Genomic DNA, 115343 nt, shown 5'->3' on the forward strand with positions numbered 1-115343 from the left:
TTCAAATCCCTCCGCCACCGCCAAGAACGGCCCCGATCCGGTTGACCGGATCGGGGCCGTTTTCGTTCGTCGAATGCGCAGTTCCGGTCGCTTCACCCGGCGTGTCGTGACGACAACTGCGCACTCGCGACGGTGGTCGGTCGCTGCGGCACCCAGCCGGGCGGGCCGAACGCGTAGCCGAGCTTGTCGCGCCACCTCGTGGCGGCCCGCCAGTCGCGGGCGATGGCCTGGTACTCGTGCGTCTGCAGCCGCCAGATGTTGTAGGTGCCGACGGGCTTGGTGAGTCCGTACGTGGGGCGGTGGGTCTCGCGGCGGAAGGTACCGAACAGGCGGTCCCACAGGATCAGGATGCCGCCGTAGTTGCGGTCGAGGTATTCGGGGTCGCACCCGTGGTGCACACGATGGTGTGACGGGGTGTTGAACACGAACTCGACGGGCCGGGGCAGCGTGCCCACCCGCTCGGTGTGCACGAAGAACTGGTACACGAGCGAGACGGAGAATCCGACGAACACCATCCACGGCGGGATGCCGAGGAAGGGCAGCGGCAGCCACATGAGGATCTCGCCGCTGTTGTTCCATTTCTGGCGCAGGGCCGTGGCGAAGTTGAAGTACTCGCTCGAGTGGTGTGCCTGGTGGGTGGCCCACACGAGCCGCACCCGGTGCGCTGTCCGGTGGTACCAGTAGTAGAGCAGGTCGATGCCGAGGATCAGGATCGCCCACGTGTACCAGGCGTCCGCCGGTAGGTGCCACGGTGCGAGGTACACCCAGATCGCCGAGTAGCCGACGAGGGCCAGCACCTTCCAGGCGGCGCTGGTGCCGATGGAGACCAATCCCATGGAGATGCTCGTGCGCGCGTCGATGGCCTCGTAGCCGCCGCGCGGCGGACGGGTGTGCCCGTCGTCGCCGGGTTCGACGTGCTCGAGCGTGCGGGCGGCGGCCCATTCGAGGGCGAGGAAGAGCAGGAACGCCGGGATGGCCAACGCGACGGGGTCGTGCAGGGGCTCGAGCAGCGACGCCCAGGACGCCGTCAGGGTCTCCCACATTCGGTCCTCCGGGAGTGATGTGAACAGGCGTCCAATCTACCGGAATGTGGTGACGGTCACTACGGCGGGCGAGGGCCGCCGGGCGGTCACTGCGGGAGCGGCCGCCCGTCCGGACGCAGGCCGGCGAGGTAGATCGCGATCATCCGGGGCACGAGGGCGGGCACGACGTCGTCGACGAACCGCACGTGGGGGCGGGTCAGCCGGGCCACCGCCATGATCACCTCGATCGGCTGGACGTCGTCGCGGACGAGGCCTGCCTGCTGTGCGGCGTGGACGAGCTCGGTGACGCGCGCCTTGGTGCCCTCCCGGATCTCGAGAACGTCGTCGGGCAGTTCCCGGTAGCTCTCGACGATGAGAGCCGGGATCAGGGCGCCGAGCCGCAGCCGGACGGCGGTGTCGACGAATTCGGCCCAGGCACGTTCGGGGTCCGACGCCATCGCGGCGAGGGCGCGATCCGCCGCCGCGCCCGCCTCGTCGAGGGTGCGACGGGCCACGGCGTGCGCGAGATCGTCGCGGGTGGGGAAGTTGCGGTAGAGGGTGGCGATGCCGACGCCGGCGCGCGCGGCGATGGCATCGAGGGGTGCGTCGTGCCCGCGTTCGGCGAGCACGTCGCGGGCCGCGAGGATCAGGGCCTCGCGGCGGCGGGCGGCATCGGCGCGCATGGGATCTCCTGTGTTCGGCGGGTTGACACCCCGCTCCTACCGGAGGAATATACTCCACATAAACGGAGAACAATCCTCCACTTCAAGGAGCCGTCATGGTTGCCCCGACCTCCTCCCCGGACACCTCCACGGCGCGGCACGCCCCGCCGGACGCGGTACGCGTCGCCGGCGTCGTGCTCGCGCTCACCGCCGTCATCGCCCTGATGCTGTTCGCATTCGCCGCGCCCGCCGTGAACAGCGGCCCGCACGCGCTGAAGATCGGCATCGCCGGGCCGGACCAGGCCGTCGCCCAGATCGAGGCCGGCCTCTCCGGTGCCCGGCCCGGTGCGTTCGCGCCGCAGCGGTACGCCGACGCGGAGGCGCTGCGCAGCGCCATCGAGCACCGCGAGGTCGTCGGTGGCCTCGCCGTCGGGCCGGACGGGCCCGCGATGTATGTCGCCGGGGCCGGCGGCGCCCCCGTCGCTCAGGTTCTCACCGCCACGGCCACCGGCCTGTCGGAGGCCGTCGGCCGGCCCATTCCCGTGCGCGACGTCGTGCCGCTGCCGGCCGACGACCCGGCGGGGGCCGGCCTGAACTCGCTGGCCCTGCCCCTGGTCCTGGGCGGTCTGGTGCCCGCGATCGCCCTCGTCCGGCTGTTCCCCCGGCGGGTCGGCCTGCGCGTGTTCGGCGCGGTCGGCTTCGCGGTGCTCGCGGGGCTGACCCTCACTGCCGTCCTGCAGTTCGGGTTCGGCAGCCTGACCGGGAACTACTGGGCCACCGCCGGAGCGCTCACGCTGGGCCTGGCCGCCGTCTCGCTGCCACTGCTCGGCCTCGAGTCGCTCTTCGGGCTGCCCGGTTTCGGTGCCGGGGCGGTCCTGATGATGTTCGTCGGCAACCCGCTGTCGGGCTTCGCGACCACCGCAGCGTGGCTGCCGCAGGGGTGGGGCACCTTCGGTCAGCTGCTGCCACCCGGCGCCGCCGGCACGCTGGTCCGTTCGGTGGCCTTCTTCGACGGGCACGGCGGCGGGACGGCGGTGCTGGTGCTGAGCGCATGGGTCGTCGCCGGGCTCGCATTGTGCGCGGCGTCGGCACGTCGTCGCACCGTCGTCGCATGACCGCAGTTGCACCGTCGTCGCATGACCGCGGCCGCGTCGCGCGCTTTCCCTCCGGTTTGGTAGGAATCGTGTGTCCGCCGGCGCCCGGCGGCCAGGCGCGAACCGAGGAGTGCGACGTGCATATCACCGCCCGGGTGGACTATGCCGTGCGCACCCTGCTCGAACTCGCGGCGGCCGGCGAGGCGCCCGCCAAGGCGGAGGGGCTGGCCCGGGCGCAGCGCATCCCGCACAAGTTCCTCGAGGCGGTCCTCGGGGATCTGCGCCGCGGCGGACTGGTGCACAGCCGTCGCGGCCCCGAAGGGGGGTACTGGCTGGCCCGCCCGGCCGACGAGATCTCCATCGCGGACATCATCCGCACAGTGGAAGGCCCGCTCGCGTCGGTGCGCGGCGAGCGGCCCGAGGATGTGGTCTACACCGGCCCGGCCGAACGCCTGCGCGACGTATGGATCGCGGTGCGGGTGAATCTGCGGGCCGTCCTCGAGGAGGTCACCCTCGCCGACGTCGTCGCGGACGATCTTCCGCGGTTCGTGGCCGACCTGACCGCCGATCCGGGCGCCTGGGAACGCCGGCGCACGTGAGCGCTGCCACAACGCCCGGGGCGGTGTGGGCAACCGCATATTCTTGCAGTTCTCTGCAAATTTGCAGGGCTCTGCAAGATGCGTACCGTGGAAGACGTGACCAATCCGCCCGGACTGCGTGACCGCAAGAAGGCCGCCACGCGGGCAGCGCTCGTTGCCGCCGCGGCCGACCTTGCCCGCGCCAAGGGCATCGACGGCGTCACCGCCGACGCCATCGCCGCGAAGGCGGGCGTGTCCACCCGCACCTTCCACAACTACTTCGCGAGCAAGGAGGAGGCCGTCCTCGCGCATCTCGAGGGGTTGGTGCACTCCTGGGTCGGGCGCCTGCACTCACGGCCCGCCGGGGAACCCGTATGGGACTCCATGGAAGCCGTCGCCCGGCAGATCGTTTCGGAGCCGGACGGCGACTTCGTCGAGATGTGTTCGACCATGGAACTCGTCGATCAGAGCCCGGCACTGCTGGCGCGCCGCGTCGAGATGGAAGTGCGCGCCTCGCAACTGCTCGTCGAGGCCATCGCCGAGCGCACCGGCACCGATCCCCGGGTCGACCTGTACCCGAGCCTGGTCCGCTACGCCGCGGTCTCGGCCATGAAGTCGGCAGTCGAACTGTGGCTCGCCGGCACTTCGGGGGCGGCTTCCCCCGAGGAACTCGTCCGTGCCGCCTTCGGGCAGCTGCGGCAAGGCCTTTCCTAAGACACCTGCACGACACATCCGGAAGACGAGGTTCCCCGTGGCGACCTATCTCTATCGGATCGGCAAGTTCGCCTATCGGCGAAAAGGCACGGTCCTCTCCCTCTGGCTGGCGATCCTCGTCCTCTTCGGCGTGGGTGCGGCCACCCTGTCCGGGCCGACGACGGACTCGTTCTCCATCCCCGGCACTCCCGCGCAGCAGACGCAGGACCTGCTCGCCGAACGGTTCCCGAACGCCGCGGACCCGATGAACGCGCTCAGCGCGCGCTACGTGTTCGCCGCCCCCGACGGCGGGACCCTCGACGAACCACAGAACCTCGCGGCGATGAACGAGGTGCTGGCGGCGATCCGCGGGATCGACAAGGTGACCGCCGCCGCCAAGATCGACCCGGCCGTCGCCACCCCCGAGCAGCAGGCCGCCGTCCTCGTCGACCCCGTCACCGCGAACGCCGGTCTCGTCGAACAGATGAAGGCCGCCGCCGAGCAACAGGGCAAGCCGGAGGAGACCGCGCTCGCCGACGCGGCCGCGCTGTCGCCACTGAGCCCGGACCGCACCGTCGGATTCGTCTCCGTCCCGTTCGAGGGCGGCTTCGGAGACGTCGACGACACGATGCGTGAGCAGATCGCCGCGGCCGCGGAGATCGGCCGGGACGCGGGCCTGAACGTCCAGGTCAGCGGCACCGCCGCCGCGGAGGCCGAGATGCCCGGCGGCGTCACCGAACTCATCGGCATCGGCATCGCCGCCGTCGTCCTCGCCATCACCTTCGGCTCGCTCGTCGCCGCGGGCCTGCCCCTGATCACCGCCATCATCGGCATCGCCATCGGCAGCCTCGGCATCACCATCGCCACCGGTTTCGCCGACCTGAGCTCGATGACCCCGACGCTGGCGATCATGATCGGTCTCGCCGTCGCGATCGACTACTCGCTGTTCATCGTCTCCCGGTTCCGGCACGAGATCACCGTCACCGCCGACCGTGCCGAGGCGGCCGGACGTGCCGTGGGCACCGCCGGCTCCGCCGTCGTGTTCGCCGGCCTGACCGTGATCATCGCCCTGATGGCCCTCAGCGTGGTGGGGATCCCGTTCCTGTCCGCCATGGGCTACGCGGCCGCATTCACGGTGTTCATCGCCGTGCTCATCGCGATCACCCTGCTGCCGGCGATCCTCGGCCTGTTCGGCCGCAAGGCGTTCGCCGGCCGCATCCCGGGCCTGAAGGACCACGACCCGGAGGCCGACACCGACAAGCCGAGCGCCGCCCAGCGCTACATCCGCTGGGCCACCGGCAAGCCGCTGATCCCGCTCGTCGCCGGCGTGCTGCTGCTCGGCATCCTCGCGCTGCCCGGCGCGAACCTGCAGCTCGCCCTGCCCACCGAGGCCACCGGCGACCCGAAGACCAGCGCCCGTCAGGCCTACGACCTCGTGAACGAGGCGTTCGGTCCCGGCCGCAACGGCCCGCTGCTCGTCGTCGCCGACGCCCGCGAGGCCACCGTCGCGCCGCAGAAGGCGTTCGGGGAGGTCGTGCAGCGCCTGTACGAGCAGGACGAGGTGGTCAACGCCCAGATCGTGGCCGTCAACCAGGCCGGTGACACCGCGCAGATCATGGTCACCCCCCGGTCGGGCCCCAGCGAGCCGGCGACGATGGACCTCGTGTCGAGCATCCGCGACCAGGAGGCCCAGCTGCACGACGAGATCGGCGTCTCCTACGGCATCACCGGACAGACCGCCCTCGAAGGCGACGTGTCCGAGACCCTGCAGAGCGCGCTCGTCCCGTACCTCGCGGTGGTCGTCGGACTCGCGTTCATCCTGCTGATGCTCGTGTTCCGGTCGATCCTGGTGCCGCTGACCGCGACCCTCGGATTCCTGCTCAGCGTCCTGGCGACGTTCGGCGCGACCGTCGCGGTCTTCCAGGAGGGCTGGGGCGGGCTGGTCTCCAACCCGCAGCCGATCGTCAGCTTCATGCCGATCTTCCTCATCGGCGTGGTGTTCGGCCTGGCGATGGACTACCAGGTCTTCCTGGTGACCCGCATGCGGGAGGAATTCGTCCACGGCGCGTCCGCGAAGGAGGCCGTGCGGATCGGATTCGCCCACGGTGCCCGGGTGGTCACCGCGGCGGCGGTCATCATGATCTCGGTGTTCGCCGCCTTCATCGCCGAGCCGAACTCGTTCATCAAGTCGATCGGCTTCGCGCTCGCCGCCGCCGTGTTCTTCGACGCGTTCGTCGTGCGCATGGTGATCATCCCCGCGGTGATGGCGCTGCTCGGCGACAAGGCCTGGTGGCTGCCGACGTGGCTGGACCGCATCCTGCCGAACGTGGACGTCGAGGGCGAGAAGCTCCGCCGCGAGCTGACCGTCCCCGAGCCCAGCCGCGAGCCGGCGCACACATGACCGGACCCGGGCGCCTTTTCCGTTCCCTCGCGGGCGGAAAAGGTGCCGGGAACCGGGCTGCTGCACCGGTAGCGTGGTGATCATGCTGGTCCGGTTGCTCCCGCGGTTCCTGCGCCCTCACCGGGGGGCGCTGATCGCGGTGGTGCTGCTGCAGATGGTGGCCACCGGCACCATGCTGATCCTGCCGGCGCTCAACGCCGACCTGATCGACTACGGCGTCGCCCGCGGCGACATCGGGTACATCCTCACCACCGGCGCGGTGATGCTGGCGATCAGCTCGGTGCAGATCGGCTGCTCGATCGGTTCGGTGTACTTCGCGGCGCGCACCGCCATGGCCGTCGGCCGCGACGTGCGGCTCGCCGTGCTCCGGCGCGTCGGCGGATTCTCCGCCCGCGAGTTCGGCCGGTTCGGCGCGCCGTCGCTCATCACCCGCAACACCAACGACGTGCAGCAGGTGCAGATGCTCGTGCTGATGAGCTGCACCATCGTGGTGATGGCCCCGATCATGGGTATCGGTGGCATCGTCATGGCGCTGCGCGAGGACGCCGGCACGTCGCTGGTGCTCGTCGCTGCCGTTCCCGTCCTCGCGGTCACCATGTTCGTCCTGATCGCGAGGATGGTGCCCGCCTTCCGGGTGATGCAGGTGCGCATCGACGCCGTCAACCGGGTACTGCGCGAACAGATCACCGGCATCCGCGTGGTGCGGGCGTTCGTGCGCGAGCGCACCGAACGGGACCGGTTCGAGGTCGCCAACGTGGAACTGACCGACACGGCCCTGCACGTCGGCCGCATCAACGCCCTGCTGTTCCCGCTCGTGATGCTCATCGCCAACGCCACGAGCGTGGCCGTGCTGTGGTTCGGCGGCCACCGGATCGACACCGGTGACATGCAGGTCGGATCCCTCACCGCGCTGCTGAGCTACATCATGCAGATCCTCATGGCGGTGATGATGACGTCGTTCGTGGCGATGATGGCGCCGCGCGCGGCGGTGTGTGCCGAGCGGATCCTCGACGTGCTCGACACCGAATCGTCGCTGCCGGCGCCGGCTCGGCCCGTCCGCACCCTCGCCACCCCCGTGACCCTCGAGCTGCGGGGTGCGGCCTTCGCGTATCCCGGCGCCGACGCGCCCGTCCTGCGCGACGTGACGTTCCGGGCCGAGCCCGGCAGCACGACCGCCGTGATCGGCGGTACCGGCTCCGGCAAGACGACCCTGCTGCGGCTGATCCCGCGGCTGATCGACGTCACCGCCGGCTCGGTCCTGGTGGGCGGCACCGATGTGCGTGACCTGGACCCGCAGGTGCTGCGCGCCGCGATCGGTCTCGTGCCGCAGCGGGCCTACCTGTTCTCCGGCACCGTCGCCGACAATCTGCGGTACGGCCGCGCCGACGCGACCGACGACGAGCTCTGGCACGCCCTCGAGGTCGCACAGGCCGCGGACTTCGTCCGGGCGATGCCGGAGGGGCTGAACACCCTCGTCGCCCAGGGCGGCACCACGGTCTCGGGCGGGCAGCGCCAGCGCCTGGCCATCGCCCGGGCTCTGGTCCGCCGGCCGTCGATCTACCTGTTCGACGATGCGTTCTCGGCCCTGGACCAGGCCACCGACGCGCGGCTGCGGGAGGCACTGTTCCCGGAGACCCGCGATGCGTGCGTCGTGGTCGTCGCGCAACGGGTGTCCACGGTGCTCGACGCCGACCGCATCGTCGTCCTCGACGGCGGGGCCGTCGTCGGCTCGGGCACGCATCTGGAACTGCTCGCGAGCTGCCCGACCTACGCCGAGATCGTCGAGTCGCAGCGCATGGTGACCGCATGACCGAGCGCAAGGAGGCGGGGCCGCGGCTCGGGGGTGTGGACCCGGGCGCGCCGGAGAACCGGGCACGGCAGAAGTGGCCGGCCACCAAACGGCTCGTCGGCCTGTTGCGGCCGCACCGGTGGGCCGCGGCCGTGGTGCTCGTCCTGGCCGTGCTCGGGGTGGTGGCGTCCTCGGTGGCGCCCCGCATTCTCGGCCACGCCACCGACCTGATCTTCAGCGGGGTGATCGGCCGTCAGCTGCCCGCCGGGCTGTCGAAGGAACAGGCGGTCGAGGCGCTGCGGGCGCAGGGACGCGACCAGTTCGCGGAGATGGTGTCGGCCATGTCGCTCGTGCCGGGCGCGGGCATCGACTTCGCCGCCCTCGGCCGCACCCTCGTGTTCGTGCTCGCGCTGTACCTGCTGTCGTCGGGCCTGATCTGGCTGGCGGCGTACGGGCTCAACGAGATCGTGCAGCGCGTCATCCGCGATCTGCGATCCCGGGTGGAACGCAAGGTGCACGCGCTGCCGTTGCGCTATTTCGACTCCCATTCCCGCGGTGATCTGCTCAGCCGCGTCACCAACGACATCGACAACATCTCGCAGGGCTTGCAGCAGTCGATCAGCCAGCTGGTGCTGTCGGTGCTCACCCTGCTCGGGCTCGTCGTGATGATGGTGTGGATCTCGCCGCTGCTCGCGCTCGTCGCGATCCTCATGGTGCCGGCGTCGGTGGTGGTGACCGCGGTGGTGGCGAAGCGGTCCAAACGGCACTTCGTGACCCAGTGGAAGGCCACCGGCAACCTCAACGGCCAGATCGAGGAGGCCTTCACCGGCCACGAACTCGTCACCGCCTTCGGCCGGACCGCCGAGGTCGAGCGTCGCTTCACCGAGACCAACGACGAATTGTTCCGGGCCGGGTTCCGCGCCCAGTTCGTCTCCGGTCTGGTGATGCCGCTGGTGATGTTCATGAGCAACCTCAGCTACGTCGCGATCGCCGTGCTCGGCGGGCTGCGGGTCGCGTCGGGCACCGTCAGCCTCGGCGAGGTGCAGGCCCTGATCCAGTACTCGCGGCAGCTCGGTCAGCCGCTCGGCCAGATCGGCGCGATGGTCAACCTGCTGCAGTCCGCGGCGGCGTCCGCCGAGCGGGTGTTCGAGATCCTCGACGAACCCGAACAGGAGCCCGACTCGCCTGCCCCCGTCACCCCGTGGGGGCGGCACGGCCTGGTCGAGTTCGAGGACGTCTCGTTCTCGTACCTGCCGGAGCGACCGCTGATCGAGCATCTCGACCTGCGCGTCGCGCCGGGGCAGATGGTCGCGATCGTCGGGCCCACCGGCGCGGGCAAGACCACCCTGGTGAACCTGATCCTGCGCTTCTACGAACTGGATTCGGGACGAATCCTCGTCGACGGCGTGGACATCACGACCATGAGCCGCGACGAGCTGCGCTCGCGTATCGGGATGGTGCTGCAGGACACCTGGCTCTTCGGGGGCACCATCCGCGACAACATCGCCTACGGCAGGCCGGACGCCACCGAGGACCAGATCCTCGAGGCCGCCCGCATCAGCTACGTCGACCGGTTCGTGCGTTCCCTGCCCGACGGCTACGACACCGTGATCGACGAGGACGCCGGCAACATCAGCGCGGGGGAGCGGCAGCTGATCACCACGGCCCGCGCCTTCCTCGCGCAGCCGTCCATCCTGATCCTCGACGAGGCCACCAGCTCGGTCGACACCCGCACCGAGCTGCTCGTGCAGCACGCGACGGCGGTGCTGCGCCGGGACCGCACCAGTTTCGTGATCGCGCACCGGCTGTCGACCATCCGCGACGCGGACCGGATCGTGGTGATGGAGCACGGGCGCATCGTGGAACAGGGCACGCACGACGAGCTCCTCGAAGCCGGCGGCGCCTACTTCCGGTTGTACGACGCGCAGTTCCGCGCCCTCGTGGAATGACCGGGCGAGTACGGGCCGTCCGCGCTGCGACACCGTCCGCGCTGCGACACCGTCCGCGCTGCGACACAGTATCGACCCGTCACCGGGGAGATCGGTGGCGCTCATCGATTCGACCGAGATGGTCCGCCAGAATCGGGCCGATGACCGAGGTCGCTTCGGGATTCATCATATGCAGGTGATCACCCGCGACGACGTGCTCGACGATCGAGCCCGTCACGGTCTTCCGCCACAGCCCCGGTGATGTCTCGCCCGAGTCGTCCAACGAGTTCGCGGCAGCGAAGAACAGCATGTCGCCGTCGAATACCTCCAGCCCGAGTTCCGGTCCGGTGCGGTGCACCTCGGCGTACGCCCCCAGTATGCGCTCGAGATCGCTTGGTGTGAGACCTGTTTCGTGCCCGAGCATACGGTTCACCTGAGTGAGCGCGGTGTCGAACGAAATGTCCGTAGGCTCGGCGCTGTCGGCGTCGATACCCAAGCTGACGAGAACCTCCGCGAGAGTCAGCTCTTTTCGAGCGCGCTCGATCGGGTAGTAGTCGAGCATCACGAGATCGACGGCCTCTCCCGCGCTTCGCAGTTGGACCGCCATGTGGTGCGCGATCAGGCCGCCCTGCGACCAGCCGAGCAGGTGGTAGGGGCCGTGCGGTCGCACCGCCCGCAGCTCCTCGACGTAGCGATGGGCGAGGGCGTGGTGGGACGCATAGGCCGGCCCGCCGGAGAGGAGGGGGAGCTGAAGGCCGTACACGGCACGGTCGGGAAGGTACCGCAACAGTCCGGCGTACACCCAGGAGATGCCGATCGCGGGGTGCACGCAGAACAGTGGAGTACGGCTGCCCCCCGCCCGGAGCGGGATCAGCACTTCGAGCGCCTCGATCGTCGACGGCGTGCCCCCACCGGGACGGGTATCCAGGCGATGTGCCAGGCCTGCCGGTGTGGGTGCGAGGAAGATCAGCGGTAACGGGACGTCCCCGGAGAGTGTCGATTTCAGGATGGCGGCGACACGAACGGCGCTGAGAGAGTTTCCTCCGAGGTCGAAGAAGTTGTCGTCGATCCCGACGCGTTCCAGGTCGAGCCCAGACGCGAAGGCCTCCGCAACGATGCGCTCGGTGTCGGTGCGCGGGGACCGATACTCCGACCGGCTGAACTCCGGGGCCGGTAGCGCCGCCCGATCCACTTTCCCGGTGGGTGTCACCGGCATCGCCGGGAGCACTGTCAATGCCACCGGCACCATGTACGACGGCAGCACGGCTGCCAGGGAACGGAGGATCTCCGCCGGGTCGGCCGGTGCGTGTGCGGGCACGATGTAGGCGACCAATTGCCCGCCCCGCCCACCGTCGCGGACCACGGCCACGGCCTGGGCAACCGCGGGGTGCCGCACCAGCGCCGCCTCTACCTCTTCCAGTTCGATGCGCAATCCCCGCACCTTCACCTGGAAGTCGGAACGCCCCACATATTCCGGTTCGAGTCGCCCGGTCGTGTCCGTCCACCGCACCAGGTCACCGGTGCGGTACATCCGTCGTCCCGGCGCTCCGAACGGGTCGGCCACGAATCGGGTTGCCGTCGTTCCCGGTTGCCGGTGGTATCCGCGGGCCAGTCCCGGACCCGCCACGTACAGTTCCCCACTCACCCCGACCGGCACCGGCTGTATCCGCCGATCCGTCACCACCTCGGCGAATCCGGGCATCGGTACGCCGAGCGTGATCGGTTCGTCCGCCGCCAATGGGTCGCGGACATTCGACATCACCGTCGTCTCGGTGGGTCCGTACCCGTTGACCATGCGTCTGCCGGTCGCCCATCGCTCGACGAGCCACGGTGGACACGTCTCACCGCCGACGCACACGAATGCGAGTTCGTCCAGCCCCGACGGATCGATGGTGGCCAGCACGGTGGGGGTGATGTACAGATGCGTGATCCGCGCGGTACGCAGAAGTGCCTTCATCTCGGCGCCTCCGTACACCGTGGGTGGCGCCACCACCAGCTGTCCGCCGGCCGCGACGGCCGTGAGGTACTCCAGCAGCGATGCGTCGAAACTGGGTGAGATTGCGTGCAGAACCCGGGATTCGGAGTCGGCGACACCCGCACACCACTGCGCCGGAGTTGTCAGCCCCCGGTGGGTCACCGTCACTCCCTTGGGTGTGCCCGTCGAGCCCGACGTGAAGATCACGTACGCGGTGTTGTCCGGCCGTACCGGCGCGAGCCGGTCGGTATCGGTGACGGGAGACGCAGGAAATCCGGACAGATCGAGGGCGTCCGTGCGTATCACAGGCACTGTTCCCGGCAGCTCGATCCCTTCCGAGGCCAGCACGCACATCGGCTGTGCAGTTTCGAGGACGTGTGCGATACGTTCAGCTGGGTGATCAGGGTCGATCGGCACGTACACGCCTCCGGCTTCGAGGATCGCGAGCGTCGCCACCAGCTGGTCGACGGATCGACGCATCGCCACGATCACGGGCGCCTCGGGACGGACGCCCCGGGAGATCAACCATCGCGCCAGCCGGCTGATCCGGGCTCCGAAGTCTGCATAGGTCAGTTGTTCTCCGTTCCCGACGACTGCGATCGCGTCCCGATGGCGGGCTACCTGTCCTGCGAGCATCTCGGTCCACGTCGCCTCGGATACCGGGACCGCCGGGGAACTCCCGACCGGAGCCAGACGCCGACGTTCGGCTTCGTCGAGCAGGTTCAACCGACCGAGCGTCGTCTCGGGTTCGTCGACGACGGCGTCGAGCACTCGGACGACCCGCCTCAGGGTCTGCTCGGCACTTCCGCGGTCGTACAGGTCGGGTCGGTAGCTGATACGCAGGTGCAGCAGGGGGTCGGTGTGTGCGATCAGTGCAACGGGGTAGTGACCGGAGTCGCGGGCGGTCACATGAGTCACTCGCATGCCGGCGACATCGGTGGCCCGACTCAACGCGGCCCGGTCGACGGGATACGACTCGAACACCGTCAGCGTGTCGAAGACGGCGGCCGGCCCGGCTGCCCGTTGGATGTCCGCCAGCCCGACGTGGTGACTGTCGAGCAACTCGGTCTGTTCGGCGCGGACCCGTTCGAGCAACTCCGTGAGGGTCCTGTTCGGATCGACGCTGATGCGTACCGGCACGGTATTGATGAACAGCCCGACCATCTCCTCGATGCCGGGCACCGTCGCCTGTCGGCCGGAGACGGTGCTGCCGAACACGACGTCGCGAAGCGAGGTGAGCGTGGCCAGCACAATCCCCCACGCGACCTGCACGAGGGTGTTGAGCGTCAGGGAATGCGTGCGTGCGAATGCCTCGAGCTGTCGTGTCCGGTCCTCGCCGAGCGTCCGGGACGTTTCCTCGGAGACGGCACCCACCGGCTCACCTCGCCGGCCCGGGACGAGCAGAGTCGGGCCGTCGACTCCCCTCAGATAGCGGGACCATGCCGAGCATGCGGCGTCGGAATCCTGGCGGCCGAGCCAGATCAGATAGTCCCGGTAGGCGTGGGGTGGGGGCAGGACCGATGTGTCACCCGCACCTGCGTAGAGGACGAGCAGTTCCTTCAGTAGCAGCGGCGCAGACCACCCGTCGAGCAGGAGGTGGTGATTGGTGAACAGCAGCCGGAAGTCGTCGGGTCCCATCCGGATCAGGGTCAGTCGCAGCAGTGGCGCGACGGCGGTGTCGAAGCGCGCGAGCCGGTCCTCGGTCAGGATCCGGTCCAGCTCGGTGTCGCGGACGGCGACGTCGACGGCCGTCAGATCGATCTCGCGGAGCGGGAGTTCGATCCCACGCTGGACGACCTGGACCGGGTTGCCCTCGTCGAGTACGAAGGCGACCCGCAGGTTCGGGTGTCGGACCACGACGGCCGCAGCCGCATCCCGCAGGCGCCGCGGGTCGATCCGCCCCTGCAGATGCAGGGTGAGTTGCACCGTGTAGGCGTCGACGGAGTCCGCCTGGATGGCGTGGAACAGCAGGCCGCTCTGCAGGGGAGTCAACGGCCAGACGTCCTCGAGCCCCGGACAGCGGTGCTCGAGATCGTCGATCGCGCGCTGGGACAGCGGCACCAAGGACAGATCCGACGGTGTGTGGCCGCCGGCGCCGGGCACCGTGGTGTCGAGGGCCAGCGCGATCAGGGCCTGCCGCCACCGTTGTGCCAGATCGGTTACCTCGTCCGTCGCCAGCACGCCGGTCGGGAACGTGAACGATGTGCGCAGCATCGGCCCGGTGTCCGTGTCGACGACGACGGCGTTGACCGCCACCGCGGCGGCCGCCGGCTGAGCCGGATCTGTGCCGGGCCCGAGATCGATGTCGGCGATCGGTATCCATCCGGCCTCTCGGGCGCTTCCCGACGAGGTGGTCGCGACCCGGCCGAGATAGTTGAAGACGATCTGCGGTTCGGGACGGGACTCGAGCGTCGTGCGGTACTCGTCGTCGATCCAGCGCAGCATGCCGTACCCGATGCCGTGGTCGGGAACGGCGAGGAGTTGTTCCTTGACCGCTTTGACCGCATCGATACCTCTTCCGGTGCCCGTCGCGAACACCTCGGACGAATCGATTCCGGACAGATCGAGCCGCACCGGGAACATGGTGGTGAACCACCCGACCGTCCGGGACAGGTCGGCGCCGGGTACCACCTGTTCTTCCCGACCGTGGCCTTCGAGCCCGACCAGGACCCGATCGGTGTCCTGTCCGCGAGCGCGGCGCCACGTGATCACCGCTGCGCCGAGGGCTGTGAGGAGGCCGTCGTTCACGCCGCCGTGGACGGCGGCCGGCAGTGCGGTGAGGAGGATCTCGGTGGTGACGGTCGGCACGTCGACGGTGATCGTGTCGAGGGTGGCACCGATATCCTTCGCAGTGTCGAGGAACCGCGAGCCCAGGGGAGGCTCCTCGACCGAGAGCATGTCCTGCCACAGATCCAGTTCTGCGCGCCGGTTTTCGCTGCGGGATTCCTCGCGCAGCCCGTGGGCCCATCGGCGCATCGAGGTGTGCTCGGCTTCGAGTTCGGGCTCGAGTCCTGCGACGGTCCTTCCCCACGCGGTGGCGAGGTCCGGCACCAGGATGCGCCACGACACGCCGTCGATCACCAGGTGATGGGCCACCAGCAGCAACCTGCCGATCGGTCCCGCATCGAACCACACCGCTTGCAGCACGATCCCGGACGTGGGGTCGAGCCGCCCGGTCGCGGCATCGAGTGCCGCCCCGACGGTGGAGGTGAAGTCCGGGCCGGTGACCGAGTCGACCGGTATCCGAAGGAACAGCTTGTCCGCGTGTACCGTTCCGGCCGGCCGTGTTTCGAGGCCCCATCCGGATGCGGACTCCGAGGGGAGGTGCAGTCGTGCGCGGAGCATGTCGTGCGCATCCACGACCGCCTGCAGAGCGGCCGTCAGATTCGCCTCGTCCGCCTCGGCGGGGAGGGTGAGCAACACGGATTGGGAGAATCGGTCGAAGCCACCGCCGCGTTCGAACAGCCATCGGTGGATCGGGAGCGGGGTGATGTCGCCGATTCCTCCTCCGGGCAGTTCCGGAAGCGCCTCGTGGCCCTGTGCGAGGGAGGTGGCCACGGCGGCCAACGCCGAAACGGTCTTGTGTTCGAACACGTCTCGTGGCGAGATGAGCACACCCGCCGCCTTCGCCCGTGCGACGAGCTGGATCGACATGATCGAGTCCCCGCCGAGCGCGAAGAAGGAATCGTGCGCTCCGACCCGCCCGAGTCCCAGCACTTCGGCGAAGACGGCGGCCAGTGTCTCCTCGGTGGGTGTCGACGGCGCCTGGACGTCAGCGCCCGGGATCGCGAACTCCGGTGCCGGCAGGGCCCGATGGTCGAGCTTTCCGTGCGCGGTCAAGGGGAGAGCGGCCATGTGCACGAGTGCGGACGGAATCATGAAGTCCGGAAGTCGCTCGGAGACGAAGCGGCGGATCTCGTCGATGCGGGTACTCGCGGCGGGGTCGTTGACGTATCGAGCGAGTGGACCGATCGGTCCCGCCGGGAGATACACATCCGTCACGGCGGCGGGATAGGTGTCGCTCGTCTCCCCGGCGATGAAGACGGCGTCCATCCCGCCCGGCGTGGGGGACCAGGTCACAGCGACCGAGTATCCGAGTTCCTTTCCGACGGAATCCAAGTCGTGCGGCATCCAGCCGTCTTGCGTCGGAGCTCCGTCGAGCAGGTTCTGCACCGGCACGTCATCGGGTGCCTCGTCGAGCCGGTCGGCCAGCGCGACGGCACGCACCAGCCCGGCGTGCGGTACCCCCTCGACACGCAACATGTCCGGCCGATGTGCGCGGAGGTGGTCGCACAGGGCCGCCATCGTTCCCCACCGGTGCCACGGTTGCCTCGGGGCGTCTCCGAGGGAGCGGACCGGCGCCGGATCGGTACGCAGGATCACCTGATAGCGGTGGCAGCTGAGTTCGTTGACCGCGTGCATCCGGCCGAGCTGGAACTCTGTCCCCGTGATGCCGGTCAGGTGCTGCGGCAGTGAGGTGAAGAATTCGGGAGCGAGCAGCAATTCCCGCTCGGTGAGCATCGCTCGGCGGACCCGTTCGCGAACGACCGATGCGGTGTCTGTCACGCCGGCACGCGCGAGTTCCACTCCGGCCGCGAACTGTGGCAACGATGCCAGGTTCCGAACGTCGCCGAGGTACAGCGCCCCGCCGGGCGTGAGCAGTCGCAGTGCCTTTCCGAGTACCTCGAGCAGATACGCGGCGTCGGGGAAGTACTGGACCACCGAGTTGAGCACCACGGTGTCGAAGTGGCCTTCGGGAAGACCGTCGGTCACGTGAGCGGGCTGCGTCCGCAGCCGCACCCGCTGCGCCCACGGTTGTCCGGCCACCTTGACACGCAGCGACGCGATCGCCGATGCGGCGAAGTCCGTCGCCCAGTACTCGCCGCATTCGGGGGCGAGTTCGGCGAGCAGCAATCCCGAGCCCGCGCCGAGTTCGAGCAGCCGGTGCGGTCGCAGCGTCCGGATCGACTGCACGGCCGCGTCCCGCCACTGCCGCATCTCGTCGAGGGGCAGTGGTCGACCGGTGGCGCTGGCGTTCCAGCCGCCGAAGTCCTCGTCGAGCGACAGTGCCGGTGAGGCGGGGACGGCCGCCGCCGCGTCCGAGTACACGTCGTCGTACAGAGCCTGCCAGCGCTCGACCGCTTCCGACTCCCGGGCTGCCTCCGCCCGCAGGGTCAGGTCCCGGTCGAGGACGACATATCCGACCAGCTGCGTGCTCGCGATGTCACCCGGTACCGCGCGCGGGACCACCGCCGCCTGTGCGACTGCGGGATGGGAAGTCAGGACCGCCTCGACCTCACCGGGCTCGACCCGGAATCCACGGATCTCGAGCTGGTCGTCGACGCGGCCGACGAATTCGAGGTCTGCGGCTCTCACCCGCCCGGTTTCCGTGCGTTCGCGGGACCGCCATGCCACGAGATCCCCCGACCGGTACATCCGCTGCCCGGGCGCCCCGAACGGGCATGCGACGAACCGGCCCGCCGTCATCGCCGGCCGGCCGTGGTAGCCGCGTCCGACGCCCGCGCCGGCCAGGTACAGCTCCCCGGGCACCCCGACCGGCACCGGTTGCAGGCCGGCATCGAGCACGAACACCTGCACGCCCTCGATGGGTATTCCGATCGGCACCGAGCTGCTGCCCGGTTCGTGGGTGGTCGGCACCGGATACAGGGTGGCGCAGACGGTGGTCTCCGTCGGTCCGTATGCGTTGACCACGAGGGGGCCGGGATGCGCGGCGCGGAAGCGGTCGACGGCCGCCGGGAACAGCGCCGCACCAGCCGTGACCACCTGGTCCACGTGATCCCATACCCCGTCCGTGGCGATGCCGGGATCGGCAAGCAGATGGAACATCGGAGTCGAGACGAACACGGCTGTGACACCGTGGTCGAGCACCGTCTGCGCGATATCCATCGGATCTGCCGGCCCGGGCGGGGCGAGCACGAGCTCGGCGCCGGTGAGCAGGGCCGGCCAGATTTCGTACACGGACGCATCGAAACCCGGCGAGGACGTCATCGACATCCGCTCCCGCGGCCGGTTCGCGGGCCAGCCGTGCGAGACCAGGTGGACGAGATTGCGGTGGGTGATCGCCACGCCCTTCGGCACGCCGGTCGAGCCCGAGGTGTAGATGAGATATGCCGGATGCTCGGGACGAAGTGGCATTCGCCGATCGGAATCGGTGACGGGACCGACTCGCGTCGTCGGGTCGCCGACCGATGCTCCGCCGGCGTCGAGGAGCAGCACGGGGCATGCCGGGGACCGCAATCGACCGGCGACGACAGCGTCGCTCAGCACCAGGAGCGGGGCGGCGTCCTCGAGGATGAACCTGGTGCGTTCACCGGGATAGCCCGGGTCGATCGGCAGATACGCGCCGCCGGCCGTCGACACCGCCAGCAGGGCCACGATCGATGCCGCCGAACGATCCAGGGCGACCGCCACGACCGACTCCGGGCCCACCCCGAGGTCGATCAACCGGTGGGCCAATCGGGTCGCGCGAGCCGCCAACTCCCGGTACGTCCACTGTTCGGTACCGGACGTGAGCGCCACCGCATCCGGGTCGGCGGACACCTGCCGGGCGAACAGCATCGGTACCGTTGTGTCCGGGACGGTCACCGTCGTGCCGTTCCACTCCTGCAACACCTGCACGCGCTCGTGCGGTTCGAGCAGGTCCACCAGGCCGAAGCGGCGTTGCGGACACGTCACCATCGACGTGAGAACCCGGACGAAGCGCGCCGCGATCTGCTGCACGGTGCTGCGATCGAACAGATCGCTCGCGTACTCGATCGTTCCCCGCATCCCTCCGGGCGAATGCGGTGTCGCCGGCACATCGGACAGGCTGAAGAACAGGTCGAATCGGGCCACGCCGGCCGTCACCGGCTCCATCGCGACCTGGAGCCCGGGATAGTCGAGCACAGGAAGCGGGTTGTTCTGCAACGCCATCGCGACCTGGAACAATGCGTGATGCGCGGTGGACCGGACCGGATTGAGCAGTTCGACGAGGCGTTCGAACGGCGCGTCCTGATTCTCGTACGCGGCCAGCGCCTTTGCCCGCACCTGGTCGAGAACCGCTGCGAAATCGTCGAGTCCGGACAGATCGACGCGCAGCACCCAGGAGTTGACGAAGAACCCCACCAGGTCGGCCAGCAGCTCATCGGTACGGCCCGCTACCGGACCGCCGATGAGGATGTCGGTTCCGGCGCCGAGCTTGTGCAGTAGCACGGCCAGTGCCGACTGCATCACCATCGATGTGGTCGCTCCGCGTGAGCGGGCCAGCCCGTCGACTGCTTCCCGCAGCGACGCATCGACGGTGAACTCGACCGTTCCGCCCTCGAACGACTGCACCGGAGGCCGGATTCGATCCGTCGGCAAGCGGAGCTGCTCCGGCGCATCCGCCAATTCTGCTCGCCAGTACTCGAACTGGCGATAGAGCATACTGTCCGGATCGGTCTCCGTACCGAGCATCTCCCGCTGCCACAGCGCGTAGTCCGCATACTGCACCGGCAGCGGATCCCAGTTCGGCGCCGATCCTGCGGCCCGGGCCGCGTATGCGGTCATGACGTCGCGCACCAGGGGGACCATGGAGGCGCCGTCGCCGGCGATGTGGTGGAGCACGAGCACCAGAACGTGCTCGTCGGGAGATTGCCGAAGCAGCGCCGCGCGTAGGGGGATTTCGGTGGAGAGATCGAAGCGGTACGCGACCTCCGCCCCGACCGCGTCGGCCATGAGTTCGCCGGACACCGTTGTCACGGGGAGCGACAGCGTGACCTCGTCGACCGGCAGGATCTGTTGGAAGGGAATGCCCTCTTCCTCCCCGAACACCGTGCGCAGGCTCTCGTGGCGGGTGACCACATCGGTGAAGGCCGCCACCATGGCCGCGACGTCCACTTCCCCGCGGAGCCGCGCCGCCATCGGAAGGTTGTACGTCGTCGACGGCCCCTCGTATCGGTGGATGAACCACAGTCGACTCTGGGCGTAGGACAACGGAATCCGCTTCGGCCGCCGCTGCGGGACGAGCGGCGGCCGCGCAACACCGCACTCCGCGAGCCGCGGTACCAGTCCGGCGACGGTCGGGGCCTCGAAGACGGTCCTGATCGGTACCTCGGCCCGTAGGGTCGCGCGGATCCGGGCGACGAGTCCCGTGGCCAGCAGCGAGTCCCCGCCGAGGTCGAAGAAGCCGTCGTCGAGGCCTACCCGGTCGGGAGCGACGCCGAGTACCTGGGCGAAGGCCCCAACCAGGGTCCGTTCCAGCGCCGTGCGCGGCGGCCGGTACGCCGATCCTCCGAACGTCGGGACCGGCAGTGCATTCCGGTCGATCTTGCCGTTGGCGGTGACGGGCATCGCGGCCAGCACCACCACTACCGCGGGCACCAGGAAGTCGGGCAGCGCGGTCGCCACCGACTTCTGTACCTCTGCCCCGTCGACGACCTCGCCCGGGCGGGGCACCACGTAGCCCACGAGATGCTCGATTCCACCGTCGACCCGGAGCACCGCCACTGCCTGACCCACCCGGTCGTGGCGGAGCAACGCCGCCTCCACCTCGCCGAGCTCGATTCGCCGGCCTCGCAGCTTCACCTGAAGATCCGCGCGTCCGACGTACTCGAGCCGCAGCAGCGAGGTTCCGCCGACCGGTGCGCTCGTCCCGGTCGACCAGCGCATCAGGTCTCCGGTGCGGTACATCCGCCGCCCCGGCGCCCCGAACGGATCCGCCACGAACCGCGTCGCGGTGGTCCCGGACCGGCGGTGGTACCCCCGCGCCAGAGCCGGTCCCGACAGGTAGAGTTCCCCGACGACGCCGACGGGTACGGGATGCAGGCGTGCGTCGAGCACGATCGCTTCGAATCCCGGCCCCGGATTCCCGAGTCCGACGCCGTCGCCGGGCAGAAGATCGTCGGTCGTCGCCTGCACCGTGGCCTCGCTGGGACCGTACCCGTTGACCATGCGCCGGCCCGGTGCCCACCGCTCCACGAGGCCCGGGGGACACGATTCGCCGCCGACGATCACGAAGACCAGGTCGTCCAGACTTCTCGGGTCGAGGGTGGACAGGACCGCCGGGGTGGTACACCAGTGCGTGACGTGCTCGGCGGCGAGCAGTCGTGCGAGTTCGGTGCCGCCGTACACCCCGGAGGGTGCTACGACCAGCTGAGCCCCGACACCGAACGCGAGGAGCATCTCGAGCACTGCCAGGTCGAAACTGGGCGACGCGCCGTGCCATACGCGCGCCCCCGGCTCGGCCGATGCCGCCGCAAAGGCCACGAGGTTCGCCAGTCCGCGATGCGTGATCACGACACCTTTCGGCGTCCCCGTCGACCCCGAGGTGTAGATCAGGTACGCCGGATGATCCGCCCTCAGCGGCATCACGCGGTCCGTATCGGCCACCGTCGTCCCGCGCCGGGCCGGCGGGTCGGCCATCCGGGGATCGTCGAGCACCACCCACCGCACGCGTTCCGGCATCCGAGCACGCTGGGAGAGCGTCGTCAGTCCCAGGACCGCGCCGCAGTCGTCCAGCATGAACTCGATCCGCTCGGCCGGGTAAGTCGGATCCACCGGCACGAACGCCGCGCCCGCCTTGGTTACCGCCCATACCGCCACCACCGAGTCGGCCGACCGCTCGATCCCGATCGCGACGAAGCGTTCCGGACCCGCACCGAGGTCGATCAGGCGCCGTGCCAGCCGGTTCGTCTGCTCGTCGAGTGTTCGGTAGGAGATCCGGACCGTCCCACACGACACCGCAACGGCCTCCGGGTCCGCGGACGCCGCAGCCGCGAGGATGTCCGGCAGACGTCGCACCGGGACTCCGGCCGGACCGCGCGCCGGTACCAGAGTCTCCCGTTCCTCCGGGCCGAGCAGATCGATGTCGCCGATCCGCACGGACGCATCCGCCGCGATCGCCGTCAGAATCCGCGTGAACCGGCTCGCGAACCCGCAGACGGTCCCCTCGGCGATCGGCTCGGTCGCATACCGCATGCTCACGCTCATGCCGGTGGTGATGCGGTTCCGCCGCTCGGTCACGGAGATCTGCAGGTCCGCCGTGCCGAAGCACATGCTGGCGTAGGTCGTTGCCGTGCCCGTAACCGGCTCGCCGGCGGAAGACTGTGCCTCGACGTGATGTTCGAGCGTCACCCGATACAACGGTGACCGAGTCCCGTCCTGACTCGGACCCAGTGCCTCGGCCAGGCGTCGCGGGGACACGTCGGCATGTTCGAAGGCCTCCCGGTCGGTTCGGCCGAGCTGCGCAACCAGGTCGTCGAATCTCGTCGCGGAACCGGCACGAGCACGCAGGACGAGGATGCCGATGGCATCGTCCACCTCGGCGTCGGATACTCCGGTGCGCGGAACCGGAGTGCCGATCGCGACGTCGTCGACACCGCCGAGGCGTGCCAACAGTACCGACACCGCGGCATGCAGAACGACGAACGAATCGACGTGCTGCTCGGCGGCCAGCGCGACCACGGCGCGGCACGAGTCGTCGTCGATCGGGAACCGAACTGTCGCAGGATCTTTCGTGCGGCGGATCGGCGAGGGGCCGATCGGCAGCTCCGGCGGCGTGGGCAGCCCCGCCAGCGTCGATGTCCAGTAGTCCACGAGCGATGCGTCCCGGAAGCGGCGTTCCGCCTCACGCGCGCTCGTGCGATGGATGGAGCCGAGGGGGGTTCCCGGATCCGCAGTGACGAATTCTTCGAGAAGTTCCGCGATCTGGGTGCACTGCCGGCGTATCTCGTCTTCTCGATACCGATTCGGATTGGCGCGGAATTCGATCGTGGTCGTCGCCGGTGAACCGCCGGGACAGACACTGATCATTCGATCGCCGACCGGTCCCCGGGACAGGACATGGACCGTACCGGGGACCGCGCCCAGTCCCAGCTCCTGCTCGAAGAGCATCACATTGACGAGGGGCACCGAGAAGCGGGACACCGCGTTCCCCGTGGAGCGCCGGATGTCCTCGATCCCGCAGCCCTGATGGCGTAACGCTCCCAGCAGTTCGAGCTGCATCCGCCCGACCAGCTCACCGAGCGTGTCCTCGGCGTGAACCGCGATCCGCAGCGGGACGACGTTGACCAACATGCCGGCCGAATGTCGTAGCTGTGCGGTTGTGCGAGCGGAGACAGGGATGTTGACGAGTACGTCGCCGCTGCCGGACAGCCGCGAGAAGAAGCATGCGAAAGCCGCGAGAACGACCGCCGTCGGCGTTGCGTTCATCGTCTTGGCGGACCCCTGCAGGTGATCGGAGGCGGCTGGGGACAACTCCGCAGTCTCGACGAGGGACGTGACGGCCGGAGGCACTGCGGTGTCTCCGGTTCCGTTGGGCGCGGCCAGCATCCGCTGCGACCAGTAGTCACGATCGGCGGCGAACCTGCGCGATGCTCGATACTTCCGGTCCCGTTCGTACAGGGTGCGGAGGTCTGTCGACGGTCCGGCGTCCGCCGCGCGGCCCTCGAGTGCGGCGGCGTACAACTCCGCGCCCCGATTCATAAGGATCATTGCCCCGTAACCGTCCAGCACGATGTGATGGGCTTTGACGTAGACCAGGAAGTCGGAGTCGTCGATGCACAGGACCGCGATCTTGCACATCCGGTCGGCGAGCAGGTCGACGGGGCGTTCGACGTCTCGCCGGAGCCACTCCTCGGCGGCGGCCCTCGGCTCACGCCGGTCGCGGAAGTCCAGAATCTCCGTCCGGAAGTCGAGTTCCCGATCGACGATCTGGAACGGGCGCCCGTCGATCTCGATCAGGCGCAGGAAGACGGTCTCGAACTCGCGACCGGCGGTTTCGGACACGGCACGCAACAGATCGAGATCCAACGGCCCGGGAAACTCCACGTACTGGGCGATGACGAAGGGGACCTGGGGGGCGAGCTGCTGCGCCAACCAGATCCCGTACTGAGCCGGTGACAAGGGGAACGCTTCGGGGGGGATCCGACTATCGGGGAATGGATGTGCGTGGTGGCGTAGGGATGGGGCGGCCATATCGGTCCCTTGTGTCCTGGAAAAGACGGTGGCGCATCCGATGCGGGACGCTGTGCGCGACGAACGAACGGGCGCACTGTCTCGGCCGGCGCTCGTGGGAGGTTTCAGGAACGGGCACAGCCCTTCACCGAATTGCCACCGACAATCGGTGGCAATTCAGGCGGGCGGGCTGATATCGGTGCAAGAGAAGATGCCGATGCGCAACCTTCTTTCCGCGTGCGCCCCGGTCCGGGCGTCGCACCGGAAGCGGGGTGGCCCGTTCCCTGCGACGGCCGGTGTAATTCCCGCGGCTGTGTGAGCCGGCGTGCTTGCACAGCATAGGCTCCCGCCTGCTCGTGTCGCAATATTCGGGATTCCATATCGGCAAGGTGGGAAGAGTTCGGACCGTTCTGTCGTGATCGGTGCGCAGCCCGCCCTGCCTCTTTTGATACTCAGGGCACAACGTTGAGGAACGTATGGGAATTTTCGGACCCGGAGTGTGTGATTCCGGAAGTTACGCCAATTCGACTCCGTGATTCCGGGCGTACAACCGTCTTCCAGTCTGCTCTGCGTCGGTGCTCGGGTGCACGGGCGCGGAAAGGGTTTTCGACCGAGTTTGGGCACGCGATTTCCTCGCCGAATTCGATTTCGGAAGGTGAATGCAGAATTTCGCGAATCGGCGGAACAACTCCGATCGTCCCTTCGATTCCGGTCACGCGGTTTCTCGCATTCGATTCCCCGGAAAATCGGGGTCGTGGGAAATCGGCGATTCGAGGAATCGGCGCGCACCCTCGGAATTCGGAGAGAAAACGACGAACGACGATCGGCGGGCGGTGACGTCTCACGGTCCGCCCGGCTGCCCGGGCGGCGTCGGAGCCGGGTGGTCCCGGTTGCCCGCGGCCGCGTCGGTGGCCGAGTTCGCGACCGTGCCACCGAGCGCGAGGAGCTCGTCGAGTTTCTCCTGAGGGACCGGGATCGGCAGGAACGCCAGGAACTGGGCCATGCGCATCGATTCGACCATGCGCAGCAGCCCGGCGTGTTCCTGCGGATCCGGGGTGGGAGCGGAACCCGTCGCCCCGGTGAGGACCTCGAGGAACGCCGGTCCCACCGTCGGATGCGAGAACCATTCACCCACCGTCGATTTCATCGAGAGGGGGCGCGAGACCACATCGCCCGCGAGTGTGACGGTGCGCGCCTCGAGCACCGTGGCGGCGTCGGCGCACACCTGGATCGCGTATTCACCGGGCGCCACGACCCAGTCGTCGAGTTCGACGTCCCAGTACGCGAAAGCCCTTCTTTCCAAGGTCAACTCGACGTCGCGGGCCTCGCCGGGCGCCAGCTCGATCTTCTCGAACGCCCGCAGTTCGCGCACCGGGCGTCGCACCGGACCGGCGTCGGTGGCGACGTACACCTGCACCACGTGCTTGCCGGCACTGTCGCCGGCGTTGCGCACGCGCACGCGCACCGCGACGGTGCCGTCGCCCCCCAGCGCGACGTCGAGGGACTCGGTGACGAACGTCGTGTAGCTCAGGCCGTGTCCGAACGGGTAGCGGACGGCGCGGCGCAGGGTTTCGTAGCCGCGGTAGCCCACCATGACGCCCTCGCCGTAGCGGACGTGCCCCTGCTCGCCGGGGAAGTTGAGGTACGAGGGGGTGTCCTCGAGTCGCAGCGGGACGGTCTCGGCGAGGTGTCCGGACGGGTTGGCGACACCGAGCAGCAGATCCGCGATCGCCGACCCGCCGGCCTGCCCGAGCAGCCAGCCGTCGAGGATCGCATCGACCTCGTCGTGCCAGCCCTCGAGCGAGACCACGCCGCCGTGGGCGAGGACGACGACCGTGCGCGGTGCCGCCTGCGCGACGGCCCGCACGAGGGCGACCTGCACCGGCGGCAGGTCGAGCGTGTCGCGGTCGAAGCCCTCGGATTCCTCACGTTCGGTGAGGCCGGCGAACACGACGGCCACGTCGGCGACGGCCGCCACGCGCACCGCCTCGTCGAGCAGGGCCCGGGCATCGCCGTCCGCTCCGAGCGGGAAGCCGTCGGCCGCGGACACCGTCAGGCCGTGGTCCGCGGCGAGCGCGCGGACGGCGTCGAGCGCCGGATCGACCCGGGTCGGCGCGATGTGCGAGCTTCCGCCGCCCTGGAACCGAGGGGTGGTGGCGAACGATCCCAGCACCGCGACGTGCTGCCCGCGGCGCAGCGGGAGGACGCCGTCGTCGTTCTTCAGCAACACCGCGCAGTCGGCGGCGAGCCGGCGCGCAAGCGCGTGCTGGCTGTCGAGGTCGAGGTCGCCGGCGGCGGGCCGCACGAGGTCCGACAGGGCCAGGACCCGGTGGGCGCTCGCCTCGACGAGACGCGGGTCGAGGCGGCCGTCGCGCACGGCGTCAATCACCTGCCGGTCGGTGCCGCCGCCGCTGCCCGGCATCTCGAGGTCGAGCCCGGCCGTGACCCCGGCCACCCGGTCGGCGACGGCGCCCCAGTCGGAGACGACGACCCCGGCGAATCCCCACTGCTCGCGGAGCACCTCGGTGAGCAGCCATCGGTTCTCGGCCGCAGATACGCCGTTGACCTTGTTGTAGGAGCACATGACCGCCGCGGGCCGGGCCTCGGCGACGACTCGTTCGAAGGCGGGCAGGTAGATCTCGCGCAGGGTCCGGTCGTCGACGTCCGCGCTGACCCGCATCCGGTCCGTCTCCTGGTTGTTGGCGGCGAAGTGCTTGACGCACGCCCCGACCCCCACGGACTGGAGACCCCGCACGTGCGCCGCACCGAGGACGCCGGAGAGCAGCGGGTCCTCCGAGTAGTACTCGAAGTTGCGTCCGCACAGCGGTGAGCGCTTGATGTTGACGCCCGGCCCGAGGACCACGTGCACGCCGAGGGCGCGCGCCTCCCGTCCCACGGCGCGGCCCACCTCCTCGGCGACGCTCCGGTCCCAGCTCGAGCCGACGGCGACGGCGAGCGGGAAGCACGTCGCGGGCAGGCTGGCGTGCAGGCCGAGGTGGTCGCTGTCGCCGGACTGATAGCGCACGCCGTGCGGGCCGTCGGTCAGGACGACACTCGGAATCCCGGCCTCCTCGATGGCCTCGGTGCTCCAGAAGTCGTGGCCGGACAGCAGGGCGGCCTGCTGTTCGAGGGTCAGGTCGGGGCGCGTGGTCATCGCCGGTGTCCTTCCGTCCGCGACGATTCGCCGGGGCTGCGCGGCGCGTCGACGGCGCGGGGGTGCTCGGCGACGGCCAGCCGGCGGGCCCGTACCAGCGCGACCGCGAACGCCGGGACGGCGAGCACGAACAGCGGCAGGCTCGCGCCGGTAGTGGGCTCGAACAGCACGAGCAGCAGCGGCAGCGCGAAGCCCAGGTAGGTGCCGACGTAGAAGACGCCGGTCAGCGTCCCGCGCGAGGTCTTCGGCGCGAGTGACTCCAGGTCGAGCAGGCCCTCGCGCAGGCACAGCCCGTAGGCCACCCCGAGCACGGGTGCCGCGACGGGCAGCAGCCACAGCGGCGGGTGCGCCCCGCCGGCGCCGACGAGGAGGAACCCGAGTCCGGCGAGGACGGCGCCGGCCGTCCCGGCCTGCGGGCCCCACTCCCGCCGACGGGCCACGGCCTGCACGACGATCCCGGAGCCCAGGGCGAGCAGCGCTGCGGCCCCGGTCAGCGCCGGTCCCGCGTACGCGCTCGCGACCCGGGCCGGAAACGTCACGAAAGCGACTGTGACGCAGGCGAACACCCAGGGTGCCAGCGGCAGCGACCAGGACAGCGCACCGGCCACCGACCGGCCGTGTCCCGGCACGACCGGCTGCAGGTCCGCCGCCGCGTAGTGGGCCGGCCGGCTCCACACCGTCGCGGCGGTGACGGCCGCGGCCGACAACGCGGCCGAGAGCACGAACGGCAGGGACAGCGGCCGGGGGCCGAACTCGGCGAGCAGACCGGACACGAAAGGCCCCAGGGCGAATCCGGAGCTGAGCGCGACGCCGGCGAGCACCGTGCCGACCTTCCCGCGCAGGTCGGTGGCCCAGGCCGTGCCCGCACCGATGGCCAGGCCCGCGCCGATGCCCACGACGAGGCGGCCCGCGACGAGTCCGGCGGCGTCGTGCCGGACGAGCAGCAGCACGGTGCCGACGAGGGCGATCGTCGCACCGGGGAGGACGACCGCCGCACGGCCGGTCCGGTCCGAGAGTGCGCCGCCGCCGACGAGACCGGGCAGCAGCCCGAGCGCATAGATGCCGAACACCCCGTCGAGCAGCGCGCGCGAGAGGCCTTCGTGCTCGCGCAGGACGGGGATCATCGCGGCGAAGTGGTTCGCCGCCCACCCGGTGGTGACGAGGACGGCCAGCACGCCGGCCAGGGCCCGGCTCAGCTGTCGTGCCGGTGCAGGTGCTGCTGTGGTCATCGTTCGTCCTCTCGCCGGGGCCGGACCCGTCACGCTAACCGACCGGCCGCTCGGGACGCACCGGTGGATGCTCCGAGGGATGTCGAGCGGCTGCGGTCGGGGCCCGATGCTCGAACGTGTGAACGTGTGAACGTGTGCACTGCACAGGGACGTGGTAGATCTCGACTCTCCGCCGAGCGAGTCGCGCACCATCGGAATGTCATGGGCGTCGAGCGCGAGCAGCTCGGTGGAACGGTGACGATCAGCAGGGCCGCGCCGGATCGAGGGCGCGGATCAGGAAGCTGAGCTGGTCACGCAGCATCCGTTGTTGCCAAGGACCGTCGTAGACGTCGAAGTGATCGACGGGGTACTCGCACAACAGTGCAGTGGCCCCTGCCCTCTTCGCGGTCCTGCGCGCGGCGACGGGCGGTGCGACACGGTCGTGTGTGCCCACCTGCACAAGGATTGGGCAGCCAAGGCGGCCGGCAGCGGTGATGGGCCGGTTCACGGCCACCTCCAGTGCTGTGCGCGCGCAGATTTCGTTGCGCCACGTCGGTCCGGCGATCGAGGTGTAGGCCTCCTCGGCGCCGGAGGCGCTGATGATCGCCACCTTTCCCGGCCGCGCCACCACCGGGATGTGGTGCGGCCGGCGTCCGGTAATCCGGCGAGCGAGGTCGCGCAACCCGTGGCCGGTGGTGCGCACCAGTTGACCGGCTCCGGCGTAGCGGGCGATCTGCATCGCGGCTGCCAGTCCGTCGGTCGCGGGGGTCATCGATACGATTGCCGCGACGCGCCTGTCCTGCGCGGCGACTGCGACGACATGACCACCGGAGTACGACGTTCCCCACAACGCGATTCGATCGGCGTCCACGCCGGGCAGGTGACGGGCGGCGGCGATCGCCGCGTGATAGTCCTGGCGCTGACGCCGGAAGGAAACATCCTGGCGCGGTGTTCCTTCCGAGTCGCCGAAGCCGCGGTAGTCGAAGACCAATACGTCGATGCCGTTGTCGGCGAACCCGTCGGCATAGCCGATCAGGCCGGTGTCTCGGGTGCCGCCGAAGCCGTGTGCCATCACCACACACGGCCGGCCGGCCGTGCCGGCCAGCACGTCGGAGGTAGCCGGAACATGCCAGGCGGCGCAGGCGACGCCGTGGCTGGGGAAGGTCAGGTCCTTCTTCATCTCGGTCGCTCCGTTCCTACGACGCGACGGCAGCCGTGCGGCTGGGCGCGAACTCGAGCGCCGGATCCTCGACCGGCCCGCGACGCAGCCGCTCGACGTCCTTCTCGTAGGCCATCTGTACCGTCCACGGGCCGCTGGTGCCGCCGCGCGGGAACTTCGCAACGGCCCGCTGGACATATCCCGAGCTCATCTCGACCACGGGGACACGGTCCATGTGCGGATCGTCGAGCACTGGTTCGACGGTGCCGTAGCCGTGGCTGTCCATGTAGTCGAGCAGTCGGCAGAAGTGCTCGCACACCAAGTCCACCTTGAGGGTCCAGGAGATGTTCGTGTAGCCCAGCGCGAACACGAGATTCGGCACACCGGACAACATCATCGCCTTGTAGACCGTGGTGTCGGGCAGGTTCACGCGCCGCCCGTCCACGCTCAGCGCGATCTTGCCGAACGGTGTCATGTTGAGTCCGGTCGCCGTGACGACGATGTCGGCGGCCAACTCCTGACCCGATTCCAGCAGAATCCCCTCCTCGGTGAACCGCTTGATCCGGTCGGTCACCACCGAGGCCTGCCCGGCGGATATCGCCTTGAACAGATCCCCGTCGGGGACCATGCACAGGCGCTGGTCCCATGGGTTGTAACGCGGGGTGAAGTGGGTGTCTACGTCGAAGCTCTTGGGCAGCTTCCGGCGCACATCGGCGATCAACAGCTTGCGCATGAGCTTGGGCGCGCGCTGGCAGGCCTTGTAGATCCCGCGGTTGAGGATGATGTTCTTGCGCCGGACGATCCGGTGCGCGCGGGTGGGACCGACCACTTTGTTCAGGGTGTTCGCGATCGCGTCCTCGGCCGGTATCGAGAACACGTAGCTCGGCGAGCGCTGCAGCATCGTGACATGACCGGCCTTGCCGGCCATCGACGGGATCAGCGTCACGGCGGTCGCGCCGGAGCCGATGACCACCACGCGCTTGCCGGCGTAGTCGAGGTCCTCGGGCCAGTGCTGCGGGTGGATCAGCCGGCCCGCGAACTCCTCCACACCCTCGATGTCGGGCGTGAAGCCTTCCTCGTAGTCGTAGTAGCCGGTGCCCAGGAACAGGAATCGCGCGGTGAAGTGCACGTGCTCGGCGCTGCCGGACGATTGCGCGGTGACGGTCCAGTATCCGTCCGCCGAGGAGAACTCTGCGCCGATAACCCGGTAGCCGAAACGAATGTGCTGGTCGAGACGGTTCTCGGTGACGGTCTGCCTCAGGTAATCCATGATGATGTGCCCGTCTGCGATCGACTTCCGATGCGTCCACGGCTTGAACCCGTAGCCGAAACTCGGCATGTCCGAGTCCGAGCGAATGCCCGGGTAGCGGAACAGGCTCCACGTGCCGCCGATCGAATCCCGGCCCTCCAGGACTGCGAACGTCGTACCGGGCCGGCGTGTCTGGAGGTGATACGCCGCGCCGATGCCGGAAATGCCGGCGCCGACGATCAAGACGTCGAAATGCGTGCTTGCCGTATGGCGACCGGTCGGCTCGGTGGTCGTCGGGATGCTCATGGTCGGTCTCCTCGAGCGGTGCGCTGGGGCGTGACGGCGTTCACAGTAGGACCGCAATGGCACCCGTTGACATGTATGCCGGCACACTATTCGCACCCATATGTGTGCTGTGGCACACTTGGTACGTGCTCCGTGAGCCAGTGGCACCCGAAGTTGTTTCCCTCGTCGGTGACGTCGCCGAATTGATGCTGCGTGAACTCGATCAGCTCGTCGCCGAGATGGACGCCGCCGAGGTGGCGGTGGCCCCGATGCTGGGCGCGGACGCGGCGATCGTCGCGGAGATGTCGGCGAGCAACCGCGCCAATGCCGCGCGCCTGCTGACCACCCTCGCTCGGCGTGACGTCGGAGGCGCGCCGATCGACGTGCCGCCCGAAGCCCTCGACGTCGTCCGCACCGTCGTGCGCCGCGGCATCGACCTCGAGGTGATCTACCAGGCCTACCGCCGGGGCCAGAACGTCGCCTGGCAGCGGTTTCTGGCTCATGCCGGACGGATCGTCCCGCCGGGGCCACAGTTCGTGGAGTTGTTGGAGGTCACCTCGCAGCTGATGTTCGATTACGTCGACCATGTCGTGAGCCGTGTCATCGCCGACGCCCAGCGGGAACGCGAGGAGGTGCTCGGCGGCGCGCTGGCCCGCCGCGCCGAGACCGTGCACCTGATCCTCGACGGCGCCCCGATCGACCCCCGCCGAGCCGGCGAACGCCTCGGATACCAGCTCGCTCGCCGCCACACCGCACTCGTCCTGTGGGCCGAACCGGCGGGCGGGACGCAGGGGGCACTGGAGTCTGCCGCGACGCTGCTGGCCCAGGCCGCCGGCGCCCGCACGCCCCTCACACTGCCCGCGGGCACCTCGACGCTGTGGGCGTGGTTGGGCACCGAATCCGAACCCGCGCTCGGCACACTGCGCGGAGAAATCACCAAGGCGCAGTCGAACATTCGGGTCGCCGTCGGCCCCACCCGAGCGGGCATCACCGGCTTCCGCCGATCACACGACGCCGCGCTGGCCATTCAGCGCCTGGTCAGCGGGCAACGCGACGGCGACCGCGTCGCGCTCTACCGCGAGCTCGAGGTCGCCACGTTGGCCGCTCGCGACCTGGACCGGGCGGCCGAATTCGTCGCCACAACACTGGGCCCGCTCGCTGCGGACACACCCAGCGCGGCTCGTCTCCGCCAGACATTGCGGGTGTTCCTCGAGGAAGCCGAGAACGCCCCTCGCGCCGCCGCACGCCTGCACACCCACCGCAACACCATCCTGCAGCGTGTCGGCCGCGCAACCGAACTGCTCGGCCACCGCCCCGGCGAGCGCAGGCTTCCCGTCGAGCTCGCGCTGGAGTTGGCTCACCACATCGGGCCACGAGTCCTGGCCCGTGACTGAGGGACAACGCCCGCGGTCGGTGGGCAGGGACCGGTCTTGACGCCCGGCGGGTTCCCGCCTCCGTCCGCAGTGCTCGCGTCGGGCCGGTAGGGGCGCAGCGTCACGTCGCACTCGCCCGTATCGGGTGCTGGCAGCCAGTTGGATCACTCGCCCATCCTCACTGTCAGCGCAGCACCTCCCGGGCGGTCCGCCGGACGGCGTCGGTGAGCGCGTCGAGCACCGGCGACTCGAGCCGCCACCGCTGCCAGTACAGCGGTACGTCGAGCGGATCGTCCGAGTCGAGGAAGACGAGTCCTTCGGTGTCGGTGAGCATCGGTTCCGGCAGCATGCCCCAGCCGAGGCCGAGCCGTGCGGCCTCGACGAACTCGGCGGCGCCGGGCACGTAGTGCCGGGGCGGGTCGAGCCGGCGCCGGGTGCGGCGCCGCAGGAACCGGTCCTGCAGGTCGTCCTTGCGGTCGAAGCTCAGCATCGGGGCCTGCCGCAGCGACTCGGCGCCCGCGCCGCCGGGAAACCAGCGGTCCGCGAAGTCGACGCTCGCCATCGCGTGATACCGCATGGCGCCGAGCTTTTCGGAGACGCACCCCTGCACCGGCTCGGGCACCGACGTCACGGCGGCCATCGCGGTGCCGTCCCGCAGGCGCGCGGGAGCGTGGTACTCGTCCTCGCGGTGCAGTTCGAACAGCGCGCGATGACGCTCGGGCATGCGGGCCAGGGCGCGCAGCATCCACGTCGACATCGAGTCGGCGTTGACGACGAGGGGAACCGACACGTACTCGTCCCGGCCGGCGGTCAGCCCGAGCGCCTCGGCGGTGTCCTGCTCGAGCCGCGCCACCTGCCGTGCCAGCCGCATCACCGCCTCGCCCGCGGCGGTCGCGGACACCGGACGGGTGCGCCGCACCAGGACCCGGCCGGCCTGCTGCTCGAGGGCCTTGATCCGCTGGCTCACCGCGGAGGGGGTGACGCGCAGGACGGCGGCCGCGCCGTCGAAGGTGCCCTCGTCCAGCACCGCGGCGAAGGTCCGCAGCTGCGCGAAGTCCAGATCCATATGAAGCAACTCTAACGGTACTGAAGAAAAATCAACTGTTCTTCATCGAGGGCGGTTCCTAGCGTGGGTGTCGTGCACCTCGTCGCCGTCGGATTCCTCACCGGACTGTCGCTCATCGTCGCGATCGGCGCGCAGAACGCCTTCGTGCTGCGCCTGGCGATCGCGCGACGCCACGTGCTGCCGGTGATCGCGGTGTGCGCGCTCTCCGACGCGGTTCTCATCGCCGCCGGCATCGCCGGCATCGCCACCGTGCTCGACCGGGTGCCCGGCGCGCTCGGGGTGATCCGCTGGGCGGGGGCGGCGTTCCTCGTGGGCTACGGCGTGCTCGCGGCGAGGCGGGCGCTGCGCCCGTCGGCCCTGACCGCCGCGGCGGGCGGCTCCCTCACCGTCGGCGCAGCCCTGGCCACCTGCCTGGCGTTGACCTGGCTCAACCCGCACGTCTACCTCGACACCGTGCTCATGCTCGGCTCCGTCGCCAACCACCACGGTGACCCGGGGCGCTGGTGGTTCGGCGCCGGCGCGGTCCTGGCCAGCGTCGTGTGGTTCCTCGGGCTCGGCTACGGGGCCCGCCTGCTGCGCGGAGTATTCGCGAAACCCGCGTCGTGGCGCGTGCTCGACGGCGGCATCGCCGTGCTCATGGTCGGGCTCGGCGTCGGCATGGTGGCGGGCTGACGCCGGGCCCGCGTCAGCCCTTGACCAGGGCGAACCGGCGGCCGCTGATCTCGCTCGCGGTGACCTCGACGAAGTTGTACTTCGGGGTGGGCACCCAGGCCTGCAGCCCCAGCTCCTCGGCCTCCTGGATCTCGTTGTAGTGCACGAGATTCCGGGCCCGTCCGTGCAGCACCACGCTCCAGGCCCGGTCCTGCTCCACGTGGTCGGCCTCGAAGGCGACCTCCGCGTGCACCGTCAGCTCGACCAGCTTGCTGCCCTCGGCGGTACGGAAGTACAGCTTCCTGTCCCGTACGGCGTAGTTGATCGGGAAGACGTCCGGCCGCCCGCCCGAGACCACCACGAGCCGGCCGATCCGCTCGGTGCCGAGCAGCTCCCAGCTCTCGTCGTCGTTCAGGACGACGACGGGGTTGTCGACGTTCGGCTCACTCATGGTTCCTCCGATCCGGCGGCGTCCGCCTCGATATCACCGCCTCCAGCACATCACGAATCCGCGCCCGGCACAGGCGGATCGTCCATCGAATCGCGCGGTGTCCGTCACATCGATAGCGTGGGAGCCGCCCGACCTCACCCCACCGAGGAGCGTGCGAGATGACGCTGGCCACCACGTGGCACACCCGCGACGCCGACGACGTCGCGGCGGCACTCGACGTCGACCCCGCGGCCGGGCTGCCCTCCGACGTCGTCGAGGAGCGCCGGCGTGAGCACGGGCCCAACGCCCTCGCCGAAACGGCAGCCGTCCCCGGCTGGCGCAAGGTGCTCGCCCTGCTCGCCGACCGGATGACCCTCGTCCTCGTCGTCGCCGCCGTGGTCAGCGCCGTGGTCTCGCGCGAATGGGAGACCCCCGTCGTCATCCTCGCCGTCATCACCCTCAACACCGTCCTGAACTACGTGCAGGAGCGCCGGGCCGAGAACAGCCTGCAGGCGCTGCGACAGATGGCGGTCGACACCGCCCGCGTCCGCCGCGACGGCCGTGAACAGCACCTGCCGCGCACCGAACTCGTGCCCGGCGATGTCGTGCTGCTCGAGGCCGGCGACTCCGTGCCCGCCGACGGCCGGGTCGTCGGGGCGGCGCGGCTGCAGGTCGCCGAGTCCGCGCTCACCGGCGAGTCCCAGCCCGTCGACAAGACCGTCGAACCCGTCGTCGACGAGCAGGCCCCGCTGGGCGACCGTGCCGACATGCTGTTCATGAACACCGACGTCACCCGCGGGCGGGGCACGATGGTGGTCACGGCCACCGGGATGCAGACCGAGATCGGCGCGATCGCCACCCTGCTCGGTGCCGCCGGGGTGGAGAAGACCCCGCTGCAGCGCCGCATCGACCAGCTCGCCAAGACCCTCACCATCGTTGCGCTCACCGTCGTCGCCGTCGTGTTCGTCCTGGGTCTGCTGCGCGGGCAGTCGTGGTCCGACCTGCTGATCACCGCCGTCTCGCTCGCCGTCGCCACCATTCCCGAGGGGCTGACCGCGGTCGTCGCCTTCACCCTCGCGATGGGCGCGTCGCGGCTCGCCGCGCGCGGCGCCATCGTCAAACGGCTCGCCGCCGTCGAGACCCTCGGCAGCACCACCCACATCGCCACCGACAAGACCGGCACCCTCACCCTCAACCAGATGACGGTGCAGCGGCTGCTGGCCCGTGGCCGCAGCTTCCGCGTCACCGGCACCGGATACGAAACGACCGGCAAGATCCTCGTCGGCGACGGGCTGCCGGCCCCGGACCTGACCGTGCCGCTGCTCGGGATGGCCCTGTGCAACGATGCCGTCGTCCGCGACGGGGTGCTCGTCGGCGATCCCACCGAGGGCGCGCTGGTGGTGCTCGCCGAGAAGGGCGGCATCGACGTCGAGGGGGCGCGTCTCGCGGTGCCGCGGCTGGCGGAGGTGCCGTTCGACTCCGCCTACAAGTACATGGCGACCTTCCACGCCCTGCCCGACGGCGGCTACCGGTGCTTCGCCAAGGGCGCGCCCGGTGCGCTGCTCGACCGCGCCACGGCGATGCTCGACGGGGACGGCCCCGTCCCGCTCGACGACCGCCGCCGCGAGCGCCTCCGCTCGGCGGTGCAGTCGCTCGCCGCCGAGGGGCTGCGCACCCTGATGATCGCCGGCCGGGACCTGCACGCGGTGCCGCGGGGCGACGGGGAGGCGCTGCAGCGCGTGGTGTCCGACCTGACCCTCTACGCCGTGGTCGGCATCGTCGATCCGCCGCGGGCGGAGGCCAAGCGGGCCATCGAGGTGGCCCACGCCGCCGGCATCGAGGTGCACATGATCACCGGCGACCACCTCGTGACCGCGTCGGCGATCGCCGCGGAACTGGGCATCGGCGGCGCCGCGGCCACCGGCGCCGACCTCGACGCCCTGGACGACGACGAGCTACGTTCCCGGGCAGCAGGTTTCGGTGTGCTGGCCCGCGTCGCGCCGGAGCACAAGATCCGGGTCGTCAAGGCGCTGCAGGCGAACGGCGAGGTGGTCGCCATGACCGGCGACGGCGTCAACGACGCGCCCGCCCTCGAACAGGCCGACATCGGTGTCGCCATGGGCATCACCGGCACCGACGTGTCCAAGAGCGCGGCCGACATGATCCTCACCGACGACAACTTCGCGACCATCGTCGCCGCGGTCGAGGAAGGCCGCGGCATCTACGCCAACATCGTCAAGTTCGTGAAGTTCCAGCTGACCACGGCGTGGGGGTTCGTGCTGATCTTCCTCGTCGCCGGGGCCCTCGGGCTCGCCGGCGGTGCGCCGTTCACGGCGCTGCAGATCCTGTGGGTCAACATCATCATGGACGGCCCGCCGGCCCTCGCCCTCGGCGTCGACCCCACCGAGCCGGGCACCATGTCCCGGCCGCCGCGGCCGGCCCACGAGCGCCTGCTCAGCCGCGATCGGCTCCGCCGCATCCTCGGCCTGGGCATCGTCATGACCGCCGGAACCGTCGCAGTGCTGCACTACGCGCCGCAGTGGTTCCCCGAGAGCGCCGGCGACCCGCTGTTCGCCACCACCCTCGCGTTCACCACGTTCGTCTTCTTCCAGGTGTTCAATCTGCTCAACGTCCGCTCCGAACTCGGCTCGGTGTTCTCGTTGCAGACCCTCGCCAACCACAGCATCTGGATCGCGCTCGTCGTGGTGGTCGTCCTGCAGGTGTGCGTGGTGCAGACGACTTTCCTGCAGGGCTTCTTCGACACCACCGCGCTCACCTCGCAGCAGTGGGCGCTCGCCGTCGGCGTCGGATCCTCGGTGCTGTGGGTGGACGAACTCGTCAAGGCCACCGGACGGAGCGTGCGGCGTCGGCGTGGTGACACGCCTGCTCGGGCGGGCGCATAGTGGAGGTGGTGTCGCCCTCCGACGAACACCGCAGGACGCGGAGGTGGGAACGATGGACATGGGCTTGATGCACATGCTGCACATGTTGATGATGCAGATGCACCACATGCTGATGCCGGGTATGCCGATGCATCACATGATGCCGATGTGACTGCATCACATGATGCCGATGTGACTGCATCACATGATGCCGATGTGACCGTCGGTGCCCCGGATCAGCCGTGCGAGTGCCCGCCCTCGTGCGGGTCCCTGTGCATGCTCTTGTAGAGGTGGTGGCTGTACACCTGCAGGCCGAGCATCGCCTCGGTGTACTCCCGCCGTTCGGCGGTCGTCACGGCGTCGGTCAGAGCGACGATCCGATCCAGCCGGGACTGCAGCTGCCGGTGCAGCTCGGCGGACAGGAACGCGTGGAGCTTCTCGACCGAGCCCGTTTCGATCGCGTCCTCGGCGAGCGGGATCACGGGCCCGACGTCGCCGCCGGCCGGCTTCACACCGGTGAACGGGGCGCCCTCGCCCGCGCGGTGCAGCCGGACCACCGTGTCGAAGAAGTAGAGATCGGCCACCTCGTGGGCGATCGGGCCCTCCGCCCGCGCCGCCGTCGCCCGCTCGAACGCCGTGCGCACCTCGTCCTCGGCGTCGGCGGGCACGAACGGCAGGATCAGCTCGACGTTGTCGTCGCCCAGCGCCGCCTCGGCGGCCTTGACGACGGGACCGTCCATGGAATCGCAGTGGGGAGGCACGGGGTGCTCCTTCCGGCGGTCGGCGGACACGCTCGGTCCCAGGCTAGTGCCGGGGTGCGTCCGGCGTCGAGCGAGCGCAGGGCGGATCGGTCGCGCCGGGGCCGCGTCGCTCGACGGCCCGGTTCGTCGCCTGGATGCGAGGACGGTTGACACGGCGGGCCGCGGCGGCGACCGTGGACGCATGAGGCGACGTCCCCGCGTCGACGTGCATCAACATGTGTGGCCGGCGTCCTTCGTCGACGCCCTCCGGGCGCGCAGCGCCGCGCCCCGGCTCGACGGCTGGACGCTGCACCTGCCCGGGGAACCGCCGTACCGGGTGGACCCCGCAGACCATTCGATCCCCGCGCGGACGGCCCTGGCGGTCCGGGACGGAATCGATCTGGCGCTGGTGTCGCTGTCGAGCCCCCTCGGGATCGAGGAACTGCCCGCCGAGGAGGCCCGGCCGCTGCTCGACGCCTATCACGAGGGGGCGCTGGGCCTGCCCGACAGGTTCGGCGTGTGGGCCGCCGCCGGCGTCACCGAGCCCGATCCGGAGACGCTGCGCGACGTCCTCGCGGCCGGGTGCGTGGGCCTGCAGTTGCCGGCGACCGCCCTGGCCGACCCGGCGGGCTTCGACCGGTGTGCGCCGCTGCTGTCGGAACTCGAGCGGGCGCGCAAGCCGCTGTTCGTGCATCCCGGCCCGGCGTCGGCGCCCGGCGCTCCGGCATGGTGGCCGGCGATGGTGTCGTACGTGACCCAGATGCACACCGCCTGGTTCGCCTGGCACGAGTTCGGGGCGCGTCGGTTCCCGGCGGTGCGGGTGTTGTTCGCGATGCTCGCCGGCCTGGCTCCGCTGCACGCCGATCGGATGGCGGTGCGCGGCGGGCCCGGCGATGTTCCCGGGCCGGGGGTCTACGTGGAGACGTCGTCGTACGGGCGGGAGGTCGTCGCGGCGGTGACCGCATGCCTGGGCGAGGACCGGGTGCTGCTCGGCTCCGATCGTCCCTACGCGCGGCCGCTGGTGCTCGGCGGTTCCGCCGGCATGCGCCTGCGGACGGACAATCCGGCCCGCTTCTTCGCGAAAGTGCCTGCGCAGAACCCTTGACACGCGGACCCGGCCGGGGTGGCATGGTCGTCGTGACATTCTCGGTGAGCGCGCGGCAGCGCGGACTGTGCACGGCGTCGGCCCGTGCCGCCGAGTCGTGTCCCGGCTGTCGTCGCTGAATCCGTCTCCGCCCAGCCCGGCCCGGGCACGCCCGTGCCTCCTCATTCCAGGACTCTTCGATGCTCTCCACGTATGCCCTGCCGACGCGCGCCGACCTCACCTTCCTCGCCCTGCGGATCGCGAACGATCCAGGCCGCTGGATGCCGATCGTTCGATTCGACGAGCAGCAGCGCTGGTATACGCGACTGGCCGTTGCCGACAACCACGAAGTGTGGCTGCTTTCGTGGCTGCCCGGGCAGCGAACCGAAATCCACGATCACGGCGACAGCGCGGGCGCCTTCGCGGTGGCGCAGGGTGTGCTGACGGAGACCACCGTCTGCACCCCGGCGGTCGGGGGTCTCGATGGAGTCGAAGTAGCGTTGTCACGCAAGAGGATTCGTGCGGGTATGGCCCGCGGCTTCGACGCCGACCACGTCCACGAGGTGACGAACGACACGAATTCTCCGGCCGTCAGCATCCACGTGTACGCACCCGCCCTGACGACGATGAATCGGTACCGGATCGACGACGGGGTGCTCCGGCTGCGCGCATCCGAACGGGCCGGCGCGGACTGGTGAACTCCGCCGCGGCTGCGCCGGTCGTAGCGGTATTCGAAACCTTTGTCGCAGAACGATATTGGATAACATCGCTGCAGGTGCGGTAGCCGGCCCGCGGCGCGCGATCTGCTCACGCCGTCTCGGGCGCGGCGGGTCGTGGACCGATCCTTCGCAAGGCGCGACTCGTGCCAGGGGTGGCCGAACTCACGTCCGCTCGATTCGAGGTCGGGTCGGCGTGTGCAAGACAATGGAGACTCGGCTGGTTCGCACGCTGACAAGATCCAGCGCATCCCGCACTATTCGAAGGTTCCCGCTCATGACGACGACGGCATCCGCATGCCCACCCGACTCCGCAGTACCGGCGGACGCCCCCGCGGCCGCGCCGGCAGCAGACTCCCGGCCGGGGCGCGCCCGGGCGATGTGGGCGCTCGCCCTCGGCGGGTTCGGCATCGGCACCACCGAGTTCGTGGCGATGGGCCTGCTGCCCGACATCGCGACCGGTCTCGGAGTCTCCGAGCCCACCGCCGGGCACGTGGTGTCGGCGTACGCCGCCGGGGTCGTGGTCGGTGCGCCGCTGATCGCGGCGCTGACGGCCCGGCTCCCGCGCAAGACGTTGCTGATCGCCCTGATGATCGCGTTCACCGTCGGCAACGCGGCGACGGTGCTCGCGCCGAACTACGGACTGCTCGTCGCGTCCCGGTTCGTCGCCGGTCTGCCGCACGGCGCCTACTTCGGGGTCGCCGCGCTGGTGGCCGCGCATCTGGCCGGTCGCGGGCAGCGCGCCCGGGCGGTGGCGCTGGTGATGATGGGCCTGTCCGTCGCGAACGTGGTGGGGGTGCCCGTCGCGTCGTGGCTCGGCATGGCGCTGGGCTGGCGCTCCGCGTTCGCGCTGGTGGCGGTGATCGGCACGGTCACCGTCGCCGCGATCGCCGCCTGGGTGCCCGCCCTGGCGATCCGCACCACCAGCGTGAGCACCGAACTCGGTGCCCTGCGGCGCAAGCAGGTGTGGATGACGCTCGCGGTCGCGATGATCGGCTTCGGCGGCGTGTTCGCCGTGTACACCTACATCAGCACCACCCTGACCGACGTCGCCGGCGTCTCGAAGGGGCTGGTTCCGGTCGCCCTGATGCTCTTCGGCATCGGCATGGTCGTCGGCAACGTGGTCGGCGGCCGCGTCGCCGATCGGGCCCTGGTACCGGGCATCTTCACGACCATGACGACGCTGGCGGTGCTGCTGGCCGTGTTCGTCGCGGCGGCGCACAACCCGTACACGGCCCTGGCGATGGTGTTCCTGCTGGGAGCCGGGTGCGCCGCGGTCGGCCCGGGACTGCAGATCCGGCTCATGGACGTCGCCGAGGACGCGCAGACCCTGGCCGCGTCCCTCAACCACGCGGCGTTCAACCTCGCCAACGCGTTCGGCGCCTGGATCGGGGGCGCGGTGATCGCCGCCGGCTTCGGCTACACCGCGCCGGCCGCCGTCGGCACGGTGCTCGCGCTGGCAGGTGTCGCCGTCTTCGCGCTCGCCGTGCGGCTGCCGTCGGCGCACTGATCGGACATCGTGATTGGATACCGACGTGACCGACCCCAGTGCCACCGCTTCCGCCGTGCCCACCCCGCCCGACCCGTTCTTCACCGTCGGCACCCGGCTCGCCAACGGACTCGGACGCACCGGCACGATCCACACCCCGCACGGCGACATCCACACCCCGGCGTTCGTCGGCGTGGGCACCAAGGCGACGGTCAAGGCGGTCCTGCCCGAGGCGATGAAGGAACTCGGGGTGCAGGCCCTGCTCGCCAACGCGTACCACCTGTACCTGCAGCCCGGGTCGGACATCGTCGACGAGGCGGGCGGGCTCGGTAAGTTCATGAACTGGGACGGGCCCACCTTCACCGACAGCGGCGGATTCCAGGTGATGTCCCTCGGGGTTGGCTTCAAGAAGGTCCTGGCGATGGATGCCGTGGGCGTGCGGTCCGACGACGTCATCGCCGAAGGCAAGGAGCGGCTCGCGCACGTCGACGACGACGGGGTCACCTTCAAGTCCCACCTCGACGGCTCCCGGCACCGGTTCACCCCGGAGGTGTCGATGCGCATCCAGCATCAGCTCGGCGCCGACATCATGTTCGCGTTCGACGAGCTGACCACCCTGATGAACACCCGCGGCTACCAGGAACAGTCCGTCGAACGGACTCAGGCGTGGGCGGTGCGGTGCATCGCCGAACACGAGAAGCTCACGGCGCAGCGCGCCCACCGTCCGTACCAGGCGCTGTTCGGGGTGGTGCAGGGCGCGCAGTACGAGGACCTGCGCCGGCAGGCATGTCGCGGGCTCGAATCGATCGTCGGCGAGTCGGGCCGCGGCTTCGACGGCTACGGCATCGGCGGGGCGCTCGAGAAGCAGAACCTCGGCACCATCGTCCGCTGGTGCACCGAGGAACTGCCCGAGCACAAGCCCCGGCACCTGCTCGGCATCAGCGAGCCCGACGACATGTTCGTCGCGATCGAGCACGGCGTCGACACGTTCGACTGCGTGAACCCGTCGCGGGTGGCGCGCAACGCGGCGATCTACCACCCGGACGGGCGTTTCAACATCAACACCAGCCGGTTCCGCCGCGACTTCACCCCGATCGACGAGGACTGCGACTGCTACACCTGCCGGCACTACACGCGCGCGTACATCCACCACCTGTTCAAGGCGAAGGAGATGCTGGCGTCCACGTTGTGCACCATCCACAACGAGCGGTTCACGGTGCGCCTCGTCGACGAGATCCGCGCCGCCATCGACGGCGGGTACCTCGAGGAACACAAGGCCGAGACCCTGGGCCGGTTCTACGCGCGGCGGTGAGTGAGCGTCGGCGAACTCCACCGTCGTCCACGACGGCTGCCGCGGACGACTGGACCGGTCGCGGCGCTCACTCGGCGTAGGTCGGCTCGCGCCGCTTCACGTGCGCGATGACCGCGTAGGTGACCGGCATGACGGCGACCTCGACCAGCGTCTTCCACAGGAACCCGACCACCACGTAGTTCACGAAGTCCGCCCACGTGGTGATGCCGATGACGCCGGCGGCGATCGCACAGAAGATGAGCGTGTCGGCGAACTCGCCGACGACGGTGGAGCCGATCAGCCGCGCCCACAGGTGCTTCTCCTTGGTGACCTCCTTGATGCGCACCAGCACGTAGGAGTTGAGCAGCTGCCCGACGAGGTAGCCGGCGAGGCCGGCCAGCAGCAGCCGCGGCACCACCCCGAGGACCGCCTCGAATGCGGCCTGGTTCTCGTAGAAGTCGGCGGGCGGCAGCTGCTGGGCGATCCAGAAGCACAACGCGGCCAGCGCCACCGCACCGAAGCCGTAGTAGACCGCGCGACGGGTCGCGGCGAAGCCGTACACCTCGCTCAGGACGTCACCGACGATGTAGGCGAGCGGGAACAGGAAGAACGCGCCGTCGGTGATGATCGGCAGGACCTGCAGCGGGCCGAGCGCCCACTCGGCGTCGCCGAAGAAGGCCACGCCCTTGCTGGCAGCGACGTTGGAGATGATGAGCACCGCCGTGAACAGGGCCACCAGCCCGGGGTAGTAGCTGCGGACCAGGCGGGCGAAGTGCGCGTGGTCGGATTGCTGGGTCTGCACGTGCTCTGTCACCCGGCCATCCAAGCACTCGGACCGGAGGAAGGCGAAGAACGGACGAAAAGGACGTGGGCCCCGACCCGGTTGGATCGGGGCCCGCGACGTGCCGTCAGGGGGCTCCGCGACGTGCCGTCAGGGGGCTACCCGTCCGCCCGTGACGACCCGGTACGCGTATGCGTAGGCGATGGTGGTGACGGGCACCGTGACCAGCAGGCCGACGTAGCACAGCAGCGCGCCGACGAAGTTGATCGCGGACAGCACCAGCCACAGCAGGATCAGCTGCCCCACGTTGGCCGCGGCGGCGGACGCGCTCGACTTGATCGCCGTGACCGCGTCCTGCCGCTGGTCGATGACGAAATGCAGCGCCCACACGGTCAGGAAGGCGACGATGATGCCGCCGACGATGACGAGCGAGCCGAGCAGCGTGCCGACCGCGATGAGCAGGGAGACGAGCAGGATCGGACCGAGGCTGCCGACGCGGAAGAAGTCCTTCAGCGCCGGCTTGTGCCCGTCCAGCTCGTACAGGGCCCCGCGCACCGCGGCGGCCTGGACGACGAGCATGCCGATGACGAACGCGACGATCAGCACGATCATCACGACGATCCCGACGCCCGACATGCCCGTGCTGTAGCCGTAGCGGTCCGTCGTGGTCGAGGCCATCACGACGCCGAACATCAGGGCACCGAACACGAGGGCGGCCACGACGATCACACCGGCCAGGCTCAGCCAGCCGCCGACGTTCTCACTGAACTTGCGCCACCCGTAGTTCAGCGCGTCGCCGATGTTGATCTGCGCGCGGGGAGGGCCGAAGCCGGGTGGAGGCGGGTAGCCGCCGGGGGCGCCGTATCCGGGCGGCGGTCCGTACCCGGCCGGATTCCCGTACTGCGGCGGCCCGTACTGCGGGCCGGGCTGTTGCGGTGCGCCACCGTACTGGGCGCCACCGTACTGCGGAGCGCCGTACTGGGGAGCGCCGTACTGGGGAGCGCCGTACTGCGGCGGCGGGCCCTGCGACGGGGCATAGCCGGGCGGGGGCCCGCCGTAGTTCGGTCCCTGCGGCGGGTAACCCTGGGGCGGACCGTACCCGGGCGGTGGGCCGTACGGCTGCGCGCCCGGGTACTTGTTCGGATCCTGCGGATCGGGATTGGACTCGTAGCCCCCGGTGGTCATCTTGTTCCTCTTGTTCGTAACGTGCCGCGTCGTGGAACGCCCGGGTCCGTCAGGGCGCGACGCCGCGGCCGGTGGTCACCCGGTAGGCGTAGGTGGAGGCGATGATCGTCAGCGGAATCGTGACGAGCAGACCCAGGCCGCACGGGATGGCGCCGAGGATGTTGATGCCGACCAGAGCCAGCGCCAGCAGCAGCAGCGGTCCCACGTTGGACGAGATGGCCCGGAAGCTGGACTTGATCGCGTCCACCGGCTGCTGGTTCTGGTCGATGACGAACTGCAGCGTCCACCAGGTCAGGAAGATGACGATGAAGCCGGGGATGATCAGCAGGATGAAACCGACCACGGTCATGAGCGAGACGAGCAGGCTCGCGACCACCACGGCGCCGATGTTCTCGAACTGGAAGAACGAGCCGAACGACGGACGATTGCCGTCGGTTTCGTGCAGCGCGCCGCGCACGTAGGCGGCCTGGATCAGGATGCTGACGAACACGCTGACGATCGCGCCGATGATGCTGAGCGCCGTCAGTTCGTTCGTGTCGAAGCCGCCGAAGATCACGTTGATCACGAACTGGATCAGCGCCGCCGCGACGACGAACGCGATCCAGACGCCCGCGTTCTGGCTGAACTTCTTCCAGCCGTAGCCGATCGCGTCACCCACGTTGAGCTGCGTGGGGGCGCCGAATCCGCCGTACTGGCTACCGCCCGAGGGGTAGTTGCCGGGCGGGGGCGGGTAGCTGCCGGGCGGGGGCGGGTAGCCGCCCTGAGGCGGGTAGTTGCCCGGCGGGGGCGGGTAGCCACCCTGAGGCGGGTAGTTGCCGGGCGGGGGCGGATAGTTCCCGGGCGGGGGATAGTTGCCGGGGGGCGGGTAGTTGCCGGGAGGCGGCGGGTAGCCGCCCTGCGGGGGGTTGGGTTCGCCGCCCTGGTTGTTGGGCTCTTTGCTGGGGTCGTAACCGCCGGTCGTCATCGGATCCTTCTCGGTGGGAGGGTGGAGCCAATCGCGTTGTCGACTGCGCACACTACGTCCGACGCGCCCGAATTGCACGATCACCGGAACTTCCGCGAGCCGGACGACCGGCGCGAACCGGACTACGCGGCGGTGCCGGCCGCGCGGACCCCGCAGGGCTGTCGCGCTGCACCGATACCGGTCACCAGCTGCCGTCGTACACCCACGGCTCCCGCGGGAGCCGGGCCGGATCCCATCGTTCGAGCAGCAGCTCCGGCGTGACGGGCTCGTCCTTGTCCGCCAGGTCGAGCGAGACCGCGATCCGGCTCAGCACGTCGGCCGCGGTGTGGCCCAGCGCCGCCTGGTCGGTGAGCGTGACGGCACCGTCGCGCTTGGCGAGGCGTTTGCCGTGCACGTTCAGCGCCAGCGGCACGTGCGCATAGGTGGGTACCGGAAGCCCGAGCAGCGCCGCGAGATAGGCCTGCCGCGGTGCCGAGGTGAGCAGGTCGTCGCCGCGTACCACCTGGTCGATGCCCTGCGCCGCGTCGTCGACGACGACGGCCAGGTTGTAGGCGGGGATGCCGTCGCCGCGGCGCAGCACGAGGTCGTCGACGACACCGGTGAAGCTGCCGTGCACCACGTCCGCCACGGTGAAGGTGGCGGCGCCGGACCGCAGGCGCAGCGCGGCGGGCCGCCCCGACGCCCGTTTCGCCTCCCGTTCGGCCTCGGTGAGGTTCCGGCACGTTCCCGGATAGGCGCCCTGCGGGGCGTGCGGCGCGGACGCCGCATGCTGGATCTCGCGTCTCGTGCAGAAGCACTCGTAGGTCAGGCCCGCGCGGGTGAGGCGGGCGATCGCGGCGTCGTAGAGGGGCAGCCGCCGCGACTGGTGGACCACCTCGTCGTCCCAGTCCAGGCCCAGCGCGGCGAGGTCGGCGAGCTGACGTTCCTGCGCGCCGGGCCGGACCCGGTCCAGATCCTCGACGCGGATCAGGAACCGCCGCCCGGTGCTCCGGGCGAACAGCCACGCGAGGACCGCCGTGCGCAGGTTCCCGAGGTGCAGGTCGCCCGACGGGCTCGGGGCGAACCGGCCGGCCCCAACCCGCGCGTCCCCGGCCGAATGTGACATTTGGTCAGACTATCGAGCGTGATGTCACATTCGGTCACCTGCACGCCGGTGGGTCACGCGACGGGCCGGCCGAGCAGGACGGAGCGCTGGGCGTGCACGGTCTCGCGGATCGCCGCGACGACGGCGGCGACCTCCGGCCGGCGCAGCGTCTCCGACCGCGCCACCATCCAGTAGTTCAGCCGCGCCTCCACCTCCCCGGGGAGGATCCGCACCAGGTCGGCGTGCCGGTCGGCCATGAAGCACGGCAGCAGCCCGAGCCCGGCCGCGGCGCGGGTCGCCTCGACGTGGACGAACACGTTGGTCGAGCTCACCGACTCGTGCATGTCCGGGGCGATGCGACGGGCCAGGTCCAGGTCGTCGACCTGCAGCATCGAGTCGATGAAGTACACCAGGGGGTGACGGCTCAGCTCACGCACCGTCGTCGGGGCACCGTGTTCGGCGACGTAGTCCCGCGCCGCGTACAGGCCGAGGGTGTAGTCGGCCAGCCGGTGCGCCTCGGCGCGGTGCACCTGGGGGCGTCCCACCACCACCTCGAGGTCGAGGCCGGACCGCTGCTGCGACGCGCGACGCGTGGCCGCGACGATCTCCACCGCCACGCCCGGGTGCCGTCGCCGCACCAGCGCACCGGCCGGGGCCGCGATGTAGGCGCTGAAGCCGTCGGTCGCCGAGACCCGGACGACGCCCTCGAGCCCGCGGTCCCCGTCGGGTCCGGCCAGCCCGGCGACGGCAGCCTCGATCCGCTCGGCCGCGGCGAGGGCCGAGCGGCCGAGCTCGGTGAGCTCCCATCCGCCCGACGCGCGGGCCAGCACGCGCCCGCCGAGGCTCTTCTCCAGCGCCGCGATACGACGGGCGATGGTCGTGTGGTTGACGCCGAGGTCGTCGGCGGCGGTCGTGAAGCGGCCCGTGCGGCCGACGGCCAGCAGAACCAGCAGGTCATCGGCCGACGGCGCGCTCATGTGTGCATTCTTGCAGATCCACTCTGCGGATCGCGTCATTGTGCATGCAGATCTGTGCATCAATACTCGGCACATGCGTTCAGAAGTGTTGCCCGTCACAGTCGAACCGAGGAGGACGAACCCATGAGCGTCGAACAGGCACGGCCCGACGGCCGTACACCGGACGAGACCCCCGCCTCGGGCCTGCGCAAGGTCGTCGGCGCGTCGATGGCCGGCACCGTCGTCGAGTGGTACGAGTTCTTCCTCTACGGCACCGCCGCCACCCTGGTGTTCTCCAAGGTCTTCTTCCCCGACAACGGCAACGAGCTCGACGCCATCATCGCCGCGTTCGTCACCTACGCCGTCGGCTTCGTCGCGCGGCCCCTCGGCGGCGTCGTGTTCGGCCACTTCGGCGACAAGTTCGGCCGCAAGAAGCTGCTGCAGACCAGCCTCGTGCTCGTCGGCGTCGCCACCTTCCTCATGGGCTGTCTGCCCACTTTCGGGGCCATCGGCTACTGGGCGCCCGCGCTGCTCGTCACGCTGCGTTTTGTCCAGGGCTTCGCCGTGGGCGGTGAGTGGGGCGGCGCGGTGCTGCTCGTCGCCGAGCACAGCCCCAACCGTTCGCGCGGCTTCTGGGCGTCGTGGCCGCAGGCCGGCGTGCCGATGGGCAATCTCGTCGCCACCGTCGTCCTGCTGATCCTGACCACCACGCTGTCCGACGCGGCGTTCCTCTCGTGGGGCTGGCGTATCGCGTTCTGGCTGTCGGCCGTCATCGTGCTGGTCGGCTACTACATCCGCACCAAGGTCACCGACGCGCCGATCTTCCTCGAGGCCCAGCGTGAGGCCGAGCAGATCAAGTCCAGCTCGTACAGCGTCGTCGAGGTCGTCAAGCGATACCCGCGCGGCGTGTTCACCGCCATGGGTCTGCGCTTCGCCGAGAACGTCATGTACTACCTCGTCGTCACGTTCTCGATCACCTATCTCAAGGTGGTCGTCGGTGCGAACACCTCCACCATCCTGTGGTGGATGCTCGCCGCGCACGCCGTGCACTTCGCGATCATCCCCGTCGTCGGGCGCCTGTCCGACACCTTCGGCCGCCGCCCGGTGTACATGGTCGGTGCCGTCACCGCCGGCACGTGGGGCTTCTTCGCCTTCCCGATGATGGACAGCGGGCACAATGCCCTCGTCATGTCCGCCATCGTCATCGGCCTGGTGTTCCACGCCTTCATGTACGCCGGCCAGCCCGCGATCATGGCCGAGATGTTCCCGACCCGCATGCGCTACGCGGGTGTCTCGCTCGGCTACCAGGTGACCTCCATCGTCGCCGGCTCGCTCGCGCCGATCATCGCGACCGCGCTGCTCAGCCGCTACGGCAGCGCTGTGCCCATCGCGATCTACCTGGCCGTGGCGTCCGTGGTGACGATCATCGCCGTCGTCGCCGCCCGCGAAACCAAGGGCATCAGCCTGCGCGACATCGATGCCGCGGATGCCCGCGCCGTCGGCGCCGAGAAGACGGCGGTGTCCGCATGAGTGCCCGCACCGCGCTGATCACCGGCGGCGCCGGCGGCATCGGGGCGGCGTGCGCCCGGGAACTGGCCGCCCGCGGCGTGCAGGTCACCGTCGCCGACGTCGACGAGGTCGCCGCCAAGAGCCTCGCCCACGAGATCGGCGGGCAGGCGTGGGCGGTGGACCTGCTCGACACCGACCAGCTCGACGGGCTCCGGCTCGAGGTCGACATCCTCGTCAACAACGCCGGCATCCAGGTCGTCCGCCCGATCGAGGAGTTCGCCCTCACCGACTTCCGCCGGATCCAGACCCTGATGGTGGAGGTGCCCTTCCTCCTCGTGAAGGCGGCCCTGCCGCACATGTACGACCGGGCATTCGGGCGCATCGTCAACGTGTCGTCGGTGCACGGCCTGCGGGCGTCGGCCTTCAAGTCCGCGTACGTCACCGCCAAGCACGGCCTCGAGGGGCTGTCGAAGGTCACGGCCCTCGAGGGCGGTCCGCGCGGCGTCACCAGCAACTGCGTCAACCCGGGCTATGTGCGAACGCCGTTGGTGGAGAAGCAGATCAGCGACCAGGCCCGGCTGCACGGCATCGACGAGGAGCGAGTGCTCGCCGACGTGCTGCTCACCGAGCCGGCGATCAAGCGGCTCGTCGAACCCGGGGAGGTGGCCTCCCTCGTCGCGTGGCTGGCCTCGGACGACGCCGGCATGGTCACCGGCGCCTCCTACACGATGGACGGCGGCTGGACCGCCCGCTGACCCACCCCCTGTGTGTGTGGCCGAATGTCACATCGCGTCGATCAGATCGAACGCGTGTGACATTCGGCCACAGGCATTTTCGAAGGCGATCAGTGGGCGTCGGCGCCGTCGAGCGACAGCTGGATCTGGGTGTGCAGCGCGTGGGTGAGGTACTCCGGCGGATACAGCTCCGGGCTGGCGACGGCGTCGAGGGCCAGGCCGTTGACCGCGGCCAGCAGGAGCGCCGCCCGGGTCTCGGGCTCCGCGGTGCCCATCCGGATCAGGACGGCGGAGACCGCGGTGCGCATCGTGAACAGCGTCGTGTGCCGGATCGTGCTCAACGACGGCGACGTCGCGGCCCGCACGGTGAATGCCGCCATCACATGCGCCTCGGCGGTGCGCTGGTCGTCGAGCGGCAGCAGCTGGCTCAGCGCCGCGAACAGGGTGCGCGCCGGATCGATGTCGGGGTCGACGGTGCTCAGCCGCGTCAGCACCCGTTCGGCGAGCGCGCGGAACGAGTAGGCGAGCATCTCGTCCTTGGTAGGGAAGTGGTGCTGCACGGCGCCGATCGATACACCTGCATGGCTGGCCACCTCGCGCACGCTGGCGCCGTCGAGCCCGATCCGCGCCGCGACCTCGAGCAGGGCCGCGGCGAGACGCGTGGGGCTGGTGGTGGCATAGGGGCGCGCGCGCATGGATGCACCGTACCTGCGCGCATCTCCATACGTCGGTATGGGGCATCGACCCCGCACCTCGGGGCGGTGTCGGCGACCGTCGCTGCACCACCTGCGGTGCCGCGTGCGGCCGGGCGGTTCCAGGACTGCCGGCGTTCGTCAGAAGTTCTCGTCGATGCAGGCCAGGCGATCACCGGCCATGCCGGCCTCGCCGGGACCGGTCCTGGTGCGCTGCGCGTGGAGTACCACGGATGCGGCCTCACCGTCGCGGACCGCCCAGTCGACGGTCGTCGACGTCTGGGCGTTGCCGTCGCCGTCGGTGGTGATGTCGAGCCAGATCTCGTTCCGGGGGTTCGCGTAGGCCGGATCCGTCGACGGAGATTGCGGGGTGGCCGCGGGGTCCACGTTGTTCTGATAGTGCGGCCCCGCATCCGACGGTTGTGGCCCGCACGGCTGCGTGTGTACGTGCACGCCGAAGTCGCGGGTGGGCGCAAGACCGGTTGCGTTGAGCGTGACCGTCGTGCGGCCGTCTTCCTCTTCGGATTCGACGGTCACGGTCGACCCCACCGGGACGGCGGCTTCGTCGTAGGTGTAGGCGTTGTCGTCGCCACCACCTTCCCCGGGCAGCTGGAAGGCCACTCCATCCGTGCCGGGCAGGGGGGTGGGCATGCCGGTGGTCGTCGTTTCCGAAGACGCGGGAGGCGTCTCGACGGTGGCCTGGTTGTCCGTCGAGGCGTCGTCGCCGCCGCATCCGGCGGCGACGAGTGCGGTCAGGGACACGCCTGCGATCAAGGTTGTACGTCGTGTGTTCATGATTCGGCGTTACCCCCTGGTGCGCCGCGTTGAACCTCCGGCGGAGCGCTCACCCGTGGCACGGTGAGACAGGGGCACACCTGCCGGACCTGCACCGCCGCGGTCCCGCTCGGTCAGGTCCTGCTCACCCCGCTGATGATCAGGGACAGGCCCGCCCCGAGGAGCCAGACGTCCTTGGCGATCGGCGTGCCCTGCTGGGTCGGGCGGAACGATCCGCCCTCGTGCATGCCGGGCATCCGCCAGTACATCGCGAGCAGACCCGAACTGAACGCGGTCAGCGCGGCGCCGGCCACGACGGGGGAGACGACGGGCGCCAGCAGCAGGGTGCCGACGCCGATCTCGGCGGTCGACAGGGCCTGGCCGAACGTCTCCGGCCGCATCTTCCCGAGCCGGGGGAGCGCCTTGCTCGCCATGTCCTGCAGCCCTGCGGCGGCCTCGGGCGGGAGATCGCGCTTGCCCAGCCCGGAATTGAGGATGAAAGCACCGGTGGCCAGCCGGAGCGGAACGTTGCTCAGTCGCACGGGAACCTCCGGAGGATCGAATGTGACCGATTATCCCGCATTCCCCGTGACGGTGGCGGCAAACTTCCCACGGCCGTCCGGATGCAGCACGATGAAGCGGTCGGCTCACCACCGGGAGGACGCCATGCCCGAGTACGGCCGGAAGCTCCTCTTCGGCAGCTTCCTCACGCCGGCCGCCGAGAACCCTGCCGCGGTCGTCGACCTCGCGGTCGCCTCCGAACGCGCCGGCCTGGACCTGGTCACCTTCCAGGACCACCCGTACCAGGCCCGTTTCCTCGACGCCTGGACCCTGCTGACCTGGGTCGCCGCGCGGACGACGCGGGTACTCGTGGCGCCGAACGTGGCGAACCTGCCGCTGCGCGGCCCGGCGATCCTCGCGCGCAGCGCGGCCTCCCTCGACCGCCTCAGCGGCGGACGCGTGGAGCTGGGCCTCGGCGCGGGCGCCTACTGGGACGCGATCGCCGCGAACGGCGGACCGCACCGCACCACGGGCGAAGCCGTCGACGGGTGGCTGCCCAGCGCGTTCGCCGCTTCGCCGGACCGGCTCGCCGAGATGTCGAGGCGGGTCGACGAGGCGGCTGTGGACGCCGGCCGGGACCCGCGCGAGATCCGCCGGCTCTACAACATCAGCGGCCGATTCGACGGCGGTGCGGACGGCGGGTTCCTCGCCGGGCCGCCCGCCGTGTGGGCGGAGCAGCTCGCGGAGCTGACCCTGCGCCACGGCATCAGCGGCTTCGTGCTCGGCACCGATGCCCGCCCCGACATCGAGCGATTCGCGCAGGAGGTCGCGCCGCGCGTCCGCGAACTCGTCTCGGCGGCAAGGTGATCCGGACTCAGCCGGGGAGTACCGCACGCGGCACGCCGGCGCGCAGTTGCACGTCCACCACGAAGTCGCCGTCCTCCGGCGTGTAGCGGCGCCGCGGGTCGTGGTCCTCCACCCGGAAGCTGTCGAGCGCGGGGGAGTGGGTGGTGACGGCGACCGTGCCGTCGTCGAGATCGAACTGCAGCAACCGCTGGAACGCCGTCGCGCGTCGACCGTCGACCAGGAAGTACTGATAGTCGGCGAGCATCTCGACCACGCGCCGGTCGCTGCCGGGGATCGGGCGGTCGGTCACGGTCGTCTGCCCGTCCACGTGCCCGGACAGCACCATGAACACCGACTCGTGCGGCACGACGAGCCGGTTCCAGATCTGTTGGCCCGAACTGCCGCCGATGTCGCCGAATCCGCTCATCCGCAGGCGCCCGTCCTCGTCCAGGTAGTAGTGCGCGGCGACGATCGTGTTGCGGTCCGGATGGGCGGCCAGCACCTGCTCGGCCCAGCGCATCACGTGCTCCGCCGGGTTGTAGCCGATGTAGAGGACGAGGAACCGGGCGCCGGCGCTCTCGAACAGGTCGTAGTGCGCCGAGTTGTCGGTGTCGGTCACCGAGGCGCCCCACTGCGGCCGGTCCCGGAACCGCTGTGGCCCGAAGTACTCGTTGTACAGCGCGTGGTTGCGTTCGTGCTCGCCCGGCACGAGCCGGCCCGCGACGTTCCACAGGTTGTCGTGGTTGCCGGGCAGGACCCCGTAGGGCATCCCGGCCGCCTCGAGGATTCCCATCGCCTCCGACGCGACCTCGAACTCCGCGCGGGCGCGGGCGTCCGGGGCGCCCGGCCGGATCCACGACTGGATCAGGTCCCCGGTGTGCACGGTGTACGCGATCTTCCGGTCGCGGGCCTGCTGCGCCGTCCAGGTCGTCATGGCCCGGAAGGCGGCGGTGTCGTCGCGGGCGAGGTACTGGGTGTCGGTGAGGTGCTGGATAGCGAAGTCGTACTCCGCCGGATCGGCGAACGCCTGGTCCGGTACGGCGTTGGCGTCGCGGAAACCCCGGTCGCGACGGGGCCCATCGATCACCAGGATCTCCACGCGGCCGGCGACGCCGGTGATCCGGGCCTCGAGCACGATCGGTCCGCCGGGCGCCGCGGGCCGGGCCACGGCGCGCGGCTCGCCCCACGATCGGCCCGTGCGCACGTGCAGGGCGAGGTCGTCGAGGTTGACGCTGCGGCCCTCCCACCGGAGCGTCACCACCTCGGTTCCGGCGGGGAATTCGAGTTCGTAACGGACATAGGGATATTCGTCGAACCTGTCGCCGACGGACACCGGGGCGCCGCTCTCGGCGACGTCGCGCGGGAGCGGTGGGTCCGCCGAGTCGGTCACGCCCGCGTACATCGTCGCGGACGTCGCCGGGACGTCGGTGGTCAGTCCCGTCGCCGGGATGCCGACGGACGTGACGGGCGCGGGCACCGACGGTGCCGCCCCGGCGGGGCCGGACAGGAGGGCGGCCACAGCCAGCAACGACACCGGAAGCCAGGAGCCCGGGGCGCGCATGCCCCGACGCTACCGCCGATCAGGCGCAACGCTACCGCCGATCAGGCGTGGCGCCACCGCCGATCAGGCGCGGCGCTACCGCCGATCAGGCGCGACGGCCCAGGTGCGCGAGCACCCGGGTCCGCCGGTCGGCGTCCGCGGGCACCTCGACGGCGGGCCCGCAGACCCCCTCCATACGGATCGAGTCGCCCAGGGCCTGCGCCGTCGCCTCCACGAAGTCGAGATCCTCGTCGTCGACGGAGTCGTCCAGGCCGGCGGCACGAGCGATGTCCCAGCCGTGCACGACGAGGTCGAAGTTGTAGAACCGCGCGACGGTCGCGGCGAGGGTGGTGCGGCCGAAGTGGCCGTCGTACTCGAGGCCGGCGCGCTGCGGATCGTCGAGGATCGCCTGCATGCCGTCGCGGGTGGCGGCCCACGCGCCGACCGGGTCGGTGTCCGGCGAGGGGCAGGCGGGCAGTTCCAGGCCGACGACGGTGACGATCTGCCGCTGCGTGTCGACGACGTGCCGCAGCACGTCGCGGGCGGTCCAGCCCTCGCAGGGCGACGGCGCGTCCCACCGGTCGGCCGGCACGGCCTCGACGCGTGTGGTGAACTTCGCCGCGAGTTCGCGGTAGTGACGGGCGGGGGCGAGGGTCTCGGTCATGCCGCGGATTCTTCCGCCCCGAGGTCGCCGAGGGATTGGATACTTCGGACATCGAGTGCCGAGCCCGGGCCGTGCCACCGTGGTGCCTCGCCGGCGAGCAGGGCGGTGGGCGTCAGGGTGGAGATTCTGCGGGCCTCACGGTTCAGGTGCGACTGGTCGCTGTAGCCGGCGACCGCGGCGAGTTCGGCCAGTCCGCGCCCGGGACCGGCGTCGGCGAGGGCCATGAACCGTTGCAGGCGAAGGATCGATCGCAACGTGGCGGGGCCGTACCCGAACGCCTCGTTGCAGCGGCGCTGCAGCTGACGCTCGGTGAGTGCGGCGGTGTCGGCGAGCGTGCCGACGCTCCACGAGTGCCCGGACAGTGCCTGCCGGAGGTGCCCGATCAGCGGGTCGGGGGCAAGGCCGTGCGCGAGCCAGCGCCGCACCGCGGATTGGAACACCTCGAGCCGTTCGGGGGCGGTCCGGGCGTTGTCGAGCCGGTCGGCGAGTGGTCTGGCCCCGGCCGAGCCGATCAGGTCGTCCAACCCGACGCGGGTATCGCGGAGTTGCGCGGCCGACGCGCGCAGGGCGAACGAGGCGAGACCGGGGCGGAACCGCACGCCGGCGGAGACGACGCCGGGCGGCAGGGTGAACGACCACGCGGACGTTTCCGGACCGCACACGCGAATGCCGACGCCGGCGATCCACAGGACGTCGACGCATCCGTCCGGAACGAGGAGGTGACTCTGCCCGTCGGAGACCGCCGACCACACGCACACCAGGTGCTCGGCGAGGTCCGCGCTGGGAGTGCTCGGCACATACCACCTCATGGCCCACGAGCGTAGGCGCAGGCTCCGACAATCGCTGCCTGCGTGGGGAACCGGCTTCCGTCACGGCCGGTACGGCAGGTGCCGCACCGCGACGGTGAGTGCGACGGCGACCGCGGTGGCGACCCACAGGGCGTGCAGTCCGAACGCCCGATGCGCGAGGGCACCGCCGACGGCGCCGGTCACCAGGCCCAGCCACAGGCCCAGGTACGGCAGCCAGCTCCAGCGGGGCCCGCCGAACAGCGCGGCCGCGAGCCGCTGCCCGATCTTGACGAGCGCCCCGGTCATGTACGTCAGGGCCACGCTCACCTCGCCGTCGCGCTGGAACACCGAGTTCTCCGCGCCCATGGCGAGGGTCATCGCCACCACCGCGACGGGCGTCCACCCCGCCGTGTGGGCGAGCGCACCGAGTAGCAGCAGCGCGGATACCGCGGCGAGGACGGCGGTCTTGCGGGCGCGCCGGCTGCGGTCGGACAGTTGCGCCACCACCCCGCCGAGGACGACACCGACGAGGAAGAGCCCGATGATGCCGGCGGTGAGGGCCGCCTGGCCCCAGGCGCCGTCGGCCAGGCCGACGCTCATGCGCGTGGAGTTGCCGCTCATGAACGACACGAACACGCCCCCGAGGGTGATGAAGCCGAGCGCGTCGACGAATCCGGCGAGGCCGGACAGCGCGATGGCGAGGGCCGTGAGTTGTCTGCCGTATCCGACCACGGACAAATCGTAATCACCTTGTGCTGTTACCTCTGGTAACGAAAGGGATGTCCGGTACGACGTCCGGGAGACGCCCTTTCGTTCCCCCGCGGAGGGTGCCGCCGTACCGCATCCCGCCCCCAGGAGTACCCAGCGTGTTCGCCTCACCGTCCCGCCAGTCCCCGAACCACCGCAGGCGGGGATGGAGCGCCGGACTCGCCGCGGCGGCCCTGCTGCTGACCGGATGCGCCGCAGCAACGGACACCGCCACCCCGGCGCACGCGCCCACCGTCGCCGCGACCCCGACGGTGACGACCACCCCGCCCCCGGCCCCCGCACCGACCCACGTTCCCGCGGACGCATCCGCCTCGTCGGCGCTGGCCACGCTCGCGACGCTGCCGGTCAAGGGGCGAGCGCCCAAGACCGGTTACGACCGCGAACTCTTCGGCCCGGCGTGGAGCGACGACGTCGACGTCGACGGCGGCCGCAACGGCTGCGACACCCGCAACGACATCCTGCGGCGCGACCTCGTCGACATCACCTACAAGACCGCCACCCGGGACTGCGTGGTCCTCTTCGGCACCCTCCACGACGCCTACACCGGCACGACCATCGAGTTCCGCCGTGGCCAGGACACCTCCGCCGACGTGCAGATCGACCATGTCGTCGCGCTGTCCGACGCGTGGCAGAAGGGTGCCCAGCAGCTCGACCAGCAGACCCGCGCGAACTTCGCCAACGATCCCCGCAACCTGCAGGCCGTCGACGGCGACGCCAACCAGCAGAAGGGCGACGGCGACGCCGCGACCTGGCTGCCGCCGAACCGGTCCTACCGGTGCACGTACGTCGCGCGGCAGATCGAGGTCAAGGCCCTCTATCAGCTGTGGGTGACCCAGGCCGAGCACGACGCGATGGTCCGCGTCCTCACCGAGTGCGGCGCCGCCGCCCCGGCGCCCGTGCCCGCCGCGCCTGCCGCGACCGTGGCGCCGGAACCGGCCCCGTCGGTGGCATCGCCGCCGGCCGCCGCCGCGACCTACCGCAACTGCGCCGAGGCGCGGGCCGCCGGCGCCGCGCCGCTGTACGCAGGTCAGCCCGGGTACAGCGAGGAGATGGACGGCGACCGGGACGGTGTCGCCTGCGAGTGAGCCGCCCGGCGCGTCAGCGCTCCGCGACCGTGATCGTCACCGTGTCGCCCACCTCGACCGACTCGGCGGCGCGCACCGACCTCTTCAACGCGAGGATATGCCGGCCGTCGCCCCGCGGCTGCAGGGACGTGTCCCACTCGGTGCCGCCCATGCGGGCGCGTACCGGGATCAGTCCGCGTACGGCGACGCTCGTCACGGCCTCGACGATCCGGGCCGGCACGTCGACGTAGTGCCAGCCGCCCGGGCCGGGAAAGACCTCGACGATGCCGGAGAAGCGCATGCCGCGAGGCTAGAGGGTGGGGCCGACACGACAGGGAAGCGAAAAAGCCCCTGTGATCCGCGAAGCTGCGGATCACAGGGGCTTCCCCGTGGCGGAGGATAGGGGATTTGAACCCCTGAGGGCGTTAACCCAACCCGCGTTCCAGGCGAGCGCCATAGGCCACTAGGCGAATCCTCCGTGGGGAAGCATACCGAATATGACCTGGTGGTTGCCAAACGGGGAGGTCGCCGCGGGTTTCGGCGGGGTGTGGCGGTGCCGATTCACGGTTCGGGGCGATGTTTGTCTACACTGGCCGATGGATCCCGCGCGGCGCGCATCCTGTGAACTCCCCCAGGGCCGGAAGGCAGCAAGGGTCAACGGGCTCTGCCGGGTGCGCGGGGTCCCCTAGCTTCCGATGCCGATGCCCGTGCCGTTGGGCGCGGTGAAAGGTCCTTCCGCATGCCTACCCAAACCCAGATTGGGTTGATGAGCCATGAGGAACTCGTCGCAGAGCACGAGCGCCAGTCCCACAACTACGCGCGACTCGAAGCCGAGAAGCTGACGCTGGACCTGACTCGCGGCAAGCCGTCCCCCGAGCAGCTGGATCTCTCCGCGGAGTTGCTGTCGCTGCCCGGGGTCGACGACTACCGCGACGCGTCCGGCACGGACTGCCGTAACTACGGCGGCCTGCGCGGACTGCCCGAGCTGCGCGACATCTTCGGGGAGCTCCTGGGCATCCCCACCGAGAACCTGATCGCCGGCAACAATGCCAGCCTCGAGATCATGCACGACCTGGTCGTGGCGTCGTTGCTGCACGGCACGGTGGATTCACCGCGCCCGTGGTCCCAGGAACCCGTCGTCAGGTTCCTGTGCCCCGCGCCCGGCTACGACCGGCACTTCGCGATCACCGAGTCGTACGGGATCGAGATGATCCCGGTGCCCATGCACGACGACGGGCCGGACCTGGCGAAGATCGCCGCGCTCGTCGGCTCGGACCCGCAGATCAAGGGCATGTGGGCGGTGCCCACCTACTCGAACCCGACCGGCGCCGTGTACTCCGAGCGCGCCGCCCGCGAACTGGCGTCGATGCCGACCGCCGCGCCGGACTTCCGGATCTTCTGGGACAACGCGTACGCCGTGCATCCCCTGGTCGAGGAGGCCGCCCCCGCCCTGGACATCCTGGGCATGGCGGCCGAGGCCGGGCACCCGAACCGCGTGTTCGTCCTCGCCTCGACATCCAAGATCACCTTTGCCGGCGCCGGCGTCAGCTTCTTCGGCAGCTCGGCCGAGAACCTGGCGTGGTACGAGAAGTTCCTGGGTATCAAGACCATCGGCCCGGACAAGGTCAACCAGCTGCGTCACCTGCGCTTCTTCGGTGATGCCGACGGGGTGCGGGCCCACATGGCCAAGCACCGCGAGCTCCTCGCACCGAAGTTCGCGCTCGTGCTGAAGATCCTCGAGGACCGGCTCGGGCCGTCGAAGGTGGCGTCCTGGACCGAGCCGAAGGGCGGCTACTTCATCAGCCTCGACGTGGTGGAGGGCACCGCCAAGCGGGTCATCTCCCTCGCGAAGAACGCGGGGATCGCGCTGACCGCGGCCGGGTCGGCGTTCCCGTACAAGAACGACCCCGAGGACAAGAACATCCGGCTCGCCCCGAGCTTCCCGTCGCTGAACGAACTCGCCACCGCCATGGACGGCGTCGCGACGTGCGTGCTGCTCGCGGCGACCGAGAAGGCCCTGGGCAAGTAGCTCCTCCCCGTAGGCCCCGGTCGTCACGCGGCGACCGGGGCCTACGGGTGTTTCCCCCACCTGTGGACAACTCTGTGGACAAGCGGTGGACAACTCGGCTCGGTCGGGCCGCGGGCAATTCTCGCCGTCACGGCCCGGTCGTCCTGGGCCGAATGTCACATCGCTTCGGTCACATCGAACGCGTGTGACATTCAGCCGGTGGCCGCGTCCTCGACGTAGCGGTCGATCTGCTCGTGCCAGAACTCCCGGACGCTGTCGGCCGAGTTCCCGGCACCGATCGCGTGTGCGACGAGGGCCTGAACGTCCTCGAGAACGCGGGTGTACTCGGATTCGTCACCGTGCAGTGCCATAGGCGAACGATACGCGCGCACATGGTGCGTCCGGCCTGCGTTCTGTGCCCGCCCGCACCCTTCAAGGGTTCCGCCGGTGGCGCGGATCCCACCGCTGCTCGATCACAGAGACCATCCCAACCGGAGATCGGGTACCGAAGGATCGCCGAGGCGCTCGAGTCGGCGTTCGCGTCACCGGATCCCACCCCAGGCGCACTGGTCGGGGGAGCCCCTGTCGACCGCGGACCGGGAGTAGCGCGCCGGGTACCGGGTATCCGGACGGCGTCCGTGAAGGACCGTCGACGGAGGGAGTCACCATCGCTATGTCGCAGGACTCGGAACGCGCGACGTGCCGGCACGAACTTCTCGCGCAGATCGCCGGCTCCTCGCAGACGAACCCTGCGGTCACCTGACGAACCGAGGACCTCGATGGCGCCACGTGAGGAGATGTATCCGGATCCCGACGACATGCAGGTCATCGCGAGCCTCGATCAGCTCGCCGCTCTCGTCGCGGGGGATCCGCTCATCTATCTGCGCTGTTCACCGGGACCGGCCGCGGACGCCGCGGACGGCCCCACGCGGGATGTCGAAGGCAATGTCACGCTGCCTGGTTGGTCGGTCCTGCCGGTCGCGCCGGAGCCGTGGTGGCGTCGGCCCGTCGAGGACTGGGTGGCACGGCGGGTCCACCGGTACGCCACGCGGGATGCGCCCGACGGATGCTTCCTCTGGCTGCTCAAGGGAACGATGGTCGGCCGCGGACCCGACCAGGAACCGTTGGTGATCGACATCCAGCCGCACGCGCGGCTCAGTCCCAGGGTGCTACGGGAGGCGGAGCAGCGGTATCACGAGCGGTTCGACGTGCAGGCGGAATCCCCAGGGCGGTGAGTCCACAAGGCGGTGAGGCGGGCGGCCGGCGTCGTCCGTCCGGCTTCACCGCTGCAGGACGAGGTGGGGCGTCTCGTGTTCCGGAAGAAGCACGTCCTGGACGATGTCCGTTGTCCGCAGAGCCGAGAACGACACCAGCGCGATCGCCACGATCAGCGTCGCGGCGACCGTGCGAGCCCACGGAAGCCGAGGCGGATCGACCAGCGCGTGCACGCGTTCGACGACGTCACCGCCCGCCACCGAGAGCGTGGTCGACGAATGAGCCTCGAGGGAGCGGCTTCTCGCGACGGCTGCGGCGGCGACGGCCTGGGCGGCCGCGCGACGGCCACCGGCGGCGGCTTCCTCGTCGGCCCACCGCTCCGCGGCCCGGCGAACGACGTCGGGAACCGGCCGCAGCAGCGGGTGGAGTGCGGCCGCCGTCTCGGCGATCTGGATCCACCGGGAATGATGGTGCCGCAGGTGGGCGTGCTCGTGTGCGAGCAATACGGTCAGTTCGTCCTCGGTGAGAGCCGACTTCATGGCGGTCGTCACGACGATCCCGCCCCCTCGCCCGGGGACGGAGTAGGCGTCGGCGACCGGGCTCCGGGCGAGGAGGTAGCCCTCCGTCCGGGGGAGGCTTCGGCAGAATCGAGTTGCTGCGCAAAGGTTCTGCCGGACGTGCCAGAGGTGCCGCAGGCCTCCGGCTGTGGCACACAGAGCGGCGGTGAGGAGGATCGCCGCGACTGCGACGGATGTCGTGCCGGGCCGGTGGTGGATGAGCGTGAGGGCCACGGCAGTCGCCGACGAGAGCAATGTCAGGGCGCACAGAGCGGAGAGAACAGGTAGGAGCCGGACCGTTGTCGCCGGCCGGGCCTGTACCGCGATGCGCTCGGCTCCGATACCGAGCGCTGCTCCCACCGCGAGTGGAGCGAGGACAGCAGGCATTATCACGGCTCTCTCCCTTCGTCCGGCTCGCCGTCCTCGCGCCCGAGCAGCCTCAGCAGCATCCGCTCGTCGTCGGGTGTCAATTCCGCGACGAACCGGGCCAGCACGTCCGCGCGGCGGCCGTACTTGTCGAGAAGCCGATGCATGTCCCGGGCGGCCTGCGCAGCCGGGAGCGTCTCGATCGGTGCCGCGAGCCGATACGCGTAACCACGACCGGATGGCGTCCGGTCCAGAATTCCCTTGCCGTGCATGCGGGCCAGCGTCGTCATCACGGTGGTGTGGGCGAGTGCTCCTGGCAGCAACTCGTTCACCCTTGCCACGGTGAGCGGCTCTTCCGCGCCGGCAAGGACGTCGACGATCTCCTGCTCCAGGGTGCCGCGTAGGCGCCGCGCCATCGGTTTCAGGCTCCTCTCAGGACGGCTTACTACTATCGAGAAAGTAGTAGATGTCCGGTCATCCCTCTCCCGAGGAGCAGCATGTCCCAGATCAACGGACTCCCGGCGCACATACTGTTCGTGCACGCCATCGTAGTGTTGGTGCCGCTCGTGGCGGTCGGAGTCGTCCTTTCGGCCCTCTGGCCCGCCGCCCGTGTGCGGCTCGTGTGGCCCACTGCGGCGCTGGCCACCGCACTGCTCGTCCTGACCCCGCTGACCGCCGAGGCCGGTGAGTCGCTGGAGCATCAGGTCGACAGCACCGCACTGCTGCACACCCATACCGAGCTCGGTGACACCATGCCGTTCGTCGCCGCTGGGCTGTTCGCCGCGGCGATGCTGGTCGGGGCCCTGCACGTGCTGGATTCGCGTGGGTCGATGCCGGCCGCACGAGTGCGGCTCCTGACCGTGGTCACCGCCCTCGTCGCGGTCCTCGTCGGGGTCGGCGCGACGGTTCAGGTGTATCGGGTGGGCGACTCCGGCGCGCAGGCCACCTGGCAGGACCGGGTGGGCGTCGCCGCGGGGGAGTCGCCGTGACCTGTCCGGCGCCACCCGCGTGCGCCCCGCACCGGCCGCGGCCCGCTTACGACACCGAACGCGCCTCGGCGGAGATCGATCCGATGGAACCGCGCGAGCCCATGGGGCGTGTTTCCCCGGAGACCGCCGTCGCGTGGCCGGCTCGTGCGCTCTGGATAGGTCGCCTCGCACGTGAGACACTCGTGTCACGGGATTGACGTCGTGCTCCCGGCCATCCCCTCCCGTGCCGGGCCGAGGAGCTGAAGATGGGCGGGCGTGCACCCAGGAGGTGGCCGTGATGTCAGAGGCTGCCCGCGGCCGATCGCCCACCCGGGCTGATGCCGCGGGTATCCGCGGGCGAGCGATCGGCCGGTCGACACACTCCCGTGCCGAAACGGACGGCCGGGGGAACGTCACCACTGCCGGGACGATGGGTCTCCGGTGATCGAGAGACCAACGGCCAGCGATCCCTCCGAGAAGGCAGCGGGCCCGCAGCGCCTGCTCGCCCTACTGCTGGCGATGGCGATGTTCGTGCTCGTCGTCGACACATCGCTGATGAACGTCTCGATCTCATCGGTGGTTCGCGACCTCGGCACGACGGTCAGCGGCGTGCAGGCTGCGATCGCGCTCGAGGCGTTGGTTTCTGCGGCATTCATCCTGATCGGTGGCAAGGTCGGTGATCTCATCGGACGCAAGCGTGCGTACGTGCTCGGCCTGCTCGGTTACGCAGTCGGTGCGTCGGCGATGGCGTTCGCGCAGAGCCTGACCGTGATCGTCGTCTTCTGGGCCGTACTCGGTGGGATCGGCGCGTCACTCCTGTTGCCCGCCATGCAGTCTCTCATCCACGGCAATTTCGAGGGGGAGGCGCAGAAGAAGGTCTACGCGCTGGTCGGGGCGGCGGCTGCGATTGCCGCTGCCGTCGGACCGCTGCTGGGAGGCTTCATCACCACCTACCTGTCGTGGCGCGTCGGGTTTGTGCTCGAGGTCGTCATCATCGGGGTCGTGCTGTCCGGTATCAGGCTCGTCCACGATGTGCCGTACACCGGACCTCGGGGCGTTGACCTGATTGGTGCGGTACTTTCCGTTCTGGGCATGGGCGGGATCGTGCTGGGAATCCTGGTGTGGCAGGAGGGCGGCGAAGCCGTTGGTGCGCTCCTGGTGGTCGGTGCGATTGCGCTGGCTGTGCTGGCCTACTGGCTCGTGCGGCGCAAACGTCGAGGCGAGCCGGCGCTGCTGGACCCGGATTTGTTCCGCTCCAAGATCTTCAAGCTGGGGATCTCCGGGCAGATGCTCCAGCAGATTGCGCTCGGCGGCACGATGATCGCGCTGCCGATCTACCTGCAGATGGTGCTCGAGTACAACGCGCTGCAGGCGGGCCTGTCCCTCGCACCGCTGTCGCTCAGCATGTTCGCAGTGGCGTTGCTCGCAGGGAAGAAGGCGAGTGATCGCCGCCCGAGCGGCATCATCCGGTGGGGATTCGTTCTCCTCACGATCGGGATCGTGGCGCTGATCCCGATCGTGCCGCGGGCGGAGTTCGGCTGGGGCCTCGTGATCCCCCTGGTGATTGCCGGATCGGGATTGGGGTTGTTGGTCTCTCAACTCAACAACTACACACTCGCCCCGATCGAGGAGGAGCGGATCAGCGAAGCCGCGCGCGTCAATTCTGCGGCAGGATCGTTCGGGTTGTCGTTCGGGCTGGCGTTCGCCGGCGCCATCATGCTGGCAACGCTGTCCCTCACCTTCACCGCAATGGCGGAATCGAGCACCGTGCTCCCGCAGACAGAGCAGCAGCAGGTGGCGCAGGTCCTCGAGGACGACGCCGAAGTCATGAGCAACACGCAGCTCGAACAGCTGCTCGCCGGCGAACCCCCGGAGTTTCAAGACGAGATCATCCGTATCAACACCGACGCGCGACCGCTCGCCCTACAGGTGGCACTGCTCATTCCCCTCCTCGCCGGTCTCATCGGGGTGTTCAACTCGTTCCGCATGATGCGCATACCGGAACCCACACCGAAGAGCCCCGGCGAAGGGCCTGATGGGGCAGAATACGCGCCGTAGTCGGGTTTCCGGCGAGATGGTACGTAACCGTTGGTGTTCAACGGTTTTCGTGTCGGACGCGCCCACCCGGCGCCGGCCGGGCGGGCGCCACGTTCTGCCGTAGAGTGGCACGGTGCTGACAGCTTTCTGGTACGGCCTGGGTACCGCGGTGCCGCTGTTCGCCGGTGCCCTGATGGGGCTCCGGTACGACCTGCCCCGTCCGCTGCTTGCGGCCCTGATGGCGTTCGGTGCCGGAGCCATGGTCTCCGCGGTGTCCACCGAATTGTTCGCGCCCGCCTTCGCGGACCAGGGCCTGTGGTCCGCAGGCGGCGCGCTGCTGCTCGGTGCCGTGGTGTACGTCGTCGCCGACCGGTTGATCGAGCGCCGGCTCGGCGCCGCTGCATTGGGGTGGGCGCTGATGCTCGGGGCGTTGCTCGACGGGATCCCGGAGAACGCCGCCCTCGGGGTGACGCTCGGCGGTGCCGGTGCCGGCGGGTTGGTACTGCTGGTCGCCATCGCCGTCGGTAACGTGCCCGAGGCGGTCGCCGGTGCCGCGTCGATGCGCTCGAACTTCGACCGGCGGAAGGCCGTGCTCATCTGGGGCATCACGGCGGCGCTGCTGGTGGTCGTGGTGGTCGTCGCGACGGCGTATGCCGACTCGCTGCCCCCCGCGGGGATCTCGCTCATCCAGGCCTTCGCCGGTGGCGCGACGATCGCGGTCCTCGCCGATTCCCTGATGCCGGAGGCATACCGGGAAGGTGGCTGGTGGGTGGGAATATCCACCGCCCTCGGATTCCTCGTCGCGTCCGCTCTGGGCGGGTGACGTCGTCGCCGGCATCCGAACGCGTCCGTTTCACCGCCGGCGAGCAAGGTAGAGGAACGTGTGGCACGACGTCGGCGGTGGCCGTTGCGCGACGGCACGCACCTCGCGGCGGGCGGGCCGCCGGTCGCCGGGCTCACCGGCTGCCGCCGCACGCTGCCCGCCCCGACCCCGATGCTCGACTACCTCGACGCCGAACACGAGAGCATGCGTTGAGCCGCGGCGCGGAAGTGGAAGAACTCACTCGTAGAAGGCGTGCAGCCGGTGCAGGAGCTGCATCACGGAAATCCACACCGTCAGTTCGATAATCTCCGGCGGCGCAAGTTTCTTCGTGGCAGCGGCGACGACCTCCGGGGTGATCTGCGCGGGGCTGCTCGATGCGGCCTCGGCGTAGGCGAGGGCCGTGTCGGTGTGCACGTCGAGCCCGGCGCGGCTCCCGGCGAGCTGTGAAGTGGTTGCGCCGGCATATTCGGCCAGATTGCGCGCCGATTTCGCGAGCGCCTCGTCTTCGACTGCGTTCGCGTACACGAGACCGGCCAGGTGCTTCGCGCGCAACCCGAGCCGGCTCTGCTTCGGGTCGGTGTTGGCACCGAGGACGGCGGCGAGTGCGCGAATCGCCCGGCCGTGTGACAGGTGCGCCAGGATCGGGAAGTCGTGGCCCGTCCGCTGGCGGAGATGAATCCCGACTGCCGGCCAACTGTGTGGCACACCGGACGTCCAGTGCTTGTCGGCGCGGATCACCGACGGCAAGACCGGCAACAAGCCGAGCAGGTCCACAAACCTGTCCGGTTGCGGCTTGGTCGGCGTTACGGTGGCTGCCGGTATCGGCAGGTGTTTTCCGGCCGTCCAGCCCGTCGGACCGATCACCTCGTCGGCGAGGGCCAGCATGCTCTCTTCGAGCGGAATGCCCACAGTGTCATTGAATTTGTTCAAGAAGCCCATCACCGCGACTGCGAGCACCAACCACTCCGCGTCCGCCGGAGAAAAGGAATCGCGCAGCGCATCCCGCTGCGCCGGGGTCAGCGACCCGGGAACGCGTCCGAGTCCCTCCGCGACGTCGAGCGCGGACCGCTCGGCACTGCTGTAGCCACCCGACGCCGGCCCCCGGCCCACGATCCGCACAAGATCACCCTCGTCGGCCCCACGCCGGAGCGCGAACGCGCAGCAGTGTGATGCACAGTATGCGCACCCCGCTGCGCGGCTGGCCGTGTACATGGCGAGGCCGACCGTCGCCTTGGGGGGTCCGAAACCGAACAGCAGGAAGGGCAGGTTGAGGAAGTTGGGTACGAGCACGTTGTACGTGCGCATCCCGATCGGCCAGATCTCCAAATACGCGGCGGCATTCGGCGCTACGCCGAGAACCTTCCGGACCATTGCAAACTGCGCACCGTATCGGCGTTGCAGGGTCACCATGTCCACGGACGATCCGTGCAGCGCCTGAGCGATTGTCCCAGGCGAGGACGTCACGAGGCGAATCGTACCGCCGACACCGACCGCGGTACCAGGTCCGCGCACGCCGGCGAAGGTCGAGGAGTTCGTCGGCCCGGCGTTACGCCGCCGAACACGCCCTCCGCCCCGGGCTGCGGCCTGACTCACATGACCGACCGGAGCGGAGTGCCTCCTCGGCCCATGCCCGCCGCGGATGCCATGATCGTGGCCATGGCACCGACGTTGAACCTCGTGGGCGATGCCGACGCCGATGCGTTGCTCGCCGCCGATCCGCTCGCCCTGCTCATCGGGATGCTCCTCGATCAGCAGGTTCCGATGGAGACCGCGTTCGCGGGACCGAAGAAGCTCGCCGACCGCCTCGGTGGTCTGGACGTGCACCGCATTGCCGACGCCGATCCGGACGAGTTCGCCGCGATCTGCGCCCGGCCGCCGGCCGTGCACCGGTTTCCCGGATCGATGGCCAAGCGGATCCAGGCACTGTGCGCCGAGGTCACGGACCGCTACGACGGCGACGCGGCGGCCCTGTGGACGAGCGGCGACCCCGACGGCAAGGAGGTGCTGAAGCGCCTGAAGGCCCTGCCCGGCTACGGCGACCAGAAGGCCCGGATCTTCCTGGCTCTGCTGGGCAAGCAGATCGGGGTGCGGCCGGAGGGCTGGCGGGAGGCCGCGGGGGAGTACGGCGAGGACGGGTCGCGGCGGTCCATCGCCGACGTCGTCGACGCGCAGACCCTGCAGGAGGTCCGGGAGTTCAAGAAGGCGTCGAAGGCGGCCGCGAAGAAGAAGTGAGCCGCGCTAGAGCGCGATCGGCGTCTATGGGGAGCGGCACCCACATGGACACCCACCATGTCGCGGCAACGACGAATGTGAGTGGCCGATTGGTAATGGCGGGTTCGTCGCACCGGCGCCGGTTACCGGAAGATCCGATTGTCTCCGTGGATTCCGCTTCGTCATCGCCGTGCCGGCCGTCCCAGCCTGCGGGACGAGTTCGCCGGATGTCTCCGTGCGTGGGCTCAACTACGGATAAGTCTCCACTTCTGCTGTCTCCGAGGAACGTCGGACATTGGAGTATCGCCGGAGCTGCGCCACCGTCCGCGACTACCTACGGCCACGGCGTAAGGTCGGAGCCGCCCCGCTCGGAAGGTCGGCGCCGAAGGTCCGGCGGATCGTGTCTTTCGAGGCTGCGCTCCGATGGCCTGACCGCCGACGAGCAGAGCGGGCTCGAGCAGGTCCTCGCCGGCTGCCGGCATCTCGAGGTCACCGTCGCCCAGGTCACCGCCGCCGCCGAGATGCTCACCGAAGGCCTCGGCGAGAACCTGGTGCACTTGGAGGGCGTCGGTCGAAGCGGATGACTGCCGGAGCTGCACCGGGTGTCCGCAACGGGCTGAGCCTCGTCTTGCAGTTCCGGAGCGGTCGAAGGCCACGTCGACCGCATACGGCGATATCCTGAGGCCACGCCTCACCAGGTGGGGTCATGGAGGAACGTGCGCTGGTCGTGCCGTCGGGACCGGTGCACGGGAGTAGCGAGTCGACGGAGTGAGTAGCTCGTACCGATGGGTGACCGGGATCCGCGCGATACGCAGCGGTACCCGCCGGCCCCCGCCGCGGAGTTGGCCGACGCCGGGTTCGACGAGGTCGAGGAGATCGGCCGCGGCGGGTTCGGCGTGGTCTACCGCTGCACCCAGGCGGACCTGGATCGCACGGTGGCGGTGAAGGTACTCACCGTCGACCTCGACGAGGAGAACCGGGCACGGTTCCTCCGGGAGCAGCGGGCGATGGGGCGGCTGACCGGGCACCCGAACATCGTCCCCATCCTGCAGGTCGGCACCACCGACAGCGGCCGGCCCTACCTGGTGATGCCGTACCACCCGCAAAATTCGCTGGACGCGCGACTCCGCCGCCGCGGACCGCTGCCGCTGGATCAGGCCCTGCGGCTCGGGGTGAAGATGGCCGGGGCGCTCGAGACCGCGCACCGGCTCGGCATCGTGCACCGCGACGTCAAACCGGCGAACATCCTGCTCACCGAGTACGGCGAACCGCAACTGGCCGACTTCGGCATCGCGCACATCGCCGGGGGGTTCGAGACCGCCACCGGCGCCGTCACCGGATCGCCCGCCTACACCGCGCCGGAGGTGCTGGCCGGTGATCCACCGAGTCCGGCCGCCGACGTCTACGGACTCGGCGCCACCGTGTTCAGTGCGCTGACCGGCCACGCCGCGTTCGAACGCCGCAGCGGGGAGCAGGTGGTCGCGCAGTTCCTGCGGATCACCACGCAACCGGTGCCCGATCTGCGCGAGCACGGGATCCCCGACGACGTGGCCGACACGATCGCCCGGGCGATGGCCCGCCAGCCCGGTCGGCGTCCGGCCACCGCCGCCGCCTTCGGGACCCAATTGCAGCAGCTGCAACGCAACCACGACCTCCCGGTCGACGACATGGCCCTACGCGCCGAACCCGACGCCGAGGCCGAGGTCGACTCGGAGGCCGGGGACCCCGGGCCGGTGCCGAGCGGCCGACGCCGGACCACGGCACCCGCCATACCGGGCGCGACGGGCAGTCTGCCCTTGGAGCGGACCAGTTTCGTCGGCCGCCGGCACGAGCTCACCGAGGCGAAGAACCTCCTGACCGGCTCCCGGCTGGTGACGTTGACCGGAATCGGCGGAGTCGGCAAGACCCGCCTGGCGATGCGCGTCGCCGCGGCGGTGCAGCGCGACTACGCCCAAGGGGTGCGCCTGGTCGAACTCGGGGAGCTGCACGACCGCGCGTCGCTGCTCGACGCGGTGGCCGCCGCAGTGGGGCTGCGGGACCAGTCGGCGCGGCCGATGCAGGAAGTGCTGCTCGAATTCCTCGCCCCGCGGCAGGTGCTGGTGGTGCTCGACAACTGCGAGCACCTGATCGACGCGGTCGCCGACCTCGCCGACCTGCTGCTGCGAACGTGTCCTCGGCTGCGGATCCTGGCCACCAGCCGCGAACCCCTGGTCCTCGGCGGAGAGGCGGTGCTCGCCGTCCCCCCGCTGACGGTCCCGGATCCACAGCAGCCACCCTCGATGCGGACGTTGCCCCGATACGAGGCGGTGAAAATGTTCACCGAACGCGCCGCGGCCGCCGTGCCCGGTTTCGCGCTCACCGAGGACAACGCGGCGACGGTGGCACGGATCTGCCACCGGCTCGACGGGCTGCCCCTGCCGATCGAGCTGGCCGCGGCCCGGCTGCGGGCGCTCTCCCCCGAGCAGATCCTCGAGCGGCTCACCGACCGCTACACCCTGCTCACCCGCGGCAGCCGGGGTGCGCCGACGCGGCAGCAGACGCTGCGGTGGTGCATCGACTGGAGTTTCGAGTTGTGCACCGCCGTCGAGCAACGGGTGTGGGGTCGGGTGGCGGTGTTCGCGGGCAGCTTCGACCTCGACGCCGCGGAGCACGTGTGCGGTGCAGATATGGCCGCGGGCGAGGTGCTCGACACCCTGACCGCCCTGGTGGACAAGTCGATCCTGATCCGGGAGGAGGCCGGGTCGGTGGTGCGGTTCCGGATGCTCGAGACGCTGCGCGACTACGGCGTCGAGAAGCTCGAGCAGTCCGGCGAGGACATTGCCGTGCGTCGCCGGCACCGGGACTGGTACGAGGCGTTGGCGCTCGACGCGGAGGCCGAGTGGATCAGCGCCCGCCAGCTCGACTGGATCACCCGCCTGAAGCGGGAACAACCGAACATTCGCGAGGCACTCGAATTCTGCGTCAAGGACGATCCCGTCGCCGGACTGCGCATCGCTGCCGCACTGTTCTCGTTCTGGAGTTCTCAGAGCCTCTACAACGAGGGGCGGCGCTGGTACGACCAACTGCTCGCCCGCCAGGACGGCCCACCCATCCTCGAACGGGCCAGGGCGCTCTACTGTGCCAGCGTAATGGCCAACGTCCAGGGCGACTTCCACGCCGGGACCACACTCGTCGAGCACGCGCGCACGCTCGCCGCGCAGACCACCGACCCCCTGGTGCGCGCGTTGGTTTCCTTCGCCGACGGAAGGCTCGGACTCCTCAGCGGTGATTTCGAACATGCCCGTTCTCACCTCGAATCCGCACTTGCACAGTTCAGTGAACGCGGCGATCGGACGCTCGAGGTGACTGCGCTGACCGCACTGGGGACGGCCTATGGGCTGTCCGGCCTGAGAGAGGAGGCACTCGAATGCCATGAGCGGGTCCTCGCGATCACGACAACGCACGGCGAGACGGTGCATCGATCGTATGCGCTGTGGGCCTTGGGAATTATCCTGTGGCAGCAGGGTAATACAAGTCGTTCGGCGCAATTTCTCGAGGAATCACTGGAGCTGTCCCGGCAGGTGCGCAGCCCCCACATCGTTGCAGCCTCCCTCGAGGCGCTGGCCTGGATCAGCGTCGACCAACGCGATGCACGTCGGGCCGCGGTTCTGATGGGAGCTGCGGACGGGTTGGCGCAGGCGATCGGCAGTTCCCCGATCATTCACTCCCATCTGGTTGCTTACCACGAAGAATGTGCCCGCAAGACCCGGCAGAAGCTCGGGGGCGACGCCTTCAGCGCGGCCTACCGCCAAGGTGAGCAATTCGGCTTCGACGCGGCCATCGCCTACGCCTTGCGCGAGCACCCGCCAGTCGACTCCCCGCCCGGCACCGATGCGTCGGCGCGACTGACCAAGAGGGAACGCCAAGTCGCCGACCTGATCGGCGAAGGCCTGACGAATCAGGCCATCGCCCGTCGCCTGGTGATCTCCCCTCGCACGGCACAAGGCCATGTGGAGCACATCCTGGCCAAACTCGGATTCACCTCCCGGGCCCAGGTCGCGGCTTGGGTCACCGAGCAGACGCACGACTAAGGAGAGCGCCACTGGCGCTGGTAGGAATCCTCGGCCTTCAGGCCGGGGAGGATGTCAAACGGTCCAGGATCGTTGGGGCGGGACAATTCGTCTTCAGATCGGCGCGGGGTTTCGCCAGCGTGTAGGAGCGATGGCGGCGTGTGGTCCGCATGGCCTCGGTGAACAGGTCCGTCCAGCGCGAAGGAGCGCGGAGCCTCACACTGAAGTCGTTGATCACCACATACAACTTCTTTCCGGGTCGGAGTACTCGCCCAGTCTCGAGGAAGTCGCGGAACTCGCAGGTGCGTTGCGTGGGCGGCCCGGTAGTACCTGACCGTCCCGGACACCCCGCTTCCCAGCTTTTGTAAGGACCGATCGGTATGCACCGGCCTGTGCCGCGGAAGGGATGTGTGAGCGGCAACTTCTGCAGCATTCGACGGTGAACTTTGCACCCCACTGTCGTGAATGATTGCAATCGACACAGAATAGTGCTGTGAAATAATCGCTTTCGGTGTTGGTCATGTCGCGACAATCGTCACTTTGGCGGACACGGAGTCCGATGACTCCGCCCCTAGTGACGATCGGGCGGTGCGAAAAGGTATGTCGGGGTGCGGCCGTCGGCCTTCGTTTCGTACCGACCAGTTTCCTTCCTCTGAAAAAATAGGTATGTCGCTAGGTATTACGGCCGTCGCCTGGCCCCGACAGGCGGGCCATGGTGTGACATGTCTCACCAGCTCGACCGAAGGTCCATCCGATGCCCTACCGACACCGATCTCCGGTGACCCGAGCCCACGGTCACCACACAGCGATCCACTGGTCCACTGTTCGCGTCGACGACCGGGCGGAGGTGTGCGGCGTTCTCGGGCGGGGATCGCCGGTGGTCTTCGTTCCCGGATGGGGATTGACGCCCTGGATCTACCGTCACGCCTTGGCCCAGCTGGCCCGGAGCTGTCGGGTCTACGCCCCGGCGATCCCCGGGTTTGCCGGAGTGCCGGACCGTCCACTCGACAAGCGGACCGTGGCGGACTGCGCCGCCTGGCTCGGACGGTTTCTCGGCGCTGCCGGAGTCGGTCCGGTGACCTTGGTCGGGCACTCGTTCGGCGGGGCGCTGGCGATCCGGGCCGCCCATGATCTGCCGGATCGGATAGTGCGACTGGTTCTCGTCAATTCCGTCGGGGCAGGAGCGTGGCCGGACGTCAATGGTGCGACGCCCCCGCTCGGTGACGGACCCCTGTGGGAGCGGGGCGCTGAGGCTCTGGGGGACGCGCTGTCGCTGCGGATGCTCGCCTCGACCACACGGACTCGTCCCACCACTACCAGTCGCCACGACGTCGGTGATCCGGGAAGCGTGGGGAGCACGGACCCCACCGCCCGGGGTGGGGACCTGACCGCTGAGCTGCACCGGCTCGCGCAACGACGTCTACCGGTAGCGCTGGTGTGGAGCCGGGGCGACCGCCTGGTCCCGTGGGCGAGCGTCGAATCGCTCCGCGCGGGCCTGGGGGGACCGCCGGTGTTCACCGTCGCGGGCGGACACGGGTGGCCGATCACCGACCCGGAGTGTTTCGGGCACACGATGCGCACCGCCTTGGACCGGCTCCACACCGAGGTGGCGTCGTGAGCGCCGGTCTCGCCCGTCGCGGGCGCGAGACCACCCGATTCGGCAAACTCGTCATCTGGAAGTGCCAGGGCTGCGCCGCGGTGCTCGCACCCCTGACCGGGTGCTGTCCCTCGTGCGGCGCCCGCACTCTCGAACCCATCTCCTCGGCCGGCGCGGGAGTGATCGTCTCGTGCCGGGTCGTCGATCGCACCCCCGACCCGGTGTGCGGCGCGCCCTGCCCGTCGATCATCGCCATCGTCGCACTCGACGAGGGTCCCTGGGTCTATTCGTGGATCGACGGCGACGTTCCGGTCTCTTCCGATCGGCCGGTGCGGGTGCGGTTCCGGTACACGCAGCCAGGCGAGAGATTCCCGGTCTTCGCACCCCGCGATTGCTTGTGACGGCCGCTTCCGGCTCAGCCTGAAAACACTGCTGGAAAACAACAATGGGAGCAGGACCAAAGGTGGACATTTTTCGCCGAAGTCCGTGTCGTTGCTTCCTCTTTCCTGACTGGTGGTCGACCCGGATCGGACACGCATCGCCTCGGCCGTTGGTCGCAGCAATTCCCTTTCCGGAGCGAAAAGCACACGCGGGTATGTAAGGTACGAGCGCCGTGGGCGTGGTGCCGACAGTCCGGACATGGCGGCCGACCGATATTCGTTCTCATCGCCATCGTGAATGTTCCGGTGGAGTGGCCCTGCTCTGGAACCGAGATCCGGACTTGCCGAGCAGGTACGCCAACTACGCGAGATCCGAGCAATCGAACGCATCCGGCCCCGCGGTATCCCAGACGTACGGCGACCTCATCGTCAACTCTGCCGCGGCGAGAGTCCGTGCCGCGGCCGCGGAAGGCCCGTCAGGAATGTCGGTGACGCTCTGAACGGACTTCCGCGGGGCACTCGCCGGGTCTGCGAGGCATCCTCTGCGTGTCCTCCGTCTCGCTGACCCGATCCCGTCGCTCGAGCCGGCCGCAGTCCGCGTCGGCTTCATCGAGCGGCCCGTCGAAGCCGACCCTGGGGTGGCACAGCGATGCCGCATGGTGCTGGTTCATACGTCGATCTCGGGACGACGTACCTGGAGGCTCCCGGCCGGCGCGGTCCTGGCATCCGGAATAGTCCCGAACAGCTGCTAACATGACGGTGAAAGACGACGGTTTCGGTTGCTGGAGGGTCGGCGGAGCTGGGGGCAAGTACCCGGGGTGCACGTCGCCGTGGGATTCCTTGAGTGCAGCGCCTGGATGAGAGGAGCGGAGCATGACCGAGGTTGCCGTACAGCGTCGGCCACGCAACCGCAAGCAACTCATCGTTGCGGCTGCGGCGAAGCAGTTCGAGCGGCGGGGCTTTCATGATGCCGCGATTGCGGAAATCGCGGCCGATGTCGGTATTACCGGCCCGGCGTTGTATCGCCATTTCCGAGGTAAGCAGGATCTTCTTGCTGCTGCGGTGGAATTCGAGATCGAGGGACTCGAGGCGGCCTATGGTGCACCACAACCGGGGCTCCAGGAGTTGCTGGAGTACGCCGCGGGTAAGTCGCTGGCACAGAATCGCCCAAGCGCGCTGTGGGAACGAAATCAGGCGTACCTCGAACCGTCAGTGAGCGCTGAACTACGCGACCGCTACCAGAAGGCGATCGCCCCGCTGCACGAGGCGATACAGACGGCCAGGCCCGGTCTCGCCGGACCTGCGGTAGAGCTGCTGGTAGCGGGCGCTCATGCCGTACTGAGCAGCAATCGGTTGTTCAGCCGAAACAAACTCGATTCTGGTCGAGCACGAATGCTGATGACCAAGGCCGCTTCGGCGGTGTGCGAGATGACGGACCTAGGCGTTGTCGAACGAGCAACCGCGCGTGGTGGTGCGCGCGGTCGGATCATGCCGGCATCGCGCCGGGAAGCGATCCTCGAGGCGGCGGTGACCTTGTTCGCCGAACGTGGTTATCAGGCCGTGGGGATGGACGACATCGGCGCTGCGGCAGGGATTACCGGACCGACTCTCTACCATCATTTTTCCGGGAAGTCGGCGATCCTCGTCACGGTGATCACCCGTTGTCTCGACGCGCTGTACTTCGATGTCTCCGGGGCGTTGTCGGCTACGGATGATCCCGCCCGCGCCCTCGACTCTGCGCTGACGTCCTTCGTTCGGATCAACGTCGAACACGGAGACGCGTTGAGTGCATTGCTCACCGAAGTCGTCAACGTACCGGCGGACGAGCGTGCCGCTATCCGGCGCCTTCAGCACGACTACGCCAGCGAATGGGTTGCGCTGTTGATCCGGGTTCGCCCCGATCTCGCGGCGGCGGAGGCCGAGGCTCTGGCACGGACCGCTCAGTCCGTCATCAACCGGATGCGGAGACAGCTTCGTGGGGAACCCGGGGATGTGGGGAACCAGCTGAACCGTGTGGGCCGGGCCGTCCTGGGGCTTGCCGGTCCGGCGGTTCCGTCGGGACACCAGTAGGCGACCCGCACCCACATGGTCGTTGGACAGATCAGTTGTCATAGGCCCTCACTCTGCGCACTGGGTTGACCGGCATCGCACCGGAACGACGAAACCGCTGACGGCACCGAGGTGACCCATCGTCACGGACTACATCGCACTCGAGTTCTGCGGGCCGGCGGACGAGCTCACCAGTCCGAGTCGGGGACATGATCGAACAGGTGAACAACCGTCGGCGTCATTCGAGCCGGGGGACGATCAGCCCACTGGAGTTCGAGCGTCAATTCACACAGGAGGCAGAAGCTGCCGGATGCCGGGCTCCTCCGATGAGTTCGACCCACGGGCACTCAGTCTGCGTCCCGTATGGAACCGTCCCGTATCAATGCGCACGTCCTGCGGCGGCCGTGGCCACGTGGGGGCGACGCCGCGCGGGGTCTGCCTTGACCTCGACAACCAGCGGATAGTTCCCCTTCTCGATCAGCGCCGCGACCTGTGCGAACTCGTCGATTTCGCGCACCGTCACCGCGCGGGCGCCGAGTGCGCGCGCCGTCTCCGCGAACCCCGGCCATTCGACCTCCGAGTGCGCGGGCTTCAAGCCGAGACCCGCGAGCTTGAGGTACTCGGCGCCGTAGCAATGATCGTCGAGCACGACGAGTACAACGGGCAGGTGATGCCGGACCGCAGTGCTCAACTCCGTCAGTCCCATCATCGCGCCGCCATCCCCGACCACGCAGACCGTCGGCGCATCGCGGTGACTCGCCGCAGCGCCCACCGCAGTCGCGATACCCAGCCCGATCGAGCCGAACGCACCAGGAACGGTGAACCGCCCCGGCTCGACTGGCAGGTACTTCCACGCCGCGGTCGAGAAGCGTCCGATATCGGTGACGACCTGCGACCCTGGCGGGAGTAGCGCGGCGAGTCGGGCCATCGCATCTCGCATGTCGACGGTGCCGCCCCCGGAGATGCTGTGGTAGCCCTTCTGCTCGAGGGCGCGCACGGCTTCGGCGAGCTGCGTGACGCGGCGACCGGACGGTGCCGGAGCGTCGGCCTCGGCCAGCCGCTTGCACAGTGCGTGCATCACCTTCGCAGCGTCACCCGTAATCGGCAGATCCACCGGCGCGAACCGCCCGAACGCATCGGACCGGTCGTCGATCTGGATGACGAATTTGCCGGCCAGCAGCGCCGTGTTGTCGGTTGTGAACGACGAGAGGGCGGCGCCGACGACAAGCACGCAGTCGATCCGGCCGAGCTCCTCGATCGCCACCGCGTGCGACAGCGAACCGTGTATACCGAGGTTCTCGGGTTCGCCGGCGAACAGGTCCTTCGCGAGTAGCGTTGTCATCACCGGCGCGTCGAGGGCCCGCGCCAGGCGCAGGATGTCGTCGCGGGCGCCGGAGCCGACCGCGCCGCGGCCCGCGAGGATGAGCGGGCGTGCGCTGCCGAGCAACGCGGCGAGCGCGTCGTCGACGAGGTCGGCGGCGGGCGCTCCGGGTACCGGCGGTGAGGGCACCGCGCGCGGCGACTCACCGGTTGCCGCGACCTCGAGCAGGTCGTAGGGCAGGTCGAGCACGAGGGGAGTCCGGGTGGTAGCGACGCGCGAAAGCGCTTCGGCGATATCCGCCCCGACCGCGGCGGCCTGGCGCACCCGGCGGTACTCGGCACCGGCGAGCCGGGCGAACCCTTCGAGGTCGAAGTCCTGGAAGTGGTCGCGCACGTCCGGGGTGCTGCCGGTCAGCAGCAGCACTGCGCTGCGCGAGCGCACCGCCTCGACCAGGGCGGTCGTGCAGTTCGTGACGGCCGGGCCGTGCGTGACCGACGCGACGCCGACACCACCGGTCATGCGGGCGTAGCCGTCTGCCATCGACACCGCACCACCTTCGGCCACGGCTGCGACGAACTCGCCGCCGTGGTTCTCCACGAAGTCACCGAGATACGCGAGGTTGGCGTCGCCCATGAGTCCGAAGACGGTGCCGACCCCGAGCTCGGACAGGGCCAGGGCCGCAAGTTGATAGGTCTTCATGGGGTTTCCTCCGGGATCGGTGTGTACTGGTCAGATGACGGGACGGAAGCCGTCGTCGATGTGAACGGCCGTGCCCGTGAGGTCTCCGCGCTGTGCGACGTGGTTCGTGGAGGATCCCGAGGTGCAGTTGTCGACGTTGCGCGCTGGCCTCGGGGCCATGCCGACGCGATCGTCCGCTAGTCGATCTAATCCCCGTGCGGCGCGCCCAGTGCCGCCGGTCCGGCGGCTGCATGGGAGTACGCGGCACCGTACTCGCGTCAGATCAGGGGCGCACTGGGGTCCCGGCTGTGAAACGTGACCCCGGTCAGGAACCGCCGTGGCGATCTGAACGAGGGGGCGCAGGCGCGACAGATCGCCGTTGTCGGTGGGTGCCGGCTTCATGAGTGAAATAGGGAGATGTGGTTGGGGGCTGACGCCGGGCGGGCCGGCCACGAGTGGTCCGGGCCCGCCCGGGCAGGGCAGGGTGTGGCCTCAGGGGCAGCCGTTGGTGACGATGGCGCCGTAATTCGGGTCGATCGTCGGGTCGACGTAGGCGACGTTGGCGTCCCAGAGCTCCTTGCTCAGGTCCATAGACCAGGTGTCGCGCTCGCTCTCCCAGACGGCGCGGGCGGCGTCCTCGGGCAGACCGGTCCAGTCGACGAGGATCTTGGTCGCCTCGTCGGCATTCTCCTCGTCGACGATCCACTCGATCGAGGACTTCATCGCCCGGCAGAACTTGCCGATCGTGTCGGGGTTCTCGCTCCAGAACTGCTTCGTAGTGGCGAACATGCCGGTCACGTCGTTCCTGCCGCGTTCGCCCATCGTGCCCTCGGCGGAATCGGCGATGATGCGGAGCTTGGAACCCTTGGCGAGTAGCGACTCGTAGGTCGTCAGGCCGAGGACGCTCGCGTCGGCCTGGCCGTTGGCAATGGCTGCGGCGGTTGTGGCCGGCGTACCGGTGCCGATGAAGGTGACTTCCTTGCCGTCGATGCCGTACTCCGCGAGCACGCTCAAGGTCCGTTGCTCGTTGGAGTCGCCGCGCTGCGGGACCGCGAATCTCTTGCCGGGAAGGTCGTTGAGCGAGGTGATGCCGGACTCCTCGGTCGCCACCATGACGACTCGGCCGCGCGAATAGGGGCCGAGGATCCTGAGCTCCTGGCCCTCGGCGCCGGCCGGGACGATGGCGCCGGGCTGGCCGAAGATGACTTGTGTGCTGCCGCCGATCATCGCGGACAAGATCTCCGGCCCGGACTTGCCCTCGATCAGTTTCACGTTCAGATCCTGGTCCGTGAAGAAACTCTTCTTCTCGGCGACGGAAAGTGGGTAGGTATAGATCGTGCCGGGGAACGAACCGACATTGATCACGTTCGGGTTGGCGCCCGCGGTCTCGTTCGAGCCGCACGCTGCGGCTCCGGCGAGCAGTGCGAGTGCGCCGCACAGAGACAGGAACTTCTTCTTCATCGGTGTGTAGATCTCCTGAATTCGCGGGGTCTGGAGGTGATTCAGAGGGATTTGCGGAATCGTTCGTACAGTTCCTGGTAGCGCGGGTGTGCAGCTACGCTCTCCAGGTCCCGCGGCCGTTCGATGCCGACCTCGACGTCGTCGAGGATCCGGCCCTCGCCGAGGAGAACGACGCGGTCGGCGAGGGCGATCGCCTCACCCAGGTCGTGGGTGACGAAGACGACCGTGCGCTGGGGTCCTGACTGCCACAGCTCGAGGAACTCCTGCTGGACCGCGATCCGGGTCCGGGCGTCGAGCGCTGCGAAGGGTTCGTCCATCAGTAGGACGTCGGGGTCGAGGGCCCATGTACGGGCGAGGGCGACGCGTTGGCGCATGCCCTGGGAGAGCTGCCACGGCCACAGCCGTTCGGAGCCGCCGAGGTGGACCCGGCTCAGCCAGTCGTGGGCGACCCGGCGGCGGGTGGCGCGGTCGACACCGCGCAGTTCGAGACCGTATTCGACGTTGCCCTGGGCGGAGCGCCACGGGAGCAGCGCGTCGCGGGCGAGCATGAAGCCCAGGTGGGGGCGGGCCTCGCGGGGGCTGGTGCCGTGGACCTCGATCTTGCCGGATGACGGCTCGACCAAGGCGGCGATCATGTTGAGCAGAGTGGTCTTGCCGCAGCCGCTGCGTCCGACCAGGGCGACGAACTGGCCGGACGTGACGTCGAGGTCGATGTCGTGCAGGACCGTTCGCGTCCCGCCCTCCGGCTTGGTGAAGGTGACCTGTGCCCGGCGGAGACGGATCATCGTGTCGAAGGGCGGGACGTTCGCGGCGTCGGCGCTGAGAGTGGAGTGGGTCATGGCGGTCATCTCCTCGGGATCAGTGGTCGGCTGGGGGCTGCCAGCGGAGGAGTCGCCTCTCGGTGGCTCCCATGACTTGGTTCAGGACGACGGCGATGACGGCGAGCAGGATCAAGATCGCGTAAACCGCCTCTAGTTGGAACAGGGACGAGTACTGGGCGATCAGCTGGCCGAGGCCGTTTTCGGCGGCGATGAGTTCGGAGCCGACGACGCCCAGTAGCGCGTAGATCAGGCCGAGTCGCAGGGAGGCGATGATCGCGGGGGTTGCAACCGGCAGCATGACCTTCCAGAACAGGTGGCGCTTCTTTGCGCCGAGAACCGCCGACAGGCGCAGCCATTCGGCGTCGGCCGATCGGACACCGGCCCGAGAGGCCGACAGCACGATGAAGAACACGAGTGTGCTGGCCAGTGCCACCTTGGCCTGGGTGCCGATGCCGAAGGCGACGATGAAGAAGGGTGCGAGGGCGATGCGGGGCATCGCGTTGGCTGCGTCGAGGAACGGGGCGAGAATGCGCTCGAAAGTGGGCAGGAGGCCCAGCGTGATGCCGACGACGACGCCGACGCCGCTGGCGAGGGCCCAGGCGATGACGACGGCGAGCATCGTGGCTTGACCGTTGGACCAGAGCTCGCCGTTCTCGACGGCGTTGACGAAGTAGTCCCACGACTGTTTCGGCGACTTGGCAAGGACAGGGGTGATCCACTGGTTGCGCGCGGTCAGGTCCCACGCGCCGAGCCAGAGGACGACGAGCGCGAGTTGTGCTCCTCGGACGAGCAGCATCGTCCTTGATGTACGTGCGCGTGGTCGCCGGCCTTTCATCGGTATGGGGGCGTCCGCGACCGGGGGCATGTCGTCCCGGCGATGTGTCGGCTGCTCGCTAGCAGTGATCGGCGACAAGACGGTCTCCTCAGCTATGGCGGGCCGGCGCTTCTGCGCCGGAGTGAGAATTCACTGGTGATCAAGTCATCACTTACTTTGCCTGGGTGTGACGAAGTCGTCAATACTGGTTATGAGTACCGTGACTTGTGTACAGTCAGGTCACTTTTGCTGTCCTACAGTTAACTTTGAGGGATTTCCGTTGCGAACTTCAGTGGGCTACGGGCAATGCATGCGTCGCCGACAACGTCATCGCATTCGAACGACTGGTAACAATGTCGCTTCGCCGACCGGCGTTCCGTCAGGAGAGGGCCAGCAATGTCCGAAGGCGCTGCGCAGCGTCGCCCGCGCAATCGCAGGCAGCTGATCGTCGCGGCGGCCGCGCGATAGTTCGAGCACAAGGGCTTCCACGGACATTTCGGTCACCGACATCGCGGCCGAGGTGAGCATTACCGGTCCGGCTCCCTACCGCCACTTCCGCGGAAAGTTGGAACTGCTGGTGCCGTCATCGAGCTCGAGATCGATCAGCGCGAATGGGGCTCCGGGGCGACGGAGCTGACGACGCTGCTCGACGGGGCGGCCAGGGCACTCTTGCGCCCCGATCGTGTCGACCCCCTGTGGCAGCGCAGCAGTTCCTTCGTCGATCCGGAGACGCGGGCGAAGCTCACCGATCGCCATCTCGCCGCGCCACAGCCGTTGTGGTCCGCCCTGGCCAGGACTCGCACCGACCCGACCGAAGCCCAGGCCGACGCCCTGACCTGGGCTGTCCAGGCGGTGCTGCCCAGCGCCCGCGCCTTCGAGCGGGCCAAGCTGGACCGCGAGCACGGCCGGCAGCTCTTGTCGCTGCAGTCCTCACGGTGGCCGAGATTTCCCGCTTGTTCCCCGCGGCGTCGGTGCACCCGGCACCTGGCGGGCTGAGCGCTGTGTCACGGCGCGCGGCACCGCTGGCCGCCGCCGTACGTCTGCTCGCCGAGCGGGGCTGCCCGGCGTTGACGACCGAGATTGTCCACGTGCCGGGGGAGGAGGGCGCACCGATCCGACGGGCGCCGCAGGACTACGTCAACGAGTGGACGGTGCTGCTTGTCGCCGGCCGGGACGACTTGAGCCCGGCCGATGTGGAGGCCCTGGACCGCTCGGCGACACCGCCTACCGGTGGCGAACACTGAGCAGCGCGAACCGCTCCGGCGGCTCGGGCACGGCGTCCTGGGCATTCCGAAGCGGATCGATGCCGCGCACTTGCCGGTCTGAGCAGATGAGCGCCCGGAGCCGGGAAGAGCGCGAGCTCCCCGGCCTTTCGGCTTTTTCACCCGCGGCTCAGGCACCCTTCTTTGCCGTGTCGCGCTGGGCGAAGAACTGCTCGACCGCGCGGGCGTGGTCACCCGAGGCGAAGCACTCCTTTTCCACCGACAGCGCCAGGTCGAGCACAGTATGGGCGGTGTCGCGCAGGACCGCGTTGAGGACCTGCTTGGTGCCCTGGATGGCCCGAGTGTGCCCATTGGCCACCCGCTGCGCGAATGCGTGCGCGGCGTCGAGAAGTTCCTCGGGGTCGACGACGTGGTTGACCAGGCCGATCCGCTCGGCCTCGACGGCGTCGATCTTGTCGCCGGTGAGGAAGTACTCCTTGGTCCTGGCCATGCCGACCAGCCAGGGCCAGACGATCGCACCGCCGTCGCCGGCGACGACGCCCACGTTGACGTGGGGATCGGCGATGACGGCGGTGCGCGAGGCATAGGTGACGTCGCAGAGCAGGGCAATGGTTGCGCCCAGACCGATCGCCGGACCGTTGATGGCGGCGATGATCGGCTGCGGCACCTCGAGCAGGTCTACGACGATCGAGCGTGCGTCGAGGAAGAAGTCGTCGAGCTCCTGGCCCGCCGACATCCGCGGCCCCTTGAGGTTGCCGCCGGCGGAGAAGGCCTTCCCGTTGCCCGTCAGGACAACGGCACGTACCGAGGTGTCGCGACGCAGCTCGCGCCACAGCCGGATCAGGTCGCGATGGGTGGCGTGGTTGATCGCGTTGAAGTCGTCGGGCCGGTTGATGCGGACCTCGAGGACCGCGCCGTGCCGGGTGGCGACAAGGTTGTCGAACGCGTAGTGGTGAAGCTTGTCCATGGCAGTGTTCTCCTTGTCGGTCGGGTTCAGAGGCGCTCGAGGATCGTGGCGTTGGCCATGCCGCCGCCCTCGCACATCGACTGGAGCCCGTAGCGGATGTTGTGGTCGACCATGTGGTGCACCATCGTGGTCATGAGCCGGGCGCCGGAGCCGCCGATCGGGTGACCGATGGCCATCGCGCCGCCGTTCGGGTTCATCAGCTCGTACGACGCCCCGGTCTCGCGCTGCCACGCGAGGGTGACGGGCGCGAAGGCCTCGTTGATCTCGAAGACACCGATGTCGTCGATGCTCAGGCCGGCCTTTGCCAGCGCACGACGGGTGGCGGGAATCGGGCCCTTGAGCATGGTGATCGGATCGGTGCCCGCGACCACAGCGGTGTGGATGCGCACGAGCGGACGCCAGCCGCGCTGCTTCGCGATCTCGCTGGTCGTGATGAGCAGCGCCGCCGAGCCGTCGGAGATCTGCGAAGCGTTGCCGGCGGTGATGACGCCGTCCTCCCCGAAGGCGGGCCTGAGTGCAGCGAGCTTCTCGAGCGTGGAGCCGCGGCGGACGCCCTCGTCGGTGTCGAAGAGCCGCGTCGTGCCGTCCTCGTCGAGGACCTCGACCGGAGCGATCTGGTTCTTGAATCGTCCCTCGTCGATCGCTCGCGCGGCCCGAGCGTGGGAGTCGAGCGCGTGCTGGTCGAGGTCGGTGCGGGTGAGGCCGTATTCGTCGGCGATCATCTGCGCCCCGACGCCCTGGTGGAAGCGGACGCCGTTGTAGCGCTTCAGCACCGAGGGGCCGAACGGCTCGCCGAACGAGCCGTCGCCGAGCGCCGCCTGTGCCGGCACGGCGCTCATGATCTCGACGCCACCGGCCACCGCGATGTCGTACTGTCCCGCGATGACGCCGGCCGCGGCTTGGTGCACGGCCTGTTGCGACGAGCCGCACTGGCGCTCGACCGTCACGGCCGGGACCGACTCGGGCCACCCTGCCGCGAGCACCGAGGCGCGGCCGATGCCTCCGCTCTGCATGCCGATCGGGATCGCACAACCCCAGACCACGTCGTCCACGAGTTCGGGCTCGAGCCCTGTGCGCTCGGTCAGCGCGTCGAGGACATGGGCGGACAGATCCGCCGCGTGCTGTCGGGAGAGCGAGCCGTTGCGCCTCCCGACCGGCGTCCGGACGGCCTCGACGATGACCGCGTCGCGCATCATCGGGCACCCGCATCGACGGTGACGCACTGACCGGAGACGTAGTTCATCTCCTGCAGGCACAGGGCGTAGATCGCACCGGCCGCCTCTTCGGGCGTGCCCGGGCGGCCGAGCGGACTGGTCTTCTTCACAGAGTCCATCGCGGCCTGGCTGACGCCGACCCGCATCTTGCGGCCCTCGATCTCGACCACCGTGTCCTCACTGGCGACGGCCTCGGTCATCCGGGTCAGGATGAATCCGAAGGCGACGGCGTTGACGTTGACCTTGTAGCGGCCCCACTCCTTGGCAAGGGTCTTGGTCAAGCCGATGACGCCGGACTTGGCGGCGGCGTAGTTGGCCTGGCCCACGTTGCCGAAGACCCCGGAGACCGACGAGACATTGACGACCTTGCGGTGGTAGTCGGTCGGGTTCGACTTGATGTACGGCGCGGCCGCCCGCAGGATCTTGAACGGCGCAGTCAGGTGCATCTCGATGACGCCGTCCCACTGTTCGTCGGTCATCCGCTGGATGACGTTGTCCCTGATATAGCCAGCGTTGTTGACGATGATGTCGAGTCCGCCGAAGCTCTCGATCGCCGTGTCGACGAAGCGCTGGGCGAAGTCGGGCGCGGTAACCGAGCCGACGCATGCGACGGCCTGGCCGCCCGCGCCGATGATGTCTTCGACGGTCTCCTTGGCGGGCGCCTCGTCCAGGTCGTTGACGACGATCTTCGCACCCTCGGCGGCAAGCTTGAGTGCGACGGCGCGACCGATACCGCGACCGGAGCCGGTGACGAGCGCGACCTTGTCCTGCAGTGTGGGCATGTCAGTTCTTCCTTGCGGGGAGTGGTATCTGGGGAATTCAGGCGAGCCGCACAACGGCCGCGCCGCGCAGCGTGACGGTCCCGTCGGGCAGGGCCACCGTGAGATGGAGGTGGGCCACGCCGTCCTCGACCTTGGTGATCGTGCCGGTGCACGTCGGCTCGCTGTTGACCGGGGTGATCGCGCTGAAGCGGACTTCGAAGGAGACGATCTGCTCCTGGGGCCAGTGGTCGGTGAGCAGCCGGCCGAGATAGGCCATCGACAGCATCCCGTGGGCGAAGACGTCGTCGATGCCGACGGCGCGGCAGGCGTCGATGTCGATGTGCACCGGGTTGTGGTCTCCGGACGCGCCTGCGTAGAGGGCGAGCGTGGTGCGGGTGATCCGCGGGCACGCGAGGGTCAGTTCCTGGCCGGGGGCGAGGTGGGTGGTCGGGGAGGTCATGACGCCGCCTTGGGGTCACGCACGACGATCGTGCTGGTGAGCGTTGCGACCGGTTCGCCGGCGCGGCTGACGTGGGTGTTGCGGACGATGAACTGCAGCGCACCGCCCTTCTTGCTCGACACGTCGGCGACCTCGGTCCAATAGGTCAGCACGTCGCCGGCGTGAGCGGGAGCGTGGTAGGTGAACTTCTGGCCGCCGTGGAGGATCGTGCGCACGTCGACGCCGAGGTTCGCGAGGAAGACGTGTCTGTTCGGGTTGTCCATCTCCAGGCAGAAGAAGAACGTCGGTGGGATCGGGAGATCCGGGTGGCCTGCTGCCTTCGCGGCGCTCAGGTCTGTGTAGACCGGGTCGCTCTGGGCCGTCGCTTCGGCGAAGAAGCGGAGCCGTCCACGCTCGGCGGACGTGGTGAACTCCTCGGTGCGGGAGCCGACGATGGAGCGGTCGATGATCTTCATGTCAGGAGAGCCTTTCGAGGATCGTCACGACGCCGGCCGTGCCGAGGCCCAGATTGTGCTGCAGGCCGAGTCGGGCACCCGGCACCTGCCGGTCGCCGGCGGAACCGCGCAACTGCCAAGTGATCTCGGCGATCTGGGCCAGGCCGGTCGCGCCGAGGGGATGGCCCTTGGAGAGCAGCCCACCGGACGGGTTGGTGACCACCCGGCCGCCGTAGGTGTTGTCACCGTCCGCAATGAACTTCGCGGCACCACCGGGCTCGCAGAGGCCGAGCCCCTCATAGGTGAGTATCTCGTTGATGGTGAAGCAGTCGTGCAGCTCCACGACGTCGATGTCGGCGGGGTCGACACCGGCCTCGGCGTAGACGCGGTCGGCGGTACGGCGGGTCACGCCCGACCCCACGAGAGCGATCGCGCTCGGACTGTCGAAGAGGCCCTCGTCGTCGGACTCCAGCGCCTGCGCTGTGATCGCGACCCGAGCATCGAGCCCGTGCTTGCGGGCGAACTCCTCGGTGCACACGACCGCGGCAGCCGCGCCGGAGGTGGGCGGGCAGCACTGCAACCGCGTCAGCGTGCCGGCGACCGTGGGGGAGGAGAGCACGTCCTCGGGGGTGATCGGGTCACGGAAGACGGCGCGGGGGTTGGTGCGTGCGTGCGTGCGTGCCTTGACGGCGACGGCGGCCAGGGTCTCGACGGTGGAGTCGGTGGTGTCGAGGTACTCCTGTGCTGCGGCCGCGAAGTACTGCGGTGTCATCGGCAGCGCGGGGTCGACAGGGTAGACGTCCTCGAGGGCGGACATGAACGCCGACAGCGGAGCAGGCCGATCGTTCCACTTGGCGGTGAGCGCGCCCGGGGGCATCTGCTCGAAGCCGATTGTGAGCGCACACTCGGTTGCGCCGTTGGCGACCGCCTGGCGGGCGAGCCACAGCGCCGAGGATCCGGACGCGCAGTTGTTGTTGACGTTGAGCACTGGGATTCGGGTCATGCCGAGCTGGTAGACGACTCGCTGACCAGAAGTCGAGTCGCCGTACACATATCCGGCGTAGACCTGGCCGACCTGGTCGTAACTCAGCCCCGCGTCTTCGAGGGCCGCAGCTGCAGCAGCGGCGCCTATTTCGTCGTATTTGGCGCCAGCGCTGGGTTTGGTGAAAGGAACCATGCCCACGCCGGCGATGAGGACTCGAGAGTTCATCAGTCTCCTTCTCTAACGTAGATTCACTTTCCAGTACGGTTCGCATACTGTCAAGCGAGGTCGGGGATGGGTCGGGCGACGTGGCTCCCGAGTCCGGCCGGCCGAGTTTCGATTTCGAGGGGCGGTCTTGACATTGACACCATGAAGTGAACTATCGTTTGACTAGACATGGGAGATGACGACGGCGGGTCGTCAGTGACGAGAAGAGGGGGTGCCGTGACCGAACAGGTTGTCCGGACGAAGGTGGTCGCGTCGGCTCCGATAGACAGCCCCGATGCGAACGAAGTCGTCGCGGTCGGTACGCCGCTGGCCGACCTCGTCGCGGTTCGGCCGCATGGCACGGACATCTTCCACGGCTTCGGTCACGCGGGTGCTCCCCAGCGGGTGATGGGGGGACAGGTTGCCGCCCAGGCGCTTGCGGCCGCGGGCGCGACCGTCGACGCTGGTCGTGTCGCCCACTCGCTGCACGGCTACTTCCTGCGCGAGGGCCGGCCGGACCGGGTCATCGAGTACCACGTCGGCCGCAGCCGCGACGGCCGCAGCTACAGCGCGCGCCAGGTTGCCGCAGTCCAGGACGGCGCCGAGATCTTCGTGCTGACCGCCTCGTTCGTCCGGCCTGGAGCCGGCCCCGAGCGGCAACTGGTCGCACCCGTCGTACCCGCGCCCGACACCGCCCCCGACGTGTACGACGTGTGGAGCGCGCTGCACCCCGAGGCGCACGCCCAGGCGGTGTACGCCGGCGCGGTCGAGGTACGGATCGTGCCGCGACCGGCCGGGCCCACCGCGCCGGAGGCCGACGGCACCGTCCGCCAGGACGTCTGGCTGCGGTCGCGTGGCCCCCTCCCGGACGACCCACTCGTCCACGCCTGCGCGCTGACGTACCTCGCCGATGCCACGCTCGCGCAGTCTTCGGCGATCGAGCACGAGGTGATGTACCCCCTGCGTCGCGAGCACGGCCGGGTGGGATTGGCGTCGATCGACCACGCGGTCTGGTTCCACCGGCCGCTGCGTGCCGACGACTGGCTGCTGCTGCGTCAGACGAGCACCAGCATCGCGTCTTGTCGGGGGTTCAACCAGGGCACGTTCTGGAGTCCGGACGGGACCATGGTCGCCAGTGCTACTCAGGAGTCGGTGGTCAGGCTTCTTCCCGACAGTAATGACGAAAGGTGAATCAACGCATGGGACAACTCGACGGCCGAGTCGCAATCGTGACCGGCGCAGGTGGCGGCATCGGCCGTGAGCACGCGCTCCTCATGGCGCAGGAGGGGGCGCGGATCGTCGTCAACGACCTGTCCGACCCGGCCGACGTCGTGGCGGAGATCATCGCCGCCGGAGGCGAGGCGGTCGGCGTTGCCGGCAGCGTGGCAGAGATGGCGACCGGGGAGCGGCTGGTCGAGGCCGCGGTCCACGCATTCGGAGACCTGCACGCGATTGTGAACAATGCGGGTATCGTCCGCGACGCGATGGTCTGGAACATGTCCGAGGAGGACTTCGACCTCGTCGTCGACGTCCACCTCAAGGGCGCATTCTCGGTGACCCGGGCGGCGGCACGGCACTGGCGCGCGGAGGGCAAGGCGGGCCGTTCGGCCGACCGCTCGATCGTCAACACCACGTCGGCCGCGGGTCTGCACGGCAACGTCGGCCAGTGGAACTACGCTGCGGCCAAGGCGGGTCTCGCTGCGCAAGTGTTGCTCGCGGTCGCCGAGCTCGGCCGGTACGGCGTTCGCGCCAACGCGATCTCGCCCGCTGCCCGGACCGCGATGGTCACCTCCTCGCCCGGCCTCGCCGCGGCGGTCGCCGCACCCGAGGACGAGGACGCGTTCGACAAGTTCCACCCGCGCAACACCTCTTCGCTGGTCGCCTACCTCACGAAGGCCGACTGTCCCTTCACCGGGCAGATCTTCTCCGTCACCGGCGGGCATGTCGGTCTCTACCAAGGTTTCTCGCTCGGGCACGTTGTCAACGCTGACCACGGCTGGAGCGTCGCCGAGCTCGCCGAGGTGATGGAGAATCCTTCGTTCCCGCGCGCGTTGGACGTCGAACGACCGAAGATCATGAGCTGAAGGGACTGACCCCATGTACCTCACCCACGCCCTGCACCGCGCGGTCCGCTACTGGGGCGATGACATTCTGACCGTCGACGCCGACCGTGCGTTCACCTCGACGCAGTCGGCCAAGAGGGTCGCCCGGCTCGCGGGCGCGCTGCGAACACTCGGCGTCGGTGACAACGACCGGGTCTCGATTGTCGCGCTCAACTCCGACCGGCACCACGAGGTGTTCTTCGCGAGCTGGTGGGCGGGTGCGGTACCGAGCCCGCTCAACACGCGCTGGTCCGCCACCGAGATCACCTACGCGCTCAACGACTCGGGCACCAAGGTCGTCTTCGTCGACGAGGCGTTCGCCGCTATGGTCCCGGTGCTGCGCGAGCAGGTGCCCGGCCTCGAAGCGATCGTGTACGTCGGCCGCGGCGAGGCGCCTCAGGGCACGCTGGTCCACGACGAGCTGATCGAGGGGGCCGAGCCGATTGCGGACGCGCACCGGTCGGGCGACGACCTCGCGTTCATCCTTTACACCGGCGGCACTACGGGCCACGCCAAGGGCGTGATGATCACCCATCGCTCGTTTCTCACCGGTCTGCTCAGCTACCAGATGTCCGGGGCGGCGGTCCGTGCGGGGGGCGTCACCATGCTGACCGGTCCGCTCTTCCACATCGGGGCTCTGCTGGGGTGGTACTCGCAGCAGCTGCTCGGTGGCAAGCTCGTCTTTGTGCCGACGTTCTCGCCCGAGAACGCGATGCGCACGATCCAGGAGCACCGGGTCACCGGCTGTGCGCTGGTGCCGACGATGATCCAGCGGATCTGCGAGCATCCCGACTTCGCGTCGTACGACCTCAGCAGCCTGGAGTTCATCGGGTACGGCGCCTCCGGGACCCCCGACAGCCTGCTCGAACTGGTCATGAAGAACCTTCCGCAGACCCAGCTCGTCCACGTCTACGGCATGACCGAGGCCGGGTGCCTCACCATGCTCAACGGGCCCGACCACCGGGCCGGCCGCAAGCTCGGGTCGGTCGGACGAGCGACCCCGATCGTCGAGCTCGACGTCGTGGACCCGGACGGGAACCCGGTGCCGCCGGGCACGGTCGGCCAGATCGTCACCCGGGGCGGACACCTGATGATCGGTTACTGGAACAAGCCCGACGAAACCGCCGCCGCGTTCAAGGACGGCTGGTTCCAAACCGGCGACGGCGGCTATCTCGACGAGGACGGCTATCTCTGGATCGCGGACCGGCTCAAGGACATGATCATCACCGGCGGCGAGAACGTGTACTCCGCCGAGGTCGAGAACGTGCTCGCCGACCATCCCGCCGTCGCTTCGTGCGCCGTGATCGGAATCCCCGACCCGGACTGGGGCGAGCGGGTGCACGCCGTCCTGGTGCTGCGCCCTGGGCACACGACCTCGATCGAGGAGGTCCGGGCCTTCGTCAAGGAGCGGATCGCCAGCTACAAGGCGCCACGCAGCATGTCGATCATCGGCGAGATGCCGATGAGCGGCGTCGGCAAGATCCTCAAGCGCGAGCTGCGCGCCACCATCGCGGCCGACTGAGCCGAACGACCCAGGAGAACTTCAGGTGCAACGCAAGATCTACGACGCCGACCACGAGGCGTTTCGTGTCATGATCCGCGACTTCATCGCGGCCGAGTTGTCGCCCTACTACATGGAGTGGGAACACGATCACATCGTGCCGCGGGACTTCTTCCGCAAACTGGGCGCGATCGGGGTCACCGGCTTCGGCATCCCCGAGGTGTACGGCGGCCCGGGGGAGGTGAGCTTCAAGTATCAGGCGATCATTTCCGAGGAGAATGCCCGCGCGAGCGTGCACATGGGCCACTACGGACTGAGCACCGGCATGGTGTTGCCGTACCTGCTGACCCTCGCCACCGACGAGCAGAAGCAGCGGTGGTTGCCGGGCATCGCGTCGGGCGACATCCTGCTGTGCATCGCCATGACCGAGCCGGGCACAGGCTCCGATCTCGCCGGCATCCGCACATCCGCACGGCTCTCCGACGACGGGCGCCACTACGTGCTCAATGGCGCGAAGACGTTCATCTCCGGCGCCCGCAACTCCGAATTGTGCGTCGTCGTGGCCCGCACCGCGGCGCCGAGCGAGACCGACCGCCGCAACGGACTGAGTCTGCTCGTGGTGCCCACCGACAGCGAGGGCTTCGAGTTCGGCCGCAACCTCGACAAGATCGGGCTCAAGTCCAGTGACACCAACGAGCTGTCGTTCGCCGACGTGCACGTCCCGGTCGAGAACCTCCTCGGTGAGGAGGGCATGGCCTTCAGTTACCTGGGGCAGAACCTGCCGCGGGAGAGGCTCATCGTCGGGGTCGACGCCGTGTCTCGCGCGCGCGCCGCCGTGGAGATGACGCGCGCCTACGTCCAGGAACGCAAGGTGTTCGGCAAGCCGGTGGCGGCCTTCCAGAACACCAAGTTCGTGCTCGCCGAGTGCGACGTCGAGGTCGAGACGAGCCAGGCGTTGGTCGACCGCGGCATCGAACTCGAGGACGCGCACGAGCTCACCCCTGCCGATGCGGCACGCATCAAGCTGCAGACCACGGAGATGGCCGGTCGGGTGGTCGACAAGTGTCTCCAGCTTCACGGCGGTTACGGCTACATGCGGGAGTACGCCATCGCCCGTATGTTCACCGACCTGCGGGTCAACCGCATCTACGGCGGATCCACCGAGGTCATGAAGACCATCATCGCGAAGGACATGGGCCTCTAGGCCCGGAGGGAAACCCATGACCGACACCGTTCTGTTCACGATCGAGGGCGGCATCGCCACTATCGCGATGAACCGTCCCGAGCGCCGCAATTCCTTCACCATCGAGATGGCCGACGGGCTGCTCGACGCCCTCGAGCGCTCCGAGGTGGACCCGTCCGTCCGGGTCGTCGTGCTCACCAGCGCTGGGGACCACTTCTGCGTGGGTCGTGACAACTCCGACACCGACCCGGCGCCGTACCCCCCAGGAGATCACCTCTTCGGCCGGGCCGGCCTGATGCGCTATACCCGCCTGATCACCCAGCTACACGACATGAACACTCCCGTGATCGCGGAGGTCAAAGGCGGCTGCGCCGGCGCGGGTATGTCGCTCGCCCTCAACGCCGACCTGCGGTACGTCGCGACCACGACCGTGATGAGCACGGCCTTCGTCAACGTCGCCTTCGGCGGCGACCTCGGCGGGCCGTGGCAGCTCTCCCGGCTGCTCGGCTCCGCCAAGGCCGCCGAGCTGCTGCTGCTGTCGCCGAAGATCCGCGGCGCGGAGATCGTCGAGTGGGGACTGGCCAACGAAGTGCTCCCGCCTGAACACCTTTCGGCACGGGTGCGCGAGATCGCCGCCCAGATCGCCGCGAAGTCGCCGCGCGGGCTGACCGCCGTACGGCGGAACCTCAAGGCCGCCGCGACCATGTCGCTCGGCGACTACCTGCCGCTCGAGGCGGAGCAGTTCGCGACCTGCCTGGCGTCTCCGGACGCCGAGGAGGCACGGCTGGCGTTCGTCGAGAAGCGCGCTCCGAAGTTCGCGAGCTGAGCCGATGAACTGCGATCCCGCCGCCTCCCGCGGCCCGCTCACCGGCGTCCGGGTCCTCGAACTGGGCGGCATCGGTCCCGCGCCCTTCGCCGGCATGCTGCTCGGCGACATGGGGGCCGAGGTGATCCGCGTCGACCGTCCCGGCGAGGCCGGCCGGAACAACCCGTTCCCGGTGCTGCACCGTAATCGGCGTTCGATCACGGTCGACCTCAAGGACCGGCGCGGCGCCGGACTCGTGCTGGATCTCGCCCGCGGCGTCGATGCGGTCATCGAGGGCTTTCGCCCCGGGGTGGCCGAGCGGCTGGGTCTCGGGCCGGACAACCTGTTCGCCTGCAACCCCGCGCTCGTCTACGGCCGCATGACAGGCTGGGGGCAGGACGGACCGCTGGCCCAGGAGCCCGGTCACGACATCAACTTCATCGCGCTCACCGGCGTGCTCGAGGCGATCGGGACCCACGAGGAGCCGTTGCCGCCGCTCAACCTGGTCGGCGACATGGGTGGTGGGATGTTCCTGGCGCTCGGCGTGCTCGGCGCCGTGATGAACGCCCGCGCCGGCGGCTGCGGCCAGGTCGTCGACGCCGCCATGTGCGACGGCAGCGCCACGATGATGGCGATGGTGTACGACTTCTGGAACGCGGGCCGGTGGAACGTCGAGCGCGGTACCAACGGCATCGACGGCGGCAGCCCCTGCTACGGCGTCTACCGCTGTGTCGACGACCGCCACGTCGCCCTCGGCATCGGGGACGAGCGCTCCTACGCCGCGTTGCTCGACGTCCTCGGCCTCGCCGAGGACCCGACCTTCGCCGACCGGCAGGACAGTGCCGAGTGGCCGCGGATGCGCAAGACCCTCGCCGCCCTGTTCGCCCAGCGCGAGCGCGACACGTGGGCGCAGCTGTTCGCTGGTCGCGGCGCAAGCTTCTCGCCCGTCCTCGACCTGGTCGAGGCGCCCCACCACCCGCACAATCAGGCGCGCCAGACCTTCCTCGTAGGTCCTGGAGGGACCATCGAGCCGGCGCCGACGCCGCGGTTCTCCGGCACGCCGTTGCCGCGCCCGATCGCTGCCCCGGTCCTCGGTGCCGACACCGACGCGGTGCTTGTGGCCGCGGGTGTCCTACCGGAGCGGATCGACGAACTGCGGGCCGCCGGTGTCGTCGCCTGAGCTCACCGCGGTACGGGGGACGTCCGTCCCCGTCGCAGTCCGGTACGACGATCTGGGTTCGACCGGCCATGTCGACAACGTCGCGTCGATGCGGATCATCGAAGAGGCGCGGCACACGTTCCTCGGACACCCGGTGACGCCGCACGCCCCAGGCGGGCTGCTCGACCTGGTGCCGAGCCACATTCAGCACCTGGTGCGCCGGCAGGACATCGAGTACCGCGACGAACTCTGGTACCAAGCCGAGCCGTTCCTCGTCGACGTGTGGGTGTCCGCGGTCGGCACGACGTCCTTCCGCCTCGGTAGCGCGATCCGCACCTCGGCCGACGCCGAGCCGGCGGTGACCGCCGAGGCGGTCATCGTGCTCGTCGACCTGGAGACCGGCAAACCGTGGCCGATCCCGTGTGAAATCGGCGGACAATTCACAGGTAGCGTCATTCCCCAGTAGCGACCGCCGTTGGCCTGGGGAGTGTTTCGAGAATGGCGCCGCAGCGAAGATGGAGTCTTGTCGGCGTGTGGTGACAATTGAAATGAGTGTGGTCTCCGGTACTCGCGTGAGCGATCAAGCAAACCTCGGGTACCGGAGACCTCGTAGGTCGTGAACCGGACCCTTCCGACCGGCGAGCGGCTCTATGGGTGCTCACTGAATTCGGCGAGGGTGTCGGGGAAGAGTTGCGTTGTCGTCTGGTGACTCGTATCGCGGACGCTCTCAGCACCGGGGTTCCGGGCGAAGCCCCGGACAGTCGCCGGTTGCCTGCACCGTTTCACCGAGGAACTGCTGTCGGAGCAGTAGGACCGCGATACGGCCGGCATGTTCATTGCTGCGAGGCAGGAGCTACGCCGTGACCGTCGACCACGCCTGTGACGTGGTCGACGGCCAAGGGTGTATGACTTTGTGCACGGTCGTCGACGGATCCGCCCGAACTCGCTACCTCGACACGTGGGCCGATGAGAAGGGTGTTGCTGCCGTGGTTTTCGTCAGCAGCGCGCCTCCGGGGCCGCAGTCAGCACCGGACAGCCTGCTGCTCGACGAGTTCCTGGCGCAGCGCGCGTAGCTGGCGCGGCATGTTCCATCCGGCGACAGCGGTGGTACGCCCGGACGCGTCGCGTTGCACGGCGGCAAAGGGTCCCTCGTCGAGCGAGCCCTCGACGGCGGTGAAGTCCGCGGCCGTGGGGCGGCCGTAAACCTGGATCCGCACGTCGTACTGGTCGCTCCAGAAGTATGGCACCGGTGCGAACGGTGTCCGCTTCCCCAGCAGGGTCCTCGCGGCCGCCATGCCCTGCTCGGTGGCGTTCATCCGGTGCTCGAGACGAAGCCGTCCGAGCGTCGGGTGAAGCCACGAGGCGACATCACCGGCGGCGACGACCCCCGGTGCGGCCTGGCAGAATTCGTCGCACTGGACTCCGTCGTCGATGGTGAGTCCGCTGCCGCGCAGCCAGTCGGTGACCGGCTCGGCGCCGATCGCGACGAGCAGTACGTCTGCGGCGACCTCCGCGCCGTCGTCCAGGACGACGCCGCTCACCCGGCCGTCGGTCTCCCGGACATCGGCGACGCCGCGTCCACAGAGCAGCTGCACACCGTGGTCACGGTGCAGTCGCGCGACCCGCTGGCCGATCCGCGGACCGAGTTGGCGCTGCAGCGGCAGCTCCAGCGGGTCGATGACGGTGACCCGGCAGCCGAGTTCGGCGGCCACCGAGGCTGCTTCCGTGCCGAGGAAGCCTGCGCCGACGACGACGACGGCTGCGCCGGGTACAACCTCCCGACGCAGCGCGAGGGCGTCCTCGATCGTGCGGAGCATGTGCACCCCGGGGCGGCCGACTGCGAAGGGCAGGGCCCGGGGACGCACGCCCGTCGCGACGACCAGTCCGTCGAAGGCGATGTCGGAACCGTCCGCGAGCGCGAGCCGGCCCGCCGCGAGGTCGAGCCGCTCGGCCCGTACTCCCAGCCGCCATTCGGCGTCGAGCCCTTCGAGCGCGGCGGGCGGGCGCAGGGTGAGTTTCTCCTCTTCCCACTCTCCGCGAAGCAGCTGCTTCGACAGTGGCGGTCGGTCGTACGGGGGCCGCTGGTCTCCGTCGACCAGGACCAGTCTGGCGGTGTACCCCTCGCGGCGCAGTGTCTCGGCCGCGGTCAGACCCGCGGCCGAGACACCGACGACCACGACCTGGTCGAGGCTCATTCCTCGACCACGATCGCGAGGGCCGGGCAGAGCAGCGCGGCCTCGTGCACTTGGGGGGCGAGGTCGGCCGGGGGTGAGTCTTCGAGCAGGATGACGATGCCGTCCTCGTCCCGCTGGTCGAACACCTCGGGCGCGGCAAGCACGCATTGCCCGCCGCCGACGCACTTGTCCTCGTCGATGTGGATCCTCATCAGGTCTGTCCTTTCGGTCACCAGGTCACAGGCAGGCGATGCAAGCCGTAGATGGACATGTCGGTCTTGTATTGGAGTTCCGTCACCGGCTCCGCCAGAGCGAGAGTGGGGATCCGCTTGAGGAGAGTCGAGTAGACGACCTGCAGCTCGACCCTGGCCAGCTGCTGCCCCAGGCACTGGTGGACCCCGAAGCTGAACGCGAGGTGGTGCCGTGCGGGCCGGGTGATGTCGAGGACGTCGGGTTCGGCGTGGCCCTCGCTGGCGAAGGCGGCCTTGTCGCGGTTGGCGGAGGGAAAGTCGAGGATCAGGCCGTCGCCGGCGCGGATCTGCGTGCCCGCAACCTCGAAGTCGCCGATGGCCACGCGCCGGGCACCGCTGTGGACGATCGTGAGGTAACGCAGCAGCTCCTCGACCGCACCTGCGGCCACCGCCGGGTCGTCGGCGTCACGGATCAGCGCGGCCTGCTCCGGGTTGGTCAGTAGTGCGGCGGTGCCGAGGGCGATCATGTTGGCGGAGGTCTCATGGCCGGCGGTCAGGAGCAGCAAGCCCATCCGGGCAACCTCTTCGCGGGTCATGAGACCGGGGTTGAGCTGTTCGACGACGAGGCGGCTCAGAGTGTCGTCAGTCGGTTTCTCGATCTTGGCGTCGATGACGTTTCCGATCATCGCGAGCATCTCCTCGGCCGCTGCCACGGTGTCCGCGGGTGTGGAGGTTGCCGCGGTGAATACCTTGGTGAGCTCCTGGAAGCGGTCGTGCTCGGAGTAGGGAACGCCCAGCAGCTCGCAGATCATGACCGACGGCACCGGCAGGGCGAGCGACTCGACGAGATCGACAGGCTTGGGGCCGGCGAGCATCTCGTCGATGCACCGGTCGGTGACGGCCTGGACGACGTCCCGCATGCTCTGCATGCGCTTGGCGGTGAAGTCCCGGGCCAGCGCGCGGCGCGGCTCGTCGTGGGCCGGGCCGTCCTCGGTGAAGAAGGTTTTCGCCCGCGCCCGGCGCGCCTTGATCGCGGCTGAGCTGTGCGGGTATGCCGGATTGTCGGTGTCCGCGCTGACCAGTGGACTCGCCATCACCGCGCGGATGTCGGTGTGCCGGGTCACCAGCCAGGGCTCACTGCCGTCCCAGATCCGCACCCGGCGCAAACCCTCTTCCTGCTGAATCTCGGCTAGGTCGCCCGCCGGGTCGAACGGGCATCGTGCGGTGTCACGCGGCATGGGGTACAGGGGGACATCGGCGGTGTGCAGCATGCGACCTCCAGAAGCGGAAGGGAGAGATGGAATACTCTAAGTTGTATTCACTTACTCCTGGTAGTATCCACCTATTCTGCGTAAGGTCAAGATCTGCACCCAAACAGTCAATTACATGCTGTGCCGGCTGGGCTCTTGACAGAGCTCTCGCGGGCATCTAGAAGTGAATAATCGTTCGACTCAAGGAGGTATCTGTGCACCCCACAGCCCTGGTCACCGGCGCAGCTCGCGGCATCGGCCGGCAGATCGCCGTCTCCCTCGCCCGTGAGGGGTACGCCATCGCTGTCGTCGACACCGACTTCGACGGCTACCGTGAGTTCGACGAGGCCGCCGGCTCGGTTGTCGACGAGCTGCGCGAGATCGGCGTGCCGACCATCGCCGTCGAGGCCAGCACCACCGACGTCGAGGCCATGCAAGAGCTGGGCGCTCGGATCCACCAGGACTGGTCGCGGCTCGATGCGTTGGTCTGCAATGCAGGCGGCGGCAGCGGCGGCTTCGCCGACAACACGGCCGCCACCATCGATCTGAGCGCGTTGGACGACGTACTGCGCCGCAACCTGCACGGCACGATCACGACCGTGCAGGCCGCCCTCCCGGCCCTGCGGCAGGCGACCAATCCGGCGATCGTGACCATGGGTTCACTCACCGGCGTGGTCGCCAACCCGCAGGGCGGCTACGCCCACTACGGGATCACCAAGGCGGCCGTCATGCACTACACCCGCTACCTCGCCAACGAGCTGACACCCGAGGGCATCCGCGTCAATTGCGTGGCGCCGGGCCTGATCTCGACCGGCAGGCTGCGCGTGCGCCTCAGCGAGCAGCCGGAGCGCGAGAAGGAAATCGCGGACCGCCTCGGGACGCCGGACGAAGTCGCAGCGGCCGTGCGCTACCTCCTCTCTCCCGCCACCACGCACATGTCGGGCCAGGTGCTACAGCTCTGGCCGCCGGATGTCCGCTGAGTCCCGCTCCCCGAACCCCAGGAAGGCCAACGTGCCCACCCATCTGACGATGCAGCAGGTCGCCGAAGCTCAGAGCCTGTGCCACGTGTTCCAGTCCACCGTCGCCGCGCGCCCCGACCAGGTCGCGCTCCGTGCCTGGGAGGACGGTCGAACCTTCACCTGGCGCGAGTACGACCACCGAGTTCGCCGCATCGCCGCCGGCCTGGCGGGACTAGGCGTCCGACCCGGCGACACGGTTGCGATCATGCTGACGAACCGACCGGAGTTCCACATCGTCGACACCGCGGTGATGCACCTCGGCGCGACGTCGTACTCGATCTACAACACGTTCACCGCCGACCAGGTGTCGTCGCTGCTCGGTAGTGCCGGCAGCCGGGTGGTGATCTGCGAGGCGCGGTTCGGTGAGGTCATCCGCACAGCCGCACTGCAGCACCCGGACACCCGCGTGGTCTGCATCGACGATGCCGCCGACGACCAGCTCTCCCTGGACGCGCTCGTCGCGCTCGGTGACCCGGACTTCGACTTCGACGCGTCGTGGCGCGCGGTCGGGCGCGACGACCTGGTCGCCCTGATCTACACCTCGGGCACGACCGGTGAACCCAAGGGTGTCGAAATCACCCACGCCAACCTGCTCTACTCTTCGTCGGTCAGGGCGCGACAGCAGGCGGAGTTCACGACGCGCGATGCGGAAGAACGGGTGCTGTCGTACCTACCCGACGCCAACCTCGCCAACAGATTCGCCGCGCACTACCTGCCGATGGTGACCGGAGCCACGGTGACCGACGTGGTCGACGGCCGGTCGGTGCTGACGGCATTCCAGGAGGTCCACCCGTCGACCTTCATGGGCGTGCCGATGATCTGGTACAAGCTCAAGGCGCTGATCGAGAACGCAATTGCCGCCGAGCCGCCCGCCGAGCGGGCCGCGATCGAGCAAGCCCTCGCCGTCGGGCTGGAGAAGGTGCGCAGAGAACTTGCCGGCGACCCGGTTCCCGAAACGCTCGCCACCCAGCACGCCACAGTGGACGCGGCGGTCCTGCACGCCTGGCGGCGTCGGTTCGGCTTGGACGGTCTGTACTACGCGACCTCGGGCGGTGCGCCGATCGCGCCGGAGACGCTGGAGTTCTTCTTGGCGCTCGGCGTGCCGGTCTGCGAGGTCTACGGGCTCACCGAGAGCGCTGCCTCGGGCATCGCCAACCACCCCCACCGGATCCGGGTGGGCACCGTGGGCCAGGCGCGTAACGGAGTCGAGGTGAGGCTCGCCGACGACGGTGAGCTGCTGCTCCGCAGCCCGGGCGTGATGCGCGGCTACCGCAACGACCCCGCGAAGACGGCGGAGGCCGTCGACTCGGAGGGCTGGCTCCACACCGGCGACATCGCCACCGTGGATGAGGACGGCTACGTCCGGATCGTCGACCGCAAGAAGGACATGATCATCAACTCGTCGGGCAAGAACCTCGCACCGGCGAACATCGAGAACGCAGTCCGTCTCGCCTGCCCCCTCGCCGGCTCGGTCGTCGCCGTCGGTGACGGGCGGCCGCACGTCGCGGCGCTCGTCGTCCTCGACCGCGAGCAGGCCGCGGCGTTCGCGGCCGCCCACGGCATCACCGACCTCCGCGCCGAGACGCTGTCCCAGGACCCGCGCGTGGTGCGGGAGGTGGCCGAAGGTATCGCGCGCGGCAACGAGCGGCTCTCGCGGGTGGAGCAGGTGCGTGCGCACACGGTGCTGCCGTCGTACTGGGATGTCAACAGTGACGAGCTCACCGCCACCACGAAGGTGCGTCGCAAGCTCGTGCACGAGAAGTACGCCGCCGAAATCGCCGCGCTCTATGCCTGACCTGACCGGGAATGTTCCTGCGCATGAGTGCGTGTAATCGGCGTCGATCTCGGCGGTGTCCAGGTGACCGCCGACCTCGGGACGCCGGTCGGCCGTGCCGCACTGGTCGAAACCGTTCGTGACCCGGCTCCGGAAGGAATCGCCGGCATCCTCGCCAACGGCGGTGTCCAGACCCTGATCGTCGACGGCGGTGGCGCGACTCTCATGGGCCACAAGGATGTTTGGTCGGGCGTCGCGCGTTGGCGACCTGAACTGTGAGCACGAGATGGATGGTCTCGGCGCGCGCCATCGTCGCGACCACAGCACCCTCGATGGGCCCGGCGGGGCGTGGGGGCTGAAAGCATGGACGTCACCGTGGTCTCGGTGGCCGAACTCGCCGCCGGGCTCATCCCGTGGATTGCCGAGGCGATCCGCATGCGTGAGCACATGAACTGGTGTCGGGTGCGCCCGCTATGCGCGGGCAGGATCCTGGGGGGCGTGGTCGGGGAGCGTGTGGGGCGCTCATCTGCCCTAGCGCCTGCTCGAACCGGTCGCCGGGGTGACGGTCTGTTGTGCGGAATCCGGTTGGCGATTCCGGATCGCACCGACTCGGGGGGACCGACACGCGACACATGCAGTCACCGGGATCTGGGCGGTTTCATGGCGGCCAAGACCTCGCTCGGCGGGCTGCCGCCGGTACTCCTTTTCGATGTAGCGAGCCGAGGCCCCACTGACCTTCATTGCCGATCTTGTGGAGTATGTCGTTGTGGCTAGCACTTTTACGCCGGCATCCCTCTGTCGAGGGTGATGTCCGCAGGACATGGTGTGGGCACTCGTACCACTGGGTGTCATTGCTGTTCCAGTCGGCAATGCCGTCGGGCTGGAAGCGGCACGGCGCGTACCCACGACCGTCTTTCGGTCTGCGGTCATCGGCCTGGTGATCGTTGCCGGCACCGCAACCTTGATCTCATCCTGAATGTCTCGGGTGTCCATACCGGCCAGGTTCGCAGAACGCAGAACACAGCGTCGAGCGGGTCGTCGATCAGATCGGTGAGGTGTTGGCGCGCCTGGGCCCTCGTCGACAATGCCGCGGTCCGCGGAGGCTCGCTACTCGACGTCGAACTGCGGGTGTGGCATGGGGTGTTTGACGTCGATTGCGCCGGATGTCCACTGTGCACCTGGGCGTTCGGGCGGCGGATGCGTGAGTCGCGAGGGATCGATCGTCCCCGTCGCCTCGATCGGTTGTCGGTTGCCCGGACGGGCGGCAGGCCGGTCTGCTCGATCCGCAGCGTTCCCGGCACATGCACCGTACGCCGCCCCTCGATTGTGACTCAATATTCGGAGTGCCTGGGTTCGTATGCAGGGTAATCGGCCTTAAAGTTAATCGCTGATAGTGACCGGGGGGCTTGTGCGACGGTGTCGAAAGTGGTTCACTTCACTCTATAGCGGGGTCTGTGATGTGCTTCTCGCAGCCGGGCCGGGCCGGATTCCGAGCGGTGAGCCGATCGTCGATCACCTCCGCGAGACTCAACGACGTAGAGAAAGGCCACCCATGGCTGTCGATCACACATTTTCGGCAACGGTTTCGGCCGGGCCACACCGTTCGCCGACCAGGCGTCAGGCCTGGGTCACCGCGGCGATGCTCTTCGTGTTCATGCTCATCAACTTCGCCGACAAGGCCGTGCTCGGCCTCGTCGGCGTGGACCTTATCGACGACCTGGGCATCACCCCGAGCCAGTTCGGTCTCGTGCAGAGCGGCTTCTTCTGGTTCTTTGCAATCGGCGCCATCGTCGGCGGCATGCTGATCGGTCGAATTCCAGGCCGGTGGCTTCTCGCCGGCGTTGCACTGATATGGGCGCTGTGCCTTCTCCCGATGGTGTGGAGCACCAGTTTCACCGTGCTGCTGATCACGCGCATGATCCTCGGTTTCGCGGAGGGCCCGACGGCCGCCCTGGCCTTCGGAGTGACGCATAGCTGGTTCCGGGCCGAGAAGCGGGCTCTGCCCACATCCATTGTCGCGTCGGGAACATCGGTCGGTCCGCTCGTCGCCGCACCGATCATCACCGCACTCGTCATCCACTACTCGTGGCATGCGGCCTTCGCCGCCATGGCGATCGTGGGCCTGGTGTGGGTGGTCGGCTGGTTGATTGTCGGTCGCGACGGCCCCGAGGTCACAGGGCACGCGGTGTCGTCGTTTCCGATGCTTCCGGAGCGGGTCCCCTACCGTCGCCTGTTGACGTCCGGCACCATCGTCGGCATTACCCTGCTCTTCTTTGCCACCTACTGCAGCGTGGCGCTCAAGATCAGCTGGCTGCCGTTGGCGTTGCGTCAGGGGCTGGGTTACGACAAGGTCGCCACCGGCTGGCTGGTGTCCCTGCCGTACCTCTGCGGCGCGATCTTGATGATCGTCTTCGCGGCAGTGTCCCGCGCCATGACCCGGCGAGGGGCAAGCGTCCGCGCTGCTAGGGGACTGCTGCCCTGCGCGCTGGTGGCACTAGGCGGTTTGAGCACCATCGCATGGCCTCTCCTGGATCGCGGTGTGCTGCAAATTGTCCTGCTCGCGGTCGGAGCGTCCCTGGTGGTCGGCGCCCAGGGTATCGCCTGGACGCTGGTCTCGGACGTCGTCCCGGTCAAACAGCGCGGCACCGTCATGGGCGTGATGATCACCTGCTACAGCATGGGTGGCGTGATCGCGCCTTTGCTGCTGGGCAACCTGGTGAACGACGCTTCGAACCCGCTCCATGGTTACCAGCTCGGGTTCGCCGCCTTCGGTGTCGTCCTGGTGGGCGGAGCGCTGATCGCCGCTGCGCTCATCAACCCCGAACGCAACGTTGCGTGTTTCGTCGAGGCGCAGGAATTGTCGGCTGTGCGCGCGGACGATGCGGCATCGGCGGGGCAGATCGGACCGCGCTGAGTGCGCCTGCGGTCCTGTCGTGTCGATGACGGAGAAAGTCAACTACTACCGTGTCCGACTGTGGCTCACGCTAGGACCTGTTGCGTGCCTGAAGTGCAGTCAAGTCTGCACACACTCGAACGGTGGGCCGATTTGTCCGGCCGGCACATCTTCCTGGAAGAGGGGCATACACGGGGGAGAACAAGCACTACTCGGACTGCCGCCCCTGACATTTCACCGTGGCGGGCACGTGCTGGCGGTCGAGTTCAGCCGCCCCGAAATGTACAACGCGATCCGCCGTCCGATGCATGAGGAGCTCGCCCGGAAATCTGCCCAGATCCGGAAGGACGACACGATACGAGCCGTCGTGCTGACCGGTCAGGGCAAGGCATTCGCCACGGCGGGAAACCCTGGGGCGAGCAGCCGGAAGCCGGCCCAGTGCTCGACGCGCTCTTCCAGGAAGCCCGGAAGATCACTATGGACATCCTCGCATCGCCCCAGGCCATCATCTCGCCGGTCAACGCCTGCAGTCGATCTCGGCGCCACCATCGCGCTGCTGTGCGACATCATGCTCATCTCGAGCGCGGCGATCATCTCCGATCCGCACGTGACCGTCACCGTCACCGCCGGCGACGACGGTGCTATTACCTGGTCATGGCTGGTCGGGATGACCCGCCCGAAAAAGTCCCTGATGACCGGCGACAAGGTCACCGCGTCGGAGTCGGAGCGGATCGGCCTGATGAACCGTGTCGTCGAGCGCGAGCATCTGCTCGACCAGGCCGCACGCGCTCACGGAATGATCTGCCGTCGGCCCGGTGAAGGCGGTGCAGGGCAAGGCCGTGCTCAACCAGATCCTGCGCGATACTGCCGATCTGGTGCTCGACGACGTGTTCACCACCGAAAAGGAGCGCTTCGGCTGCGGCGAACACCGCCGGGTAGGCGAGTTGTTTCCCCGGTCGCGAGTCGAACGCCACCGCAGGGAGCGGCTCAGCGCACCACGACACGCGGCCGAATTGCCGCTCCCCCTGGATCGCCGTACCCGCCACGAGCCGAACGGCTGGGCCTCGTTCTACAACACCTTACCGCCGATCAGCCGCCTACCTCGTCGACAGCATCGACAAGCGGGTTGTGTTGTACGAGAAGCAATCTCTCGACAAGATTCGTATGGGGGCCGCGGACACCGGGGTCCGTACCGTCGTCTGTGTCGACAGCTACGCAGACGGGACCGTCGGCCTCGACGACCTCGAGTCGCGTGACGTCCCGGATTTCGACTTCGACCGCGTCTGGCGTTCGGTGTCCCGCGACGGCCTGCTCGCACTGATCTTCCCTTCTCGAACCACCGGTGCACCCCAGGGCGTGAAGCTCACTCACGGCGACATTCTTTTCTCGGTTGCCACGAACGTGGCCATCCAGGCCGAGTGCGCGCGGGCCGACGCGCAAGCGGGACCCCGAACCTTCCCGACGCCAACCTCGCGAACCGCTGGTCGGGCCACAACGTGCCGATGCCGTCACGAGCGACGATCACCACCGTCCTCGTCGACCAGCACGACAAGTCGATCGAGGCCGCAGGTCACTGCGGGGTCCGTTCACCTGACTCGAGGGCTCGAAGCGTCTCGCTGATGACCGCCATCGTGCTGTGTGGGGCGTGACGTCGATGCCACCGCGTGGAGTGCGTCGCACTGCCTGCCCCCTTCCTCCCGCGAGTGTCACATCGGCACGTGGAGCGGCTACGTCGAATGCGACCAGTTCGACGGCCAGAGCACAGACGCCGCCGGCGAGCCCGGGGGAGGGGTAGGGGCTGGTCGAGTGGAGGGCTCGTTCTTGGCGCCGCCATGACCGCACGGCTGCCACCGCGAGTACGCTGCCGGTACCGCAGGCGACGAACGCGACCTTGTCCCGAGATAGATCGTGGTCTGTGACAGACCCGTCAGGGTGGTCATCGGGGTGGCCTCACCGGCGACCGGGGTCGGACTGTTCGGACGCAGGCTCGTGCGGTGCATTCATTGGCGAGCGAGAAGCGGGTGTCCGGCTGCTCGCCCACCGAGTACACCGCCACGGGAGGCCGGTGCTGCTGGTCATCCTCTTTCGTCTGTGGCTTCACCCCTGATCTGTACCCCGACGGATCTTCGACAGAAGTAGGTTGTCAGAGCAGCTCGAGAATCGTGGCGTTGGCCATGCCGCCGCCCTCGCACATCGTCTGCAGGCCGTACCGGATCTTTCGGTCTCGCATGTGATGCACCAGCCGGGTCGCCAGGATCGCGCCGGAACCGCCGAGTGGGTGCCCGACCGCAATCGCGCCGCCCAGCGGATTCACCAGGGTCGGGTCGGCTCCGGTCTCGCCGAGCCATGCGAGCGGAACCGAGGCAAACGCCTCGTTGACCTCGAATGCGCCGATATCGGCGATCGAGAGGCCGGATCGTTCGAGCGCCTTTGCGGTTGCCGGGATGGGCCCCGTCAGCATCATTACCGGATCGTCGCCTGCCATCACGGCGGTATGGACTCGTGCGATCGGGGTCAGACCGAGTTGGTGTGCCTTTTCGCTGGTAGTGACCAGCAGTGCTCCGGCACCGTCGGAGATTTGGGAGGCGTTGCCGGCGTGGATGACGCCGTCCTTCTTGAACGAGGTTTTCAGTTCGGCGAGCTTGTCGACAGTGGTGCCCCGGCGAATACCCTCGTCCATGTCCAACACACCGGGAAGAGGGGCGATCTGGCCCACCAGTGCTTCTGAATCGACTGCCGCGGCCGCCTTCTCATGTGACATCACCGCGAAGTGATCGAGCTGGCGACGGGTGAGCCCCCACTTCGCGGCGATCATTTCGGCGCCGACTCCCTGGTTGAAGGTCTCGACCCCGAATCGGTCCAGAACAGTCTGCCCGAACGGTTGCCCGGATTGGCGGCTGGAACCCATCGGGACCCGAGACATCGACTCCACACCGCCGGCAACGGCAACGTCATAGTGGCCGGCGATCACCCCGGCGGCGGCGAAGTGCAGCGCCTGCTGGCTCGAACCACACTGCCGGTCTACCGTGGTGGCCGGAACCGACTCGGGCCAGCCCGCCGCGAGGACGCCGCTCCGGCCGATGTTGTTCGCCTGGTCTCCGATCTGGCCGACACAACCCCACACAACGTCGTCGACGACCGCGGGATCGATACCAGTCCGCGCCGCCAGAGCGGTCAATACGTGGGCCGACAGGTCTGCGGGATGGATCCCGGCCAGTGATCCATTGCGCTTGCCGACTGGGGTTCGTACCGCGTCGACTATGACTGCATCTCGCATGATGTGCTCCTGGTGTCCTCGGTTCGATGCACCCTCGAATCAATCAGGGCAGCGCATCGGGCACAAAGAGGCGAATGCGAACACGGCGATTCGATCCACCTATGAATGACCATCGCGACGAATCGATGCAGATCGGGTAGCGACTTCTGTTCGGGCGGTTGCTCGCTGGTGAATGACACCGGAGGAGATGAGAGTCTCGAACTTCGCAGCCCGACCCGGCGCGCAGAGCACTGCCTCCGTGTCCTCACCCAGCTCCGGCGCCGAGGCAGTGAGCGAGACGCCCCACTCGTCGATCGTGACAATCAGTTCGATGCCGCGTTTTCCCCCGTCGCGACGAACTATGGGGAAGATAGCGACTTACGATTGAGCAGTTCCGTATTCGCTATTGGACTTCGCTCGCGGAACTGGTTTAGGTGGGAAGCGAGTTGTTGCTCGGATGTCCGGCGGTCACATGCCCTCTTCGACGAATGTGGTCGACTCGCGCCGTGACCGGCATGACAGTCGGTCCTGAGCGCATCCGTAGAAACCGCCGGACGAAGTGATGAGGACCGTCATCCCGAACCCTGTGGGGTGTGAAGTGAAGGAACGAGATGCCCGAGTTGTTGGACGTGGACATGGTCGGTCCAGACGAGTTTCGCGGCCTGTGCTGTGAGGGTTCGCCCGGTCGGGCATTCGGTGGGCACATCGCTGCACAGGCATTGGCTGCGGTGCAGCGCACGATCCGGGAGGACCGGTCGGTGCACTCTCTGCACGGCTACTTCCCGAGCCGTGGCTGCCCGGACCGTGAGGTCCGATACGTCGTGCAGCGACTCAAGGACGGGAACTCCTACGATCTTCGTGCGGTCACTGCCTGGCAGGGGTCGGGTGCCATCTTCACGATGACCGCATCGTTCAAAGTTCCCGAGAGCGATTCGTCCCGGCACACGGTGATGCCGGACGTGCCCGCGCCGGAGCTGCTCGAAGAGCTCGGAGGCGAGTGGGATCGAACATGGGCAAACCTGGACAGGACTTCACCGGTCGGACGGGCCGTCGAGATACGACCCGTTCGTGCGAAACCCCATCAGGGGGGCGAACCCGGCGAGTCCCGTCGCTCGTTGTGGATCCGTTTCGCGGGGCATCTGCCCGCTTCTCCCGCCCGCCACGATTGCGCGCTCACCTTCTTGTCGGACCTGGCGCTCGCCCGGACAGCGGTAGTCGGCCATTCCCCGTCGACCGCGCAGGACCCGTCGACCGTCTTCACCACGTCGCTCGATCACTCGATCTGGTTTCACCAGCAGTGTCACGCCGACCGGTGGATGCTCTACACCCAGCGCAGTCGGGTCTCCGGGGACGGGCGCGGACATACCTTCGGCGAAATCTGGAGCCGACGGGGAGAATTGATCGCAACAACCACACAGGAGGTGGTCCTCCGCTCGCTACGTGAATCGACACCGGTTCCCGCCGGGCCGGGCTGAGCGAGTCCAGTTCGGCAGACGTGACGGCTTCCCGCCCCGCTGCGGACCCGGGGGCAGTGTGTCGGTTCGGCGGTTCCGACGGCGTGTGCGCGGTCCGAGAGTATTGCCACGACCGCAAGTGCGAATGTCGATACGCCCAAGCAAATACATCCGGCAGTGGAAGCGACCTGCACCGCTCGCCGGGATCATATGGGTGACCGGTGCGGCGACCACCACGATTGAACCTCGACGATCGCGGATGGTACGCCATATTTGAACGGTGTTTCCCGGTATGTCGGGATATCTGCCACCCTCGCCGCGCCGAGACGGACACGGACATCTCCGAAACCAACGCACTCAGGTCGCCCGCTGAGGGCACCGTCTGGTGGAGGGAATTCGGGCGCATGCACATCGTGATCCCGGCCGGTCCTCTTGCGCAGAAGTGCCAGTCGCGCGTGACATGGTGACGTCCCCTAGCAGTTCGCTTGCGGCTGTGACGCTTTGCGGCGCACGTATCACCGACCGGCACCACGGTGTGCATCTGCGGCGATCCGATTACGAGGGTGCAATGTCGGCGGTACGTCCTGCGCGTGCCGAACATGCGAGGTATGTCACGGAAAGGCTGGAGGCGAAAAACGATCCCGTGAGGTGGTGAGCCGGCCACGCCCTCTTGGTCCGCCTCCTCACCTCGCCTCTCGATCGAGACAACAGCAGCAGCGCGTCCGGATCACATCGCCGATTCACCTCCGCCCGATGGTCGGGACCGATGGGTATTTCCTATGGGTTGTGTCGAAATCCGCTCTTGGACAGCCACCCCCGAAGACGGTTGCATCGACCTCGGCGCGGATTCCCCGCGCCGACGTCGAGGAAGGACGCACATCGATGACACCGTCGTTGGAGGGACTTACCTGCCTGGTGACCGGTGGGGGCCGAGGTATTGGGCGCGCCGGTGCGCTCTCGTTGGCACGTGCCGGTGCCGCCGTTGCCGTGGCTGCCCGCACGGCCGACCAGGTCGAATCCGTGGCCCGAGCGATTCGGAACGAGGGCGGTCGCGCGATCGCGATATCGGCCGACGTCACTGTTGCCGACCAGGTGGCCGCGATGGTTGCCCGTACCGTCGACGAATTCGGTGGCCTGCACGTGCTGCTCTGCAACGCGGGCGGTGGCCTGACCTCGGGCCGGCTGGTCGACAGCGCACCGGACGACTGGGAACGGACCATCGCCCTGAACCTCACCAGTGTCTTCCATTGCGCACAGGCTGCACTACCGCAGATGGCCGCTCAAGGAATGGGCAAGATCATCGTCATCGGATCGGGTACCGGTCACGTCGCCGGTGCCGGTGGATCGGCGTACGCCGCTGCAAAAGCAGGGGTCGCACATCTGGTGCGGGTCCTGGCCAAGGAGGTGTGGCGCCACGGCGTCGACGTCAACGAGATCGTACCGGGGCCGGTCGCGACTGATTTGACCCGGGACGATTTTCGCCTTGGCGAGGTTCCTGCGTTGTCCAAGACGGAGCGGGTGAAGCACCCGGACGAGGTGGCCGAATTGATTGTCTGGCTCGCTGGCCGGCCCGTCGAGGGGCCGACCGGCCAGACATTCAGCCTCGCGCGTAGGCCGCTGTGACAGGGCGGGACGTGGAAAGCGCTCCCGATCACATCGATCGGCCCAGCCTATCCGTCACATCACCGAGACAGTCTTGCTCGTCTCGACTGTCCGAGGTCTGATTCATAGGGCAGTAAGCTCTCGGCGCTCTCGAGCGTCGGCGGTCGGCCCGCCGCCGGACCGGTCGGAGATCGGATCGCCGCGCCACCGCATTCCCCGAAACACCACCGATCATTGGAGAACGAAGTATGGACTTTTCGTTGACAGTCGAAGAGCGCGACATCCAGATGTGGGTTCGCACCTTCGTCGACCGTGAGATCAAGCCGCTGGAGGAGCAAGCACTACGCAACGAACGCGCAGGCCAGGTCGGTGTCGAGCCCGACACCATCCGGTCCCTGCAGCTCAAGGCCCGAGAAGCCGGATTCTGGGGCGTGCAGACACCGGAGGAGCTCGGCGGCATGGGCCTGAGCGCGGTGATGGCAGCGGTGATCGAGATGGAACTGGGGCGCAGCTTCATCCGATTCAGGTTCGGCGGCAGCGCCGACAACATTCTGTACGGATGCAACGACGATCAGCGTGCGCGGTACCTGCTTCCCACCATCGAAGGCGATCGGATCTCGTGCTTCGCGCTTACGGAACCGGGAGCGGGATCCGATGCGACGGCGATCCGCACATCAGCTCGCCGGGACGGCGACGACTGGGTGATCAATGGTGAGAAGGTGTTTATCACGCAGGGCAACGAGGCCGATTTCGCGATGGTCTTCGCGGTCACCGACCGGGACCGCGGTGCAAACGGCGGCATCACCTGCTTCCTGGTCGACCGGGACATGGGATGGAAGTCCGAGCCCATTCACACTATGGGCCAGTGGGGTCCGGCCTCCCTGGTGTTCGAGGATGTCCGCGTCCCTGCCAAAAATGTCCTCGGGCAACCGGGTTTCGGATTCGCTCTGGCGATGGAGTGGATCGGAAAGGCCCGATGGGGAGTACCGGCGCGGGCGATCGGCGCCTGCGATCGGCTGATCCAGATGGGTGTGGACTACGCCAACACAAGGCAGACCTTCGGAAAGCCGATCGGTGAGCGGCAGGCGATCCAGTGGATGCTCGCCGATTCGGCGGTGGAGGTCGATGCGGCCCGGCTGCTGACGCTGCGTGCAGCGTGGGTCGGCGATCAGGGCGGGGATGCACGGCATGCCAATTCACAGGCCAAGCTCTACGGAGCCACCATTGCAAACGAGGTCGTCGACCGCATTCTGCAAATTCACGGCGGCATGGGCTACACCCGCGAGTTGCCGATCGAGCGGTGGTACCGGGAACTGCGTCTGGCCCGGATCTACGACGGCACCGACGAGATCCAGCGCAAGACGATCGCACGGAACCTTCTTCGTGGGCACGTGATCATGGGCGAGCTTGACTGAACGGTATGACGACCCCCGGACCCCCGCTACGCGGACGAATCGAACACATTCCGCGGGCCGCGCTCGAGGACGGCGCACCCGCAAACCCTGCGCGAAGGGGAAGCGCGATCTTCCCCGGTGAGGAGTTGGCATGATCGCGGCACCCGTCTACGAGCTGTCCTTCGACGATTACCTCGACCGGATCCGCCGGTTCACCGACGAGGAGCTGATCATCCGCGAGGCGGAGATGGTGTCCAAGGGCGAGGTGCCGCCGGACCTCGTTGAGAAGATGGCGTCGCTCGGACTGTTCGGGATCACCCTGCCCAGACGCTGGGAGGGCCTGGAATGGTCGGTCGAGCAGCAGGTGCTGCTCACGTTCGAGTTCACCCGGGCATCGTGCGTGTACCGGTCGCGGTTCTCGACCACCATCGGACTGTCGTCACAAATCTTGCTCGACTATGGCACCGACGCGCAACGTGAACTCTATCTGCCGCCGATGGCACGGGGCGAATGCGTCACTGCGTTCGCACTCACTGAGCGGGGTGCAGGCTCGGACGCCGCAGCGATATGCACGACCGCCGTGCGCGAGGGCGACCATTTCGTCATCAATGGCAGCAAGCGGTACATCACCAACGGCGCATGGGCCGATCTGCTGGTGGTTTTCGCCCGCACCGGCGGTGCCGGCGCTGAGGGGGTGTCCGCTTTCCTGGTGCGGGCGGACACGCCCGGAGTCAGCGCGAGCCTGCCCGATCGGATGAATGGGCATGCCGAGGCGCCGGTCGCCGAGCTGCGGTTCGACCAGGTGGTCGTGCCGGCCACCGCGTTGATCGGCGGGCTCGAGGGGGCGGGTCTGCGGTTGGCGATGCGCGGGATCAACCATGCCCGGATCCACGTCGCCGCGACTGCGGTCGGGCAGGCGACGCGGATCCTGGACGAGGCGGCACGCCATGCTGCTACCCGAACCCAGTTCGGTCGCCCTATCGGCGAATTCGGCAGCATCGAGGCGATGCTCGGATCGAGCTACGCGGAGTTGGAGGCCGGCCGAGCTCTCGTACTCGACTGCGCCCGTCAGTTTCACGGACAGTCCATTCCCCGGCACCGCATCGCGGCCGCCAAGTATTTCTGCACGGAGATGGCCAGCCGGGTGGCCGACCGGGCGGTGCAGATCCTGGGCGGCGAGGGGATCGTCGGAGACAGTCCGGTGCCCCGGATGTGGCGCGACGTCCGGGCACTCCGGATCTATGAGGGAGCATCCCAAATTCACGAGCGCAACCTGGGCCGCCATGTCCGCGCCGCGGCGGGCACCGACACCGAACGGAAACTGTGATGGAATTCCACACGATTCGACTCGAGATCGCAGATGGCATCGCCGTCATCACCTTGCATCGCCCGGACAAACTCAACGCCTTCACCCGGCAAATGAGCGCCGAGATCGTCGCGGCCTTCGCCAGGACAGACGCCGATGACGGCGTCAAGGTCGTCATCGTCACCGGCTCGGGCCGTGCGTTCTGTGCCGGTGCCGACCTCTCCGGCGGCGGTGCACGATTCGACTACGGCGATTTCGGGGACGACGTCCCACGTGACGGCGGCGGCGTAGCTACCCTGCGAATTTTCGACTCCGTGAAGCCGGTGATCGCCGCGATCAACGGCGCCGCGGTGGGCGTCGGTACCACGATCACGCTGCCAATGGACATTCGACTGGCATCTGAGGACGCGCGATTTGCGATGCCTTTCACCCGCCGGGGTGTCATCCCGGAGAGCTGCTCGAGCTGGTTCCTGCCGCGCTTGGTCGGGGTACAGCGCTCACTCGAGTGGTTGTACACCGGACGGATGTTCTCGGCAGGGGAGGCACTGGAGGCGGGGCTGGTCTCGGCGGTCCACCCGAGAGATCGGCTGCTCGATGAGGCACGCGCAATCGCCGCCGAGATCATCGACAACACCGCCCCGGTGTCGGTTGCGCTGACGCGGCAGCTGATCTGGCGGATGCTCGGAGCCGCACACCCGATGGAGGCACACATTGCCGAATCGCGGGGCATGGCCGTGCAGGGCGGGAGCAGCGACGCCCACGAGGGCATCACCTCATTTCTCGAGAAGCGGCCGGCCAAGTTCGTGCGGACGGTCGAAGCCGACCTGCCCGCCATCTTCCCGCATTGGCGCGAGCCGGAGTTCAGGTGAATGGGGCCGGACAAGGTCGACCGGAGCGGCCCCAAAAGCAGCCTCCGGACCAACACAGAGAGCGGGAATAGCCATGCTGAGCACTAGATTCACCGACCTGTTCGGAATCGAACACCCGATTGTGCAGGGCGGGATGCAGTGGGTGGGACGAGCCGAACTCGTGGCTGCCACTGCGAACGCGGGTGCACTGGGGTTTCTCACGGCATTGACGCAGCCGACCCCGGAGGCGTTGGCCGCGGAAATCGCCCGCTGCCGGGAGATGACCGATCGTCCCTTCGGGGTCAATCTCACCATTCTCCCAGCGATCGCTCCGCCTCCGTACGCAGAGTACCGGCAGGTGATCATCGAATCCGGGGTACGCATCGTCGAGACGGCGGGCAACAACCCGGCCGAGCACATGCCAGCGTTCAAGGCGGCCGGAGTCAAGGTGCTCCACAAGTGCACGAGTGTGCGACATGCTCTCAAGGCGGAGGCATTGGGTGTCGACGCGCTGAGCATCGACGGTTTCGAGTGCGCGGGCCATCCCGGCGAGGACGACGTTCCGGGTCTGATCCTGATCCCGGCCGCGGCCCGAGCGCTGCGGATCCCGTTCATCGCGTCGGGTGGGTTCGCGGACGGGCGTGGGCTCGTTGCCGCCCTCGCCCTGGGCGCGGACGGTATCAATATGGGCACCCGTTTCATGTGCACGGTCGAGTCGCCGGTGCATGAGCGGGTCAAGCAGTGGGTGGTCGACGCCTCCGAGCTCGACACCGAACTGATCTTTCGGCCGCTGCGCAACACCTCGCGGGTGGCAGGCAATGCAGTCAGCCGACGGGTTGTCCAAATCCTGGCAGAGGGAGGGAATTTCGACGACGTACGCGAGCTCGTGGCAGGAGCGCGAGGGCGACTGGTGCACGAAGAGGGCGATCTCGATCTCGGTATCTGGGCGAGCGGCCTGTCCCAGGGCCTGATCCACGACATTCCCACGGTTGTGGAGATGGTCACGCGGATCGTTTGCGAGGCGGAGGAACTCGTTCGCGGTCGCCTGGCTCGACTGTGTGTCAACCCGGTCGGTGCGCACGCCAGCTTCTGATCGGCGTCAGCCCCCACCAGGTTCGTCCCGGGTGGTGAGGTCCCGGATCTTCAAGTGAGACGGGTGTATCGTGAGCGCTGAATGAGCGAGGTCTCCGGTCAAGGGGTTTGACGGCGAAGAAAACCCTGAAGACCTTCGGGCGTCGTGCCCAGCGTTGCGGTGACGGGCCGGACGGACCTGACCGACTCGCAGTGGGCGGTACTCGAAGCACTGCTCCCCACCCCCGGCCAGGTCCGGATGGCCCTGCGTGGACGGAACACCCAGCTCATCGACGGTATCCGCTGGCGTACCCGCATCGCGCACTCTGGCGCGAAGTCACCGACCCGGTACGGACCCCTGGCAGAGGCGTGGAGGGACTGTTCCGTCGCTGACAACCGGCCGCCAGGGTGCGGGCACAGATTTGACCGCGTTGCACGCGTTGGCCGACGCCGCGGGCCGGATCGTGTGAGACGTCGGCGTCGACTCGACCATCGTGCGGGCCCACCGGCACGCTACCGGTGCCTGCCGATTGCTGCAGCTCGCATCACGCGGCGGGATCGACGCGAGCCCGACGTCGTCGCCCTGGGGGGTTCTCCCGGCGGGTGGACCACCAAGCTGCACCTCGGCGGTGGGCAGAACCGGCGGCCCGCCGGCGGTGTTGCTCACCCCGGGTCAGGACGGCGGCAGTCCGCAGTTCACCGCGGTGTTCGAGCGGCTCTTCGGTACCGCGCCCTGGTCGTGGCCAGGTGCGTACCCGGTCGGTGCGGGCTGGCGGACGAGGGCGTACAGTTCCCGCGCCAATCGCGTCCAACTGCTCGAGGCGGCATCCGAGCGACGATCACGATCCCGTCCGATCAACTCGCACACCGCCGCACACGAGGCAAATGACCGTCGGCCCTCGACCATCGGATATGCCAGCAGCGGCACGCGGTCGAGTGGCATCAGCCGACTCGAGCCGCACCGGGCGGTGGCCATCCGCTTCGACAAGCTCGCCGTGTGTCGTCTGACCACCGTCCACGTCGCCACCATCAACTAGCGGCTCTGAACGAGCCGA

General features: G+C 68.8%; 94 protein-coding genes, 2 tRNA genes and 1 other RNA gene (1 of these 97 only partly in view). 52 read left to right on the forward strand and 45 right to left on the reverse strand.

Annotated features, from left to right (window positions below; genetic code table 11):
- Window positions 1–23, forward strand: a tRNA-Ser gene (locus HFP48_RS01840) (it extends 68 nt beyond the left edge of the window).
- Between the two features lie 69 nt (window positions 24–92).
- On the opposite strand, the gene HFP48_RS01845 is transcribed toward HFP48_RS01840, so the two are convergent.
- A complete protein-coding gene (locus tag HFP48_RS01845; RefSeq protein WP_168578927.1) occupies window positions 93–1043 on the reverse strand; it encodes a sterol desaturase family protein in 951 nt (316 codons plus the stop codon).
- 86 nt (window positions 1044–1129) lie between these two features.
- A complete protein-coding gene (locus HFP48_RS01850; protein WP_168578928.1) occupies window positions 1130–1705 on the reverse strand; it encodes a TetR/AcrR family transcriptional regulator in 576 nt (191 codons plus the stop codon).
- A 95-nt stretch (window positions 1706–1800) separates the two neighbouring features.
- Between HFP48_RS01850 and HFP48_RS01855 the strand changes: the two genes are divergently transcribed.
- The 6 genes from HFP48_RS01855 to HFP48_RS01880 all read left to right on the forward strand — a co-directional run bounded on the left by HFP48_RS01855 (window position 1801) and on the right by HFP48_RS01880 (window position 10188).
- Complete coding sequence (locus HFP48_RS01855; RefSeq protein ID WP_168578929.1) at window positions 1801–2799, forward strand: ABC transporter permease; 999 nt, start codon at window positions 1801–1803, stop codon at window positions 2797–2799.
- Between the two features lie 116 nt (window positions 2800–2915).
- Window positions 2916–3377 (forward strand): Rrf2 family transcriptional regulator, encoded by a 462-nt coding sequence (locus tag HFP48_RS01860; RefSeq protein ID WP_029547065.1) that lies wholly within the window; start codon window positions 2916–2918, stop codon window positions 3375–3377.
- Window positions 3378–3455: 78 nt separating this feature from the next.
- Complete coding sequence (locus HFP48_RS01865; RefSeq protein ID WP_037201331.1) at window positions 3456–4070, forward strand: TetR family transcriptional regulator; 615 nt, start codon at window positions 3456–3458, stop codon at window positions 4068–4070.
- Between the two features lie 37 nt (window positions 4071–4107).
- Window positions 4108–6450 (forward strand): MMPL family transporter, encoded by a 2343-nt coding sequence (locus tag HFP48_RS01870; protein ID WP_168578930.1) that lies wholly within the window; start codon window positions 4108–4110, stop codon window positions 6448–6450.
- An 82-nt stretch (window positions 6451–6532) separates the two neighbouring features.
- Window positions 6533–8260, forward strand: coding sequence for an ABC transporter ATP-binding protein (locus HFP48_RS01875; protein ID WP_029547068.1), 1728 nt, complete (start codon window positions 6533–6535; stop codon window positions 8258–8260).
- Complete coding sequence (locus HFP48_RS01880; protein ID WP_168578931.1) at window positions 8257–10188, forward strand: ABC transporter ATP-binding protein; 1932 nt, start codon at window positions 8257–8259, stop codon at window positions 10186–10188. Before HFP48_RS01875 ends, HFP48_RS01880 begins: the two co-directional genes overlap by 4 nt.
- Window positions 10189–10267: 79 nt before the next feature.
- On the opposite strand, the gene HFP48_RS01885 is transcribed toward HFP48_RS01880, so the two are convergent.
- From HFP48_RS01885 to HFP48_RS01905, 5 genes are all read right to left on the reverse strand, one after another.
- On the reverse strand, window positions 10268–24025 hold the full coding sequence (locus HFP48_RS01885; protein ID WP_168578932.1) for a non-ribosomal peptide synthetase: 13758 nt from the start codon (window positions 24023–24025) through the stop codon (window positions 10268–10270).
- An 892-nt stretch (window positions 24026–24917) separates the two neighbouring features.
- Window positions 24918–27230 (reverse strand): glycoside hydrolase family 3 C-terminal domain-containing protein, encoded by a 2313-nt coding sequence (locus HFP48_RS01890; protein ID WP_168578933.1) that lies wholly within the window; start codon window positions 27228–27230, stop codon window positions 24918–24920.
- Window positions 27227–28459 carry an MFS transporter gene (locus HFP48_RS01895; protein WP_065923167.1) on the reverse strand — a complete coding sequence of 411 codons (1233 nt, stop codon included), beginning with the start codon at window positions 28457–28459 and terminating at the stop codon, window positions 27227–27229. The genes HFP48_RS01890 and HFP48_RS01895 overlap by 4 nt, the downstream gene beginning before the upstream one ends.
- A gap of 241 nt (window positions 28460–28700) precedes the next feature.
- Window positions 28701–29618: an alpha/beta fold hydrolase gene (locus HFP48_RS01900; protein WP_168578934.1), complete on the reverse strand. Its 918-nt coding sequence runs from the start codon at window positions 29616–29618 to the stop codon at window positions 28701–28703.
- Window positions 29619–29634: 16 nt separating this feature from the next.
- Window positions 29635–31152 carry an NAD(P)/FAD-dependent oxidoreductase gene (locus HFP48_RS01905; RefSeq protein ID WP_168578935.1) on the reverse strand — a complete coding sequence of 506 codons (1518 nt, stop codon included), beginning with the start codon at window positions 31150–31152 and terminating at the stop codon, window positions 29635–29637.
- Window positions 31153–31337: 185 nt separating this feature from the next.
- On the opposite strand from HFP48_RS01905, the gene HFP48_RS01910 reads away from it, so the two are divergent.
- Window positions 31338–32525 (forward strand): helix-turn-helix domain-containing protein, encoded by a 1188-nt coding sequence (locus tag HFP48_RS01910; protein WP_051359284.1) that lies wholly within the window; start codon window positions 31338–31340, stop codon window positions 32523–32525.
- A gap of 163 nt (window positions 32526–32688) precedes the next feature.
- Here the strand turns inward: HFP48_RS01910 and HFP48_RS01915 are convergent, their stop codons facing one another.
- Window positions 32689–33570 carry a LysR family transcriptional regulator ArgP gene (locus HFP48_RS01915; protein ID WP_050034400.1) on the reverse strand — a complete coding sequence of 294 codons (882 nt, stop codon included), beginning with the start codon at window positions 33568–33570 and terminating at the stop codon, window positions 32689–32691.
- A gap of 72 nt (window positions 33571–33642) precedes the next feature.
- Between HFP48_RS01915 and HFP48_RS01920 the strand changes: the two genes are divergently transcribed.
- Window positions 33643–34242 (forward strand): LysE/ArgO family amino acid transporter, encoded by a 600-nt coding sequence (locus HFP48_RS01920; protein ID WP_029547076.1) that lies wholly within the window; start codon window positions 33643–33645, stop codon window positions 34240–34242.
- Between the two features lie 13 nt (window positions 34243–34255).
- Here HFP48_RS01920 and HFP48_RS01925 read toward each other — a convergent pair whose 3' ends face one another.
- Window positions 34256–34672 carry a pyridoxamine 5'-phosphate oxidase family protein gene (locus HFP48_RS01925; RefSeq protein ID WP_006946406.1) on the reverse strand — a complete coding sequence of 139 codons (417 nt, stop codon included), beginning with the start codon at window positions 34670–34672 and terminating at the stop codon, window positions 34256–34258.
- A 158-nt stretch (window positions 34673–34830) separates the two neighbouring features.
- Between HFP48_RS01925 and HFP48_RS01930 the strand changes: the two genes are divergently transcribed.
- On the forward strand, window positions 34831–37554 hold the full coding sequence (locus HFP48_RS01930) for a cation-translocating P-type ATPase (protein WP_168578936.1): 2724 nt from the start codon (window positions 34831–34833) through the stop codon (window positions 37552–37554).
- Window positions 37555–37769: 215 nt separating this feature from the next.
- On the opposite strand, the gene HFP48_RS01935 is transcribed toward HFP48_RS01930, so the two are convergent.
- Entirely contained in the window at window positions 37770–38294 is a 525-nt protein-coding gene (locus HFP48_RS01935) for a DUF6448 family protein (RefSeq protein WP_006946403.1), read from the reverse strand.
- A 181-nt stretch (window positions 38295–38475) separates the two neighbouring features.
- Here HFP48_RS01935 and HFP48_RS01940 point away from each other — a divergent pair, with 181 nt between their 5' ends.
- The 4 genes from HFP48_RS01940 (at window position 38476) to tgt (ending at window position 42874) form a co-directional block, all read left to right on the forward strand.
- A complete protein-coding gene (locus HFP48_RS01940; RefSeq protein WP_081705084.1) occupies window positions 38476–39378 on the forward strand; it encodes an amidohydrolase family protein in 903 nt (300 codons plus the stop codon).
- 179 nt (window positions 39379–39557) lie between these two features.
- Window positions 39558–40055 (forward strand): cysteine dioxygenase family protein, encoded by a 498-nt coding sequence (locus HFP48_RS01945; protein ID WP_168578937.1) that lies wholly within the window; start codon window positions 39558–39560, stop codon window positions 40053–40055.
- A gap of 397 nt (window positions 40056–40452) precedes the next feature.
- Window positions 40453–41583 (forward strand): MFS transporter, encoded by a 1131-nt coding sequence (locus tag HFP48_RS01950; protein WP_168580502.1) that lies wholly within the window; start codon window positions 40453–40455, stop codon window positions 41581–41583.
- Between the two features lie 25 nt (window positions 41584–41608).
- Window positions 41609–42874, forward strand: a complete 1266-nt coding sequence (gene tgt, locus HFP48_RS01955; protein WP_006946397.1) for a tRNA guanosine(34) transglycosylase Tgt — start codon at window positions 41609–41611, stop codon at window positions 42872–42874.
- A gap of 67 nt (window positions 42875–42941) precedes the next feature.
- On the opposite strand, the gene HFP48_RS01960 is transcribed toward tgt, so the two are convergent.
- The 5 genes from HFP48_RS01960 to HFP48_RS01980 form a co-directional block, all read right to left on the reverse strand.
- Window positions 42942–43667, reverse strand: coding sequence for a queuosine precursor transporter (locus HFP48_RS01960; RefSeq protein ID WP_168578938.1), 726 nt, complete (start codon window positions 43665–43667; stop codon window positions 42942–42944).
- Window positions 43668–43784: 117 nt separating this feature from the next.
- Window positions 43785–44819 (reverse strand): hypothetical protein, encoded by a 1035-nt coding sequence (locus tag HFP48_RS01965; RefSeq protein WP_168578939.1) that lies wholly within the window; start codon window positions 44817–44819, stop codon window positions 43785–43787.
- Between the two features lie 49 nt (window positions 44820–44868).
- Entirely contained in the window at window positions 44869–45783 is a 915-nt protein-coding gene (locus tag HFP48_RS01970) for a membrane protein (RefSeq protein WP_029547082.1), read from the reverse strand.
- Between the two features lie 181 nt (window positions 45784–45964).
- Entirely contained in the window at window positions 45965–46888 is a 924-nt protein-coding gene (gluQRS, locus tag HFP48_RS01975) for a tRNA glutamyl-Q(34) synthetase GluQRS (RefSeq protein WP_168578940.1), read from the reverse strand.
- Window positions 46889–46941: 53 nt separating this feature from the next.
- Window positions 46942–47844 (reverse strand): LysR family transcriptional regulator, encoded by a 903-nt coding sequence (locus HFP48_RS01980; RefSeq protein WP_006943063.1) that lies wholly within the window; start codon window positions 47842–47844, stop codon window positions 46942–46944.
- Window positions 47845–47967: 123 nt separating this feature from the next.
- On the opposite strand from HFP48_RS01980, the gene HFP48_RS01985 reads away from it, so the two are divergent.
- Together HFP48_RS01985 and HFP48_RS01990 are read left to right on the forward strand one after the other, a co-directional pair.
- Window positions 47968–49353, forward strand: coding sequence for an MFS transporter (locus tag HFP48_RS01985; protein ID WP_006943064.1), 1386 nt, complete (start codon window positions 47968–47970; stop codon window positions 49351–49353).
- Window positions 49350–50087: a 3-hydroxybutyrate dehydrogenase gene (locus tag HFP48_RS01990; protein ID WP_102799326.1), complete on the forward strand. Its 738-nt coding sequence runs from the start codon at window positions 49350–49352 to the stop codon at window positions 50085–50087. Before HFP48_RS01985 ends, HFP48_RS01990 begins: the two co-directional genes overlap by 4 nt.
- A gap of 89 nt (window positions 50088–50176) precedes the next feature.
- Here the strand turns inward: HFP48_RS01990 and HFP48_RS01995 are convergent, their stop codons facing one another.
- The 3 genes from HFP48_RS01995 to HFP48_RS02005 all read right to left on the reverse strand — a co-directional run bounded on the left by HFP48_RS01995 (window position 50177) and on the right by HFP48_RS02005 (window position 52074).
- Window positions 50177–50761 (reverse strand): TetR/AcrR family transcriptional regulator, encoded by a 585-nt coding sequence (locus tag HFP48_RS01995; protein ID WP_006943066.1) that lies wholly within the window; start codon window positions 50759–50761, stop codon window positions 50177–50179.
- A 138-nt stretch (window positions 50762–50899) separates the two neighbouring features.
- Window positions 50900–51553, reverse strand: coding sequence for a superoxide dismutase family protein (locus tag HFP48_RS02000; RefSeq protein WP_006943067.1), 654 nt, complete (start codon window positions 51551–51553; stop codon window positions 50900–50902).
- A gap of 113 nt (window positions 51554–51666) precedes the next feature.
- Window positions 51667–52074 carry a hypothetical protein gene (locus HFP48_RS02005; protein ID WP_006943069.1) on the reverse strand — a complete coding sequence of 136 codons (408 nt, stop codon included), beginning with the start codon at window positions 52072–52074 and terminating at the stop codon, window positions 51667–51669.
- 124 nt (window positions 52075–52198) lie between these two features.
- Between HFP48_RS02005 and HFP48_RS02010 the strand changes: the two genes are divergently transcribed.
- Window positions 52199–52900 (forward strand): LLM class flavin-dependent oxidoreductase, encoded by a 702-nt coding sequence (locus tag HFP48_RS02010; protein WP_050034407.1) that lies wholly within the window; start codon window positions 52199–52201, stop codon window positions 52898–52900.
- 7 nt (window positions 52901–52907) lie between these two features.
- Here HFP48_RS02010 and HFP48_RS02015 read toward each other — a convergent pair whose 3' ends face one another.
- The 4 genes from HFP48_RS02015 to HFP48_RS02030 all read right to left on the reverse strand — a co-directional run bounded on the left by HFP48_RS02015 (window position 52908) and on the right by HFP48_RS02030 (window position 56603).
- Window positions 52908–54440 carry a metallophosphoesterase gene (locus HFP48_RS02015; RefSeq protein WP_168578941.1) on the reverse strand — a complete coding sequence of 511 codons (1533 nt, stop codon included), beginning with the start codon at window positions 54438–54440 and terminating at the stop codon, window positions 52908–52910.
- 85 nt (window positions 54441–54525) lie between these two features.
- Window positions 54526–55083: a TIGR03086 family metal-binding protein gene (locus HFP48_RS02020; protein ID WP_006943075.1), complete on the reverse strand. Its 558-nt coding sequence runs from the start codon at window positions 55081–55083 to the stop codon at window positions 54526–54528.
- Window positions 55080–55892, reverse strand: coding sequence for a helix-turn-helix domain-containing protein (locus HFP48_RS02025; protein WP_185113670.1), 813 nt, complete (start codon window positions 55890–55892; stop codon window positions 55080–55082). Before HFP48_RS02025 ends, HFP48_RS02020 begins: the two co-directional genes overlap by 4 nt.
- A gap of 60 nt (window positions 55893–55952) precedes the next feature.
- On the reverse strand, window positions 55953–56603 hold the full coding sequence (locus tag HFP48_RS02030) for a YoaK family protein (protein ID WP_029547091.1): 651 nt from the start codon (window positions 56601–56603) through the stop codon (window positions 55953–55955).
- Window positions 56604–56737: 134 nt separating this feature from the next.
- Between HFP48_RS02030 and HFP48_RS02035 the strand changes: the two genes are divergently transcribed.
- Window positions 56738–57724, forward strand: a complete 987-nt coding sequence (locus tag HFP48_RS02035; RefSeq protein ID WP_168578942.1) for a DUF1524 domain-containing protein — start codon at window positions 56738–56740, stop codon at window positions 57722–57724.
- 13 nt (window positions 57725–57737) lie between these two features.
- Here HFP48_RS02035 and HFP48_RS02040 read toward each other — a convergent pair whose 3' ends face one another.
- Window positions 57738–58004, reverse strand: coding sequence for a DUF1905 domain-containing protein (locus HFP48_RS02040; protein WP_168578943.1), 267 nt, complete (start codon window positions 58002–58004; stop codon window positions 57738–57740).
- Window positions 58005–58093: 89 nt separating this feature from the next.
- Window positions 58094–58181: transfer RNA gene (locus HFP48_RS02045), tRNA-Ser, on the reverse strand.
- 117 nt (window positions 58182–58298) lie between these two features.
- Between HFP48_RS02045 and ffs the strand changes: the two genes are divergently transcribed.
- Together ffs and HFP48_RS02055 are read left to right on the forward strand one after the other, a co-directional pair.
- Window positions 58299–58393, forward strand: an RNA gene (gene ffs / locus HFP48_RS02050) — signal recognition particle sRNA small type.
- A gap of 49 nt (window positions 58394–58442) precedes the next feature.
- A complete protein-coding gene (locus tag HFP48_RS02055) occupies window positions 58443–59732 on the forward strand; it encodes an aminotransferase class I/II-fold pyridoxal phosphate-dependent enzyme (RefSeq protein ID WP_050034411.1) in 1290 nt (429 codons plus the stop codon).
- Between the two features lie 191 nt (window positions 59733–59923).
- Here the strand turns inward: HFP48_RS02055 and HFP48_RS02060 are convergent, their stop codons facing one another.
- Window positions 59924–60082, reverse strand: a complete 159-nt coding sequence (locus tag HFP48_RS02060) for a hypothetical protein (protein ID WP_006943091.1) — start codon at window positions 60080–60082, stop codon at window positions 59924–59926.
- 408 nt (window positions 60083–60490) lie between these two features.
- Here HFP48_RS02060 and HFP48_RS02065 point away from each other — a divergent pair, with 408 nt between their 5' ends.
- A complete protein-coding gene (locus HFP48_RS02065; protein WP_050034412.1) occupies window positions 60491–60946 on the forward strand; it encodes a DUF6098 family protein in 456 nt (151 codons plus the stop codon).
- A 45-nt stretch (window positions 60947–60991) separates the two neighbouring features.
- Here HFP48_RS02065 and HFP48_RS02070 read toward each other — a convergent pair whose 3' ends face one another.
- Window positions 60992–61870, reverse strand: coding sequence for a M48 family metalloprotease (locus HFP48_RS02070; RefSeq protein WP_081637038.1), 879 nt, complete (start codon window positions 61868–61870; stop codon window positions 60992–60994).
- 2 nt (window positions 61871–61872) lie between these two features.
- Window positions 61873–62265 (reverse strand): BlaI/MecI/CopY family transcriptional regulator, encoded by a 393-nt coding sequence (locus tag HFP48_RS02075; RefSeq protein WP_029547104.1) that lies wholly within the window; start codon window positions 62263–62265, stop codon window positions 61873–61875.
- An 81-nt stretch (window positions 62266–62346) separates the two neighbouring features.
- On the opposite strand from HFP48_RS02075, the gene HFP48_RS02080 reads away from it, so the two are divergent.
- From HFP48_RS02080 to HFP48_RS02095, 4 genes are all read left to right on the forward strand, one after another.
- Window positions 62347–62838: a DUF2231 domain-containing protein gene (locus HFP48_RS02080; protein WP_029547105.1), complete on the forward strand. Its 492-nt coding sequence runs from the start codon at window positions 62347–62349 to the stop codon at window positions 62836–62838.
- A gap of 420 nt (window positions 62839–63258) precedes the next feature.
- On the forward strand, window positions 63259–64875 hold the full coding sequence (locus HFP48_RS02085; protein WP_168578944.1) for an MFS transporter: 1617 nt from the start codon (window positions 63259–63261) through the stop codon (window positions 64873–64875).
- 112 nt (window positions 64876–64987) lie between these two features.
- Entirely contained in the window at window positions 64988–65677 is a 690-nt protein-coding gene (locus HFP48_RS02090) for a hypothetical protein (RefSeq protein WP_006943098.1), read from the forward strand.
- 60 nt (window positions 65678–65737) lie between these two features.
- Window positions 65738–65890, forward strand: a complete 153-nt coding sequence (locus tag HFP48_RS02095) for a hypothetical protein (RefSeq protein WP_157127598.1) — start codon at window positions 65738–65740, stop codon at window positions 65888–65890.
- 24 nt (window positions 65891–65914) lie between these two features.
- On the opposite strand, the gene HFP48_RS02100 is transcribed toward HFP48_RS02095, so the two are convergent.
- Window positions 65915–67093: a carboxymuconolactone decarboxylase family protein gene (locus HFP48_RS02100; RefSeq protein WP_168578945.1), complete on the reverse strand. Its 1179-nt coding sequence runs from the start codon at window positions 67091–67093 to the stop codon at window positions 65915–65917.
- A 240-nt stretch (window positions 67094–67333) separates the two neighbouring features.
- Here HFP48_RS02100 and HFP48_RS02105 point away from each other — a divergent pair, with 240 nt between their 5' ends.
- From HFP48_RS02105 to HFP48_RS02125, 5 genes are all read left to right on the forward strand, one after another.
- Window positions 67334–67909, forward strand: coding sequence for an HhH-GPD-type base excision DNA repair protein (locus HFP48_RS02105; protein WP_029547108.1), 576 nt, complete (start codon window positions 67334–67336; stop codon window positions 67907–67909).
- Between the two features lie 764 nt (window positions 67910–68673).
- Window positions 68674–71958, forward strand: a complete 3285-nt coding sequence (locus HFP48_RS02110; protein ID WP_168578946.1) for a protein kinase — start codon at window positions 68674–68676, stop codon at window positions 71956–71958.
- An 856-nt stretch (window positions 71959–72814) separates the two neighbouring features.
- A complete protein-coding gene (locus tag HFP48_RS02115) occupies window positions 72815–73555 on the forward strand; it encodes an alpha/beta hydrolase (protein WP_168578947.1) in 741 nt (246 codons plus the stop codon).
- Complete coding sequence (locus tag HFP48_RS02120) at window positions 73552–73935, forward strand: OB-fold domain-containing protein (protein ID WP_050034420.1); 384 nt, start codon at window positions 73552–73554, stop codon at window positions 73933–73935. The genes HFP48_RS02115 and HFP48_RS02120 overlap by 4 nt, the downstream gene beginning before the upstream one ends.
- Window positions 73936–74787: 852 nt before the next feature.
- Window positions 74788–75984: a TetR/AcrR family transcriptional regulator gene (locus tag HFP48_RS02125; RefSeq protein ID WP_065923151.1), complete on the forward strand. Its 1197-nt coding sequence runs from the start codon at window positions 74788–74790 to the stop codon at window positions 75982–75984.
- 358 nt (window positions 75985–76342) lie between these two features.
- On the opposite strand, the gene HFP48_RS02130 is transcribed toward HFP48_RS02125, so the two are convergent.
- The 5 genes from HFP48_RS02130 to HFP48_RS02150 form a co-directional block, all read right to left on the reverse strand.
- Window positions 76343–77983 carry a thiamine pyrophosphate-binding protein gene (locus HFP48_RS02130; protein WP_065923150.1) on the reverse strand — a complete coding sequence of 547 codons (1641 nt, stop codon included), beginning with the start codon at window positions 77981–77983 and terminating at the stop codon, window positions 76343–76345.
- A 471-nt stretch (window positions 77984–78454) separates the two neighbouring features.
- The gene (locus HFP48_RS02135) at window positions 78455–79423 is read right to left on the reverse strand and encodes an ABC transporter substrate-binding protein (protein WP_050034423.1); all 969 of its coding nucleotides are present in this window, start codon (window positions 79421–79423) and stop codon (window positions 78455–78457) included.
- A 41-nt stretch (window positions 79424–79464) separates the two neighbouring features.
- Complete coding sequence (locus HFP48_RS02140; RefSeq protein ID WP_168578948.1) at window positions 79465–80262, reverse strand: ABC transporter ATP-binding protein; 798 nt, start codon at window positions 80260–80262, stop codon at window positions 79465–79467.
- A 19-nt stretch (window positions 80263–80281) separates the two neighbouring features.
- Window positions 80282–81040 (reverse strand): ABC transporter permease, encoded by a 759-nt coding sequence (locus HFP48_RS02145; protein ID WP_231772108.1) that lies wholly within the window; start codon window positions 81038–81040, stop codon window positions 80282–80284.
- 345 nt (window positions 81041–81385) lie between these two features.
- Window positions 81386–81586, reverse strand: coding sequence for a hypothetical protein (locus HFP48_RS02150; RefSeq protein WP_168578949.1), 201 nt, complete (start codon window positions 81584–81586; stop codon window positions 81386–81388).
- A 141-nt stretch (window positions 81587–81727) separates the two neighbouring features.
- Here HFP48_RS02150 and HFP48_RS02155 point away from each other — a divergent pair, with 141 nt between their 5' ends.
- Together HFP48_RS02155 and HFP48_RS02160 are read left to right on the forward strand one after the other, a co-directional pair.
- Window positions 81728–82054 (forward strand): hypothetical protein, encoded by a 327-nt coding sequence (locus HFP48_RS02155; RefSeq protein WP_168578950.1) that lies wholly within the window; start codon window positions 81728–81730, stop codon window positions 82052–82054.
- 5 nt (window positions 82055–82059) lie between these two features.
- On the forward strand, window positions 82060–82302 hold the full coding sequence (locus HFP48_RS02160) for a hypothetical protein (protein WP_168578951.1): 243 nt from the start codon (window positions 82060–82062) through the stop codon (window positions 82300–82302).
- Window positions 82303–82450: 148 nt separating this feature from the next.
- Here HFP48_RS02160 and HFP48_RS02165 read toward each other — a convergent pair whose 3' ends face one another.
- The 6 genes from HFP48_RS02165 to HFP48_RS02190 are packed head-to-tail and all read right to left on the reverse strand — an operon-like array spanning window position 82451 to window position 87327.
- Window positions 82451–83248 carry an enoyl-CoA hydratase-related protein gene (locus HFP48_RS02165; RefSeq protein ID WP_050034426.1) on the reverse strand — a complete coding sequence of 266 codons (798 nt, stop codon included), beginning with the start codon at window positions 83246–83248 and terminating at the stop codon, window positions 82451–82453.
- A 26-nt stretch (window positions 83249–83274) separates the two neighbouring features.
- Window positions 83275–84441, reverse strand: coding sequence for a thiolase family protein (locus tag HFP48_RS02170; RefSeq protein ID WP_050036245.1), 1167 nt, complete (start codon window positions 84439–84441; stop codon window positions 83275–83277).
- On the reverse strand, window positions 84441–85244 hold the full coding sequence (locus HFP48_RS02175) for an SDR family oxidoreductase (RefSeq protein WP_050034427.1): 804 nt from the start codon (window positions 85242–85244) through the stop codon (window positions 84441–84443). The genes HFP48_RS02170 and HFP48_RS02175 overlap by 1 nt, the downstream gene beginning before the upstream one ends.
- Window positions 85245–85281: 37 nt before the next feature.
- Window positions 85282–85683 (reverse strand): MaoC/PaaZ C-terminal domain-containing protein, encoded by a 402-nt coding sequence (locus HFP48_RS02180; protein WP_050034428.1) that lies wholly within the window; start codon window positions 85681–85683, stop codon window positions 85282–85284.
- Complete coding sequence (locus HFP48_RS02185) at window positions 85680–86138, reverse strand: MaoC family dehydratase N-terminal domain-containing protein (RefSeq protein ID WP_050034429.1); 459 nt, start codon at window positions 86136–86138, stop codon at window positions 85680–85682. The genes HFP48_RS02180 and HFP48_RS02185 overlap by 4 nt, the downstream gene beginning before the upstream one ends.
- Before the next feature lies 1 nt (window position 86139).
- A complete protein-coding gene (locus tag HFP48_RS02190) occupies window positions 86140–87327 on the reverse strand; it encodes a lipid-transfer protein (protein WP_065923147.1) in 1188 nt (395 codons plus the stop codon).
- A gap of 216 nt (window positions 87328–87543) precedes the next feature.
- On the opposite strand from HFP48_RS02190, the gene HFP48_RS02195 reads away from it, so the two are divergent.
- The 8 genes from HFP48_RS02195 (at window position 87544) to HFP48_RS02230 (ending at window position 95129) form a co-directional block, all read left to right on the forward strand.
- Window positions 87544–88497 (forward strand): acyl-CoA thioesterase domain-containing protein, encoded by a 954-nt coding sequence (locus HFP48_RS02195; protein WP_198163329.1) that lies wholly within the window; start codon window positions 87544–87546, stop codon window positions 88495–88497.
- Window positions 88498–88505: 8 nt separating this feature from the next.
- Window positions 88506–89390 (forward strand): SDR family NAD(P)-dependent oxidoreductase, encoded by an 885-nt coding sequence (locus tag HFP48_RS02200; protein WP_050034432.1) that lies wholly within the window; start codon window positions 88506–88508, stop codon window positions 89388–89390.
- A gap of 13 nt (window positions 89391–89403) precedes the next feature.
- Window positions 89404–90930, forward strand: a complete 1527-nt coding sequence (locus tag HFP48_RS02205; protein ID WP_050034433.1) for a long-chain fatty acid--CoA ligase — start codon at window positions 89404–89406, stop codon at window positions 90928–90930.
- Window positions 90931–90955: 25 nt separating this feature from the next.
- Window positions 90956–92113 carry an acyl-CoA dehydrogenase family protein gene (locus tag HFP48_RS02210; RefSeq protein WP_050034434.1) on the forward strand — a complete coding sequence of 386 codons (1158 nt, stop codon included), beginning with the start codon at window positions 90956–90958 and terminating at the stop codon, window positions 92111–92113.
- A gap of 16 nt (window positions 92114–92129) precedes the next feature.
- Window positions 92130–92918 carry an enoyl-CoA hydratase-related protein gene (locus HFP48_RS02215; protein WP_050034435.1) on the forward strand — a complete coding sequence of 263 codons (789 nt, stop codon included), beginning with the start codon at window positions 92130–92132 and terminating at the stop codon, window positions 92916–92918.
- 4 nt (window positions 92919–92922) lie between these two features.
- The gene (locus tag HFP48_RS02220; RefSeq protein WP_050034436.1) at window positions 92923–94077 is read left to right on the forward strand and encodes a CaiB/BaiF CoA-transferase family protein; all 1155 of its coding nucleotides are present in this window, start codon (window positions 92923–92925) and stop codon (window positions 94075–94077) included.
- Complete coding sequence (locus tag HFP48_RS02225; RefSeq protein ID WP_065923146.1) at window positions 94064–94522, forward strand: thioesterase family protein; 459 nt, start codon at window positions 94064–94066, stop codon at window positions 94520–94522. Before HFP48_RS02220 ends, HFP48_RS02225 begins: the two co-directional genes overlap by 14 nt.
- A 394-nt stretch (window positions 94523–94916) precedes the next feature.
- Window positions 94917–95129, forward strand: a complete 213-nt coding sequence (locus HFP48_RS02230) for a hypothetical protein (protein WP_168578952.1) — start codon at window positions 94917–94919, stop codon at window positions 95127–95129.
- Here the strand turns inward: HFP48_RS02230 and HFP48_RS02235 are convergent.
- Genes HFP48_RS02235 through HFP48_RS02245 form a run of 3 tightly spaced genes read right to left on the reverse strand, consistent with a single transcriptional unit; the run spans window position 95079 to window position 97692 of the window.
- Window positions 95079–96251 (reverse strand): FAD/NAD(P)-binding oxidoreductase, encoded by a 1173-nt coding sequence (locus HFP48_RS02235; RefSeq protein WP_065923145.1) that lies wholly within the window; start codon window positions 96249–96251, stop codon window positions 95079–95081. The two genes, HFP48_RS02230 and HFP48_RS02235, sit on opposite strands and share 51 nt — an antisense overlap.
- Entirely contained in the window at window positions 96248–96442 is a 195-nt protein-coding gene (locus tag HFP48_RS02240) for a ferredoxin (protein ID WP_050034438.1), read from the reverse strand. The genes HFP48_RS02235 and HFP48_RS02240 overlap by 4 nt, the downstream gene beginning before the upstream one ends.
- Before the next feature lie 17 nt (window positions 96443–96459).
- Window positions 96460–97692, reverse strand: a complete 1233-nt coding sequence (locus tag HFP48_RS02245; protein ID WP_065923144.1) for a cytochrome P450 — start codon at window positions 97690–97692, stop codon at window positions 96460–96462.
- 194 nt (window positions 97693–97886) lie between these two features.
- Between HFP48_RS02245 and HFP48_RS02250 the strand changes: the two genes are divergently transcribed.
- The 4 genes from HFP48_RS02250 (at window position 97887) to HFP48_RS02265 (ending at window position 103378) form a co-directional block, all read left to right on the forward strand.
- On the forward strand, window positions 97887–98651 hold the full coding sequence (locus HFP48_RS02250; protein ID WP_050034440.1) for an SDR family NAD(P)-dependent oxidoreductase: 765 nt from the start codon (window positions 97887–97889) through the stop codon (window positions 98649–98651).
- Window positions 98652–98682: 31 nt separating this feature from the next.
- A complete protein-coding gene (locus HFP48_RS02255) occupies window positions 98683–100485 on the forward strand; it encodes a long-chain fatty acid--CoA ligase (protein ID WP_327204990.1) in 1803 nt (600 codons plus the stop codon).
- A 63-nt stretch (window positions 100486–100548) separates the two neighbouring features.
- The gene (locus tag HFP48_RS02260; RefSeq protein ID WP_050034441.1) at window positions 100549–100743 is read left to right on the forward strand and encodes a hypothetical protein; all 195 of its coding nucleotides are present in this window, start codon (window positions 100549–100551) and stop codon (window positions 100741–100743) included.
- 1273 nt (window positions 100744–102016) lie between these two features.
- The gene (locus tag HFP48_RS02265) at window positions 102017–103378 is read left to right on the forward strand and encodes an MFS transporter (RefSeq protein ID WP_231772096.1); all 1362 of its coding nucleotides are present in this window, start codon (window positions 102017–102019) and stop codon (window positions 103376–103378) included.
- Window positions 103379–103735: 357 nt separating this feature from the next.
- Here the strand turns inward: HFP48_RS02265 and HFP48_RS31420 are convergent, their stop codons facing one another.
- Both HFP48_RS31420 and HFP48_RS31425 read right to left on the reverse strand, forming a co-directional pair.
- Complete coding sequence (locus tag HFP48_RS31420) at window positions 103736–104068, reverse strand: hypothetical protein (protein ID WP_246872501.1); 333 nt, start codon at window positions 104066–104068, stop codon at window positions 103736–103738.
- Between the two features lie 378 nt (window positions 104069–104446).
- The gene (locus HFP48_RS31425) at window positions 104447–104728 is read right to left on the reverse strand and encodes a hypothetical protein (protein WP_231772095.1); all 282 of its coding nucleotides are present in this window, start codon (window positions 104726–104728) and stop codon (window positions 104447–104449) included.
- Between the two features lie 131 nt (window positions 104729–104859).
- On the opposite strand from HFP48_RS31425, the gene HFP48_RS02275 reads away from it, so the two are divergent.
- Complete coding sequence (locus HFP48_RS02275; RefSeq protein ID WP_168578954.1) at window positions 104860–105006, forward strand: hypothetical protein; 147 nt, start codon at window positions 104860–104862, stop codon at window positions 105004–105006.
- Between the two features lie 494 nt (window positions 105007–105500).
- Here the strand turns inward: HFP48_RS02275 and HFP48_RS02280 are convergent, their stop codons facing one another.
- Window positions 105501–106634 carry an acetyl-CoA C-acyltransferase gene (locus HFP48_RS02280; RefSeq protein ID WP_050034446.1) on the reverse strand — a complete coding sequence of 378 codons (1134 nt, stop codon included), beginning with the start codon at window positions 106632–106634 and terminating at the stop codon, window positions 105501–105503.
- A 590-nt stretch (window positions 106635–107224) separates the two neighbouring features.
- Between HFP48_RS02280 and HFP48_RS02285 the strand changes: the two genes are divergently transcribed.
- From HFP48_RS02285 to HFP48_RS31430, 7 genes are all read left to right on the forward strand, one after another.
- The gene (locus tag HFP48_RS02285; RefSeq protein WP_050034447.1) at window positions 107225–108088 is read left to right on the forward strand and encodes an acyl-CoA thioesterase domain-containing protein; all 864 of its coding nucleotides are present in this window, start codon (window positions 107225–107227) and stop codon (window positions 108086–108088) included.
- A gap of 861 nt (window positions 108089–108949) precedes the next feature.
- The gene (locus HFP48_RS02290) at window positions 108950–109690 is read left to right on the forward strand and encodes an SDR family oxidoreductase (RefSeq protein ID WP_065923143.1); all 741 of its coding nucleotides are present in this window, start codon (window positions 108950–108952) and stop codon (window positions 109688–109690) included.
- Between the two features lie 239 nt (window positions 109691–109929).
- Window positions 109930–111084: an acyl-CoA dehydrogenase family protein gene (locus HFP48_RS02295; protein WP_231772094.1), complete on the forward strand. Its 1155-nt coding sequence runs from the start codon at window positions 109930–109932 to the stop codon at window positions 111082–111084.
- A 130-nt stretch (window positions 111085–111214) separates the two neighbouring features.
- Window positions 111215–112390 carry an acyl-CoA dehydrogenase family protein gene (locus tag HFP48_RS02300; protein WP_050034450.1) on the forward strand — a complete coding sequence of 392 codons (1176 nt, stop codon included), beginning with the start codon at window positions 111215–111217 and terminating at the stop codon, window positions 112388–112390.
- Window positions 112390–113238, forward strand: a complete 849-nt coding sequence (locus tag HFP48_RS02305; RefSeq protein WP_065923142.1) for a crotonase/enoyl-CoA hydratase family protein — start codon at window positions 112390–112392, stop codon at window positions 113236–113238. Before HFP48_RS02300 ends, HFP48_RS02305 begins: the two co-directional genes overlap by 1 nt.
- 73 nt (window positions 113239–113311) lie before the next feature.
- On the forward strand, window positions 113312–114310 hold the full coding sequence (locus HFP48_RS02310; protein WP_168578955.1) for a nitronate monooxygenase: 999 nt from the start codon (window positions 113312–113314) through the stop codon (window positions 114308–114310).
- Between the two features lie 607 nt (window positions 114311–114917).
- Window positions 114918–115325 carry a hypothetical protein gene (locus tag HFP48_RS31430; RefSeq protein ID WP_232334127.1) on the forward strand — a complete coding sequence of 136 codons (408 nt, stop codon included), beginning with the start codon at window positions 114918–114920 and terminating at the stop codon, window positions 115323–115325.
- The last annotated feature ends 18 nt before the right edge of the window (window positions 115326–115343 follow it).

The sequence above is a fragment of the Rhodococcus sp. DMU1 genome, from assembly GCF_012272955.1.
GTDB classification, from domain to species: Bacteria; Actinomycetota; Actinomycetes; order Mycobacteriales; family Mycobacteriaceae; genus Rhodococcus; species Rhodococcus aetherivorans.

Bases quoted from the DNA above. Each gene is read 5' to 3' on its own strand.
- HFP48_RS01845 (WP_168578927.1), bottom strand. From the start codon at position 1,043: ATGTGGGAGACCCTGACGGCGTCCTGGGCGTCGCTGCTCGAGCCCCTG.
- HFP48_RS01850 (WP_168578928.1), bottom strand. From the start codon at position 1,705: ATGCGCGCCGATGCCGCCCGCCGCCGCGAGGCCCTGATCCTCGCGGCC.
- HFP48_RS01855 (WP_168578929.1), top strand. From the start codon at position 1,801: ATGGTTGCCCCGACCTCCTCCCCGGACACCTCCACGGCGCGGCACGCC.
- HFP48_RS01865 (WP_037201331.1), top strand. From the start codon at position 3,456: ATGCGTACCGTGGAAGACGTGACCAATCCGCCCGGACTGCGTGACCGC.
- HFP48_RS01875 (WP_029547068.1), top strand. From the start codon at position 6,533: ATGCTGGTCCGGTTGCTCCCGCGGTTCCTGCGCCCTCACCGGGGGGCG.
- HFP48_RS01880 (WP_168578931.1), top strand. From the start codon at position 8,257: ATGACCGAGCGCAAGGAGGCGGGGCCGCGGCTCGGGGGTGTGGACCCG.
- HFP48_RS01890 (WP_168578933.1), bottom strand. From the start codon at position 27,230: ATGACCACGCGCCCCGACCTGACCCTCGAACAGCAGGCCGCCCTGCTG.
- HFP48_RS01895 (WP_065923167.1), bottom strand. From the start codon at position 28,459: ATGACCACAGCAGCACCTGCACCGGCACGACAGCTGAGCCGGGCCCTG.
- HFP48_RS01900 (WP_168578934.1), bottom strand. From the start codon at position 29,618: ATGAAGAAGGACCTGACCTTCCCCAGCCACGGCGTCGCCTGCGCCGCC.
- HFP48_RS01905 (WP_168578935.1), bottom strand. From the start codon at position 31,152: ATGAGCATCCCGACGACCACCGAGCCGACCGGTCGCCATACGGCAAGC.
- HFP48_RS01910 (WP_051359284.1), top strand. From the start codon at position 31,338: ATGCTGCGTGAACTCGATCAGCTCGTCGCCGAGATGGACGCCGCCGAG.
- HFP48_RS01915 (WP_050034400.1), bottom strand. From the start codon at position 33,570: ATGGATCTGGACTTCGCGCAGCTGCGGACCTTCGCCGCGGTGCTGGAC.
- HFP48_RS01925 (WP_006946406.1), bottom strand. From the start codon at position 34,672: ATGAGTGAGCCGAACGTCGACAACCCCGTCGTCGTCCTGAACGACGAC.
- HFP48_RS01930 (WP_168578936.1), top strand. From the start codon at position 34,831: ATGACGCTGGCCACCACGTGGCACACCCGCGACGCCGACGACGTCGCG.
- HFP48_RS01940 (WP_081705084.1), top strand. From the start codon at position 38,476: ATGAGGCGACGTCCCCGCGTCGACGTGCATCAACATGTGTGGCCGGCG.
- HFP48_RS01945 (WP_168578937.1), top strand. From the start codon at position 39,558: ATGCTCTCCACGTATGCCCTGCCGACGCGCGCCGACCTCACCTTCCTC.
- HFP48_RS01950 (WP_168580502.1), top strand. From the start codon at position 40,453: ATGTGGGCGCTCGCCCTCGGCGGGTTCGGCATCGGCACCACCGAGTTC.
- HFP48_RS01965 (WP_168578939.1), bottom strand. From the start codon at position 44,819: ATGACCACCGGGGGCTACGAGTCCAATCCCGATCCGCAGGATCCGAAC.
- HFP48_RS01970 (WP_029547082.1), bottom strand. From the start codon at position 45,783: ATGACGACCGGCGGTTACGACCCCAGCAAAGAGCCCAACAACCAGGGC.
- gluQRS (WP_168578940.1), bottom strand. From the start codon at position 46,888: ATGTCACATTCGGCCGGGGACGCGCGGGTTGGGGCCGGCCGGTTCGCC.
- HFP48_RS01980 (WP_006943063.1), bottom strand. From the start codon at position 47,844: ATGAGCGCGCCGTCGGCCGATGACCTGCTGGTTCTGCTGGCCGTCGGC.
- HFP48_RS01985 (WP_006943064.1), top strand. From the start codon at position 47,968: ATGAGCGTCGAACAGGCACGGCCCGACGGCCGTACACCGGACGAGACC.
- HFP48_RS01990 (WP_102799326.1), top strand. From the start codon at position 49,350: ATGAGTGCCCGCACCGCGCTGATCACCGGCGGCGCCGGCGGCATCGGG.
- HFP48_RS01995 (WP_006943066.1), bottom strand. From the start codon at position 50,761: ATGCGCGCGCGCCCCTATGCCACCACCAGCCCCACGCGTCTCGCCGCG.
- HFP48_RS02000 (WP_006943067.1), bottom strand. From the start codon at position 51,553: ATGAACACACGACGTACAACCTTGATCGCAGGCGTGTCCCTGACCGCA.
- HFP48_RS02010 (WP_050034407.1), top strand. From the start codon at position 52,199: ATGCCCGAGTACGGCCGGAAGCTCCTCTTCGGCAGCTTCCTCACGCCG.
- HFP48_RS02015 (WP_168578941.1), bottom strand. From the start codon at position 54,440: ATGCGCGCCCCGGGCTCCTGGCTTCCGGTGTCGTTGCTGGCTGTGGCC.
- HFP48_RS02020 (WP_006943075.1), bottom strand. From the start codon at position 55,083: ATGACCGAGACCCTCGCCCCCGCCCGTCACTACCGCGAACTCGCGGCG.
- HFP48_RS02025 (WP_185113670.1), bottom strand. From the start codon at position 55,892: ATGAGGTGGTATGTGCCGAGCACTCCCAGCGCGGACCTCGCCGAGCAC.
- HFP48_RS02040 (WP_168578943.1), bottom strand. From the start codon at position 58,004: ATGCGCTTCTCCGGCATCGTCGAGGTCTTTCCCGGCCCGGGCGGCTGG.
- HFP48_RS02055 (WP_050034411.1), top strand. From the start codon at position 58,443: ATGCCTACCCAAACCCAGATTGGGTTGATGAGCCATGAGGAACTCGTC.
- HFP48_RS02060 (WP_006943091.1), bottom strand. From the start codon at position 60,082: ATGGCACTGCACGGTGACGAATCCGAGTACACCCGCGTTCTCGAGGAC.
- HFP48_RS02065 (WP_050034412.1), top strand. From the start codon at position 60,491: ATGGCGCCACGTGAGGAGATGTATCCGGATCCCGACGACATGCAGGTC.
- HFP48_RS02070 (WP_081637038.1), bottom strand. From the start codon at position 61,870: ATGCCTGCTGTCCTCGCTCCACTCGCGGTGGGAGCAGCGCTCGGTATC.
- HFP48_RS02075 (WP_029547104.1), bottom strand. From the start codon at position 62,265: ATGGCGCGGCGCCTACGCGGCACCCTGGAGCAGGAGATCGTCGACGTC.
- HFP48_RS02080 (WP_029547105.1), top strand. From the start codon at position 62,347: ATGTCCCAGATCAACGGACTCCCGGCGCACATACTGTTCGTGCACGCC.
- HFP48_RS02105 (WP_029547108.1), top strand. From the start codon at position 67,334: ATGGCACCGACGTTGAACCTCGTGGGCGATGCCGACGCCGATGCGTTG.
- HFP48_RS02110 (WP_168578946.1), top strand. From the start codon at position 68,674: ATGGGTGACCGGGATCCGCGCGATACGCAGCGGTACCCGCCGGCCCCC.
- HFP48_RS02125 (WP_065923151.1), top strand. From the start codon at position 74,788: ATGACCGAGGTTGCCGTACAGCGTCGGCCACGCAACCGCAAGCAACTC.
- HFP48_RS02130 (WP_065923150.1), bottom strand. From the start codon at position 77,983: ATGAAGACCTATCAACTTGCGGCCCTGGCCCTGTCCGAGCTCGGGGTC.
- HFP48_RS02135 (WP_050034423.1), bottom strand. From the start codon at position 79,423: ATGAAGAAGAAGTTCCTGTCTCTGTGCGGCGCACTCGCACTGCTCGCC.
- HFP48_RS02140 (WP_168578948.1), bottom strand. From the start codon at position 80,262: ATGACCCACTCCACTCTCAGCGCCGACGCCGCGAACGTCCCGCCCTTC.
- HFP48_RS02145 (WP_231772108.1), bottom strand. From the start codon at position 81,040: ATGCTGCTCGTCCGAGGAGCACAACTCGCGCTCGTCGTCCTCTGGCTC.
- HFP48_RS02150 (WP_168578949.1), bottom strand. From the start codon at position 81,586: ATGCTCACCTCGGCCGCGATGTCGGTGACCGAAATGTCCGTGGAAGCC.
- HFP48_RS02165 (WP_050034426.1), bottom strand. From the start codon at position 83,248: ATGGACAAGCTTCACCACTACGCGTTCGACAACCTTGTCGCCACCCGG.
- HFP48_RS02170 (WP_050036245.1), bottom strand. From the start codon at position 84,441: ATGCGCGACGCGGTCATCGTCGAGGCCGTCCGGACGCCGGTCGGGAGG.
- HFP48_RS02175 (WP_050034427.1), bottom strand. From the start codon at position 85,244: ATGCCCACACTGCAGGACAAGGTCGCGCTCGTCACCGGCTCCGGTCGC.
- HFP48_RS02180 (WP_050034428.1), bottom strand. From the start codon at position 85,683: ATGACCTCCCCGACCACCCACCTCGCCCCCGGCCAGGAACTGACCCTC.
- HFP48_RS02185 (WP_050034429.1), bottom strand. From the start codon at position 86,138: ATGAAGATCATCGACCGCTCCATCGTCGGCTCCCGCACCGAGGAGTTC.
- HFP48_RS02190 (WP_065923147.1), bottom strand. From the start codon at position 87,327: ATGAACTCTCGAGTCCTCATCGCCGGCGTGGGCATGGTTCCTTTCACC.
- HFP48_RS02200 (WP_050034432.1), top strand. From the start codon at position 88,506: ATGGGACAACTCGACGGCCGAGTCGCAATCGTGACCGGCGCAGGTGGC.
- HFP48_RS02205 (WP_050034433.1), top strand. From the start codon at position 89,404: ATGTACCTCACCCACGCCCTGCACCGCGCGGTCCGCTACTGGGGCGAT.
- HFP48_RS02215 (WP_050034435.1), top strand. From the start codon at position 92,130: ATGACCGACACCGTTCTGTTCACGATCGAGGGCGGCATCGCCACTATC.
- HFP48_RS02220 (WP_050034436.1), top strand. From the start codon at position 92,923: ATGAACTGCGATCCCGCCGCCTCCCGCGGCCCGCTCACCGGCGTCCGG.
- HFP48_RS02235 (WP_065923145.1), bottom strand. From the start codon at position 96,251: ATGAGCCTCGACCAGGTCGTGGTCGTCGGTGTCTCGGCCGCGGGTCTG.
- HFP48_RS02240 (WP_050034438.1), bottom strand. From the start codon at position 96,442: ATGAGGATCCACATCGACGAGGACAAGTGCGTCGGCGGCGGGCAATGC.
- HFP48_RS02245 (WP_065923144.1), bottom strand. From the start codon at position 97,692: ATGCTGCACACCGCCGATGTCCCCCTGTACCCCATGCCGCGTGACACC.
- HFP48_RS02265 (WP_231772096.1), top strand. From the start codon at position 102,017: ATGGCTGTCGATCACACATTTTCGGCAACGGTTTCGGCCGGGCCACAC.
- HFP48_RS02275 (WP_168578954.1), top strand. From the start codon at position 104,860: ATGCCGTCACGAGCGACGATCACCACCGTCCTCGTCGACCAGCACGAC.
- HFP48_RS02280 (WP_050034446.1), bottom strand. From the start codon at position 106,634: ATGCGAGATGCAGTCATAGTCGACGCGGTACGAACCCCAGTCGGCAAG.
- HFP48_RS02285 (WP_050034447.1), top strand. From the start codon at position 107,225: ATGCCCGAGTTGTTGGACGTGGACATGGTCGGTCCAGACGAGTTTCGC.
- HFP48_RS02290 (WP_065923143.1), top strand. From the start codon at position 108,950: ATGACACCGTCGTTGGAGGGACTTACCTGCCTGGTGACCGGTGGGGGC.
- HFP48_RS02300 (WP_050034450.1), top strand. From the start codon at position 111,215: ATGATCGCGGCACCCGTCTACGAGCTGTCCTTCGACGATTACCTCGAC.
- HFP48_RS02305 (WP_065923142.1), top strand. From the start codon at position 112,390: ATGGAATTCCACACGATTCGACTCGAGATCGCAGATGGCATCGCCGTC.
- HFP48_RS02310 (WP_168578955.1), top strand. From the start codon at position 113,312: ATGCTGAGCACTAGATTCACCGACCTGTTCGGAATCGAACACCCGATT.